Annotated in this window: 93 protein-coding genes and 5 pseudogenes (2 of these 98 only partly in view); 56 read left to right on the top strand and 42 right to left on the bottom strand. The window is 62.2% G+C overall.

Annotated elements, in window-relative coordinates:
* Together hydA and ACYHH6_RS13850 are read right to left on the bottom strand one after the other, a co-directional pair.
* On the bottom strand, window positions 1–1,157 hold the 5' portion of the coding sequence (gene hydA, locus ACYHH6_RS13855) for a dihydropyrimidinase (protein ID WP_352589239.1). It extends 274 nt beyond the left edge of the window; 1,157 of the gene's 1,431 nt are visible here — the first part of the coding sequence; its start codon is at window positions 1,155–1,157; its stop codon lies off the left edge, out of view.
* A 24-nt stretch (window positions 1,158–1,181) separates the two neighbouring features.
* Window positions 1,182–1,532: a RidA family protein gene (locus ACYHH6_RS13850; RefSeq protein ID WP_352589241.1), complete on the bottom strand. Its 351-nt coding sequence runs from the start codon at window positions 1,530–1,532 to the stop codon at window positions 1,182–1,184.
* 228 nt (window positions 1,533–1,760) lie between these two features.
* On the opposite strand from ACYHH6_RS13850, the gene ACYHH6_RS13845 reads away from it, so the two are divergent.
* From ACYHH6_RS13845 to ACYHH6_RS13800, 10 genes are all read left to right on the top strand, one after another.
* On the top strand, window positions 1,761–3,008 hold the full coding sequence (locus ACYHH6_RS13845; protein ID WP_352589244.1) for an MFS transporter: 1,248 nt from the start codon (window positions 1,761–1,763) through the stop codon (window positions 3,006–3,008).
* Window positions 3,008–3,769 carry an SDR family NAD(P)-dependent oxidoreductase gene (locus tag ACYHH6_RS13840; RefSeq protein ID WP_352589247.1) on the top strand — a complete coding sequence of 254 codons (762 nt, stop codon included), beginning with the start codon at window positions 3,008–3,010 and terminating at the stop codon, window positions 3,767–3,769. The genes ACYHH6_RS13845 and ACYHH6_RS13840 overlap by 1 nt, the downstream gene beginning before the upstream one ends.
* A 30-nt stretch (window positions 3,770–3,799) precedes the next feature.
* A complete protein-coding gene (locus ACYHH6_RS13835; protein WP_352589250.1) occupies window positions 3,800–4,816 on the top strand; it encodes an NAD-dependent epimerase/dehydratase family protein in 1,017 nt (338 codons plus the stop codon).
* A gap of 11 nt (window positions 4,817–4,827) precedes the next feature.
* A complete protein-coding gene (locus ACYHH6_RS13830; protein ID WP_352589253.1) occupies window positions 4,828–5,751 on the top strand; it encodes an allantoinase PuuE in 924 nt (307 codons plus the stop codon).
* A gap of 2 nt (window positions 5,752–5,753) precedes the next feature.
* Window positions 5,754–7,088, top strand: a complete 1,335-nt coding sequence (locus tag ACYHH6_RS13825) for a dihydroorotase (RefSeq protein ID WP_352589256.1) — start codon at window positions 5,754–5,756, stop codon at window positions 7,086–7,088.
* A 9-nt stretch (window positions 7,089–7,097) separates the two neighbouring features.
* Window positions 7,098–7,871 (top strand): SDR family NAD(P)-dependent oxidoreductase, encoded by a 774-nt coding sequence (locus tag ACYHH6_RS13820; RefSeq protein WP_352589259.1) that lies wholly within the window; start codon window positions 7,098–7,100, stop codon window positions 7,869–7,871.
* A gap of 209 nt (window positions 7,872–8,080) precedes the next feature.
* Complete coding sequence (locus ACYHH6_RS13815) at window positions 8,081–9,943, top strand: ABC transporter ATP-binding protein (RefSeq protein WP_352589262.1); 1,863 nt, start codon at window positions 8,081–8,083, stop codon at window positions 9,941–9,943.
* Window positions 9,943–11,829 (top strand): ABC transporter ATP-binding protein, encoded by a 1,887-nt coding sequence (locus tag ACYHH6_RS13810; protein WP_352589265.1) that lies wholly within the window; start codon window positions 9,943–9,945, stop codon window positions 11,827–11,829. Before ACYHH6_RS13815 ends, ACYHH6_RS13810 begins: the two co-directional genes overlap by 1 nt.
* Window positions 11,830–12,089: 260 nt before the next feature.
* The gene (locus ACYHH6_RS13805; protein ID WP_112566134.1) at window positions 12,090–12,254 is read left to right on the top strand and encodes a DUF3309 family protein; all 165 of its coding nucleotides are present in this window, start codon (window positions 12,090–12,092) and stop codon (window positions 12,252–12,254) included.
* Window positions 12,255–12,345: 91 nt separating this feature from the next.
* Window positions 12,346–12,684 (top strand): hypothetical protein, encoded by a 339-nt coding sequence (locus tag ACYHH6_RS13800; RefSeq protein WP_435053403.1) that lies wholly within the window; start codon window positions 12,346–12,348, stop codon window positions 12,682–12,684.
* Here the strand turns inward: ACYHH6_RS13800 and ACYHH6_RS13795 are convergent.
* Complete coding sequence (locus ACYHH6_RS13795) at window positions 12,665–13,087, bottom strand: hypothetical protein (protein WP_352589269.1); 423 nt, start codon at window positions 13,085–13,087, stop codon at window positions 12,665–12,667. The two genes, ACYHH6_RS13800 and ACYHH6_RS13795, sit on opposite strands and share 20 nt — an antisense overlap.
* Window positions 13,088–13,167: 80 nt before the next feature.
* Window positions 13,168–14,412 (bottom strand): annotated as a pseudogene (locus ACYHH6_RS13790) (TCR/Tet family MFS transporter); the annotation flags it as partial.
* A gap of 113 nt (window positions 14,413–14,525) precedes the next feature.
* Here ACYHH6_RS13790 and ACYHH6_RS13785 point away from each other — a divergent pair.
* Complete coding sequence (locus tag ACYHH6_RS13785) at window positions 14,526–15,164, top strand: TetR/AcrR family transcriptional regulator (protein WP_192255887.1); 639 nt, start codon at window positions 14,526–14,528, stop codon at window positions 15,162–15,164.
* Window positions 15,165–15,177: 13 nt separating this feature from the next.
* On the opposite strand, the gene ACYHH6_RS13780 is transcribed toward ACYHH6_RS13785, so the two are convergent.
* Entirely contained in the window at window positions 15,178–16,344 is a 1,167-nt protein-coding gene (locus tag ACYHH6_RS13780) for an MFS transporter (protein WP_352589272.1), read from the bottom strand.
* 94 nt (window positions 16,345–16,438) lie between these two features.
* Entirely contained in the window at window positions 16,439–16,669 is a 231-nt protein-coding gene (locus tag ACYHH6_RS13775; RefSeq protein ID WP_352589274.1) for a DUF1127 domain-containing protein, read from the bottom strand.
* 126 nt (window positions 16,670–16,795) lie between these two features.
* Here ACYHH6_RS13775 and ACYHH6_RS13770 point away from each other — a divergent pair, with 126 nt between their 5' ends.
* A complete protein-coding gene (locus ACYHH6_RS13770) occupies window positions 16,796–18,313 on the top strand; it encodes a winged helix-turn-helix domain-containing tetratricopeptide repeat protein (RefSeq protein ID WP_352589276.1) in 1,518 nt (505 codons plus the stop codon).
* 25 nt (window positions 18,314–18,338) lie between these two features.
* Here ACYHH6_RS13770 and ACYHH6_RS13765 read toward each other — a convergent pair.
* From ACYHH6_RS13765 to ACYHH6_RS13745, 5 genes and pseudogenes are all read right to left on the bottom strand, one after another.
* A pseudogene (locus ACYHH6_RS13765) lies at window positions 18,339–18,461 on the bottom strand (AraC family transcriptional regulator); the annotation flags it as partial.
* Between the two features lie 132 nt (window positions 18,462–18,593).
* The gene (locus tag ACYHH6_RS13760) at window positions 18,594–19,697 is read right to left on the bottom strand and encodes an alcohol dehydrogenase family protein (RefSeq protein ID WP_352589279.1); all 1,104 of its coding nucleotides are present in this window, start codon (window positions 19,695–19,697) and stop codon (window positions 18,594–18,596) included.
* Between the two features lie 8 nt (window positions 19,698–19,705).
* Entirely contained in the window at window positions 19,706–21,085 is a 1,380-nt protein-coding gene (locus ACYHH6_RS13755; protein ID WP_352589281.1) for an aspartate aminotransferase family protein, read from the bottom strand.
* Between the two features lie 33 nt (window positions 21,086–21,118).
* Entirely contained in the window at window positions 21,119–22,612 is a 1,494-nt protein-coding gene (locus ACYHH6_RS13750) for an NAD-dependent succinate-semialdehyde dehydrogenase (protein ID WP_352589284.1), read from the bottom strand.
* Between the two features lie 130 nt (window positions 22,613–22,742).
* The gene (locus tag ACYHH6_RS13745; RefSeq protein WP_352589287.1) at window positions 22,743–23,234 is read right to left on the bottom strand and encodes an Lrp/AsnC family transcriptional regulator; all 492 of its coding nucleotides are present in this window, start codon (window positions 23,232–23,234) and stop codon (window positions 22,743–22,745) included.
* Window positions 23,235–23,316: 82 nt separating this feature from the next.
* Between ACYHH6_RS13745 and ehuR the strand changes: the two genes are divergently transcribed.
* The 3 genes from ehuR to ehuB all read left to right on the top strand — a co-directional run bounded on the left by ehuR (window position 23,317) and on the right by ehuB (window position 26,528).
* Window positions 23,317–24,702 (top strand): MocR-like ectoine utilization transcription factor EhuR, encoded by a 1,386-nt coding sequence (gene ehuR, locus ACYHH6_RS13740; RefSeq protein WP_352589290.1) that lies wholly within the window; start codon window positions 23,317–23,319, stop codon window positions 24,700–24,702.
* Between the two features lie 124 nt (window positions 24,703–24,826).
* A complete protein-coding gene (gene ehuA, locus ACYHH6_RS13735) occupies window positions 24,827–25,612 on the top strand; it encodes an ectoine/hydroxyectoine ABC transporter ATP-binding protein EhuA (RefSeq protein WP_352589292.1) in 786 nt (261 codons plus the stop codon).
* Window positions 25,613–25,676: 64 nt separating this feature from the next.
* Complete coding sequence (gene ehuB, locus ACYHH6_RS13730; RefSeq protein WP_352589294.1) at window positions 25,677–26,528, top strand: ectoine/hydroxyectoine ABC transporter substrate-binding protein EhuB; 852 nt, start codon at window positions 25,677–25,679, stop codon at window positions 26,526–26,528.
* A gap of 146 nt (window positions 26,529–26,674) precedes the next feature.
* On the opposite strand, the gene ACYHH6_RS13725 is transcribed toward ehuB, so the two are convergent.
* The gene (locus tag ACYHH6_RS13725) at window positions 26,675–27,838 is read right to left on the bottom strand and encodes an IS4 family transposase (protein WP_352593680.1); all 1,164 of its coding nucleotides are present in this window, start codon (window positions 27,836–27,838) and stop codon (window positions 26,675–26,677) included.
* A gap of 183 nt (window positions 27,839–28,021) precedes the next feature.
* Between ACYHH6_RS13725 and ehuC the strand changes: the two genes are divergently transcribed.
* From ehuC to doeB, 7 genes are all read left to right on the top strand, one after another.
* Entirely contained in the window at window positions 28,022–28,681 is a 660-nt protein-coding gene (gene ehuC, locus ACYHH6_RS13720) for an ectoine/hydroxyectoine ABC transporter permease subunit EhuC (RefSeq protein ID WP_181061064.1), read from the top strand.
* A complete protein-coding gene (gene ehuD / locus ACYHH6_RS13715) occupies window positions 28,681–29,340 on the top strand; it encodes an ectoine/hydroxyectoine ABC transporter permease subunit EhuD (RefSeq protein ID WP_112566166.1) in 660 nt (219 codons plus the stop codon). The genes ehuC and ehuD overlap by 1 nt, the downstream gene beginning before the upstream one ends.
* A gap of 8 nt (window positions 29,341–29,348) precedes the next feature.
* Window positions 29,349–30,125 carry an ectoine utilization protein EutA gene (gene eutA, locus ACYHH6_RS13710; RefSeq protein WP_352593406.1) on the top strand — a complete coding sequence of 259 codons (777 nt, stop codon included), beginning with the start codon at window positions 29,349–29,351 and terminating at the stop codon, window positions 30,123–30,125.
* Between the two features lie 183 nt (window positions 30,126–30,308).
* Window positions 30,309–31,298: a hydroxyectoine utilization dehydratase EutB gene (eutB, locus tag ACYHH6_RS13705; protein ID WP_352593403.1), complete on the top strand. Its 990-nt coding sequence runs from the start codon at window positions 30,309–30,311 to the stop codon at window positions 31,296–31,298.
* Window positions 31,295–32,287: a cyclodeaminase gene (locus tag ACYHH6_RS13700; RefSeq protein ID WP_352593400.1), complete on the top strand. Its 993-nt coding sequence runs from the start codon at window positions 31,295–31,297 to the stop codon at window positions 32,285–32,287. The genes eutB and ACYHH6_RS13700 overlap by 4 nt, the downstream gene beginning before the upstream one ends.
* Before the next feature lie 39 nt (window positions 32,288–32,326).
* A complete protein-coding gene (gene doeA, locus ACYHH6_RS13695; protein ID WP_352593397.1) occupies window positions 32,327–33,505 on the top strand; it encodes an ectoine hydrolase DoeA in 1,179 nt (392 codons plus the stop codon).
* 5 nt (window positions 33,506–33,510) lie between these two features.
* Window positions 33,511–34,506, top strand: coding sequence for a N(2)-acetyl-L-2,4-diaminobutanoate deacetylase DoeB (doeB, locus tag ACYHH6_RS13690; protein ID WP_352593394.1), 996 nt, complete (start codon window positions 33,511–33,513; stop codon window positions 34,504–34,506).
* A 43-nt stretch (window positions 34,507–34,549) separates the two neighbouring features.
* On the opposite strand, the gene ACYHH6_RS13685 is transcribed toward doeB, so the two are convergent.
* Window positions 34,550–35,677 (bottom strand): serine hydrolase domain-containing protein, encoded by a 1,128-nt coding sequence (locus tag ACYHH6_RS13685; RefSeq protein WP_352593391.1) that lies wholly within the window; start codon window positions 35,675–35,677, stop codon window positions 34,550–34,552.
* A 484-nt stretch (window positions 35,678–36,161) separates the two neighbouring features.
* Between ACYHH6_RS13685 and ACYHH6_RS13680 the strand changes: the two genes are divergently transcribed.
* From ACYHH6_RS13680 to ACYHH6_RS13660, 5 genes are all read left to right on the top strand, one after another.
* Window positions 36,162–38,453, top strand: a complete 2,292-nt coding sequence (locus ACYHH6_RS13680; protein ID WP_352593388.1) for a mechanosensitive ion channel family protein — start codon at window positions 36,162–36,164, stop codon at window positions 38,451–38,453.
* Between the two features lie 267 nt (window positions 38,454–38,720).
* A complete protein-coding gene (locus ACYHH6_RS13675; RefSeq protein WP_352593385.1) occupies window positions 38,721–40,169 on the top strand; it encodes a TolC family protein in 1,449 nt (482 codons plus the stop codon).
* A gap of 37 nt (window positions 40,170–40,206) precedes the next feature.
* Window positions 40,207–42,339, top strand: coding sequence for a type I secretion system permease/ATPase (locus tag ACYHH6_RS13670; protein WP_352593382.1), 2,133 nt, complete (start codon window positions 40,207–40,209; stop codon window positions 42,337–42,339).
* Between the two features lie 46 nt (window positions 42,340–42,385).
* On the top strand, window positions 42,386–43,675 hold the full coding sequence (locus ACYHH6_RS13665; protein WP_352593379.1) for an HlyD family type I secretion periplasmic adaptor subunit: 1,290 nt from the start codon (window positions 42,386–42,388) through the stop codon (window positions 43,673–43,675).
* A complete protein-coding gene (locus ACYHH6_RS13660; protein WP_352593376.1) occupies window positions 43,665–44,306 on the top strand; it encodes a ribbon-helix-helix domain-containing protein in 642 nt (213 codons plus the stop codon). The genes ACYHH6_RS13665 and ACYHH6_RS13660 overlap by 11 nt, the downstream gene beginning before the upstream one ends.
* Before the next feature lie 27 nt (window positions 44,307–44,333).
* On the opposite strand, the gene ACYHH6_RS13655 is transcribed toward ACYHH6_RS13660, so the two are convergent.
* Window positions 44,334–45,278: a transglutaminase-like cysteine peptidase gene (locus ACYHH6_RS13655; protein WP_352593373.1), complete on the bottom strand. Its 945-nt coding sequence runs from the start codon at window positions 45,276–45,278 to the stop codon at window positions 44,334–44,336.
* Between the two features lie 322 nt (window positions 45,279–45,600).
* Between ACYHH6_RS13655 and ACYHH6_RS13650 the strand changes: the two genes are divergently transcribed.
* From ACYHH6_RS13650 to ACYHH6_RS13625, 6 genes are all read left to right on the top strand, one after another.
* Entirely contained in the window at window positions 45,601–54,183 is an 8,583-nt protein-coding gene (locus ACYHH6_RS13650) for a cadherin-like domain-containing protein (protein ID WP_488500440.1), read from the top strand.
* A gap of 60 nt (window positions 54,184–54,243) precedes the next feature.
* Window positions 54,244–54,615, top strand: coding sequence for a hypothetical protein (locus ACYHH6_RS13645; protein ID WP_352593009.1), 372 nt, complete (start codon window positions 54,244–54,246; stop codon window positions 54,613–54,615).
* Window positions 54,616–54,651: 36 nt separating this feature from the next.
* Complete coding sequence (locus tag ACYHH6_RS13640; protein ID WP_488500439.1) at window positions 54,652–55,413, top strand: lytic transglycosylase domain-containing protein; 762 nt, start codon at window positions 54,652–54,654, stop codon at window positions 55,411–55,413.
* Window positions 55,414–55,504: 91 nt separating this feature from the next.
* Window positions 55,505–56,704 (top strand): type 1 periplasmic-binding domain-containing protein, encoded by a 1,200-nt coding sequence (locus tag ACYHH6_RS13635; RefSeq protein ID WP_352593003.1) that lies wholly within the window; start codon window positions 55,505–55,507, stop codon window positions 56,702–56,704.
* Between the two features lie 32 nt (window positions 56,705–56,736).
* Window positions 56,737–57,441, top strand: coding sequence for a thermonuclease family protein (locus ACYHH6_RS13630; protein WP_352593015.1), 705 nt, complete (start codon window positions 56,737–56,739; stop codon window positions 57,439–57,441).
* A 162-nt stretch (window positions 57,442–57,603) separates the two neighbouring features.
* Window positions 57,604–58,356, top strand: a complete 753-nt coding sequence (locus ACYHH6_RS13625; RefSeq protein WP_352593000.1) for a GGDEF domain-containing protein — start codon at window positions 57,604–57,606, stop codon at window positions 58,354–58,356.
* A 14-nt stretch (window positions 58,357–58,370) separates the two neighbouring features.
* Here ACYHH6_RS13625 and ACYHH6_RS13620 read toward each other — a convergent pair whose 3' ends face one another.
* Complete coding sequence (locus ACYHH6_RS13620; RefSeq protein ID WP_352592997.1) at window positions 58,371–58,544, bottom strand: hypothetical protein; 174 nt, start codon at window positions 58,542–58,544, stop codon at window positions 58,371–58,373.
* A 119-nt stretch (window positions 58,545–58,663) separates the two neighbouring features.
* Here ACYHH6_RS13620 and ACYHH6_RS13615 point away from each other — a divergent pair, with 119 nt between their 5' ends.
* A complete protein-coding gene (locus tag ACYHH6_RS13615; protein WP_352592994.1) occupies window positions 58,664–59,185 on the top strand; it encodes a hypothetical protein in 522 nt (173 codons plus the stop codon).
* Window positions 59,186–59,330: 145 nt separating this feature from the next.
* Window positions 59,331–61,349, top strand: a complete 2,019-nt coding sequence (locus ACYHH6_RS13610; protein WP_352592992.1) for a sigma-54-dependent Fis family transcriptional regulator — start codon at window positions 59,331–59,333, stop codon at window positions 61,347–61,349.
* A gap of 108 nt (window positions 61,350–61,457) precedes the next feature.
* On the opposite strand, the gene ACYHH6_RS13605 is transcribed toward ACYHH6_RS13610, so the two are convergent.
* The 8 genes from ACYHH6_RS13605 to ACYHH6_RS13570 form a co-directional block, all read right to left on the bottom strand.
* Window positions 61,458–62,501: an NAD(P)-dependent alcohol dehydrogenase gene (locus ACYHH6_RS13605; RefSeq protein WP_352592989.1), complete on the bottom strand. Its 1,044-nt coding sequence runs from the start codon at window positions 62,499–62,501 to the stop codon at window positions 61,458–61,460.
* Between the two features lie 38 nt (window positions 62,502–62,539).
* A complete protein-coding gene (groEL, locus tag ACYHH6_RS13600; protein ID WP_352592987.1) occupies window positions 62,540–64,171 on the bottom strand; it encodes a molecular chaperone GroEL in 1,632 nt (543 codons plus the stop codon).
* Window positions 64,172–64,248: 77 nt separating this feature from the next.
* Window positions 64,249–65,046, bottom strand: a complete 798-nt coding sequence (locus ACYHH6_RS13595) for an iron-sulfur cluster assembly protein (protein WP_352592984.1) — start codon at window positions 65,044–65,046, stop codon at window positions 64,249–64,251.
* 5 nt (window positions 65,047–65,051) lie between these two features.
* On the bottom strand, window positions 65,052–66,074 hold the full coding sequence (locus ACYHH6_RS13590) for an amidohydrolase family protein (RefSeq protein WP_192259852.1): 1,023 nt from the start codon (window positions 66,072–66,074) through the stop codon (window positions 65,052–65,054).
* Between the two features lie 71 nt (window positions 66,075–66,145).
* On the bottom strand, window positions 66,146–66,517 hold the full coding sequence (locus ACYHH6_RS13585; RefSeq protein ID WP_096455128.1) for an MmoB/DmpM family protein: 372 nt from the start codon (window positions 66,515–66,517) through the stop codon (window positions 66,146–66,148).
* 17 nt (window positions 66,518–66,534) lie between these two features.
* Entirely contained in the window at window positions 66,535–67,593 is a 1,059-nt protein-coding gene (locus ACYHH6_RS13580; protein ID WP_112566239.1) for an aromatic/alkene monooxygenase hydroxylase subunit beta, read from the bottom strand.
* 47 nt (window positions 67,594–67,640) lie between these two features.
* On the bottom strand, window positions 67,641–68,702 hold the full coding sequence (locus ACYHH6_RS13575; RefSeq protein WP_352592979.1) for an NADH:ubiquinone reductase (Na(+)-transporting) subunit F: 1,062 nt from the start codon (window positions 68,700–68,702) through the stop codon (window positions 67,641–67,643).
* Between the two features lie 52 nt (window positions 68,703–68,754).
* Complete coding sequence (locus tag ACYHH6_RS13570) at window positions 68,755–70,428, bottom strand: aromatic/alkene/methane monooxygenase hydroxylase/oxygenase subunit alpha (protein WP_203279651.1); 1,674 nt, start codon at window positions 70,426–70,428, stop codon at window positions 68,755–68,757.
* Window positions 70,429–70,985: 557 nt separating this feature from the next.
* Between ACYHH6_RS13570 and ACYHH6_RS13565 the strand changes: the two genes are divergently transcribed.
* The 4 genes from ACYHH6_RS13565 to ACYHH6_RS13550 are packed head-to-tail and all read left to right on the top strand — an operon-like array spanning window position 70,986 to window position 73,127.
* A complete protein-coding gene (locus tag ACYHH6_RS13565; protein ID WP_352592976.1) occupies window positions 70,986–71,459 on the top strand; it encodes a hypothetical protein in 474 nt (157 codons plus the stop codon).
* Complete coding sequence (locus ACYHH6_RS13560; protein ID WP_352592973.1) at window positions 71,456–71,779, top strand: hypothetical protein; 324 nt, start codon at window positions 71,456–71,458, stop codon at window positions 71,777–71,779. The genes ACYHH6_RS13565 and ACYHH6_RS13560 overlap by 4 nt, the downstream gene beginning before the upstream one ends.
* 13 nt (window positions 71,780–71,792) lie before the next feature.
* Window positions 71,793–72,920: a WD40 repeat domain-containing protein gene (locus ACYHH6_RS13555; protein ID WP_352592970.1), complete on the top strand. Its 1,128-nt coding sequence runs from the start codon at window positions 71,793–71,795 to the stop codon at window positions 72,918–72,920.
* A gap of 33 nt (window positions 72,921–72,953) precedes the next feature.
* Window positions 72,954–73,127 carry a hypothetical protein gene (locus ACYHH6_RS13550; protein WP_352592968.1) on the top strand — a complete coding sequence of 58 codons (174 nt, stop codon included), beginning with the start codon at window positions 72,954–72,956 and terminating at the stop codon, window positions 73,125–73,127.
* 139 nt (window positions 73,128–73,266) lie between these two features.
* Here ACYHH6_RS13550 and ACYHH6_RS13545 read toward each other — a convergent pair.
* Window positions 73,267–73,638: pseudogene (locus ACYHH6_RS13545) on the bottom strand (LysR substrate-binding domain-containing protein); the annotation flags it as partial.
* Between ACYHH6_RS13545 and ACYHH6_RS13540 the strand changes: the two are divergent.
* From ACYHH6_RS13540 to ACYHH6_RS13530, 3 genes and pseudogenes are all read left to right on the top strand, one after another.
* Window positions 73,632–73,987 (top strand): annotated as a pseudogene (locus ACYHH6_RS13540) (gamma-glutamyltransferase). The pseudogenes ACYHH6_RS13545 and ACYHH6_RS13540 overlap by 7 nt on opposite strands.
* A gap of 77 nt (window positions 73,988–74,064) precedes the next feature.
* A complete protein-coding gene (locus ACYHH6_RS13535; RefSeq protein ID WP_352592965.1) occupies window positions 74,065–75,591 on the top strand; it encodes an acyl--CoA ligase in 1,527 nt (508 codons plus the stop codon).
* A gap of 2 nt (window positions 75,592–75,593) precedes the next feature.
* The gene (locus tag ACYHH6_RS13530; RefSeq protein ID WP_352592962.1) at window positions 75,594–76,574 is read left to right on the top strand and encodes a 2-dehydropantoate 2-reductase; all 981 of its coding nucleotides are present in this window, start codon (window positions 75,594–75,596) and stop codon (window positions 76,572–76,574) included.
* Between the two features lie 107 nt (window positions 76,575–76,681).
* Here ACYHH6_RS13530 and ACYHH6_RS13525 read toward each other — a convergent pair whose 3' ends face one another.
* From ACYHH6_RS13525 to ACYHH6_RS13510, 4 genes are all read right to left on the bottom strand, one after another.
* Window positions 76,682–77,536 (bottom strand): hypothetical protein, encoded by an 855-nt coding sequence (locus ACYHH6_RS13525; RefSeq protein WP_352592959.1) that lies wholly within the window; start codon window positions 77,534–77,536, stop codon window positions 76,682–76,684.
* A gap of 241 nt (window positions 77,537–77,777) precedes the next feature.
* Window positions 77,778–79,484, bottom strand: coding sequence for a class I SAM-dependent methyltransferase (locus ACYHH6_RS13520; protein WP_352592956.1), 1,707 nt, complete (start codon window positions 79,482–79,484; stop codon window positions 77,778–77,780).
* 39 nt (window positions 79,485–79,523) lie between these two features.
* Entirely contained in the window at window positions 79,524–80,612 is a 1,089-nt protein-coding gene (locus ACYHH6_RS13515; protein ID WP_352592953.1) for a tetratricopeptide repeat-containing glycosyltransferase, read from the bottom strand.
* Between the two features lie 31 nt (window positions 80,613–80,643).
* On the bottom strand, window positions 80,644–84,363 hold the full coding sequence (locus tag ACYHH6_RS13510; protein ID WP_352592950.1) for a glycosyltransferase: 3,720 nt from the start codon (window positions 84,361–84,363) through the stop codon (window positions 80,644–80,646).
* Window positions 84,364–85,536: 1,173 nt separating this feature from the next.
* Between ACYHH6_RS13510 and ACYHH6_RS13505 the strand changes: the two genes are divergently transcribed.
* The 6 genes and pseudogenes from ACYHH6_RS13505 to ACYHH6_RS13480 all read left to right on the top strand — a co-directional run bounded on the left by ACYHH6_RS13505 (window position 85,537) and on the right by ACYHH6_RS13480 (window position 95,836).
* On the top strand, window positions 85,537–85,851 hold the full coding sequence (locus ACYHH6_RS13505; RefSeq protein ID WP_162712396.1) for a hypothetical protein: 315 nt from the start codon (window positions 85,537–85,539) through the stop codon (window positions 85,849–85,851).
* A 91-nt stretch (window positions 85,852–85,942) separates the two neighbouring features.
* Window positions 85,943–86,392, top strand: a pseudogene (locus tag ACYHH6_RS13500) (DUF4347 domain-containing protein); the annotation flags it as partial.
* Window positions 86,393–86,918: 526 nt separating this feature from the next.
* Window positions 86,919–89,765: a proline dehydrogenase family protein gene (locus ACYHH6_RS13495; RefSeq protein WP_488500438.1), complete on the top strand. Its 2,847-nt coding sequence runs from the start codon at window positions 86,919–86,921 to the stop codon at window positions 89,763–89,765.
* A gap of 570 nt (window positions 89,766–90,335) precedes the next feature.
* The gene (locus ACYHH6_RS13490) at window positions 90,336–92,639 is read left to right on the top strand and encodes a peptidase domain-containing ABC transporter (RefSeq protein WP_352593191.1); all 2,304 of its coding nucleotides are present in this window, start codon (window positions 90,336–90,338) and stop codon (window positions 92,637–92,639) included.
* 73 nt (window positions 92,640–92,712) lie between these two features.
* Window positions 92,713–94,074 carry an HlyD family type I secretion periplasmic adaptor subunit gene (locus tag ACYHH6_RS13485; RefSeq protein WP_352593194.1) on the top strand — a complete coding sequence of 454 codons (1,362 nt, stop codon included), beginning with the start codon at window positions 92,713–92,715 and terminating at the stop codon, window positions 94,072–94,074.
* A 28-nt stretch (window positions 94,075–94,102) separates the two neighbouring features.
* The gene (locus ACYHH6_RS13480) at window positions 94,103–95,836 is read left to right on the top strand and encodes an SEL1-like repeat protein (RefSeq protein WP_352593196.1); all 1,734 of its coding nucleotides are present in this window, start codon (window positions 94,103–94,105) and stop codon (window positions 95,834–95,836) included.
* 220 nt (window positions 95,837–96,056) lie between these two features.
* Here ACYHH6_RS13480 and ACYHH6_RS13475 read toward each other — a convergent pair whose 3' ends face one another.
* From ACYHH6_RS13475 to ACYHH6_RS13455, 5 genes are all read right to left on the bottom strand, one after another.
* On the bottom strand, window positions 96,057–96,197 hold the full coding sequence (locus ACYHH6_RS13475; protein ID WP_352593199.1) for a hypothetical protein: 141 nt from the start codon (window positions 96,195–96,197) through the stop codon (window positions 96,057–96,059).
* A gap of 110 nt (window positions 96,198–96,307) precedes the next feature.
* Window positions 96,308–97,330 carry a zinc-binding alcohol dehydrogenase family protein gene (locus ACYHH6_RS13470; protein WP_352593252.1) on the bottom strand — a complete coding sequence of 341 codons (1,023 nt, stop codon included), beginning with the start codon at window positions 97,328–97,330 and terminating at the stop codon, window positions 96,308–96,310.
* 106 nt (window positions 97,331–97,436) lie between these two features.
* Complete coding sequence (locus tag ACYHH6_RS13465; protein WP_376740450.1) at window positions 97,437–98,303, bottom strand: sugar ABC transporter substrate-binding protein; 867 nt, start codon at window positions 98,301–98,303, stop codon at window positions 97,437–97,439.
* A gap of 142 nt (window positions 98,304–98,445) precedes the next feature.
* Window positions 98,446–99,231 carry an ATP-binding cassette domain-containing protein gene (locus tag ACYHH6_RS13460; protein ID WP_352593202.1) on the bottom strand — a complete coding sequence of 262 codons (786 nt, stop codon included), beginning with the start codon at window positions 99,229–99,231 and terminating at the stop codon, window positions 98,446–98,448.
* Window positions 99,228–100,178 carry an ABC transporter permease gene (locus ACYHH6_RS13455; RefSeq protein WP_435053489.1) on the bottom strand — a complete coding sequence of 317 codons (951 nt, stop codon included), beginning with the start codon at window positions 100,176–100,178 and terminating at the stop codon, window positions 99,228–99,230. Before ACYHH6_RS13455 ends, ACYHH6_RS13460 begins: the two co-directional genes overlap by 4 nt.
* A 269-nt stretch (window positions 100,179–100,447) precedes the next feature.
* Between ACYHH6_RS13455 and ACYHH6_RS13450 the strand changes: the two genes are divergently transcribed.
* Window positions 100,448–101,344, top strand: coding sequence for a GntR family transcriptional regulator (locus tag ACYHH6_RS13450; protein ID WP_352593208.1), 897 nt, complete (start codon window positions 100,448–100,450; stop codon window positions 101,342–101,344).
* Between the two features lie 67 nt (window positions 101,345–101,411).
* Here ACYHH6_RS13450 and ACYHH6_RS13445 read toward each other — a convergent pair whose 3' ends face one another.
* Window positions 101,412–102,005, bottom strand: coding sequence for a DJ-1/PfpI family protein (locus ACYHH6_RS13445; protein WP_352593211.1), 594 nt, complete (start codon window positions 102,003–102,005; stop codon window positions 101,412–101,414).
* A gap of 163 nt (window positions 102,006–102,168) precedes the next feature.
* The gene (locus ACYHH6_RS13440) at window positions 102,169–102,867 is read right to left on the bottom strand and encodes a GntR family transcriptional regulator (RefSeq protein WP_352593214.1); all 699 of its coding nucleotides are present in this window, start codon (window positions 102,865–102,867) and stop codon (window positions 102,169–102,171) included.
* Between the two features lie 172 nt (window positions 102,868–103,039).
* Between ACYHH6_RS13440 and ACYHH6_RS13435 the strand changes: the two genes are divergently transcribed.
* Genes ACYHH6_RS13435 through ACYHH6_RS13425 form a run of 3 tightly spaced genes read left to right on the top strand, consistent with a single transcriptional unit; the run spans window position 103,040 to window position 106,597 of the window.
* Complete coding sequence (locus ACYHH6_RS13435; RefSeq protein WP_352593217.1) at window positions 103,040–104,269, top strand: iron-containing alcohol dehydrogenase; 1,230 nt, start codon at window positions 103,040–103,042, stop codon at window positions 104,267–104,269.
* A 58-nt stretch (window positions 104,270–104,327) separates the two neighbouring features.
* Window positions 104,328–105,776, top strand: a complete 1,449-nt coding sequence (locus ACYHH6_RS13430) for an NAD-dependent succinate-semialdehyde dehydrogenase (RefSeq protein WP_435053490.1) — start codon at window positions 104,328–104,330, stop codon at window positions 105,774–105,776.
* Window positions 105,773–106,597, top strand: a complete 825-nt coding sequence (locus ACYHH6_RS13425; protein WP_352593223.1) for an alpha/beta hydrolase — start codon at window positions 105,773–105,775, stop codon at window positions 106,595–106,597. Before ACYHH6_RS13430 ends, ACYHH6_RS13425 begins: the two co-directional genes overlap by 4 nt.
* Window positions 106,598–106,670: 73 nt before the next feature.
* On the opposite strand, the gene ACYHH6_RS13420 is transcribed toward ACYHH6_RS13425, so the two are convergent.
* Window positions 106,671–107,870 (bottom strand): DUF5360 family protein, encoded by a 1,200-nt coding sequence (locus ACYHH6_RS13420; protein ID WP_352593226.1) that lies wholly within the window; start codon window positions 107,868–107,870, stop codon window positions 106,671–106,673.
* Between the two features lie 67 nt (window positions 107,871–107,937).
* Window positions 107,938–108,381, bottom strand: a complete 444-nt coding sequence (locus tag ACYHH6_RS13415) for a DUF2147 domain-containing protein (protein ID WP_352593229.1) — start codon at window positions 108,379–108,381, stop codon at window positions 107,938–107,940.
* Between the two features lie 58 nt (window positions 108,382–108,439).
* Here ACYHH6_RS13415 and ACYHH6_RS13410 point away from each other — a divergent pair, with 58 nt between their 5' ends.
* The 4 genes from ACYHH6_RS13410 to ACYHH6_RS13395 all read left to right on the top strand — a co-directional run bounded on the left by ACYHH6_RS13410 (window position 108,440) and on the right by ACYHH6_RS13395 (window position 110,074).
* A complete protein-coding gene (locus ACYHH6_RS13410) occupies window positions 108,440–109,045 on the top strand; it encodes a TetR/AcrR family transcriptional regulator (protein WP_352593232.1) in 606 nt (201 codons plus the stop codon).
* Between the two features lie 143 nt (window positions 109,046–109,188).
* Window positions 109,189–109,578 (top strand): VOC family protein, encoded by a 390-nt coding sequence (locus ACYHH6_RS13405; protein ID WP_352593235.1) that lies wholly within the window; start codon window positions 109,189–109,191, stop codon window positions 109,576–109,578.
* An 11-nt stretch (window positions 109,579–109,589) separates the two neighbouring features.
* Window positions 109,590–109,733, top strand: a complete 144-nt coding sequence (locus ACYHH6_RS13400; RefSeq protein ID WP_352593254.1) for a hypothetical protein — start codon at window positions 109,590–109,592, stop codon at window positions 109,731–109,733.
* The gene (locus tag ACYHH6_RS13395; RefSeq protein ID WP_352593238.1) at window positions 109,730–110,074 is read left to right on the top strand and encodes an alpha/beta hydrolase family protein; all 345 of its coding nucleotides are present in this window, start codon (window positions 109,730–109,732) and stop codon (window positions 110,072–110,074) included. The genes ACYHH6_RS13400 and ACYHH6_RS13395 overlap by 4 nt, the downstream gene beginning before the upstream one ends.
* 568 nt (window positions 110,075–110,642) lie before the next feature.
* On the opposite strand, the gene ACYHH6_RS13390 is transcribed toward ACYHH6_RS13395, so the two are convergent.
* From ACYHH6_RS13390 to ACYHH6_RS13370, 5 genes are all read right to left on the bottom strand, one after another.
* Complete coding sequence (locus ACYHH6_RS13390; RefSeq protein WP_352593241.1) at window positions 110,643–111,560, bottom strand: oxidoreductase; 918 nt, start codon at window positions 111,558–111,560, stop codon at window positions 110,643–110,645.
* 49 nt (window positions 111,561–111,609) lie between these two features.
* Window positions 111,610–112,179, bottom strand: a complete 570-nt coding sequence (locus ACYHH6_RS13385; RefSeq protein ID WP_352593244.1) for a TetR/AcrR family transcriptional regulator — start codon at window positions 112,177–112,179, stop codon at window positions 111,610–111,612.
* A 919-nt stretch (window positions 112,180–113,098) separates the two neighbouring features.
* Complete coding sequence (locus ACYHH6_RS13380) at window positions 113,099–113,350, bottom strand: hypothetical protein (protein WP_352593247.1); 252 nt, start codon at window positions 113,348–113,350, stop codon at window positions 113,099–113,101.
* 212 nt (window positions 113,351–113,562) lie between these two features.
* Window positions 113,563–114,456 (bottom strand): sugar phosphate isomerase/epimerase family protein, encoded by an 894-nt coding sequence (locus tag ACYHH6_RS13375; protein ID WP_352593250.1) that lies wholly within the window; start codon window positions 114,454–114,456, stop codon window positions 113,563–113,565.
* A 97-nt stretch (window positions 114,457–114,553) separates the two neighbouring features.
* Window positions 114,554–115,343, bottom strand: partial view of an ABC transporter substrate-binding protein gene (locus ACYHH6_RS13370; protein ID WP_352591458.1) — the 3' portion only. It continues 149 nt past the right edge of the window; the window shows 790 of its 939 coding nt (coding positions 150–939); its start codon lies off the right edge, out of view; its stop codon occupies window positions 114,554–114,556.

Here is a 115,343-nt window from a genome sequence, read left to right as displayed (position 1 = left end):
GCTATGCTGCCCTTGCGATCGGCGAAACCGTAAATCGCAGCGGCATTGCGCGAGGTGAGATCGAGATAGCGGTCGAGCGTCAGCCTGCCGGTCAAAAGCCCTTCGGAGAACAGCAGCGGCAGACGGGTCTCGATGCCGGGAATGCCACTTAGCGTGGTGGTGAAACCGGGTGTCTGCGACCTGCCGATCTTGTCGGCGAAGTAATAGGGTGAATGGTCGGAGGACCAGAGGTCGATGCCGCCATCGATCAATGCCTGCCACAGATGCTCGTGACTGCGCGGCGAACGCGGCGGGGGCGAAAAGACGAAACGCGCAGCATCGAGTGCCGGACGATCGAGATCAGCCCCGCCGATGAAGAGATACTGCGGACAGGTCTCGGCGATCGCATCGACGCCGCGTGAGCGCGCCCGCGCTACTTCTTCGGCCGACTGCCAGGACGAGACATGCACGACGGTCATGCGCGCGCCGGTCATTTCCGCAAAGGCCAGAGCGCGGTGCGTCGCCTCGCGCTCCATGGTCTCGCTGTGAGCGACGACGTGGTAGCGGATATCGGTGCGGCCGAGATCGATCAGCCGCTGGCGCGTGCGCCGGATCGCGGCGTCGTTCTCGGCATGGACCATGACGATCCAGCCAAGAGTGTGGGCGGCATCGAGCACCTTGAAGAAGAGATCGTCGTCGACGGCAAAACCCTGATAGGTCATGAACAGTTTGACCGAGGCGATGCCACGCCCGGCAAGCTCGGAGAGCTGCTGCGCGACATCGGCGCCCGTGCCCATCGTCACCACGGCATGCAAACCATAGTCGATCACAGCGCGGCCCGAAGCGCGGTCGAGCGCCCGATCGATGGCGCCGATGGTACTCATACCCGGACCCGGCATGCCGAACGGGACGATGCAGGTGGTGCCGCCGAAGGCCGCCGATATGGTACCGGATTCGAAATCGTCGGCATTGCCCGCACCGCCCCAGACCGGCTGGTCGAGATGGCAATGGGCGTCGATGCCGCCAGGCATGACCCAGCGATTGCTTGCGTCGATCAGCGTCTCGCCGGACAGGCCGTTGCCGATGGCTGAGATGCGGCCGACATCGATGCCGATGTCGCAGTCGGCCCAGCCGTCGTCGAGCGCGACGCGTCCACCTTTGATGACCAGCTCGTGCATTGCGTTTGCCTACCCCAATCGGCCTCAGCCGACCGCCGCCGTCACCATGATCTCGACGCGGTACTGGTCACCGGCGAGCCGCGCTTCCACCGTGGCGCGCACCGGCATGGCACCGCGGTCGATCCAGGCGTCCCAGGCCGTATTCATCATCTCGAAATCGGCGATGTCCCTGAGCCAGATCTGGGCGCTGAGGATTTTGGTCTTGTCGCTGCCGGCTTTGGCCAGAAGGGCATCGATCTTGGCGAGGATCTGCTTGGTCTGCGAGGTCGTGTCGCCGGAGAGGTCGTCCGCCGTCAGGCCCGCGACATAGACGGTGCCGTTGTAGCGCAGCACCCGGCAGAAGCGTTGGCCGTTTTCAAGACGCTCGATCGTCATGGAATTCCTCCTGGCAGCTCGCGATGTCGGCAACTTGCCTATGGTATGGACGGCACAAAACCGCTGTAAAGCCCTGCCGGCGGCCTAGATGCCGCTTTCCATCATCGGCATGGCCAAAAAAATCAAAGCCATAGCCGTATCTATCTTCGTTTGCGGCAATTGCTGCCCCGTGTAGCCTCTCGCTCAGGGTGGCGTCGGTGTCGGCGCGGCCAGGGGAGCAGCGCAGCCATGAGGTCGATCGCCCAATCCGCGATGCGGCTATGGCAAAACGCGGAGCGCTCGCGCGCCTTGCTGCCGATCATGACCGGTATCTGTCTCGCCTGCATCGGCAGCGCCATGCTGACCACGGCCGTCTCGCTGCATCTCGGCAAGCCCGGCATTTCGTCCGATGTCGTCCAGATCGTGCTTACTGCTTATCCTGTCGGCTTTTTCGTCGGCTGCCTGGTGACGCGCCCGGCGGTCGCCCTTTACGGCCATGAGCGCACCTTCATGGGTGTCCTTGTGCTGGCGCTGTTGGCTGCGGCGGGCTTCGTCTTCACCGATTTCCTGCCGAGCTGGATCTGCTTTCGCCTGCTGGGCGGCATGTCGATGGCGTCGCTGTTCGTCGTCTGCGAGAGCTGGATCAACCTCTATGCCGAGCAGCACAATCGCGGCGCGATGTTCTCGCTCTACATGCTGACGACGGCGATCGCGGTACTGCTCGGACAACTCCTCGTCGCGCTGGTCGGGCCGCAATCGCCGCATCTGTTCCCGGTCGCGGCAGCGATGGTGCTGCTGGCGCTGGTGTCCAAATTTGTCGGCGGGCGCTGGCCGGCTTTGCCCGTCGCTCCGCCCGAACCGGAACATGCGAGCGGACCCGTCAAACGCCTCGGCCCGCTGGCGCTGTTCCGGCTGGCGCCGGTGACGGTCGTTGCCATCTTCCAGGGCGGCATCACCAACATGAACATCTTCGTTCTGACGCCGATCTACGGCACCCAGATAGGATTGTCGGCGGCGACGACGGTCGGCCTCGTGACGACCATCAGCATCGCCGGCATGCTGGCGCAGACGCCCGTCGGCTGGCTGTCGGACCGGTTTGAACGGCGGCTGATCCTGCTGGCGCAAGGCCTGCTGTCGGTCGTGCTGTGCGCCACAATCGCCTGGCTCGGCAACTTCTCCGAGCCGCTGCTGTTCGTGCTGTTCTTCCTCTATGGCGCCACGGCGCTGACCATCTATCCGGTGGCGATGGCGTTCGGCGCCTCGCAGTTGCACAGCCGGCATATGGTCGGCGCCTCCGGCACGCTGCTTTTGCTCTACTCGATCGGCAATGTGGCGACGCCCGGCGTTTCCGCCGGCCTGATGGCGCATATGGGCGCACCGGCGATGTTCCTGCTGCTGGGCGGCGGCGCAGTGCTGGTGACGCTTGCTGCCTGCTATAATCTGCTGCGCCGACCGGTCTCGGCGAATATCGTGCAGACCGTCGAGGAGCGCGTTTGATGACGACCGCCATGAGCCGCCTCCAAGACAACGTCATCCTGATCGCAGGCGCCGCAAGCGGCATCGGTGCGGCGATCGCCAGGCGGTGCATCGCCGAGGACGCAAGGGTGGTCTGCGCCGACTACGATCTCGAACCTGCAACCCAACTTGCCGACACGCTTGGCTCTTCGGCAGCCGCCTGCCAGTGCGACGTGACCGAGATCGGTTCCGCCCGAGCCGCCGTCGAGTTCGCGCGACAAAAATTCGGCCGGCTGGACGGGCTGGTGCACAATGCCGCCGCACCGTCGACCAGCGCCACTGTTGTCGATCTCGACGAGAGCGCATGGCGGCGCGAGATCGATGTCGGCCTGACCGGCGCCTTCCTGATGAGCAAGTTCGCGGTGCCGCTGATCGCGGCAAGCGGCGGCGGATCGGTTGTCTTCATCGGCTCGCAGTTCGGCCGCGTCGCCACCACCAGGGCCGTCGCCTATTGCGCCGCCAAGGCCGGACTCATTCATCTCGCCAAGGCGATGGCGGTCGACCACGCCGCCGACAAGGTGCGCGTTAACAGCCTGTCGCCGGGCGCGGTGGCGACGACGCGGCTGCTGCGCGGCTTTAGGGATTTCGAGGCGGCCAATGCCACGCTCGGCCCCGCCCATCTGCTCGGCCGGATCGCCGAGCCGGAGGAGGTCGCGGCGGCAGCTGCCTTCCTGCTTTCGCGGGATGCATCCTTCGTCACCGGCTCCGATATGCTCGTGGATGGCGGCTATGCGACGCGCTGAATCCTTCAAGTCGATTTCAAAGGAGTTCCCATGACGCTTCTCGTCACCGGCGGCACCGGTTTTGTCATGAGCGTGGTGGCGCGCGAATGGCTGGACCGCGATCCGCACGCTCGCGCCGTCATCCTGGATCGCTCCAACCTCGACGCGATCGCCGAGAAATTCTTTGCACCGGTACGCGATCGTCTGACCGTGCTCACCGCAGACATACTGGATCCCACGCAATGGGCGACAGCACTCGACGCCCATGGCATCACGGCAATCGTCCACGGCGCGACGGTGACGCCGAATTCGCGCCCCAGCGACTCGACGCAGCCTCCGGAAGCCAACGATCCGGCTGCCATCGTCGACGTCAATCTAATGGGCACGGTGCGCATGCTGGAATGGGCGCGCAGCCGTCCCGGCGTCAAGCGCTTAGTCTATGTCAGCTCCGGTTCGGTCTATCGCCACAACGGCCCTGACTGGAGCGGCGAGCCGTTGCCCGAGGATGGCTATGTCGCGCCGCTGACGCTTTACGGCATTTCGAAATTCGCCGCCGAAATGGTCACCAACCGCTATGCCGATCTGTTCGGCCTGTCTGCCATCTCGGTCAGGTTGTCCTCGGTATACGGGCCGATGGACCGCGTCACCGGCAGCCGCAATGTCCGTCATCTGCCGAACCGCATCGCCCATATGGCGCTTTCCGGCGAGACGATCCGGCCGAACAGCCTTGAGCCGCTCGGCGACTATGTGCTGTCGAGCGACGTCGCCAAGGCTGTCATGGCGCTGCTCGATGCCGAAGATTTGCGCTATCGGCACTACAATATCGGCAGCGGCGGCACGCAGACGGTCGGCGACTTCATCGGCTGGGCCAGCGAACGCTTCCCCGGCCTGAAAAGCGAAGTCAGCCCGCAAGAGACGGCGAACATCACCATGAACGCAGCGTTGAAGACGGGCATGTGGGGCGAATATGACCTTGCCCGCATCGAGCGCGATACGGACTGGCGACCGACGCCGGCGAAGCAGGCCTTCCACGATTACATCGACTGGATTGCCGCTAACGAAGGTTGAGGAGCAGAGCGATGCCGACCGATTTTCAGCAACCGCGCGACTTCGTCGGCTACGGCCCGCATCCGCCCTTCGTGACATGGCCCGGCGGCGTCAAACTCGCCATCAATCTGGTGCTCAATTACGAAGAGGGTTCGGAGTACTCCTGGCTCGAGGACGGCCGCAACGACAATTGGGGCGAGTATAATCTCGTCTCGAGCCCGCCGGTGCGCGACCTCGGCACCGAGACGCATTTCGAATATGGCAGCCGTGCCGGTGTCTGGCGGCTGGCGCGGCTGTTCGACCGCTATGACATCCCGATCACCGTCTCCGCCTGCGCGGTCGCGCTGGAGCGCAACCCGGCGGTCGCCGAATGGATGAACGCGCGCGGTCACGACCTGCTCGGCCACGGGCTGCGCTGGATCGACTATACGACGATGGAGCGCAGCGAGGAGGAGCGCCATCTGCATGAAGCAATCGCGCTCTACCAGAAGCTGATGGGGCGGCGCCCGCTGGGCTGGAACTGCCGCTCGCTGCCGAGCGTCAACACGCGCGATCTGTTGGTGCGCGAAGGCGGGTTTCTCTACCACTCCGATCCCTGCAATGACGACCTGCCGTACTTCCTGGACCACCAGGGCACCGAGATCCTGGTCGTGCCCTATTCCAAGACACTGAACGACAGTCGCTATCTCGTCGCTCCGGGTTACAGCAATCCGCGCGACTTCGCGCAGGATTGCCGCTCAGCCATCGACTACATGCTCGACGAAGCCAACGAGACCGGCGGCCGCATGCTGACGATCGGCATTCATGCGCGCTGGATGGGCCAGCCCAACCGTGCCTCCGGCTTGCGCGAAGTGATCGAGCACGTGAAGAGACAACCTGCTGCAGCCTTCATGCGGCGCGAGGATATTGCCCGGTTCTGGCTAGAAAACCATGCCGGCTTCGAGCGGCACGGCTGAGTATGTTCGAGACGCTGATCAGGGGCGCGACCGTCGTCAACGCCGAGAGGCAGGAACGGCGCGATGTCGGCATTGCCGGCGGCCGGATCGCGGCGCTGACCACACCCGGCGGAACGGCTGAAGCCGCGACGGTAGTGGATGCCTCGGGCTGCCTGCTCCTGCCCGGCCTGGTCGACGCGCATGCGCATCTGCGCGAGCCTGGCCTGACGCACAAGGAGGATTTTTCCTCTGGCACCCATGCGGCGGCACTTGGTGGCGTCACGACGGTGCTCGACATGCCGACCGACGAGCCATGGACGGCCAGCGCCGAACAGCTCGCCGACAAGATGGCGACGGCGACAGGCCGTCTCCATGTCGATGTCGGCTTCCAGGCCGTGGTCAGCCGCGATCTGTCGCGCATTGCCGGCCTGCTCGCGCTCGCACCGGTGTCGTTCGAATTGTTCACCTCCGATGTGCCGGAGGCCTTCCTGTTTCGCAATTTCGACATGGTTGCCGAGGCACTCAGACATTTCGGCCACGCCGATACGCTGATCGGCATTTCCCCGGGCGATCAATCGATACTGACCGGCGCCAATGAGCGCAACAAGACGGGGACCATCGCGGCCTTTCTCGACAGTCGGCCACCGCTGGCGGAAGCCGGCGGCGTTGCGCGCGCCGTGCTTGCCGCCGCCGCGACCGGCGCGCGTATCCATGTCCGGCAGATCAATTCGGAACCGGGCGTCGAAGCGTGGAGCCGGCTGCGCGACAGGGCCGATGCCAGTGTCGAGACCACGCCGCAGAACCTGTTCTTCACCGCCGACGATTACGAGACGCAAGGCGCCAGGCTGAAGGGTTCGCCACCGCTACGGTCGCGTCAGGATGTCGAGGCCTTGCGCGCTGCACTGAAGGGTGGACTGATCGACATCGTCGCCACCGACCACGCACCGCATGCGCCGGCCGAAAAGGTCGCCGCTTACGCTGCTTTCGCCGATATCCCCGGCGGCATGCCAGGGCTGCAGACGCTGCTGCAGGTGATGCTGAAACTCGTCGACGAAGGGCTGATCACGTACCCCGATGTGGTGCGCATGTGCGCGCGCAACCCGGCCGAACGTTTCGGGCTCGGCCGGCGCAAGGGACGCATCGCCACCGGCTACGACGCCGACCTGCTGATCGTCGACCCGCGCCTGTCCAGTTCAATCTCGGACGCCGAACAGGTTTCCCGCGCAGCCTACACGCCGTTCGACGGCTGGAGCGTCAAAGCGCGGCTGACCAATGTGTTTCTGCGCGGGCGACAGATCGTGCGCGATCAGGTGCTGACCGGTCCGGGGCAAGGCAAGGTCGTGCGCCGGGAACATTGAGGAGAAGAGATGCCCCTGCTCAAGGACAAGGTCACGATCGTCACCGGAGGAAGCTCCGGCATCGGCCGCGCCATCGCGCTGAAATTCGCGGCGGAAGGTGCCGCCGTCATCGTTGCCGATACGGTCGAACTGCCGATCGAAGGCGGCCAGAGCACCGTCGATCTGATCCAGTCGGCCGGTGGGACAGCGATGCATGTCGCGACCGACATTTCGGACTGGAACGCGGTCGACGCGCTGATCGGCGCGACGGTCGCGCGGTTCGGACGGCTGGACGTGATGGTCAACAATGCCGCCATCTACACCAGCACCAACCTGGTCGAGACCACACCTGAGCAATGGAATCGCGTGATCGGCGTCAACCTCACAGGCTTCTTCTACAGCTCCAAGCGCGCCGTCATGCAGATGCTGACCCAGGCGCCGGTGAACGAAGTTCGTGGCCGCATCATCAACATTTCCTCGCAGCACGGCATGGTCGCCTGCCCCGGCGATTTTCCCTATTCGGTGAGCAAGGGGGCCATCGTGCAGATGACGCGGCAGATCGCAGTCGACCACGCCGACGATTTGATCGTCTGCAACGCCATTGCGCCTGGCAAGATCATCACCGGCAAGCCGGGTGTCGCCAACGATCCCGATGCGCTCGCCTATTCACGCAGCCGCACGCCCTGGCCGCGGCTCGGCACCCCGAATGACGTCGCGGGAGCCGCGCTGTACCTGGCCAGCGACATGGCAAGCTATGTCACCGGCATCAATCTGATGGTGGATGGCGGCTGGATGGCGGGTTGATCGTGCGGAACAATGCCTCGTAATGCGCCATAAGCCAAACCTGCAATCTTAGCGTCAGCTCATATGGTCATGCGCCACCCTACAGGCACAGTGCGATGCCGTCATTGGCCCTTGAACGGCCAAAATGGAGGCGTACCATCCCAGTATCTGAAACTGAGTCTGCTTTCATTCGTCCGGGCTAATGTCCGGATCGGGCTGGATATTTTTCCTTGAATACGGATGCAGCCAGCGGCGCGGCGAAGCGCGGCAAATCGTTTGCCCATGTGGCGGAGGCCTCCTGGGGCAAGGGCCTCAGCACGCTGCTACGCATCGTGCGCATGACGCTGCGCCATCCCTGGCAGGTGGCGATCACCATCGTCTCGACTTTCATCGCCGCAACGCTGCAGCTGTTCATCCCGCGCCTGCTCGGTCGCGCCATCGACCAGGCGCAAGGCGTGATGCAAGCGAGCGGAGGGGCGGCGGCGGAACAGGCGCTGTGGACCACCGCGATCACGCTGCTCGTCGTCAGCATCCTGCGCGGCCTCTTCACCATGGCGCAGAACTATTACGGCGAGGCTGTCGGTCACCGCACCGGCTATGAGTTGCGCCTGGCCTTCTACGAGAAGATCCAGCGGCTGAGCTTCGCCTTCCATGACAGGGTTCATACCGGCGATCTGATCACGCTCGGCCTGCTCGACCTCGATGGCGTGCGCATGTTCTTTTCCACCGGCATATTGCGCGTGGTGCTGCTCGGCGTGCTGATCGGTGTCGGCTCCTACCTTCTGATCAGCACCGATCTTGAGCTCGGTTTGCTCAGCCTGAGTTTCGTGCCGTTCGTTGCCTGGCGGTCCTCGGTCACGCAGCTCAGATTGCGCAGCACCTGGCTGACGCTGCAGGAGCGGCTGTCGGTGCTGAGCCGGGTGATGGATGAGAACCTCGGCGGCATCCGCGTCGTGCGTGCGTTCGCAGCGCAACGACATGAGCTTGAAAAATTCGACCGGGCCAAAAAGTCGGCGCTGGAGCTTGCCGATCAGCGCGTCGACATCCGAGTCTCCAACACCAGCGCCATGAATTTCTCCTTCCTGGCAGCCATGGGCCTGGTGCTGTGGTTCGGCGGTCAGAAGGTGATTGCGGGCGAGATCAGCGTCGGCACGCTGGCTCAGTTCCTCACCTTCATGACCATCCTGCAGATGCCGGTGCGCCAGCTCGGCCTGATGGTCAACTCGTTTGCCCGCGCCTCGACCTGCGGCACCAGGCTGTTCGAACTGCTCGACGCCGAACTCGACATCCAGGATGCGCCTGGCGCCAAGGATCTCGTCGTCACTGACGGCGTGCTGCGCTTCGACAATGTCGGCTTCCGCTATGCGGGCGTTGGCGGCCGGCCGGCGCTGTCGGGCATTTCCTTCGAGGCCAGGTCCGGTGAAACCGTTGGCATCGTCGGCCCGCCGGGCAGCGGCAAGTCGACCATCGCGCATCTGATCCCGCGCTTCTACGATGTGACGTCGGGCGCGATCACCATCGACGGGCAGGACATCCGCGAGGTCACGCTGCAATCGCTGCGCAAGGCGGTCGGCGTCGTGCAGCAGGACGCGTTCCTGTTCACCACCTCGATCGAGAACAACATCGCCTATGGCAATCCCTGGGCGCGCGAAACCCGCATCGGGCAGGCAGCCGAGTATGCCCAGCTGCACAACTACATCATCGGGCTTCCGGCCGGCTACACCACGGTCGTGGGTGAGCGCGGCGCCTCGCTGTCCGGCGGCCAGCGGCAGCGCCTGACCATCGCCCGTACCTTGATGCTGCGGCCTTCGGTTCTGGTGTTCGACGATTCCACCGCGGCCGTCGACGCCGGCACCGAGCAGCGTATCCGCACGGCGATGAAACGCTTCGCCAAGGACCGTGTGACGCTGATCATCTCGCACCGGCTGAGCTCGCTGATGCATGCCGACCAGATCCTGTTCGTCGAAAACGGCCGCATCGCCGAGCGCGGCACGCACCAGGAATTGCTGGCGCTGGGCGGCCGCTACCGCGCGCTCTACGACCTCCAGCTGCGGCCGGACGACGATTTGCCGGTGGCTGTGGGAGCCGCATGATGTCGACGCAGAACGACGACGAGAAGGAAGACACCAGCCGGCGGCCGACCAAGGCCGTCGTCGGCTCGCACCGCGACGAGGAAGAGGTCTTCGGCAAGGCCTACGATCCGCGCATCGTGCGCCGCATCTGGAGTTTTGTGAAACCGTATCAGGGCCGGATCTTCATCTCGGTTGCCGCTGTACTGGTGTTCACACTGACGCAGCTGGCGATCCCGCTGGTCATCCGCTACGCCATCGACCACGGCATGGCGGCGGGCAAGGCCGACCGCTCGGTGATGAACTGGGCGATCGGCGCCTTCGCGCTGATCATCCTGATCAACTATGGCGCCAGCTATGTGCAGGAAAGCGTCGTCGGCAAGGTGGCCGAGAATGTGCTGTCGGATTTGCGCCGCGCCATGTTCAGCCATCTGCAGAGTGTCTCGCTGAGCTTCATGGACAAGACCGAAGTGGGCCGCCTGATGTCGCGCCTGCAGGGCGACGTCAATTCGATGCAGGAGTTCCTCGAGACCTCCGTGATGTCGGTGGGCGACATCGTGCTCTTGTTCGGCATCGTCACCGTTCTGCTCTGGCTCGATTTCCGGCTCGGGCTTTTGACGCTGTCGACCATGCCGGCGCTGTTTGTCGTACGCCTGTTCTGGCTCCCGCGCGCCAAGGTCGCCTTCATGACCGCGCACGAGACCAATTCGATCGCCAACGGTGCGCTCGCCGAAGGCATCCACGGCGTGCGCACGGTGCAGAGCCTGGAGCGCCAGCACGTCAATTTCGACCTCTATGACGAGAAGGTGCTGGCCAATCTGAGGACGCATCTGACCTCGGCGAAATATGCGCAGGTGATGGTGCCGATCGTCGACACGCTGACCGGCATAGCCATGGCGACCGTCATCGTCATAGGCGGTTCGATGGTGCTGTCGCACAGCCTCGACATCGGCGTCATGGTGGTGTTCCTGTTCTACATCCAGCGCTTCTTCGACCCTATCCGCTCGCTCACCATGCAGTACTCAGTCATGCAGCGCGCCATGGCTTCGGGCCAGCGCATCTCCGAAGTGCTCGACGTGCCGGTCGACGTCAGCGACAGCCGAGGCGCGGTGGCGCTGACGCGCGACATGGACGGCTCGGTCGAGTTCAGGAACGTCACCTTCGGCTACCGGCAGAACCAGCCGGTGCTCAAAAATGTCTCGTTCCGCGTCAATCCAGGCGAGACCGTGGCCCTGGTCGGGCCGACCGGATCGGGCAAGTCGAGCTGCATGGCGCTGGTGCACCGTTTCTACGATGTCTGGTCGGGCGAGGTGCTGGTCGGCGGCCACGATGTCCGCGACGTGACGCAGGATTCGCTCGGCGACCAGGTGGCCATGGTGCTGCAGGAGCCATTCCTGTTCTCCGGCACGGTTCTGGAAAACATCCGCTACCACAAGACATCAGCAACCCGCGAAGAGGTGGTGCGAGCGGCACAAGCCGTCGGTGCGCACGATTTCATCGAGCATCTGCCCGACGGCTACGACACCGAGCTCGAACAACGCGGCGGCAACCTCTCGCTCGGCCAGCGCCAGCTGATCAGCTTTGCGCGGGCGCTGGTCGCCGACGCCAAGATCCTGGTGCTGGACGAGGCGACGGCGAGCATCGATTCCTACACGGAAATGCTGATCCAGGAGGCGCTGGTCACACTGCTGGAAGGCCGCACCGGGCTGGTCATCGCGCACAGGCTGGCGACCATCCGCGGCGCCGACCGCATCATCGTGCTGCAGAATGGCGAGATCGTCGAAAGCGGCAACCACGACCAGCTGATGGCGGCGAAAGGTCTCTACGCGCGGCTCTACAACATGAACTACGCCTCGTTCGACGACATTGCCGAGGAAGACATAGGCGCACCGGCCGGCAAGGCGACGTGAAGGTGGCCTGTTGAGCCCAACGGAAACTCGCGGCAAGCGGGGCAGAGCCGGTCAGCGATTCTATCAAACGCCGAGTCCCTCCGAAGCCAACAGGCAGGATTCCTGCTTTTCTTAGCCGTCAAAAGAGACCGTAATCACTCCGGTTGCGCTTGCCCTTGGCGCGCAAGGGTTGCAAAGGCATTGGAACAGGATGGCCTGCCGCGAGTTTCTGTCTTCGAGCCGCGCGGCGTGAATGGCGCGGCAGCGCAAGGAGACGGCATATGGGCCTGGGTACCATTCTTATTATCATCCTGATCATCGCGTTGCTCGGCGGCTTCAGCGGCCTCGGCGGCGGACCATTTTACGGCACCGGTTACTATGGCGGCGGCGGCCTCGGGCTGGTGCTGCTCATCGTCATCATTCTGGTTGTTCTTGGGCGCATTTAGCGCCGCTGCCAGCGGCCGCCGGACCTCGGCGGCCGCTCTCGTTTGAAGACATTGGTTGGCAGCTGAACAGTGCCGGCGCCTGGAGACATTGGTGGCACGCAAACTCGACCTGCGCAGCGGCCGGCCGGTCTGGTTTGCCTATCGGGCTCCATCGGTGCCGACCGAAAGACTGACCCGCGATGTCAAGACCGACGTGTTGATCGTCGGCATGGGGATCAGCGGCGCCATGGCCGCCGGAACGCTGACTGCCGCCGGTCGTCGCCTCGGCGATCGGCGGCATCGAAGACTCCGACGCGAAGCTGTTTTCATTCAGCCGATCATGATCGAACGCTTTCGCCCGCGCCGCCGCTCAGGCAATGAGTTCTACAGCACCGCGGATGAAGCTTCCGTCTTCAACCGGCCAGCGCATTTCAGGGTGTGCAACTGCTGACGCTTTTGAACGTCATTTCATTTCTGCAATCATATTCCGGAGGCCAGTCGTTGCTAATTCTGGTGCAGTATTGGGCGATTATGGCTTCCGCGCTGTACCGGCCAATGAAAATATCGGGCTTGATGGAATTGTCGGTTTGCAGGCCGGTGAAAAAGCTGATTTCCGATCCGCTTTTGCAGGCATAGCCGATCATCAGATCGTCTTTTATCCGGCCGGCAATCTGAGCGCAGCCTGCCGGTCCGGGAAGTGGATCCGAAACTTGAGTTATCTCCAGGCAGGTCCCGCGTTGCTGTTCGCGCCACTTCGAGTTCAAGGCGGGAAGATCATCCGCCAATGACATGGTTGTCGCCGCGCCTAGAAATGCCATCTCGACAATGACAGACATCAGGAAAGCCTTCTTCATCGATACCTCTCCCTTTTACATCCCGGTGAGGATGGCATATTTGCAAGGTCTGGTGTGTGAGCGGCTTTACTTAGGAAGATCTACGCGATCGCTGGCTCTGCGGAGCGAGCGGTCCGAGTGCCGAGAAGAACCAGCGGGATGGCGATCGCATAAACGACCAGCACCGAGAGCCAGATGGCTCCAGGCCACTCTTTCTGGACGACGAAGTAGAAGGTCGAGAAGCCGAGTGGGGCGATGACCGAGGCCAGGCTGACGGCCGATGCCAGCACGCCCTGGAGTTGACCCTGGCGAGCCGGGTCGACCTGCCTTGTGGCAAAGGCCTGGAACGCCGGTGCGCCGATGCCGGCCAGCGCGAAGACCGGCATGATGGCGAACACCATCCAGCCGTGATTGGCGAAAGCCATGGCGAGAAGGGCGATGCAGGCAAAACCTATGCCGGTGACGACCGCCCAGCGCTCGCCGAGCAATCTGGCTGCCGGGCCGGGCAGGAATGCCTGCACCAGCGTCTGGCAGACACCGAAGGCGCCCAGCGAAAGGCCGATCCAGACACCGTTCCACTGGAACGTGTCGAAGCCCCACAGCGCCCAGCAGGTGCCGTAGGCTTCTCCGGTGGCGCTCATGATGAAGAACACGAACACGATCGGCAGAAGCCCCTTCAAAGAGAGCACCCAGCGCAACGGCGCAAGCGGGTTGAGTGCGGCCAGATCGAGCTTCTGGCGGGCAGGTGCGCGCGACTCCGGCAGGATGAAAAAAGCCAGCAGCAGATTGCAGGCGTTGAGCACGGCGGCGGCGATGAAAGGCAACCGCAGCCAGTGGTCGCCGAGCAGACCGCCGAGAACCGGCCCGATGATGAAGCCGGCGCCGAACACGGCGTTGAACAGGCCGAAGCGACGGGCGCGCTTGTCCTCAGGTGACACGTCGGTGATGTAGGCCATTGCGACCGAGACATTGGCGCTGGTCAGGCCGGCAATGGCGCGGCCGAGGAACAGCATCCAGAGCTGTGGCGCGAAGGCCATGACGATGTAGTTGATGGCCGCACCGGCGAGCGAAATGAGCAGAACGGGACGCCTGCCAATGTTGTCGCTCAAGGCGCCGAGCATGGGCGCGAAGACGAATTGCATCAGCGCATAAAGCGCGGTCATGATGCCGATATAGGGTGCGATATCGGGGCTGTGCGTCACCTCTTCGAGGAGGCGCGGGAGGATCGGGAAGATGAGGCCTATGCCGACGGCGTCGAGGCCGATCGCGGCGAAGATAACGGTAAGGGATTTGTTCATGGTGAGATCCAGACGATGAAAATGATGAACCCATGACGCGCGCCTTGCGCTGACGTCCTGGGTCTCTGCAGTCCGATCGAGCGGAGAAGCTTGCTTTTCGGCTCAGTTCTTACTATACTCGATCCAAACTTGTACTCAGTACATATTCAACCAGGAAAGCCATGTCAACCCCGTCCGACCTCCGGGCTCGCAAGCGCCTCGCCACGCGGCAAGCCATCTCCAATGCCGCCACGCTCCTGTTCTTCGAGCGGGGCTTCGACGATGTGACGGTGGACGAGATCGCGGCGGCCGCCGATGTTGGGCGGATGACGGTATTCAATCACTTCCCGCGCAAGGAGGACATGCTCTTCGACCGCGACGAGGAAGGCCGCGAGATGCTGCGCGAGGCTCTGCGGCAGCGCGATCCAGGCATCGCGCCGATCGAGGCGTTGCGGCTGTTCGCGCATCGCCTGGTTGCCGAACGTAGCCCCGTCGTCGAATTCTCCGCCAGGAGCCAGGGCCTGATCAGGACGGTCGAGGGCAGCGAGACGCTCAAGGCGCGGGCGAGAGCGATACGGGATGAGCTGGCGGACGTGCTGACGGTAGCGCTGACTGAAGGCGCGGGGCGTGATGCCGCCGACCCCGACGCCCGGCTGGGTGCGGCGCTGCTCCTGACGACATGGAGTGTGGCCTTCATCCAGGCGCACCGGACGTTTCGAGAAACCCGCGACAGCGGCCAAGCGAGCGCGGCCTTTCTCGCTCTCGTCGACAAGGGCAGCATCGGCCTGAAAGCCGCAATGGCAGGCACGCCTTACGCCTGAGCAAGGTCTTCGCTCAAACCCGCCGTCTCTGCGCCGTCAGAAACACCACCAGCACACAGCACAGCAGGCCGAGCGACGATGGCAGTCCCTGATGTCCGGTCAGCTGCATTGCCAGCCCTGCTACGGGCGAGCCGACGATGCCGCCAGTGCCCCACACGAAAGCGAAGGCGGCATTGCCGGCAATCAAGGCCTGACCGGTGAAACGCTCGCCGAGTTGGATCAGCGACAACGTGTAGATGCCGAACGAGACCCCGCCCCAGACGAAGAAAAGCGGCCAGATCAGCCAATTGTCGAAGAGCAACGGCAACAGCAGGCAACCGGCCAGGCACACCAGGACACAGAACAGCATCATCCGCGTCGAGCCAAACCGTTCGGCCGCGCGCCCAAGCACGATCTGCAGCACCGCATTGCCGGCGATGAAACAGGTGATGAGCGACGCAATGCGTTGCTCGGCGCTGCCAAGTGCGGCGCCATAGACCGCGAACAGGGAAAGCAGGACCTGCTCGAAGGCGGCAGCGGTGAAAACGGTAAACAACAACAGCGGCGCCAGGGCAAAGAAGCCGCCGACCGACACCGCCTCGCCGTCATGCGGCATGTCGGGCAGGCGCGCTGCGACGGCAAGCACGATCAGGCCGCAGACCAGGAAGGCCGCGCTGCCGATGATGAAGGGCGGCCACCCTTGGGTGCCCACAAGGCCTAGCGACAGTGGGCCGAAGCCGAATCCGGCGGAAACAATGGAGGAGTAAAGGCCCATGATGCGGCCCCGGCGCGCGGCGGGCGTGATCGAGACCAGCCAGGTTTCGCTGATCACGTAGAGCGGGTTGGCAAAGAAGCCGAGCAGGAAGCGCAACGGCATCCAGGCCCAGACGTCCTGCGTCCAGGCAATCGCGATCAGGGCGGTCGCTGCCAGGATTGAACACAGGACCGCGAAGCGCGCCGCCCCCACGCGCCGAACCAGCGCCGGCGTGAAGAGCGACGATACGATGAAACCCAGCGGCGTCATTGCCGCCGAGAGGCCGATCAGGCCCGGTGTCGTCCCCTGCCGTTCGAGGATGAAGCTGAGCAGCGGATAGGTCAGCCCCTGCGCGACGGCAAACACCGTGACGGTCGCGATGATGCCGGCCATCGCGGCCCATGGGATGCGGTTCTCGCGCGGTGACGTCGCGTCTTCGGCGCTCATGCAGCCTTCGAAGCAGGATCGGCAAATTCCGGCAAGTGCAAATACCGGCGAAGCGCCGCGGCACGCACAAACGGGCGATCCGGTATCATCCGGCTCACACTTGCCAGAAGCGTTTGACGATCTCTGCCTCGACCTGGCGTCTGGTCAGGCCGATGTCGTCGATCAGATGCGGATTGGCCTCCGCCATCTGCTTCAGGTCCCAGCGAAAGCGTATCCGCTCACGCCAGGCCGCAATCATGCTGCGCGGGCCCGTCAAGTACCGGCGCGATGACGCCGCGGGTTTTTCCGGCCAGGCTGCCGGGGCAGAAGCAAAGGTATCGTTCATGGCAACCTCCATTCGGCTTGAGGGGCAAGAGCCCTCGGTTTGAAAGAGGCTGAATTCTGCAGCATGCGGACGGCGCCGTAATTAAGCCTTCCCAAATAGTTCTCAAAACTTCCAAACGGGCTATAGATGCGCGTTATGCAAGGAGCGCGCTTTGCCTTTGGTCCGTTCGTGCTTGATCCGGGTGCGGGAACGCTCCTTCGGGACAACGTCCCCGTCGCCGCCGGTCATCGCGGACTGCAACTGCTGGCGGCGCTCGTCGCACGGCCCGGCGAGATCCTGGCCAAGGCCGAGTTGATGGACGCGGCATGGCCAGGCACGGCCGTCGAGGAAGGCAACCTTACGGTCCAGATCGCGCAATTGCGCAAGCTGCTGGGTCCGGCCGCGAATGGCGGGGAATGGATATCGACGGTTCCGCGCGTCGGCTATCGCTTCATCGGCGCCATTGAACAGCTCGGCGATGCAAAGCGACAGCCTTTGCCGCTGCCCGCCAAGCCGTCGATAGCCGTGTTGCCCTTCGCCAATTTCAGCAACGACCCCGAGCAGGAAGCCTTCGCCGACGGGTTGACTGAAGACCTCATCACCGACCTGTCCCGGATCGGCGGCCTGTTCGTCATCGCGCGCAACTCGACCTTTGCCTACAAGGGCAAGGCGGTGGATGTGCGCGAGATCGCCAGGGAACTTGGCGTGCGCTATCTCTTGGAGGGCAGCGCCAGACGTGCCGCCGGGCGCGTGCGCATCAACGCCCAGCTGGTCGACGCACTGAGCGGCGAGCATCTGTGGGCGGACCGCTTCGATCGCGGCCTGGAAGATATCTTTGCCGTCCAGGACGAGGTGACGGCCAAGATCGTCGAGGCCCTGCTTGGCCGCCTGCGTGCGCCGCTGCCGCGCAACCGGCCGGGGAATCTCGAGGCGTACGATCTGTGTGTGCGGGCCCGCAAGCTGATCGACGTTTCGCCGGAGACGGCGCGCGAAGCGCATCTGATGCTGACGCGTGCGATTGCGCTCGATCCGGACTATGCCGAGGCCTATCGCTGGCTTGCCATGAACCACTGGATGGGATGGGTGCATTGGGGCGAAGCGGTGGAGCCTGCCCGCGGCCTTGCCCTGGACCTGGCGCGCAAGGCCGTGGCGATCGATCCCAATGATGCCGGCTGTCACTGGGTGCTTGCCAACCTGCTTGCCTATGAGCGCAGATTCGATGAGGCGGACGCGGAATTTGCCAAGGCGTTCGAGCTCGACCCGAACGACGCCGACGCCTGGGCGACATTGTCCGACATCACGACCCTGGCCGGCCAGGTGGAGGAGGGCCTCGAGCAGATCCGCAAAGCGTTCCGCCTGAACCCGTATCCGGCAAGCTGGTACTATCTTACGCTCGGCCAGGCGCAATATGCGGCGCGCGACTACGAGGCCGCCGTCGAGACGCTGCGCCGGGACGAGACCTATCGCACAAGCTCACGCCGCTTCCTGGCGGCGAGCCTCGCCCAGCTCGGCCGGCTCGACGAGGCGCGCGCCGAGGTCGCAATGTTCCTCGTCGCCAACCCGCATTTCACAACCCGCCACTGGGTCGAGACCGAGCCATTCCGCGACGCTGCCACGCTCGAACATTTCGTCGATGGCTTCCGCAAGGCCGGCCTTCCGGAGTGACGGACCGCCGGCGACCTGCCGCCTACTATGCCGTCGCCTTTGCGTAGCGGCCGGGCGGCTGGCCGACATGGCGGCTGAAGGCGGTGCCGTAGCCGACGCGCTCGGCGACCTCGGCGATGTCGATCGCCTGCCGGCGCAGCATCGAGCGGCACGATATCGATTCGGTCGGATTTGGGCAGAACATCCTCACGCGGCGTGCGCATGGCGGTGGTCCAGCCTTTGGCGTGGAAAAACCTGGCGCAATCAATAGTCCGTATATGATTTGCCGCCTCATGCCAGGTCAGTGACCATCGATCCACATGGCGTCCGGCACGACCACCAGCTTGCCGACAAAATCCTTGGCGATGAAGTCGGCCTGCGCCTTGTGAAAATCGGACAGTCTGTAGACACCGCCAACCAGCGGCCGGATTTTCTTGGCCTCGATGTAGCGGACGATGCGACGAAAATCGGCGCGCGTGCCTTGGCTCGATCCGTGCAGTTGCAGCTGCTTGAGATACATGGTCCTCAGATCGAGCTGCACGACTGGGCCGGCGATCGCGCCGGCGGTCGTGTAGCGGCCTTCGGGTCGGAGAATGCGCAACAAGTCGTTGAAGATCGCGCCGCCGACGAGATCGGCGACCACGTCGATCGGCTGGCCGCCGGTCGCCTCAGTCACCGCGGCAGGCAAGTCGGCGACGCCGCGGGTTATCACCGCCTCGGCGCCGATGTTGCGCACCGCCTGTTCCTTGCCCTTGCCGACAACGGCGTAGGGAATGGCGCCGCGCGCTCGCGCCAGCTGGACGATGCCGGAACCGACACCGCCCGAACCGCCGGTGACAAGCACGCGCTCGCCGGCCTTGAGTGCGGCGCGCTCCAGCATCTGCTCACCGGTGAGATAGGCGCAGCAGAAGGTGGCGAGTTCGACGTCGCTCATCTCGGTGTCGACGACATGTGCATTCTCGGCCGGCACCGTCTGGTATTCGGCGTACCCGCCGTCGCGACCGTGGCCCATATAGTCGATGTCGGCGAGTGAATCGTCGTCGCGGTTGTAGATGGAGAAATCGACCATCACCCGCTCGCCGATCCGGTCCGGCGAGACGCCTTCACCGACGGCCGCAACAATGCCGACCGTGTCGGTGCCCTGGATGCGCGGGAAAACAAGTGTGTTGCCTTGCCGCCGCCAGGTCGACACGGCGGCAGCATCTTCCTCCGTGCCATAGGCGCCCTGGCGCACCCAGACATCGGTGTTGTTCATGCCGCAAGCGCTGACCTTGACCAGCACTTCACCCGGGCCGGGCACAGGCACCTTCACATCGGTGCGGTAGACGAGTTTTTCCGGTCCGCCGTACCCGGTGAGCAGCACGGCGGCCATGGTGGCGGGAAGGGTCTTGGTCATGGCATTCATGGTCGATCTCAGAGATTGGCAAACACGCTGTTGACCGCATCGGCGGCCTTCGAAACGACGATGTCGGCTTCCTCACGGGTCAGGCAGAGCGGCGGCGCGAAACCGAGTATATCGCCCTGCGGCATGGCGCGGCCGATGACGCCGTTTGCGGCAAGTGCCGTCGCCACTTGCGGCCCGATCTTGAGCGAAGCATCGAAGAACACACGGTCGTCCTTGTCGGCGACGAACTCGACCGCCGCCAGCATGCCGTCGCCGCGTACGTCGCCGACATGTTTGTGGTCGCCGACGGCCTTGGCGAGTTCGGCGCGGAAATAGGCGCCGGTCTCGCCGGCGTTCTTCACCAGATCCATCTCGTCGATCAGTTCGAGATTGGCGACGCCTGCCGCGACGCAGATCGGATGCGCAGCATAGGTCCAGCCATGACCGAGCGAGCCGAGCTTGTCCGAACCCTGCACCAGCACCTGCCAGACCTTGTCGGCAACGATGACGCCAGACAGCGGCGCATAGGCCGAGGTCAGGCCCTTGGCGATGGTGATCAGGTCCGGCTTGATGCCATAGTGGTCGGAGCCGAACATTGTGCCGAGACGACCGAAGCCCGTCACCACCTCGTCGGCGACCAGCAGCACGTCATACTTCTTCAGCACGGACTGGATCTTTTCCCAGTAGCCGGCGGGCGGCGGCACGATGCCGCCAGTGCCAAGGATCGGCTCGCCGATGAAGGCGGCGACGGTCTCGGGGCCTTCGGCAAGGATCATCTCCTCGAGCTTGTCGGCGCAATGCTGCGAGAACTGCTCCTCGCTCATCGAACGGTCGGCGCGGCGGAAATAGTAGGGCGCCTCGGTGTGCAGCACCGGCGCGCGCGGCAGGTCGAAAGCATTGTGGAAGAGGTCTAGCCCGGTCAGCGACCCCGTCATCACGCCAGAGCCGTGATAGCCGCGCCAGCGCGAGATGATCTTCTTCTTCTCCGGCCGCCCAAGCACATTGTTGTAGTACCAGATCAGCTTGATGTTGGTTTCGTTGGCGTCCGAACCGGAGAGCCCGAAATAGACTCTGGACATGCCCTTGGGCGCACGGTCGATGATCATCTTGGCCAGTGTGATCGACGCTTCGGTGCCGTGCCCGACATAGGCGTGATAATAGGCGAGGTTCTTCGCCTGGGTGGCGATGGCATCGGCGATCTTCTGGCGGCCGTAGCCGACATTGACGCAATAGAGGCCGGCAAAGGCATCGATGCTCTTCTTGCCATTGGCGTCCCAGACGGTGACGCCTTCACCACCGGCCATGATGCGCGTCGGCGATTCACCGCGCGCGTGCGTGCCCATATGGGTCGAGGGATGGAAAAAGTGGTCGCGATCCCAGGCGTTGAGTTCGTTGGACTGGTCGAGCATTCTTTTGACTCCTTGAGAGCTGGCTGGACGGACTTATGCGACGTCCAGGCAGAGGTACTTCAGATCGGTGAAAGCTTCGAGCCCGTGGCGTGAGCCTTCGCGGCCTATGCCGGATTGCTTGACGCCGCCAAAGGGTATCGGCGCGCCGGTGATCTTCACCCGGTTGATAGCGACCATGCCGTAGTCGAGCGCGCGGCCGATGCGCTGCTGACGGCCGCCGTTCTCGGTGACGACATAGGCGACGAGGCCGTATTCGGTGGCGTTGGCGCGGGCGATGACCTCGTCCTCGCTATCGAAAGGCGTGACGGCGGCGACCGGGCCAAAAGTCTCCTCGCGCATGATCAGCGCCTCGTCAGTGACATCAGTCAGCAGCGTCGGCTGGTAGAACAGCGGCCCGGCCTGATGCCGCTTGCCGCCGGCGAGGCACCGCGCGCCGCGAGCGATGGCATCGGCAACCTGTTCCTCGACTTTGATGACGGCGCGCTCATGCATCAGCGGCCCGATGTCGGTGCCGTCGGCAAGCCCATTGCCGGTCCGCAGTGCCTCGATGCGCCTGGCGAAGGCGGCGCAGAAGTGATCGTAGATCGGGCGCTGGACGTAGATGCGGTTGGCGGCAAGGCAGTCCTGGCCCGACGTGGCGAATTTGGCATCGATGGCAATGTTCATGGCCTTGTCGAGATCGGCATCGGCAAAGACGATCAGCGGCGCGTGGCCGCCAAGCTCCATCACCAGCCGCTTCATTGTCCGCGCGCTCTGCGCCGCGATCAGCCGGCCGATCTCGGTCGAGCCGGTAAAGCTCATGGCGCGGACGCGTGTATCCTCGCACATGCGGCCGACGACAGTCGCGGCCTTGCCGGTGATAACGTTGAAGACACCGGAAGGCAGGCCGGCACGCTCGCCGAGTTCAGCCAGCGCCAGCGCCGACAGCGGCGTTTCCGAGGATGGGTGCGCGACGATGGTGCAGCCGGCGGCAAGGGCGGCCGCCGCCTTGCGGGTCAACATGGCGGACGGAAAATTCCATGGCGTGACGATGCCGACGACGCCGAGCGGCTCGCGCCGCACCATCATCTCGGCATTCGGCAGATGGCTGGTGACGCTCTCGGCGTTGAGACGTTTTGCTTCCTCGGCATACCACTCGACGAAGGAGGCGGCGTAGTCGATTTCGCCAAGCGATTCCTGCAGCGGCTTGCCCTGTTCCAGTGTCATCAGCAGAGCAAGATCGTCTTTCGCGGCGATGATCAGTTCGAACCATTTTCGCAGAATTTTCGAGCGCTCCTGCGGCAACAGGGAGCGCCAGGCTGGAAAGGCGCGCGCGGCGGCATCGATTGCTTTTGTCGTTTGCCGCGCATCGAGCGCCGCGACGAAAGCAACAGTCGCACCGGTAGCCGGATCGGTGACCTCGAAACTTTCCGCCGCCTCGCTTGCCGTCCAATGTCCGTCGACATAGGCGAGTTCGCGCAGCAGCCGGCGGTCGGTGAGCCGGTCGAGCGCTTCATGGCGATGTGAGCGAGCGAAATGCGCGGACATGGTCGAGACCTCCCGGTTCGGACTGATGCGGGAAGACTACCTGCCATCGGCAGACAGAGAGGCTGTTTCGATGCCTTGAAAGAGAGAGACTCTCTCTATTGTGCTGCGCTGGCAGACAATCTCTCCGGCCCTATGCCGACGCCGGCAGTAGGTCAGCTATCGGAAGCACCGCCTCTTCCTTCACCGTCTTGGTGACGATGTAGGTGAAGTAGCGGTCGATGCCGATCTCGCGCTCGAGCAAGCCGTCGACCAGCCGCTGATAGGCGTCGATGTCGCGCGCCATCACCTTCACCACATAGTCGACGCCGCCGCCCACCGACCAGCAGGCAACGATCCCGGGGATGTCGCGGATGACGCGTTCGAAGCGGTCGAAATCGGCCTGGCGGTGGCTGGCCAGCGTCACCTCCATCAGCACGGTGGCGACCGGCGCCACGACGCGCATGGCGATCCTGGCGTGATAGCCCGAGACGATCCCGGCCTTCTCCAGCTTGCGCAACCGCATCCAGCATGGCGTCGGCGACAGGCCGACCTGTTCGGCCAGCGCCAGCTTGGTGATGCGCCCGTCGCGCTGGATGGCATCGAGGATCTTGAGGTCGATTGCGTCGAGTTTGGCTGATGTCATCGGCGTCCGCTTTTTGTCGGCATCACCATGATGGCGCATTATTTCGATTGTCAATTGCACTGATTTCGATCTCTAATAAGTCATGACATTGTGGCAACCCGATCCCGCGCTCCTTCGCCGGCCGGCCTATCAATCGCTGGCCGACCAGTTCGCGCGCGCCATCCATGACGGGCGGCTGGCCAATGGCGCGCGGCTGCCGACGCATCGAAGGCTGGCCGACGATTTGAAACTGTCGGTGCAGACGGTCAGCCGCGCCTATGAGGAACTGATCCGGCGCGGCCTGATTTCAGGCGAGATCGGCCGCGGCAGCTTTGTCCAGACGCAGCGCCGCGAGCCGGAGCCGCCCTATCTGCCGGAGCGCCTCGGCGAAGTCATCGACCTCTCCATCCTGAAGCCGGTCTGCGAGCCGATGCATCTGGAGCGGCTGAAGCAGGCGCTGGGCTGGCTGGCCGAAAACCTGCCGTCGAGTTCGGCGCTGTCGTTCCGGCCCAACATGGTATTTCCGCGCCACCGCGCGGTGGCGGTGGACTGGCTGAGACTGTGCGGGCTCGACATTTCCGCGCAGAATATCAGTCTCACCAACGGCGCCACCGCGGGGATGACGGTAGCGTTGATGAGCGTGGCGCCGCCGGGCTCGACCGTCGCCACCGAAGCCATCGGCCACCACACGCTGGTGCCGCTGGCGCGTTATCTCGGTTTCAACCTCGAAGGCCTGCCGATCGACGGCAATGGCCTGATTCCGGAAGCGCTCGACGAGGCCTGCCGTCTCACCGACATTCGTGCGGTCTTCGTGCAGCCTTCGGTGATCAACCCGACGACCACGCTGATGGATGCGCGTCGGCGCGAAGAGATTGCCGCCGTCGCGCGCAAGCATGACATCGCTATTATCGAGAACGATGTGCTGGGTCCGCTGATTGAGGACCGGCCGCCGCCGGTCGCCGCCTTTGCGCCGGAGCGCACGCTTTACGTGACGTCCTTCACCAAGATCACCGTGCCCGGCCTGCGCATCGGCTACCTCGCCGCGCCCGACCGCTACGTCGCGGCTGTGGCCAACCGGCACCTGGTGTCCAACTGGATGGCGACGCCGCTGGTGGCCGAAATCGCCACCAAATGGGTCACTGACGGTACGGCGATGGAGCTCGTGCGCTGGCAGCGCGCGGCCTTGCGGCGGCGCCAGGACATCGCGGCTGAGGTGTTGGCCGGGGTCGACTACCGCGCCCGGCGCGACGGGCTGCATGTCTGGCTGCAATTGCCGGCCGACCGCGCCGAGGAGAGCTTTGTCGCCCAGGCTCGCCTCCAGGGCGTCGCGATCGCGCCCGGCATGTCCTTCCGCATCTCGGACGCGCCCTGGCATCCGGCGGTGCGCATTTCGCTGGGCTCGACCACCGAAGGGGAACTGCGCGCCGGCCTCGGCGTTGTCACCAAGCTGCTGCTTGGCGATCCGGAGCACCTGCTGCTCGCAATCTGAGCGGAAATTGCCCTGAAATTGTGCGGTCGCGGAAATATTGTCATGATATTATTTTCCTAATTGACATGATTTGGCGCCTTCCGCATCGTTAAGGGCACAGGCTTCTCCAGCAGGGGAAATTCATTTGTCCACACCCATCATCAAGGTCGACGCCATTTCGAAGAGCTTCGGCTCGTTCAAGGTGCTCGACGGCCTGTCGATGCAGGTCATGCCGGGCGAGAAGCTGGCGCTGATCGGCCCGTCCGGCTCGGGCAAGACGACGATCCTGCGCATCCTGATGACACTTGAGAAGATCGACGGCGGCCATATCCAGATCGATGGCGAGCAGCTCTATCACATGGAGCGCAATGGCCAGCTGCTGCCCGCCGACGAGCGGCATTTGACCAAGATGCGCCAGAAGATCGGCATGGTCTTCCAGCTGTTCAATCTCTTTCCGCACAAATGCGTCATGGACAATGTCACCCTGGCGCCGATGCTGACCAAGGGCACGCCGCGCGCCGTTGCCGAAAAGCGGGCAATGGAACTGCTCGACATGGTCGGCATGGCCGACAAGGCGAAGTCGATGCCGGCGCAATTGTCCGGCGGCCAGAAGCAGCGCGTGGCGATTGCGCGTGCGCTGGCGCTGTCGCCAAAGATCATGCTGTTCGACGAGGTGACGTCGGCGCTCGATCCGGAGCTGGTCGAAGAGGTGCTCAACGTCATGCGCAAGCTTGCCGCCGAGACCGACATGACCATGCTGCTCGTCACCCACGAGATGGGCTTTGCCCACGACTTCGCCGACCGCGTGCTGTTTTTCGACCGCGGCAGGATCGTCGAGGAAGGCAAGCCCGACGAGATTTTCCGCCATCCCAAGCAGGAGCGCACACAAGGTTTCCTGAAGAAGATCATCGCAGCCGGACATCGTGTCTGACCGCTTTGCGGGGCGGAAGACCGCCCCAGACAAAACCAAGAAGACAAACAAGGAGTTGGGAACAATGAAGAAACTTGGCATTCTGGCCGGCGTCGCCGGTCTCGCACTGACGGTGGTACTGGCGGCTTCAAGCACCGGTTCGGCCGATGACAGTAAGCTCGAGCAGCTGAAGGCGCAGGGCTTTGCCCGAGTCGCGATCGCCAACGAGCCGCCTTATACGGCGGTCGCCGCCGACGGCAAGGTTTCGGGCGCGGCGCCCGACGTGGCCCGCGAGATCTTCAAGCGTCTCGGCGTTGGCGACATCGTCGCGTCGATCTCAGAATATGGCGCCATGATCCCCGGACTGCAGGCCGGCCGCTTCGACGTCGTCACCGCCGGCCTGTTCATGAAGCCGGAGCGCTGCGCGGCGGTCGTCTATTCGGAACCGGTGCTGTGCGACGCCGAGGCGATGCTGGTGAAGAAGGGCAATCCGAAGGGCTTCAAGAGCTACGAGGATGTCGCCAAGGACACGTCAGCCACGATCGGCGCGCCGGGCGGCGGCACCGAAGAGAAGCTGGCGCTCAACGCCGGCGTGCCGCGCGAACGCGTCATCGTCGTGCCCGACGGCCAGAGCGGCCTGAAGATGCTGCAGGACGGCCGCATCGATGCCTACTCGCTGCCCGTTCTGTCGATCAACGACCTCGTCAAGAAGGCTGCCGACCCGAACCTCGAAGTCATTGCGCCTGTGCAGGGTGCGCCGGTCTATTGCGACGGCGCCGCCTTCAAGAAGGGCGATGAGGCATTGCGCGATGCCTTCGATGTCGAACTGGCCAAGCTGAAGAAATCCGGCGACTTCGCCAAAATCATCGAGCCCTACGGCTTCTCGGCGGCAGCAGCGATGTCAACGAGCCGAGACAAGCTCTGCGCCGCGAAGTAGCGCGTTTTTGCCTTCTCCCCGTTCACGGGGAGAAGGTGGCCCGAAGGGCCGGATGAGGGGCAGCGCCACACCTTCGTAAGTTCGCGCTGCCCCTCATCTGCCTGCCGGCATCTTCTCCCCGTGAACGCAGGACTGTCCGGGGAAAGTTATTCATATATGAAGGCCATCTGATTGAGGGAGGATCGGTCTCTTGGTCGGCTCGGATTGACCGGCGGCGGCTTGTCGATGGCGTTTATTTTTCGCCGCCCGAACAAGTATTGGGCGACCAGCTCTGTGAACCGCAGGATTGGAATGGCGACACCTCGGGTGCGCGCGACGATGCGCAGCAGTGCATAGGCGATCATTGCCGCGAAGAGCTGCAGGCGGATTGCATTGCCGTTGTTGCCCAGGAACTTGCCGATCTTGAGGTGCTGCTTGATCCAGCGGAACAGAAGCTCGATTTGCCAGCGGCCTTTGTAGAGCTGCCCGATCTCGACTGCGGAGCGCGCCATGTCGTTGGTCAAAAGCATGATGGTGTCGCCTTCCTGGCGCTGGATGCGCAGGCGCCGCAGGCGTATCGGCAGCTTGCAAGCGCCCTTGCTGACCAGGTTCACCTCACTGTCTTCCAGGATCAGGAAGCCGTCGCCCTGCGGCTCGGCCACGGGGCGGTTGCACAGCTGCGCCAGCCCCATGTTGGTCTTGGGCCGCGTTACGAAGACCGACCCGGCCTCGGCGATCGCCGTCCACCAGCCATAGTGGCAATAGCCCTTGTCGAACACATAGGTCGCCGCGGGCTCGATGGTGATCCGGCGGCCGATCTGGGCGTCGTTGACGTTGGCGTCGGTGATGTCGAGGACGCGCGGATGGTCGGCCTTCGGGTCATAGACGACATGGACTTTCATGCCGCGGATGCGTCCGTTCGACTTGGCCCACTCGCACAGCTTGCCCAGTGGAATGGGGGTCGAGTCGATCAGCCGCAGCATTTCTTTACCCTCTTGCCGCGTCTGCCGGTCGAGCAGACCCGCCACCAGGCTGAAGGCCTCGGCAAAAATGGCGACCGGGCGCCGTGCGTTGGCGTCCGACAAGGTCGAACGCATCAGCGGACCGCTGCCCAGGTGGTAATGATGCTGGCTGTTGGCGTTCCAACCGGCTTCCAGGCCACGCAGGCTGTCGCTGCCGCAGAACTGGGCATAGATCAACGCCACCAGATGATCCCAACTCCTGAACGATTTGTCGTAGGCATCGCCGTCGTGACGATCCACAATGGCTTGGAATTGACGGCGATCCATGGCTTCAAGAAGCTGCCCGAAGATGCTAGGTGCAAAGCGCATGCCCCGTTCCTTTTCTGAGTCTCGACAACCAGAGAGAAGACGGACAAACCCCGTTTTACGGGGCATGCACATGCGGCATTTCGATTCACTCAAAACTTTCCCCGGACAGCCCTGCCGTGAACGGGGAGAAGGAAGCTTTCGCCGCCGCCTAGCACAACCGCAAACGTGGGAACCTCTAGCTCAATGACCCAGTGGTCCGGCTATCTCGGCCTGATATTGCAGGGAGCGCTTGTCACCATCGAGCTGACGCTGATGGGGTCGGTGCTTGCGCTGATCATGGCCTTCCTTGCCGGCATGGGGCGCGTGTCGCGCTTCTTTGCGCTGCGCTGGCTGGCAACCGTCTACATCGAATTCTTCCGCGGCACCTCGATCTTCGTGCAGCTGTTCTTTGCCTATTTCGTGTTGCCGTTGATCGGCCTCGAGCTGACCCCGCTGCAGGCCGGCGTGCTGGCGCTGGGCTTGAATGTCGGCGCCTATGCGGCGGAAGTGGTGCGCGGCGCCATCCAGTCGGTCGGTCGCGAACAATATGAGGCCTGCATCGCGCTCAATCTCGGCCGCTGGCAAGGCATGCGCCACGTTATCCTGCCGCAGGCGCTGCTGATCATGCTGCCGACCTTCGGCAACAACGCCATCGAATTGCTGAAGGCGACTTCCGTGGTGTCGCTGATCTCGCTCGCCGATCTCACTTTTCAGGCGCAGGTCGTGCGCTCGCAAACTGGCAACACGCTGGTGCCGTTCACCACCATCCTGATCATCTATTTCGCGCTGGCGCTAATCATCTCCTGGGGCGTGCGTTCTCTGGAACGCCGCATGGCGCGTGGCCTCGATGGGGTGCGCGTCTGATGGAGTGGGATTGGAACTTTGTCTGGGAGATCATGCCGACGCTGATCCAGGGCGTGAAGATCACCATCCTGGCGACGCTGCTCGGCTCCGTGCTGGCTGCTATTGTGGGTCTGGGCATCGCGTTGGCGCGGCGCTCGCCCAACAAGGTTCTGTCACGCACCGTCGGCTGGGCGGCTGAATTCATCCGCGGCACGCCGCTTCTGGTGCAGCTCTATTTCATCTTCTACGTGCTGCCGGATTTCGGCATCCTGTTGCCGCCGCTGGTCGCCGGCGTCATCGGGCTTGGCCTGCACTACGGCACCTACACGGCCGAGGTCTATCGCGCCGGCATCGACAACGTGCCGCGCGGCCAGTGGGAAGCGGCCAAGGCCTGCAATCTCAGCGCCACGCAGACCTGGACCAACATCATCATCCCGCAGGCCATCCCGCCGATGATCCCCGCGCTGGCCAATTATTTTATCGCCATGTTCAAGGAGACGCCGTTGCTGTCGGCGATCACCGTGCTGGAGCTGATGAACCAGGCCAAGAGCGTCGCCAACACCTATTATCGCTACATCGAGCCGATCACGCTGGTCGGCGCCTTCTTCCTCGTCATCAGCCTCTTTTCGGTCGTGCTGTTGCGCTGGCTGGAACATCGCTACGGCAAGATCGAAAGGTAATTCTCAAGATGAAACCGCTGCCCGAAATCAGGCTGATGCCGGCAAGGCCGGCGCTCGACGCGCGCCCGCTGGAAAAGCGTGTCGGCCTGATCATCCTTGCGACCGACCACACCAGCGAGCCGGATTTCCGCCGCATGGTGGCGAGCGAGCGGGTCGGTGTCTATGTCGCGCGCATTCCCTATAAGAACCCGACCACGCCGGAAAACCTTCGCAAGATGCAGCCGGAGCTGGCGGCAGGCGCGGCGCTCATCCTGCCCCAAGAGAGCCTCGACGCCATCTGCTATTCCTGCACCTCCGCCTCTGTGGTGATCGGCGACGCCGAGATCGAGGCGGCAATCCAGTCTGCCAAATCAGGCGTTCCCGTCGTCACACCGCCGATGGCCGGCGTGCGCGGACTGAAGGCTTTGGGCGCGAAGAAGATCAGCATCCTCACCCCTTACACCGTCGAGACCTCTAGGCCGATGGCCGCCTATTTTGCGGCGCGGGGTTTCGAGATCCTCAGCTTCACTTGCCTCGGTTTCGAGGATGACCGCGAGATGGCGCGCATTGCGCCGGCATCCATTGTCGAACTGGCGCGCGAGGCGACGCACGCTGAAGCCGATGCGCTGTTCGTGTCCTGCACCGCGCTGCGCGGTGCGCTCGCGGTCATCGGCATGGAAGAGGCGATCGGCCGTCCGGTCGTCACCAGCAACCAGGCGAGCGCCTGGAACTGTTTGCGGCTGTGTGGCGATGAAACACCGCATCCCGAGTTCGGCCGTCTGATGACGCTGCCTTTGGTGCAGTAAGACGATGTCTCATATTCAGGAGCGACCCCCTCTGGCCTGCCGGCCATCTCCCCCTCAAGGGGGGAGATCAGCTGCTGCCCGGCTTTCGCCAATCGTCGACGCAACAGGAAGAGCGGCAGCGTCGAAGCTGCTTATCTCCCTCCTTGAGGGGGAGATGGCCGGCAGGCCAGAGGGGGTCGCCCCATGACGCGCGCCGTCACCCTAACGGACATCCATGCCGCCCGTGAGCGTATCGCCAACAAGGTTGTGCGCACCCCAACCGTGTTGTCCCACAGCCTGTCGGCACGCTTCGGCGTCCCCGTCCACCTCAAACTCGAACATCGCCAGACCACCGGAAGCTTCAAACTGCGCGGCGCCTCGAACGCCGTCGCTTCGCTGAGCGCTGAAGAGAAGGCGCGCGGTGTGGTCGCGTCGTCGACCGGCAATCATGGCCGTGCGCTTGCCCATGCGGCAAAGCTCGAAGGCATGCACGCGATGATCTGCATGTCGCGGCTGGTGCCGGGAAACAAGCTCGACGAAATCCGCCGCCTTGGCGCGGATGTCCGTATCGTCGGCAACAGTCAGGATGAGGCGCAGAAAGAGGTCGAGCGGCTGGTGGCGCAAGAAGGGTTGGTGATGCTGCCGCCCTTCGATCATGCCGACATTGTCGCCGGACAAGGCACGCTCGGGCTGGAGATGATCGAGCAGGTTCCGGACGCCGCTCTCGTTCTGGTGCAGCTCTCCGGCGGTGGCCTAGCCTCGGGCATCGCCGCCGCCGTCAAGGGAGTCAGCCCCGACACAAAAGTGATCGGCGTCTCGATGGCGCGCGGCGCGGCGATGAAGGCGAGCCTCGATGCCGGCCGCCCGGTCGAGATCGAGGAGTTGCCGACGCTGGCGGATTCGCTCGGCGGCGGCATCGGCCTTGACAACCGGCTGACCTTCGCCATGTGCCGCGACCTGCTCGACGACGTGGTTCTGCTTAGCGAGGACGAGATCGCCGCCGGGATCCGTCATGCCTACGAACAGGAACGCGAGATCGTCGAAGGCGCCGGCGCGGTCGGCATCGCCGCGCTGCTCGCCGACAAGGTCAGAGTGAACGGGCCGGTCGTGGTTCTGCTGTCCGGTCGCAACATCGATATGAACACGCATCGCAAGATCATCTGCGGTGACGCCATTGCGGAGCGCGCGGCATGAGCCGGATGACGATCCTCACCGAGAAAGAACTGCGCACAATCGTGACGCTCGATCTCGATGCTGTTGCCTGCGTCGAAAACGCTTTCCGTGCGCTTGCCACGCTGCCTGTCGCGATGCCGCCGATCCTGCGGCTGGATATTCACGAGCATCGCGGCGAGGTTGATGTGAAGTCGGCCTATGTGCCTGGCATAGATGGCTTCGCCGTCAAGATAAGTTCCGGCTTCTTCGACAATCCGAAACTCGGTCTGCCCAGCGGAGGTGGCATGATGGTGCTGCTCTCGGCAAGAACCGGCGTGGTCGAAGCGCTGCTGCTCGACAATGGCTATCTCACCGACATCCGTACCGCCGCTGCCGGGGCGGTCGCGGCGAAGCATCTGTCGCGGCCGGATTCGTCTGTTGCCGCGATCTTCGGCGCGGGCGTACAGGCCGGGCTGCAGCTCGAAGCGCTCATGCTGGTGCGGCCAATCACCGAGGCACGCATCTGGGCGCGCAATGCCGTCAAGGCGGAGGCGACGGCAAGCGCCCTGCGCGAAAGACTCGGCATCCTCGTGCGCGCCGAACCGGACGCGGAAAAGGCTGTTGGCGGCGCTGACATCATCGTCACCACCACGCCGTCGACCGAGCCGCTGATCAAGGCCGGCTTTGTCGTTGCCGGCCAGCACATCACCGCCATGGGCTCGGACGCCGAGCACAAGAACGAGATCGCGCCGGCGATCCTGCGTATGGCGGATCTCTATGTCGCCGACAGCGCCACGCAGACACGGCGCCTCGGCGAACTGCACCATGCCATCGCATCGGGCGTGATGAGTGCCGACGCCGAGGTCACCGAACTCGGCCAGATCATCGCCGGCGAACGTCATGGAAGGGGCTCAGCCAGCGACATCACCATCGCCGACCTCACCGGCACCGGCGTGCAGGACACGGCGATTGCAACATTCGCCCGCGACCGCGCTCGTGCGGCCAAGTCAGGAACGATTTTCGAAAGCTGATGCTGGCCGCGAGGCCCAACAAACGAGGACCCAAGAACAATGCAACCGAACCTGAAATTCTCGCGCGGCGAATTTGCGGAACGCCTCGCCAAGACACGGCAAGCCATGGAGGCGAAGGGCGTCGACCTCCTGATCGTCAGCGACCCCTCCAACATGGCCTGGCTGACCGGCTATGATGGCTGGTCGTTCTACGTACATCAGGCGGTCATCGTGCCGCCGTCGGGGGAGCCGGTCTGGTACGGCCGCGGCCAGGACGCCAACGGCGCCAAGCGCACAGCCTATCTCGCGCATGACAACATCGTCGGCTACGCCGACCATTATGTGCAGTCGACCGAGCGCCACCCCATGGATTTTTTGTCCAGCGTGCTTGCCGATCGCGGCTGGGGCAAGCTGACCATCGGCGTCGAGATGGACAATTACTGGTTCTCTGCCGCCGCCTTCGCTTCGCTGCAGAAACACCTTCCCAATGCCCGCTTTGTCGATGCCACAGCTTTGGTCAACTGGCAGCGCGCGGTGAAGAGCGCGACCGAGATCGATTATATGCGCAAGGCGGCCCGCATCGTCGAAGCCATGCACCAGCGCATTGTCGACAAGATCGAGGTCGGCTTGCGCAAATGCGACCTTGTCGCCGAGATCTATGATGCCGGCACGCGCGGCGTCGATGGGATCGGCGGCGACTATCCGGCAATCGTGCCGCTGTTGCCGTCGGGCGCCGACGCTTCGGCACCGCATCTGACCTGGGACGACAAGCCGATGAAGTCCGGCGAAGGCACTTTCTTCGAGATCGCCGGCTGCTACAACCGCTATCACTGCCCGCTGTCGCGCACCGTCTTTCTGGGCAAGCCGACGCAGGAATTTCTCGACGCCGAAAAGGCGACGCTGGAAGGCATGGAGGCGGGGCTTGCAGCGGCCAAACCCGGCAACACCTGCGAGGACATTGCCAACGCCTTCTTCGCCGTCTTGAAGAAATACGGCATCGTGAAGGATAACCGCACGGGTTATCCGATCGGCCTGTCTTATCCGCCGGACTGGGGCGAGCGCACCATGAGCCTGCGCCCCGGCGATCGCACCGAACTCAAGCCCGGCATGACCTTCCATTTCATGACCGGCCTGTGGCTGGAGACGATGGGACTGGAGATCACCGAATCCATCCTGATCACCGAAACCGGTGTAGAGTGCCTGGCCAATGTGCCGCGCAAACTGGTGGTGAAAAATTGAAAACGATGTCCCGCCCATCACCGATCGCCCCGACCGTCGATTTCGACAAGGATGGCGTGCAACATGGTTTCCTGCGCTTGCCCTACAGTCGCGACGACTCCGCGTGGGGCTCGGTGATGATCCCGATCTGCGTCATCCGCAAGGGCAAGGGGCCGACTGCCCTGCTCACCGGCGGCAATCATGGCGACGAGTATGAGGGGCCGTTGGCGCTCTACGATCTCGCCCGCACGCTTGACCCGAAAGACGTCTCCGGCACGGTGATCATCGTGCCGGCGATGAATTATCCGGCCTTCCGCGCCGGCACCCGCACGTCGCCGATCGACAAGGGCAATATGAACCGCAGTTTCCCGGGAAGGCCGGACGGCACGGTGACGGAAAAGATCGCCGACTACTTTCAACGCGAATTGCTGCCCCGCGCCGACCTCGTCTTCGACTTCCACTCCGGCGGCAGGACGCTGGACTTCGTACCGTTCTGCGCCGCCCACACTTTGTCCGACAAGGCGCTGGAGCAGAAAGCCTTCGACGCGGTCGCGGCATTCTCGGCACCGTTCTCGATGCGCATGATCGAGATCGATTCCGTCGGCATGTACGACACGGCGGCGGAGGAGATGGGTAAGGTCTTCGTCAGTACCGAGCTTGGCGGCGGCGGCACCTCGCGTGCGCAAACGGTGCGGATCGCGCGGCGCGGCATCAGCAATGTGCTGCGCCATGCCGGCATTGTTGAGGGTGCGGTCGAGACAGGCACGACCCAATGGCTGGACATGCCGTCGGGCGATTGCTTCTCCTTCGCCGAGGATGACGGGATGATCGAAACTATGGTCGATCTCGGCGAGCCCGTGAAAGAAGGCGCGGTGCTGGCGCGTATCCACTCCACCGGCCGCACCGGCATCGCGCCGCAGGATATCAGGGCAAAAATGTCCGGAATGCTGGCGGCGCGGCATTTTCCAGGTCTGGTCAAAGCCGGTGACTGTGCCGCGGTGGTTGGCGCTCTGGTCTCCTGATGTTCGGAGCCAGCGAAATCAATGACCAGCCTGTGTGCTTACATCAGAGCGCGTCGTAAACGGCGTCGATCAAAACTTTGCGGCGTGGATCGAGGTCGTCGAAACCGAGCATACGGTTGGTGACATAGCCGAACCCGACACCGGCGGCGGGATCGGCAAAGCCGATGGCGCCGCCCCAGCCGCTATGGCCAAACGTTTGCGGCGACGCGCGGCTGGCGTAGGTGGAATCCTCCATCTGATAGCCGGCGGCAAAGGCGGTCGGCAACGCGAAGCTGTCGTCCATGCCGCGAATGCGAGGTCTTGCTGCTGCTTCGACTGCGGTACGGCCGATCAGAGGCTTGCCCTCCCAAACGCCGCCGGCCGCCATCATACCGTAGATGCGTGCCAGTGCGTGTGCCGTCGACTGGCCATTGCCGCCCGGCACCTCGGCGGCGCGCCAGGCGCGATCGTTGGGCGCCGATGCCCGGGGTGTGGGATTATCGCCTGCATGGGGAAATGGCGAGGCGCGGACAAACTCGACCCAGTCGGAAGCCTTTGGACCTTCAATCATCTCTGCGACCCTGGGATCCTCGCTGGCTGGCAGACCGACGTGAAAATCAGCGCCAAGCGGGCCTGCGATCTCTTCTGCGATGAAGCGGCCCATGCTTCGCCCATCGACACGGCGCAGCACTTCGCCCGCAAGGTGGCCGTAGGTAAGGGCGTGATAGACACAGCGGCTGCCCGGGTCCCACAGGGGTGACATGGCGGCAAGGGCATCGACAAAAGGCGCCCACGCCAACAGTCCTGCCTCGTCCATCGGCACGGCGAGACCGTTCAGCCCGGCCTGATGCGACATCATCTGATCGAGCGTGATGCGCTCCTTGCCGCTGGCCGCGAACTCCGGCCAATAGCGCGCAACGGGGGCGGCATAATCGAGCTTGCCGCGCTCCACCAGCATGGCGATGGCCAAGGCCACGACGCCCTTGGTGCAAGACCAGACATTGACCAGCGTGTCTTCCCGCCACGGACGAGCGCGCGCGGCATCGGCATGACCGCCCCACAGATCAACGACTGTCCTGCCGTGGACCACAACCGACACGCCGCCGCCATGCTCCAGCCCTTGCGCGAAACACGTGGCAAACGCGTCGCGCACACCGGCAAAGCGTGGATCGCAGGTACCCTCGATGTTCATGCGCGACTTCTCATTCGGTTCCTCAACGCGGTGCAGTTTCCGTGGCTGCCCCTGGATTGGCAACCAAGCTCTGGCGGCCAGCACAGAGACATGGTGCCGCAGTCAGTTCCGAGGGCAATGGCGTGCCTGCCAACACGATCTTGCCACCCATGCATCGATCGCACGGCGGGTGACGAGCGCGTATTCCTTGGAGATACGGTCGGGTTCTGGACGACGGTGTGGCCTTCCTTGGTGGGGATGTCGTAGACGCCCTTCCATCCTGTCACGGCCAGCTCGTTATTAAGGATATTATACATCCTTGCGGATATACGATATCCTTAATCCAGGCAAATGCCTTGCCGGTAGCCAGGAGTCCTGCCCAACGGACTAGCCAGGAACGATGAGACTTGCACCACAACATCGGCTTGTTCAAGGTAGGTGCAACGACGGACCTAGCTGTCTTTGCTCGCCGATTTGACCGGAAGGTTACCGCACGATGCCACTCATGAATCGACGATTTGGAGCCAAGACTCTGGCGCGCCCGGCACGGCGCCTCGGAGACCTGGCGGCGATGTTTGTCCTGATTGCCAGGCCGTTCGTCCTCGGGATCGCCCTTTTGTTGGCTGGTCAGGCACAGGCGCAGGCGCCGGCGACCGTCCCGCCTGAAAGAGTCAAACAGCTGTTCGAGCTTCTCGACGATCCGTCGGTGAAGGCCTGGGTGGCCGAACAACGAAATCAGGACGCCGGATCGACGGGCGCGCCTGCCGAGGCAGGAACCTCGCCTACTGACGCATCGTCCGGCGCCGCGGCCCCACCCAGCCAGATGAATACGATGGCATCCTCGACGCTCGATCGGATCAGGCATCATATCGAAAGGATCGTGCGGACTTTGCCCTTGCTGCCAGGCCAGTTCGCGCGCGTTCGCGCCGAGACCATGCAGGATATGTCCAGCAAGGGGCCCGTCAGCGTACTTATTCTGATTGCGATGTTCATCGCTGCCGGCCTGGCGCTCACCTGGGCAACGTACAAGGTCACCCGTCCATTTCGTCTTTGGATTATCGCGCAACCGAAGGATACGCCCATCGGGCGAGCCAAGAAGATTGGCGGTCGCGCGCTTTATTCCAACATGCTGCTCGTCTCGTTCGCACTAGGCAGCGCCGGTGCGTTCATGTTGTTCGACTGGCCAATGCTTATCCGCGAAATTGTGCTGACATTTCTGATGGCGGCGGTCGTTACATGGGGTGTGCGCCTGTATGTGATGGCCACGCTCGTCCCTTCCTTCATGAACGTCGAGAACGCCGTCGAGGTTCGCGCTTTGCCGATCACCAACGAAACGGCTGACCATTGGTCTTACTGGCTACCCCGGATCGTCGGCGTCTTCGCCTTCTTTGGCGCCGCGCTTATCCTTTTGCCGGGTCTTGGCATCGATCAGGACGGAATGATGGTCCTGTCCCTGGGCGCCGATTTCGTGCTGCTGGTGCTTTTGCTGCTTGCCATCTGGCGCCGGCCACGAACGCAGCGCGAGGGTGCGCGCCATGGCGGTCACGCGGAAATGACATGGCTGTTGACTGCGTATTTCGTCGTTCTGTTCCTGCAGCGCATCGCCGGCCTTTATACCTACTTCTGGTTTACCTTCGCTGCATTCTTCCTGCCTTTGGCAATCGTGCTGACGCAGCGCGGGGTTAATTTCGTTCTGCGGCCGGGTTCGGAAGATGCCGGTCGGCCTACGATCCCGGCGGTGACGATCGCCGTCATCGATCGCGCAATCCGAATGATTTTCATCCTGGCGGCGGCTTACTTTCTCGCCCGCGTCTGGGGCCTGAACATGCAATCCATGCGCGACAGCGATACGACGACGACATTCATATTGCGCGGCCTGATCAATATCGTTGTCATTGCCCTGGCAGCCGATTTCGGCTGGTCGATCATCAAGGCTTTGATCGAACGAAAGCTGGGCATCGAAGCATCGCACCCTGTGATCAGCGACGAGGAGGTCCCGATCCTCGACCCGCAGCAGGCGCGACTGCACACGCTGTTGCCGATCCTCCAGAACATCCTGCTCGCATCGATCATCGTGATGGCGGTGCTGATGATGCTGGCGTCGCTGGGTATCCAGATCGGCCCGCTGATCGCCGGCGCGGGTGTGGTCGGCGTCGCGGTCGGCTTTGGCGCACAAACCATAGTCAAGGACATCATTTCAGGCGTGTTTTTTCTGCTCGATGACGCGTTTCGTGTCGGCGAATATATTTCTTCGGGCAATTACAAGGGTACCGTGGAAAGCTTTTCGCTGCGTTCGGTGAAGCTGCGCCACCATCGTGGTCCGCTGTTCACGGTACCTTTCGGTGAACTCGGGGCAGTCCAGAACCAGAGCCGTGACTGGGTTATCGACAAATTCAACATCACCGTCGGCTATGACACCGATATCGACTTCGCTCGCAAGCTGATCAAGCGAATCGGTCTCGAACTGGCGGAAGATCCCGAGTTCAAAAACTGGGTGCTCGACCCGATCAAGATGCAGGGGGTACAGGAGTTCGGCGAGTACGGCATCGTATTGAGGGTCAAGGCCATGACCAGACCCGGAGGCGCCTTCAGCATGAAACGCAAATTCTATGTGCGCCTGCGCCAGGTCTTCAAGGAGCAAGGCATCGAACTGCCATTTCCGACGGTCCACATCCAAGGGCTGCAGAACACGCATGAGACAGAGAATGCGCCGTTGGAGATCACACCCGAGTTGCAGATGGCCGTCGCGCAGTCGCACACCAATCGGCGCAGAAAGAAAGCTGGCACAACGGAGTAGGAAAGCTGGGTTCCTCGGTCACAGGGCGGGCCTTCCACCTGGGCGCCGTCAGCTCCAGGGTCGCCGACCATGGAAATAGGCGCACGTGGTCGGCAGTGCGTAACCGGAGGGCGGCCGGGCATTCTTTGTGCTATTTTTGCTACATTGCGTAAATTTGTGGCTTGAATCCAGCCTTTTAGTGTCCACTAAATTGTAAGTTTGTAGACAATTGTGCTTGGGTCGTAGCGCCTTGGAATAACGTGCAGGGGGAATGTTGGGGTGGGTAAAATGAATTCGACAACTATGTGGGCCATATGCAAGCGCCTTGGCCTGCTGACGACGGTTGCCATATTGAGCTGCGGGAATGCTCACGCGCTCACTCTTAAAGAGGCGATGGCGGTCGCGGTGGAGTCCAATCCCGAGATTGGCCAGGCAATCGAAAACCGCGAAGCAATCGAATTCGAACTGCGCCAGGCGAAGGGGCTTTATCTTCCCAGCGTTGACCTGGAAGCGTCGGCGGGGGCTCGCCGCCTCGACAATCCGGACAGGCGCTCACTTTCCATCGAGAATGACACGCTCTATCCAGCTGAAACCGACCTCACGGTTACGCAGACGCTCTACGACAGCGGTGCAAGGCGCGCCGAACTAAACCGCCAGGCCTCGCGCGTCGACGGTGCCTCGTTCCGGGTTCTGGAACGGTCCGAATTCATCGGGCTCTCGGTTGTCCAGGATTACCTCGAAGCCATGTTGCAGGCCTCGATCGTTGTCGAAGCAAAGAAGAACCTCGGATTCCATCAGGGAATTCTCGGCGACATCCGGCAAGGCATTGCCGGCGGCGCGCTGAACGAGGCCGATCGTCAGCAGGCTGAGGAGCGGCTGTTCGCCGCCAAGGCCCGTGTGCAGGAAGCCACCGAGGAACTAGAGGCAGCAAAGATCCGGTTCTTCAAGACTGTCGGCAAGCCGCTGACCAGCGCCTCGAGGCCGGGCGATGTGTCTGCCGCGCTGCCGAGATCGCTTGACGAAGCAATCGGGCTGGCACGACAGAACAATCCGCGCGTGCATATGGCCAACAGCGATATCGACGCGGCGGCTTCCCTCGTGGATGCCGCACGGGCAAAATTCGGGCCGTCGATCACCGCCGAAGGTATCGCCCGGGCAGGATCCGACATCGATGGCAGTGACGGCGACACGAGCGACCTTCAGGCAAGGGTCGTGCTGCGCTGGAACCTTTATCGCGGCGGCATCGACAAGGCCAACGAGCAGGAGCAAATCCGCCGCACCAGCGAGCAGCGCCTTGTCCTGCACCAAGTCCTGCGCGAGATCGAGGAAGCCGTACGTACGTCATGGGATCGACGCTTCCGGCAGGCCGACCTGGCCAAGACGCTGAAGCTTCAGGCAGCCGCCAACGAAAAGTTGGTGGGGTCCTATCGCGAGCAGTTCAAGGTCGGACAGCGCTCGCTGCTCGACGTGCTTGACGCACAGAACACCCGGTTCAACACAGCGACGCTTGCCGACACCGCGTCCTACGCGTCGCTTTTCGCCCAGTACCGGCTGCTGGCGGCAACCGGACAGTTGCTGAAGACCATGGACCTTCAGCCGGCCAAACAAGCAACCGCCTACGCCAAGGCCGAGTTCAATGCACCGGAAACGGCCGACACCGAAACCTATGCACGCACCCCGTCGGAGCAAAAGAACGATCTGCCTTTTGACATCCTCGCGCCGGTAAGGAAAAAGTAGGAAGGCCAAGGTCGAACGATAGTCCTGCGGGCGGATCGTGAACCCACAACCTAAAATCCTGTCCCCAAAGGAGGCCTTCAAGGCCTGCTTTTCGGCTGTTGCCGGCTACCTGGGCAGGCCGAGTGCCGAGACCGTGCTGTTTGCCGGCGTGCCGCTGTCGGATACCCAAATCGATATCGACGCCATTCGGCATCTTGCCGAACGCGTCGGCCTTGAAATCACGGAGTTCAGCCAGCGCGATTTTCTTCGCGGACGCATCGACCTCCCCGCCATCCTGTTTCGCGTCAGCCAATTGCCAGTTGCGCTGCTTGCCGAGACAGAGGACGGTGGATTTACGACGGCTGCCCAGGAGGACGGGCGCACAACCATCAGCAAATCCGAACTTGCCGGAAGCTACATAAGTGGCGGCGTTTCCTTCTCGATAACCTATGCCAACGCGGTCGAGGGGATGAGCGTCGGTTCGGCGGCCAAGATTGAGCGGCGACATTGGTTGACCGGAACGATGGGGCCATTCTGGCGCACCTATTCGAAGGTCATCCTGTCGGCAGTATTCATCAATCTGTTGGCCCTTGCCTCGCCGATCTTCACCATGAATGTCTACGACAGGATCTTGCCGAACAAGGCGATATCGACGCTCTGGGTGCTGTCGATCGGGATCGGCGCGGTCATTCTGTTCGACCTGCTCTTGAAGACCGCCAGAGCGTCGCTGATCGACTATGCCGGGCGCAAAGCGGATCTTCGCATTTCCTACATGCTGTTCGAGAAGGTGCTGAACTCGTCCTTGTCGGCACGGCCCGGCTCAACCGGCGAATATGCAAATCGGGTGACGCAGTACGAGTTCGTACGCGAGTTTTTCACGTCGAACACCGTCAGCGTCTTCATCGACACTGCATTCGTCTTCGTCTTTCTTCTTGTCATCTATGCGATAGGCGGCTGGCTGGTCATCATACCGGCCATTGCCTTTGTCGCCTCCGTGATCGTCGGGCTGATCACGCAACGGCGTATAGGCAAACGCGTTGCCGCGTCCATGAACGAGGCTTCGCAACGCCAGGCCCTGCTGGTTGAATCCATCTCCACGCTTGAGACGATCAAGTCGTTGCGGGCAGAGGCGTATCTTCTGCGAAAATGGGCAGAGCATTCCAAGAACGCATCAAACACCTCCGAGAAGATCAAGCAGCTTTCGGCTGCAGCCGGCAACATAACGCAGGCCATCCAGCAGTTGGTGACCGTCGCCCTGATCGTGGCCGGCGCTTATGCCTTTTCGGAAGGACATGTCTCCACCGGCGCCATCATCGGCACCGTCATGCTGGCGGGCCGGGCGGTGGCTCCGCTTGGGCAGATCGCTATCACCTTGTCCAGACTTCGTCAGGCAATGCTCTCCTTGCGAATTGTCAATTCGATCATGGCGCAGCCGGAGGATCGGCCTGACACGGTTGGTTTCGTCAACCGCCCCATTCGCAATGGCGCGATGGCGTTCAGGAACGTCGGCTTTGTCTATCCGGGTTCTGAAAACGAAGTTCTGACCGGCGTGAATTTCTCGGTGAAGCCCGGTGAGCGGATCGGCATCATCGGCCGCATAGGCTCGGGAAAGACGACCATGGGGCGGCTGATCGGCAGGCTCTTCCTGCCGACCTCCGGCGAGCTGCTGCTGGACGGCATCGACATCCGCCAATACCACCCGTCGGAGGTTCGCGCCGCGGTCGGTATCGTCGCGCAGGCCAATGATCTGTTTTCGGGCACCATCAAGGAAAATCTCCTGATGGCGTGTCCGGAGGCGACCGATGAACAGATCGTCGAAGCGGCCAAGGCTGCCGGCGTCGACGATTTCGTCTCCCGCCATCCGCGCGGCTACGACATGAATGTCGGCGAGCGCGGCACCAATCTCTCGGGCGGCCAGAGGCAGACAATGGCGATTGCCCGCCTGTTGCTGACCAAACCGAAAATCGTCTTCCTGGACGAGCCGTCCGGCTCGATGGATCTGGCTTCCGAGCGCCAGCTGATCAAGCAGCTCAAGGTGGCCTTCGATCGCAGCACGACGCTGATCGTTTCGACGCACCGCTTCAGCATGCTAGAGTTGGCCGACCGCCTGATTGTCATCGAGCAAGGCAAGATCGTTGCCGATGGACCGAAAGACCAAGTAATACAGGCGCTGCAGAGAACGAGCGCCTGACAGAAACAGACTTGTTGAGTGCATTCAATACGTTGGGGCATGGGAAATGCTTGCCAGGGAAGACCGCCCGCCGCTTTTTGCGTCGGCGTCGATATTCATCATCGGAGCGCTTTTTGCGAGTTCGGTCGCCTGGGCGTCCTTTGCCGAGGTCGATGAAATCGCACGCGGCGACGGCAAGATCATACCCGCGTCGAAGACCCAGATCATCCAAGCCAGCGAGCCCGGCGTTGTTCAGGAAATCGCTGTGAAGATAGGGCAGATCGTCAAGAAGAACGACCTCATCATTCGCCTCGACAACACCTTCAACACCTCAAGCCTTGGCGAGCAGCAGGCCAAGGCGCGGGCGCTGCAGACGCGCATTGCACGGCTCAAATTCGAACAGGCCGGCAATCTCGAGGGCGCATTTCCCTGCCCGTCCGAGATCCAGAAGGTCGCGCCGGAAATCTGCGACAACGAGCAGAAGCTGCTCATCGCGCGCCGCGACAACTTCGAAGTCAAGCTATCGGTTCTCAAGTCGCGCCTCGATCAGCGCGAGAAGGAACTGGATGAGGCCAACGCCAATGCCGATCGCCTCACCAAGAATCTGGCCGTCAGCGACCAGGAGGCGAAGCTGGTCGAGGCGATGGTCAAGAAAGGCCTGATGGCGCGAACCGAGCAACTCCGCGTCGAGCGCGAGCAGACCGAGCTCAATGGTCAGCTGGCACTCGCCGGCGAAACCATCAAGAAAGCCAAGTCGGCCATCACGGAAGCCCAGCTTCAGGTCGATGAACTCGGCCTGCAGCTGCAACAGGAAGCGCTCAGCGATCTGACACAGGCGCTCGCCGACCTCTCGGTGGTGGATGAGACGATCCGCGGCGCCACCGACAAGGTGGCGCGCACCGACATACGGTCGCCTGTCGACGGTATCGTCAACACGCTCGACATCAACACGGTCGGCGCTTTCGTCCAGCCCGGCGCAGTCGTCGCGGGTATCGTGCCGACCTCCGAGACCCTGCTGGTCGAAGCGCGGGTTTCACCGCGAGACGTCGCCTTCATCCGGCCGGGGCAGGATGCACTGATCAAGGTGACTGCCTATGACTTCTCGATCTTCGGCGGCATCGAAGGCAAGGTCTCGAACATCACCGCCGATAGCCTGGTCGACCAGAAGACTGGCGAACCCTACTATCAGGTTCGCGTCGCCACCGACAAATCGACGCTGACACGCGACGGCAAGACCTATTCGATCATCCCCGGCATGATCTGTTCGGTCGACATCAAGACCGGACGCAAGACGATCCTCACCTACCTGATGAAGCCTATCAACAAGGCGCGTGAGGAGGCGATGAGTGAGCGGTAGCGCGATCTCCCCTCCTGCCGATCGCGACCGGCTGCTTCCACCGCTGGTGGCAGAGGATTTCGGACTGGAGTTCCGGGTCGTGGCGCGTGGCGGCACGCGCCGCGGCATTCGTCTGGAGAGGGCGTTCTGGACTTCGCTGAAGCAAATGGCCGAAAACCGGAAATGCACGATCGGCATGCTGATCGAAGAGATCGCCGAGAGCCACGCCAACACCGGAAACCTGACATCGGCAATCCGTGTAGCCTGCATGCGTGGACTGGCCGACGAGAACCTAACCTTGCAGCGGCTGGCGTCGATCAAGACCATCAACGCCATTCTGGTCGCCTGTCCCTCGCCGGCCTTTGCCCTGTCATCGTCGAAGAAGATCCTGACCTTCAATGCGCCGTTCCAGCAACTGGTGCGTCGTCAATTGCCGGCGGCGCCGAACGAGGACACGCGCCACGACCTCAAGCTGGCGCTGGACCTCAACGTCGCCGACATATTCGCAAGGCTCGAGGCCAATGGCGAGACGCCGGTCGCCACCGGTTTCGTCATCGGCGCCGGTGACCGCCGCTACCGGGGTCAACTGAACGCGGTGCGGGCGCCGGTGGTCGAGCCGGAACTGCTGATGGCGTTCGTCTTCGGCGGCTAGGGCGCCCAAGACACCCTGACAGCATACTTACTGTTGCAGACCTTCGCCCGGCGCGACCGTCGAAAGGCCGCCCTTGATATCGGCGATTTGCGCAGAGCCGGTCTTTGCGCCATGGATCCATGCGCGGTCGGTGCTGAACGAATACAGCGGCACGTAGCTCGGTAGATCGCTGTCGCGCGAAACGACATTGCTCAGACTGTCGAGAATGAAGACGCCACTGCCGGTGCTGACCGACAGCACGGCATGGAAGAAACCGCGCTTGCGATCCTGCAAGACAACCAGCGACATGCTCTGAGCCGGGATGCCCGCATGCAGCAGCGCCGCCATCTTGAGGATAGCGAAATCCTCGCAGTCCCCTGCCCGGCGCTCGAGGATTTCCGAGGGCTTGGCCCAGTAGTCGAGCTTGCCGTAAACCACGCTGTCCTTCTTGTAGGCGATCGCGCGATTTATACTTGAGTTGACGAAGGACAGCTTGTCGATGAAGCGCTTGTCCCGGGCTGCCTCGACGATCCCGGCAAAGGTGCTGTTCTTGCGCTCGCATGGGCTGCCCGCGGTGCACTCGACAATTGCCTTGTAGACAGGCGCCCAGCGCGCCGAGACCGGGAAATTGCGCATCGACAGGGCAACCGAACCGAACACGCCGGGAATGATCGCCGCCGTCTGGATCGGGTCGATTCCGGCGTCGTCCTGTGCGATCGAAGGATCGCGCTTTTCATTAACGGCAACAGGACCATAGCTGCCGAAAATCATGCCGGTCCTGTAGGCTGAAACAGGCCGCCAAGGCTGCGGCCGCAGCAGCGAAACGCCGCCGAGACTGGGCGGGGGTTCGACCGCCGCCAGCATTCCAGCGACAGCGCCGGCATCCGCAGCAACGGCGCTCGCGGATGATGGCTGCGGCAGGCTTGCGATGCCCATTGCCAGCAGGAGCAGCTTGAGCCCGGTTATCCCCGGGGCAGATTTTTCTTTTTTCATAACGCCCACCTTTGACTGTGGACGCTACCGATCTTGTCTCAAATTACTGGAAAGGAAGGTGGATAAGTTTTGGCAAAACAGGAACATCCACTTTGCGTAAACTTTTATTCAAATTTATACTTCTGCTTGCCGACCCAACTCAACTGGTGGATGTCAAACGGACCGCGGCCCAACCAATGTATACCAGGTTATATGTTGGGAGTTTACCACGTCTAAAAAATGCTGAGACAGGCATATCGGAATATATAAAAGCGGTTGCAGGATAGTTGCAAAGCAGAGGCCGTCACTGTCTCTTTCCGGGAAATACCGAAGGGGTTTGGTTATGGCGAACAGTAACGAATTGGACACCGTCTCGAATTCCTGGGACGAGCACTCTGCCTCTGAACGTGGCGGCTCACCGTCGCAGGCGGGAACGCAGGTAGCGCAGGCCGCTCAGGCGGCACCTGCCGAGCCCGTACCCGTCGATGTCGGCAGCGGCGCGCCCGTCAAACAAGATGCACCTGCGGAGGCGAAGGCCCCGGCGGCCGCTGCGCCCCACGAATACGTGGCCGACGCCAGCAACGTGGTAAAGCTTCCGGCCGACGTCTCGATCGACAACATCAAGGTCGACGGCCACAACCTCGTGCTCGAACAGGCTGATGGTTCGGTCATCGTGATCAAGGATGGCGCCTTGAACGTGCCGACGTTCGTCATTGGCGACGTCGAGGTACCGCGCGTTGCCCTGATCGCCGCGCTCGAGGCCAGCCACGTCGATGTCGCCTTTGGCGCCGACGGCTCCATCTCGGCCGGTCCGGGCGGTTCGAACTCAAGTGCAGGCGGAGACTTTTCGGTTCCCCCCGGCGGCATCGGTGACGGGTTTGACCTGTCGGCACTGTTGCCGCCCACGGCTCTGCAATTTGGGCTTCTGGAGCGCCGCGAACTCTTCCCGTCTGTCGTCGACAGGCCGGTTTCAGTGGTGGCCACATCATTGCTCACCCCGGACCAGGCGGCCAGCGAAACCGGTCTTGACGGCGGCCCGTCACAAGCACCCGGCAGCGACGCGCCCAGCAACTCTGAAACCTCCGGCATCGGAACGATCACCATCAACGCACCGGATGGAATCGGGTCGATCGTCATCAACGGCGTCACCGTTACCGCCGTCGGCCAGCAGATTCCGGGCGATTTCGGCTTCCTGACGATTGTCTCCTACAATCCGAGCACGGGTGCCATCGAATACAACTACACCGTGACCGAATCGGTCACTCATCCCCTTCAGGGGGACGGGTTCAATCCCAACGACACGGTTCCGGACAATTTCAGCATCACCGTCACGGACGTCGACGGCGATACGGCCAGCACCACCTTTGCCGTCGCCATTGTCGACGACGTGCCGACGGCGGTTGCCGACACCGACAGCATTGCAGCCGGCCAGTTTGGCCCCGCGACGGGCAATGTGCTTGTCGGCGGTACGGACGCGGTCGACGCGAACACCACGGACGGCGTTACCGACACCCAGGGCGCCGACGGCGCGGCGGTGGTTGGCGTTGCGGCCGGTAACACCAATGCCGATGTCGACGACGCGGCCACGCTTGGCACCCAGATCCAGGGCGCCTACGGCAAGCTGACGCTGGCCGCCGACGGCACCTACAGCTACGTTCGCGATGCCGGCACGTCCGGTGGCGTAAACGACGTCTTCACCTATACGATCAAGGACGGCGACGGCGACACCTCGCACACCACGCTGACGATTTCGATCGGCGATGGAACGCCGACCGTATCGATCCCGGTAGCGGGCGGCGCCGACACGACGGTCTATGAGGCTGGCCTGCCGGCGCGCGCCGGCGAGCCTTCGGGCTCGAACGAGCCTGCGACCTCGGAAACGACCTCGGGTACGATCGGCTTCACGTCGCCGGACGGCCTGACGACAGTGTCGCTGGGCGGCCATGTACTGACCGGTATCCCGACGGCGTTCGCCGACGGGACGACAGGCACGCTGACGGCAAGCTATGTCTACAATCCGGCGACCGGCCTCGGCACGATCAGCTACTCCTACACGCTCATCGACAACACGCTGACCGATCCGTCGAGCACCAGCTTCGCGGTGGTGGTGACCGACGCCGACGGCGATCCGGCGCCGGCCGGTAATCTGGTCATCAACATCGTCGACGACGTGCCAACAGCGGTTGCCGATACCGATGCGGTGGCGGCGGGCTTGTTCGGGCCGGTCGGCGGCAATGTAATCGACGGCAGCGGATCCGACGGCAATGCGGCGGGCGCCGACACCAAGGGCGCCGATGGCGCGGCGGTGGTTGGCGTTGCGGCTGGTAACACCAATGCCGATGTCGACGACGCGGCCACGCTCGGCACCCAGATCCAGGGCACCTACGGCAAGCTGACGCTGGCTGCCGACGGCACCTACAGCTATGTTCGCGATGCCGGCACGTCCGGTGGCGTAAACGACGTCTTCACCTACACCATCAAGGACGGCGACGGCGACACCTCGCACACCACGCTGACGATTTCGATCGGCGATGGAACGCCGACCGTATCGATCCCGGTAGCGGGCGGCGCCGACACGACGGTCTATGAGGCTGGCCTGCCGGCGCGCGCCGGCGAGCCTTCGGGCTCGAACGAGCCTGCGACCTCGGAAACGACCTCGGGTACGATCGGCTTCACGTCGCCGGACGGCCTGACGACAGTGTCGCTGGGCGGCCATGTACTGACCGGTATCCCGACGGCGTTCGCCGACGGGACGACAGGCACGCTGACGGCAAGCTATGTCTACAATCCGGTGACCGGCCTCGGCACGATCAGCTACTCCTACACGCTCATCGACAACACGCTGACCGATCCGTCGAGCACCAGCTTCGCGGTGGTGGTGACCGACGCCGACGGCGATCCGGCGCCGGCCGGTAATCTGGTCATCAACATCGTCGACGACGTGCCAACAGCGGTTGCCGATACCGATGCGGTGGCGGCGGGCTTGTTCGGGCCGGTCGGCGGCAATGTAATCGACGGCAGCGGATCCGACGGCAATGCGGCGGGCGCCGACACCAAGGGCGCCGATGGCGCGGCGGTGGTTGGCGTTGCGGCTGGTAACACCAATGCCGATGTCGACGACGCGGCCACGCTCGGCACCCAGATCCAGGGCACCTACGGCAAGCTGACGCTGGCTGCCGACGGCACCTACAGCTATGTTCGCGATGCCGGCACGTCCGGTGGCGTAAACGACGTCTTCACCTACACCATCAAGGACGGCGACGGCGACACCTCGCACACCACGTTGACGATTTCGATCGGCGATGGAACGCCGACCGTATCGATCCCGGTAGCGGGCGGCGCCGACACGACGGTCTATGAGGCTGGCCTGCCGGCGCGCGCCGGCGAGCCTTCGGGCTCGAACGAGCCTGCGACCTCGGAAACGACCTCGGGTACGATCGGCTTCACGTCGCCGGACGGCCTGACGACAGTGTCGCTGGGCGGCCATGTACTGACCGGTATCCCGACGGCGTTCGCCGACGGGACGACAGGCACGCTGACGGCAAGCTATGTCTACAATCCGGTGACTGGCCTCGGCACGATCAGCTACTCCTACACGCTCATCGACAACACGCTGACCGATCCGTCGAGCACCAGCTTCGCGGTGGTGGTGACCGACGCCGACGGCGATCCGGCGCCGGCCGGTAATCTGGTCATCAACATCGTCGACGACGTGCCGACGGCGGTTGCCGATACAAATGGCATCATCGAGGGTGGTTTGCTGACGGTGTCGGCAGTGGCGGGCGTGCTGGCCAACGACGTTGCCGGCGCGGACGACTTCACAGCCGGTGGTGGCGTTGTGGGTGCGCGCGCTGCGGGCGGAGATACCACGACAGCAGTGATGACGGGTGTTGGTACCAGCATAGCTGGTCTGCACGGTACACTGACGCTACAGGCGGATGGCAGCTATACTTACCAGTCGACGGCCAACGCCATCACGTCGAACACAACGGATACGTTCGTCTACACCATCATGGATGGCGACGGCGACCTGTCGACGACGACGCTCACCATCAACCTGTCGGACAGCGGCCTGGCCGCCTCCAACGACGACCTGACGGTCAACGAGGCGGCGCTGCCGATCGGCTCCAACCCGTCGAGCACCGCAGAGACCATTGCCGGCACCGTCGTCGACAATGTGTCGGGCGGCACCGGTCCCTACACCTACGCACTGCTGAGCAGCGCCACCGGCGTGCACGGCACGCTGACCTTCAATGCCAACGGCACCTACAGCTACACGCTGACCTCGCCGGTCGACGGCGTCGACGCCAACAACGGCGCCAACACCGTCAACAACGTCGAGACCTTCACCTACCAGGCCACCGACGCCAACGGCAACACCATCACCAACACCATCACCATCGACGTCACCGACGACGTGCCGACGGCGAACTCAAACACCAACAGCGGTGTCGAGGGCGGCATCGTGACCGGTAACGTGCTGACGGATGCTACGGACGACGTGTTCGGCGCCGACGGTGCGGCGGCCGGCGGCGGCGTTGTCGGAGTTCGCGTTGCGGGCGGCGACACCACGACGGCGGTGACGACGGGTATCAACACGACGATCAACGGCAGCTTCGGCACGCTGACGCTGCAGGCCAACGGCACCTACAGCTATGACGGCCTGCCCAACGTGGTCCCGCCGGCAGGCGCGACGGAGACCTTCGTCTACACCATCATGGATGGCGACGGCGACCTGTCGACGACGACGCTCACCATCAACCTGTCGGACAGCGGCCTGGCCGCTTCCAACGACGACCTGACGGTCAACGAGGCGGCGCTGCCGATCGGCTCCAACCCGTCGAGCACCGCAGAGACCATTGCCGGCACCGTCGTCGACAATGTGTCGGGCGGCACCGGTCCCTACACCTACGCACTGCTGAGCAGCGCCACCGGCGTGCACGGCACGCTGACCTTCAATGCCAACGGCACCTACAGCTACACGCTGACCTCGCCGGTCGACGGCGTCGACGCCAACAACGGCACCAACACCGTCAACAACGTCGAGACCTTCACCTACCAGGCCACCGACGCCAACGGCAACACGATCACCAACACCATCACCATCGACGTCACCGACGACGTGCCGACGGCGCATGCCGACACCAACAGCGGTGTCGAGGGTAGCGTCGTGATCGGCAACGTGCTGACGGATGCCACGGACGACGTGTTCGGCGCCGACGGTGCGGCGGCCGGCGGCGGCGTTGTCGGAGTTCGCGTTGCGGGCGGCGACACCACGACGGCGGTGACGACGGGTATCAACACGGCGATCAACGGCAGCTTCGGCACGCTGACGCTGCAGGCCAACGGCACCTACAGCTATGACGGCCTGCCCAACGTGGTCCCGCCGGCAGGCGCGACGGAGACCTTCGTCTACACCATCATGGATGGCGACGGCGACCTGTCGACGACGACGCTCACCATCAACCTGTCGGACAGCGGCCTTGCCGCCTCCAACGACGACCTGACGGTCAACGAGGCGGCGCTGCCGATCGGCTCCAACCCGTCGAGCACGGCAGAGACCATTGCCGGCACCGTCGTCGACAATGTGTCGGGCGGCACCGGTCCCTACACCTACGCACTGCTGAGCAGCGCCACCGGCGTGCACGGCACGCTGACCTTCAATGCCAACGGCACCTACAGCTACACGCTGACCTCGCCGGTCGACGGCGTCGACGCCAACAACGGCGCCAACACCGTCAACAACGTCGAGACCTTCACCTACCAGGCCACCGACGCCAACGGCAACACCATCACCAACACCATCACCATCGACGTCACCGACGACGTGCCGACGGCGAACTCAAACACCAACAGCGGTGTCGAGGGCGGCATCGTGACCGGTAACGTGCTGACGGATGCTACGGACGACGTGTTCGGCGCCGACGGTGCGGCGGCCGGCGGCGGCGTTGTCGGAGTTCGCGTTGCGGGCGGCGACACCACGACGGCGGTGACGACGGGTATCAACACGACGATCAACGGCAGCTTCGGCACGCTGACGCTGCAGGCCAACGGCACCTACAGCTATGACGGCCTGCCCAACGTGGTCCCGCCGGCAGGCGCGACGGAGACCTTCGTCTACACCATCATGGATGGCGACGGCGACCTGTCGACGACGACGCTCACCATCAACCTGTCGGACAGCGGCCTTGCCGCCTCCAACGACGACCTGACGGTCAACGAGGCGGCGCTGCCGATCGGCTCCAACCCGTCGAGCACGGCAGAGACCATTGCCGGCACCGTCGTCGACAATGTGTCGGGCGGCACCGGTCCCTACACCTACGCACTGCTGAGCAGCGCCACCGGCGTGCACGGCACGCTGACCTTCAATGCCAACGGCACCTACAGCTACACGCTGACCTCGCCGGTCGACGGCGTCGACGCCAACAACGGCGCCAACACCGTCAACAACGTCGAGACCTTCACCTACCAGGCCACCGACGCCAACGGCAACACCATCACCAACACCATCACCATCGACGTCACCGACGACGTGCCGACGGCGCATGCCGACACCAACAGCGGTGTCGAGGGTAGCGTCGTGATCGGCAACGTGCTGACGGATGCCACGGACGACGTGTTCGGCGCCGACGGTGCGGCGGCCGGCGGCGGCGTTGTCGGAGTTCGCGTTGCGGGCGGCGACACCACGACGGCGGTGACGACGGGTATCAACACGACGATCAACGGCAGCTTCGGCACGCTGACGCTGCAGGCCAACGGCACCTACAGCTATGACGGCCTGCCCAACGTGGTTCCGCCGGCAGGCGCGACGGACACGTTCGTCTACACCATCATGGATGGCGACGGCGACCTGTCGACGACCACGCTCACCATCAACCTGTCGGATGCCGGGCTGGTCGCGCCGGCCGACAACGATGCCACCGTCAACGAGGCCGCGCTCGACACCACGATCACGGGCGCCGATCTGGCGGCAGGCACCGTGACCGGCAGCCTTGGCACGACATCTGCGGCCGAGACCGATGCCACCAACCAGCTCAACGCATCGGGCGGCGTCGGCGCACTCACCTATACGGCGCAGACCATCGTCGGCACCTATGGCACCATCCACATCAACGCAGACGGCAGCTACGTCTACACGCTGACCAGCAACCACCTGAACGCACAGGCCAACGACGGCGTCCAGACCATCTCGGGCCTGGAGAACTTCACCTATACGGTCACCGACAGCGTCGGCAACTCCACCACCGGAAGCATCACCGTCAACATCGTCGACGACGTGCCGACGGCGACGACACCGACGCTTGCCGTGCTGCAGAATGCGGCCGGCTCGCCGACCACATTCGACCTCGACCTGGATGGTACACTCGCCAACAACTATGGGGCGGACGGCGGTACCGTCCGGTTCCAGTCGTCGCTCGACGGCGCGGCAAGCGGAATGACGTCCGGCAACGTGCCGATTGTCTACGATGTCTCGGCAGATGGTTTGACGCTGACCGGCCTGGCCGGAGCGACGAGCGTGTTCGTCATCACACTCAATCCGGCGAACGCTACCTATTCGGTGGACATGAACGGGTCCGTGGACACTCTCACCACGATCGATTTCAGCGGCGGAGGTTACAACTTCGTCGGTGGCAACAATTCGTGGGCCGGGTTCATCCCCAGTAACGAATCCGTCGGCTCACCTATCGACAACAACAGTTCCGATCTGCTTCTGACCCCGTCAATCAGTGGTGCAAACGACAGCACCATCAATTCCAGCGCGATTTCCGGCGGCGTCGGCTCAGGCAGCTCGGTCGGTTCGACTGAGACCTTCAGGGTTGATTTCGTGACCGATCTGCGCGGCAACCCTGCCGACGGGGCTGGCGACTACGACACCCTAGGCAATCGCGACCATCTCTTCGATGGCCATTACACCGTCAATGGCTCGTCCGCCACGTTCACTGCCAGCACCGGCTCCACGATCAAGATCACCGCATTCGATGATCCAGACGGCAACACCATAGTCGGAGACGGGACCAAGGACACGATCACGTCGTTGGCCATCGGCTACAATGGCATCTTCCAGACTATAACGCCGACCGCCAGCGCGACGAACTACACGATCAACGGCCACATCTATTCCGTGCTGTTGAACGCGGATGGCAGCGTTACGGTCGGTGGTGTTAACGGCACTTCCGGTGCCGGGGCCATCGGCACGGAGATCGCCATCTTTACCGGCGACGGCTACAACAGCGTCGAATACACCTATGTTTCGGGCGATACTTTCAAGCTTGGAGATTTCGGCGCGGCCGTTCCGACCCACAGCCCGATAAGCTTCAATGTCCCGATCGAAGTCGTGGACGGCGATGGCGACACGGCCGCGAGCACACTCGGTGTCACGTTGACTCCGGCCGGAGAAGGCATACAGGACCATTCGTCTGCGCTGATCGGAGACAACCACTTGTATTCGTCGACACCGGCGTTGCCTCATATCATCGGGTCGGATTTCGCCGACACGCTGACCGGCGACACTGCGGCAAACACACTCTATGGCGGACAAGGTACCGACACCATCAACGGCGGCGGCGGCAACGATCTTCTGATCGGTGGGCCTGGCCAGGATACGCTGACCGGCGGCGCGGGCGCCGACACCTTCAAGCTCGACGGTCTCGACATCAAGGACCTGATCACCGACTATAGCGGTGTCGGCGGCCAAGGCGATGTCATCGACCTGACATCGTTGTTCGATACCGCGGGCGGAAACGTCAGCGACTTCGTCAACTTCAATGCGGCGACCGGCACGCTCAGCGTCGATGACAACGGCACAACCGGCGGCGCCAATTTCGTCGAGGTAGCCACGCTGACCAACCTGCCTGTGTCGAGCACCATCACGCTACTCTACGACGACGGCATAACCCATCGTACGACAACAGCAAACTCGGTTTAACGGCATGGCGCGTGGCCACGCGATCATGTTATACACTGCTAATATCTAGGGGAGTTCATCATGAAACGTTCTGCAAGACTGCTGGTTTCCGCTGCGACGCTGTTGCTGGCAGTCGGGTCGACGGGTTACGCCGCCGATATCATCGAAGGGCCGGTGGCCGACTATTGCCGCACGGTCGGCACGTCGAACCTGGTGCTGAACGACAACATCGTCGATCTCAAGACCGAGGTGGTGAAGCTGATGGACGAGTCAGTGGCCGTCGCCAACAGCTCGGAATGGATCAATTCTTCGCGCCCCGCCTTCGTTTGGGCATCGGAAGCCAAGGTCGCCTGCGGCATGGCCTATGGCTATCTCAAGACGAACTACAAAGACGAAGACACCCTCAACAAGTGCGAGTGCTTCCACGACCGCATGGTCGAGTACATGAACTGACCGGTAGGGATCTGGCCGTGCCGGTTGGCTGACCCGATGGTCGGCGGACGATCGACGAAGGCGATCGCTGCGGTGATCGCATTGACCGGTTTTGGTCAGCTTGCCACGCAAGCCCGCGCCAACTGGCTGGAACGACCTGGCCTGGAGAGATCAGCACCGTCCGGCTTGACGCGGCCGGCCCGCTGCGACGCCGGCCCGGAATGGACTCGCGAGACATTCAAGGCATTCGCGACATGCCAGGCATCGCTCTACGGCCTGGAGCCGATGCTGGCGCACGCGGTGATGGAGATCGAAAGCGGTTTCGATCCCGATGTGCACGGCGCCGATGGCGAAGTCGGCTTGATGCAGGTGATGCCGGGAACGGCGCGAATGCTCGGCTTTCGCGGTTCGCTCGACGAGCTCGGCGCGCCGGCGACCAACATCGCGCTCGGCGTCAGATATCTGGCGCAGGCAAACAGCCTTGCCGCAGGCGATCTCTGCACCACCGTCATGAAGTATCGCGCCGGGCATGGTGAAACCCGGTTCTCCGAACTTTCGGTCCGCTACTGCCGGCGTGCGCGTGCAATCCTGGCGAGAGAAGGCGTTTCTGTTGCCGGGCCGCTACCGGTGGCGACGTTTGGCTTCTCCGCATTCCCGACACCAGGAGATGACGGCGCCCCTGCCACGGCGAAGCGGATTTGCGTGCGCCGGCTGTTCGTGCCCGGGCCGCGATACATGAAATGCGCGGACTATCGAAGCGCCGGGCAAGCCAGAGTGATCAAGGCGCTCCGGCAGGGCTCTTCGACGGCTAAACCATGATCCGGCAATTACAAAGACGGCGAGGCAAGTCTGCCGTAAGATGAACGCGATGAGACCGGGACAAACAACCGGCGGGGATATGGGAGGCATCATGGAATCTGGCCGGCAGGGCCACAGTTCGTGGACATGGGCGATCGTCTTTGCGCTCGCGGGCATAATATCGGGCTGCCAGTCGAAAGGCAGCGTCTCGGACGCGCTCGATCCGGCGGCGATCGCCGCACCTGGAGCGCCGGCCGCCGGCGCCGCTGCCGGCCCGGCCCAAGCCACGCAGTCGCTCGGCACCGGATCGACGAAGGTCACGATGCTGCTGCCATTGTCCGCCCCGGGTAACGTCGGCGAAAGCGGCAGAAAGATGCTCGATGCGACCAAGCTGGCGATGGCCGACCTTGGCAATGCACTGCTCACGGTCACGGTCGAGGACACCAAGGGCGACAGCGCGCACGCCAGCGAATTGGCGGTGAAGGCTATCACCACTGGAACCAAGATCGTCATCGGCCCGGTCGAGCTTGGGGCCGCTCAGCACATAGCCAAGCTGTCGGGATCGCAGCGGCCGCCAGTGCTGGCGCTGGCCGACAATTTCGCCGGTGGCCCGGGCGTCTATGCGGTGCGCCTCAGCGAGGCCGACAGCGCGGCCGCGGGCGCGGCCGGCCTGGCGGCCAAAGGCAGCAAGAAGTTCGTGCTGCTCGTCGCGGCCGGCGCGAATGCCAGCGCGGTTGAAAAACGGGTCGCCAACAGCCTCAGCATCTATGGCGCGACGCTCGCCGTCACCCTTCCGTATTCGGCCGGTGACGGCGGCACAAAAGCGGTCAACGACATGGGCTCACTGGTCGATGCTCCCGATGCCATCGTCATCGCCAGCGGCGACGATAACCCGTCGCAGATCCTTGCGGCGCTCAAATCGAAAGGCATTCCTGGAAAAGCAGTCGCCGTCGTTGGAACCAACCGCTGGCTGGAACATCCGATCGAACCGCTGTTTGAAGGATCCTACATCGCCACGCTCGACCCTAGCGAAACCGGGCCAATCGCCGACCGCTTCAAGACGACCTACAATTATCCAGCCGACGCCAATGTCGCCTACGCCTATGATATGGTCGCCCTGACAGCGGGGATTGCAAGTGCGGTCGGCCCCGGCGGCTTCAACAAGCAGGTGCTCGAAAATCGGAGCGGATTTCGCGGATCGACCGGCTTGTTCCGGTTTCGGGCGGATGGCTCCAGTGAGCGATCCATGCCCTTTTATCAGGTTCAAAAAGGTGCGCTCAAACTGGTCGCCAAATCGACGTCGGGGTACTGAGGGGCAAGACTCCTTGGGATCTGCTTGAGTTGATGGGCTGGCTGAGGCGCAATCGTTTGGTGGTGTTGCTCGGAAGCCTGCTGCTTCTGACCGGGGTCTTGTTGATCGTCCGAGCCGCCGATCTGCTTTCCATCGATCGACCGATACCAGCGGCACGTCAATCCATCGACGATGGCCAGCCAACGCGACCGGCTGCGACCGTCGCCAATACGCCATGGCTAGGACGGGCACGCAAAATTGCTCAGGACCTTATCGCGCCGCCACAACTTGATCCGGCACAAATCGAACGGGTAGAGCCGCGCCCGCCGCTCAGCGAGCTTGGCCAGGCAGCACCTGCAGGGCTGCGGATGCCAAAGGATTGGCCAGCGGTCCTGCTGTACCAACCGGTTGTCACCTCTTCGGCGACCTTCGAATCCATGGGGCGCACGGTAGCCATCAGCGGGGTCCAGGGCATCGACCTGGACAAGGCTTGTTCGTTTCGCGAGGTCGCCTGGCCTTGCGGCCAACGTGCTCGGGCGGCTTTCAATTCATGGCTGCGCGGTCGGGCGCTTAAATGCGTCGTGCCGCCGGAGATCGATCGTTTCGCCATTGCCGCACCGTGCAATTTGGGCAAACAGGATGTCGGTGCCTGGCTTGTTTCCAACGGCTGGGCGACGGCCTTGGCAAGTGGCATTTATGGCAAGGCGGAGGCAATGGCCAAGGGTGCCGAGATGGGCATATTCGGCCCGCCACAATAGCCGACAATTCGGTGTCGCTACCGTTGCCAGCGCAGCCTTGCATTGAAGGCCAGGTTTCGGCCGATGGTAGGCGATTGCGCCATTACTCAAATTGTATGATTCCTCGAAACTGAATGTGCAGCACCATGGCCTATGGTAGTCGATCAGGCGGGAGATTGACGAATGATGACACCGATGGCGAATAGATCGCCGCAGCAATGGAAAGACGTCGCATGGCTTACCGCCTTGGGATCGGCGGGAATTTTGCTGCTTTCAGTTGGCCTCAACTATCTGCTTCTGTTCTCGGAAGCCTTGACGCCGTTCGGCCGCAGCATGGCCACAGCGATCCTGTTGCCGGTCATTATCGGTGGCCCGCTTTTCCTGTTCATTGGCTTGCAGCGGATGGAGCTCGGCCATTATCGAAGAGAACTCAATAAGTCCGCGACCTTTGACAGCCTGACAGGCTGCCTCAACCGGACAGTCTTCACGTCGATGGTCGACAGGAGAAAAACCAGGCAGGAATCGTCCGGTCCAAGATCCGGCGCCTTCCTGGTCGTTCATCCCGAACACATCAGGTCCATCAATCTGCGCTTCGGGCTGGACTGGGGTGACGAAGCCTTGCGGCTCATAGCCGCGACCATCCAGTCATCGGTGCGCAAGGAAGATCTGGTGGGCCGCATCGGAACCTGCATGTTCGGGGTCTTTCTGCCCGGTGCGACGGAAGACGATGCCAAGGAAATTGGCGAGCGTATCCGGGCGCGCGTGGCGCAGGCCTATTTCGCTCCGAAAGGAACCGAGGATACCCTGACCATCAGCGTTGGCGGCGTGGTGTTTGAAAACGAACTGGAATTCGAAGAGATGTTCCGGTCGGCGGAATCGCTGTTATCCGGTGTCGAACACAAGCCTGGATTTCAATTGTCGCACCTGCGCCACTAACTCTGAAGCGCCGCCTATATCCGGTCGACAATCGGCAGGGCGGTCCAACCGCCCAGGGCCTTGGCCAGCACGTTTGCCTCATCCGTACTGCCGGTCAATTCGCGATAGAGCCGGTCCGAGAAGAACCCGTTCTCGCCGTCTGCACGGCGATCGGCCGTATGGTTGGAAGGAACCGTCACCAGCTCCAACGATGGAGCGCCGGAAATCCCGTGTAGCAGCCACCTGCTACCACCGAGATGAATTTCAGCGCTACCTATTGTGAATGGCGGATCCAGCGATGGCAGTGTAGGGTTCGCTGCAAATAAGAATGACCCGTATCCCGGGCATCGCCAAGCCAACGAATCTGGGAGGATTCATGGTCGAGATCATCTCCAAGCGGGACGGCCCGCGGCGCGAGGATGTTCAGGTCAAGCGGCTGATCGAACAGAACCGCTCGACCATCGTTCGCCTTGCTGACCAGATCAGCGGCGGTGGCTATTCGGCCTCCAGAAAGCCACGCCAGCAACCGAAGGCTGAAGGGCTGATCATCCATGTTGGCGGCAGCGCGGCGACGGCCGCCGAAGCGAGCCCGTCCATCCGCGTCACCATGAACGGCCGTGTGATCTCCAAGGATCAGAACACCGGCCGCCAACTTCATCATATCGGCGATGTCCGCACCCGGAATGGGGAGCAGATCTTCGTCCTGGCGACAAAACAGAACGGCTTTTTCTCTCCGGTCGATGAAACCATCGCCGAGGCGCTTGCCAACCTGGACGGATCGCGGCTGACCGCGACTTATACCGAAGAACAGCTTGCCGCCGACATCGGTGCGAAACTCGGCATCGACTGACCGCCGGCATTCGGGCGTCGCTGTGGACGTCCAATCCGCGAAGCATACAGAAATGGCATACCCCAAAAGGTACTGTGATGACTGAATGAAACACGCGAGCGGCCCCAATCGGACGAAAAGCGATGCGCTTCCGACGCGTGCGTCGATGGCCACCGGACAGCTGGCTCTGGACAACATCGACTATGATGAGCGCGCCACCATGCGCGCCTGGGAGAGTTTTCTTTCCGACGAGCCGACATCCGCTCGCGATCCGGTCCATGTTCGCTCGCTGATTCACGATTCCTGGTATCGCAGCGCTACTGGCGGCATCAATGCGCAGGGCATCGAAGCGCCGCTGAGCAGCGACCGAAACGAGATCGAATATCTGACCCGTGCCAATGCCGAACTGCTATCGGCGGCGAGGCGGTCATTCGCCTCGCTTGGCCGGTTGCTGGACGGTACGGGAGCGATGCTGGTGCTTGCCGACGGCGACGGCGTGCTGATCGATGCCATCGGCGACAAGAAGACACTGCATGACGGCATGGATATTCATCTGGCCGTTGGCGGCAAATGGAACGAGGACGCCGTTGGAACCAACGGCATCGGCACGGCACTGTGGACCGGTGAGCCGATCTTCGTCCACGCCGCCGAACATTTCTGCGCCGGTATCAAATCCTGGACCTGTGCCGGCGCGCCGATTCGCGATCCGCTGGACGGCAAGATCATCGGCGTCGTCGATCTGTCAGGCTATTCGCCGATCTTCCGGCCGCACAACACGGCCCTCGTCGCCGCCACTGCCAGGCAAATCGAAAAGGCGCTGGCCGAGCAGCAGCAAGAGCAGCGCACCCGTCTGCTCGAAGCCTTCATTTCCTCGGCGCCCAGCTACCGCCGGAAGGACGGGCTGGTGATCGTCGACCATCGTGGCCGCGCGATCTTCTGCAATAACGTGCCCAACGGCGACGCGACGGAGATGATGGACGGCCCGATGGAACCGGGCCGTGGTCGTTGGCTCATGAACCTGCCGGTCTCGGGCTCCGACACCGATCTCGCCAACGCGCTGCCGCCGCATCTGCGATCCTGCCATGTCACGCCACTGAAGCTCGACGGCGACCTTCGGGGCGCGGCTCTTGTGTTTCCCTCGACGCCAGCCGTCTCCAGCATCACGGTGACAAGCCGGGAGGGCAACAAACACCTGCGGGCAGCCGCGGCGATGATCGTCGGCGAAAGCGAGAAATTGCTGGCCGCTGTCGATGTCGCCTCCCGGGTGGCCGGCTCGAACGGGGTCACTTCGTTGCTGATAGAGGGCGAAACCGGCGTCGGAAAGGAGCTGTTTGCGCGGCTGGTCCATGCCGGCAGCCGGCGCAGCGAAAACGATCCGTTCATCGCCATGAACTGTGGCGCAATCACCAAAGAGCTGTTCGGCAGCGAATTGTTCGGCCATGTGGGCGGCGCCTTTACCGGAGCTTCGCGCGACGGCAAGCCGGGCATCTTCGAACTGGCCAATGGCGGCGTGCTCAGTCTTGACGAGATCGGCGAGTTGCCGCTCGAAATCCAGCCATTCCTGTTGCGTGTCCTGGAGGAGCGCGTGGTCCACCGCATCGGCGACTCCAGGGGTCGGCCGGTAGACGTGCGACTGGTAGCCTCGACCAATCGCGACCTCAAGCAGGAGGTCGCGGCCGGACGCTTCCGCAGCGATCTCTACTACCGCATCGGTGCGGTCTCGATCCATGTCCCGCCCCTGCGAGAACGCGGTGACGACGTGCTGCTGCTGATCGAGCATTTCAACCGGCAGATCGCGAAGCTGGGGGGCAACGATCCGCTGGAGTTCTCAAACGAAGCTTCCGACGCGCTGCTGGCCTATCGCTGGCCGGGAAATGTGCGCGAACTGAAGAACCTGGTTGAGCGGCTGCACATAATGGCGCGCGGCGGCACGATCGAACTGCAAGACCTTCCCGGAGAAATCAGTGCGGGCAATCGCAACAGCATGGCCATGCACAGCGACCATCCCACGGCCATGCTCGAAGCACCGGTGTACTCTTTCGAGGATGCGGAACGCCAGGCGATCAAGAATGCGCTTGTCGCGGAGGCCGGCAATCTAAGCAAGGTTGCGCTGCGGCTCGGCATTTCGCGGCCGACACTCTATCGCAAGCTCGGCCAATACGGCATCCGGCGCGGTTTTATCTGATGCGCAGCACAAAAAGGAGCCCATGGCATTTGCGCCATGGGGTTGGGGAGTTGTGGCCGATAAACCGGACTGGCGACCGGGCTTCGTTCGGAATCCGGTCCGGTTGTTTCAGGGCACGATGACGCCACGGCCGGTGAAACGCCGGTTCTTGAAATCGTCGAGCGCGGTGTTGATGCTGGCGAGGTTGTACTCGGTGTAGTGCATCTTCACCTTACCGTCGGCGTTGAGCTCCATCAGTTCGACAAGCTCGGTGAAATTGCCGACCAGGCTGCCGCCGATGTTGATCTCCTCGATGACGAGATGCGCGGTCGGCACGTTGATGTTGCCGCCATAGCCGACGACGAAGAGTTGCCCGCCCTTGCGCACCATCTTCCAGCAGATGTTCTCGACACCGAGTTCACCGACGAAGTCGATCACCACATGGGCGCCGCCGCCGGTGATCTGGCTGACTTTCTCGATGACATTCGGCCCGCCGTCAAGAATGAAATCGGCGCCCAGATCCTTGGCTAGCACCCGCGCCGCCGGCTCCCGGTCGACGGCGATGATGCGGCAACCCGAAATCGCGTGCAGCGATTGCAGCGCGATATGGCCGAGCCCGCCTATGCCGAGCAGCACGCAGTAACTGCCTGGCCGCAGGAGCTTTGCGGCGCGCTTGGCGGCGCGGTAGGCGGTGATGCCGGCATCGGCCAGCGGCGCCACCTCGATCGGCGTGATGTTGGCATTGAGCTTGATCAGCGAACGCTCGCTGGTGATGAAATATTCGGCGAAGCCGCCATTCATGCCAAGGCCGGGAAACTGGCCGTTATCGCAATACATGTCCTCGCCATGGCGGCAGTTGAGGCAGATGCCACACGAACGGAAGGGATGGCAGATCACCGCGTCACCGCGCTTGACCGACCTGACGCCGCTGCCGACCTCCTCGACCCAGCCGGCATTCTCGTGGCCCATGATGTAGGGCAACAGCGTTCCCTCGGGATCCATGGTCGGCTTCCACACGCCTTCAATAATGTGCAGGTCGGTGCGGCAGAGGCCTGCGGCACCCACTCGCACGATCACTTCGTCGGGCGCGGTGATCGTCGGCGCCTTGACCTCCTCGATCTTGAGCCGGACGTTCATCTTCGGATCGTATTCGTAGAGTCTGGCAGCTTTCATCGTCGTATCCTTTCAACGTCGAGATTGTCTGGATTGCTTCAGGCGCGGCCTAGTTTTTCAGAGCCGCCGCCACGCGCCGGCCCGGCTGTCGGATCCTCATCCTCGGCAAGGTCGCCAATCAGCGTTTCGGTGGTCAGGATCAGCGTCGCCACCGAGGCTGCATTGGCAAGCGCGGTGTAGGTAACGCGGACCGGATCGATGATCCCTGCCTCGAACATGTTCTGGTACGCGCCGGTCGACGCGTTGTAGCCGTAGCCGCCATTGATGCGGGTGACCTCGACCACCACCGCTTCCGGATCAGCACCGGCATTGGCGGCGATACGCCAGAGCGGCCGCGACAGCACCGAGCGCACCAGGCGCACGCCCTCGGCGACATCGCCGTCGACACCGACCGCCACCTTGTCGAGCAGCGGCGCGATCTGGGCGAGCGCTGAACCGCCGCCGGCGACGACGCCCTCCTCGGACGCGGCACGCACCGCATTCAGCGAATCTTCTATCAGCTGGATGGTGCGTTTCTGCTCCACCGGCGTGACGCCGCCGGCATAGAGGATCGCGGTGCCGCCGGAGAGCTTGGCCAGGCGTTCGCGCAGCTTGTCCTGATCGATGTTGGGCTGTGAGGCTTCGTACTGCCGTTGCACCTGCGCGCGACGCGAGGCGATTGCGGCATGGTCGCCGCCGCCGCGAATGATCGAGGTGTAGGACGAAGTGGTCTTCAACCGGTCGGCCGTACCGAGATCATCCGCCGTGATATCCTCGAGCCGGCCGCCGAGATCGCGCGCGATCACCTTGCCGCCGGTGATGATGGCCAGATCCTCCATCATCGCCTTGCGCCAATGGCCATATTCCGGCGGATGGACGACGAGGTATTTTCCAGGTCCCTGCTTGCCGAGCAGCGTCACCACCACTTCCGGCGACATCTCCTCGGACACGATCAGCAGCGGCCGGCCAGCCTCGTCGGCGATGCGGCGAACCGCATCGAGCTGCCCGGGCTCCTTGATCTTGAGATCGGTCATCAGGATGTAAGGCCGTTCGAGCACAGCCTCCATCTTCTCCTGGTCGGTCACCATGTGATGCGAGAGATAGCCGCGTTCGAAGGACATGCCTTCGACGACATCGAGCGTGGTCTCGGTGGTGACGCTGAAGTCGGTGGTGATGACGCCGTCGGCGCCTACCCGCTGATGTGCCTCAGCCACCAGCGCGCCAAGCTTCGTATTGGTCGCCGCGATGTTGGCGACCGACGCCAGGATGCCGTTGCCCTTGGCGGGCTTCGCCGAAGCCTTGAGCGCAGCCACCACCGCCGCCACGGCAAGGTCGATGCCCTTGCACAGGTCAACGGATTTCACCCCGCGCTCATTCGCCTCGACGCCACCCTGGATCAGAGCGTTGGCGAGCACGATGGCGGTCGTGGTGCCGTCGCCGGCGATCTCGTTAGTCTGCATCGAGACTTCGCGAACGACTTGCGCGCCCATGTTTTCGAAACGGTCGTGCAGCTCGATCTCGGAGGCGATGCTGACACCGTCACGGGTCACCATCGGTGTGCCGATCGGCCGGTCGATCATGGCGTTCATGCCTTTGGGGCCAAGCGTCGGCTCGACGGCGGCGGCGAGCCGGAAGACGCCGCGGGCGAGAGCACGGCGGGCGTCGGAATTGTGAAGCATTATCTTGGGCATGATTCCTCCTTCCGCCTTACGGGCGGGTTGTTGGTTGGGGGCCTCGTGCGAGGGAGGCCGTTGCTGTCAGTTCTGCTTCAGGCGGTCGGCGCGGTTCGCGCCGGCACGCGATCCAGAATGAAATCGACCAGCGTCGGCTCGCCGTCGATCACATCCAGTTCCTTGTATCTGCTCTGCTTGAGCCCCCGGCACAGCGCGCCGTTGAACTCCATGTTGATGCGCACACCGCGCAGTTCGGCGAGGTGGGCGCTGAGTGCGCCGTGCGGGATACGCTGCCCTTCCCAGGTCACGAAGACAGGATCATCCACCCGGCGATCGGGAAACCGCTCGAGCAGGGCCGCCCGGTATCGCGGTTTCTGTTTGGCTGTCTCGCCCGGTTCGAACCGCGCGACGTCATAGGCCGGCAGGTCCATCCCGAGGATTTCGCGATCGGTCAGACCGTGCGCCTTGAGGCCGCGCAGAAGCGCTTCCTGGCGCCGCTTGAATGCCTTCATTGCGAAGGTTTCGCGCAAGGCGCCGAGATCCTGATCCTCGGCAAGCACGGCGAAAATGTCGCCGAAGGTCTTGCCTTCCGCCATGCCGCGATTGACCTCCTCCGCGAACATGTGGTCGTGCAGCTTGACGCGATAGGCCGGTGCCCAGGAGAGCTGGTCGAGCACCTTGCGCACGCCGTCCAGCATCAGGAACGCGAAGTTGGGCGAGCACCAGTAGGTCGGCAGGCGGAAATCTATCTCCACGCTGCCATCGCCCGTTACTTGCGCCCGCTCGACGAAACCCATCTCGGTGATGGGTTCGTCGAGTTCCGGGTCGTTGACCTCACCAAGGCGCCGCCAGAGTTCCTTCTGGCGGTCGCCGGAAACGCTGGCGGTTGCCATGGCTCCTACTCCGCCGCGATGCTGAAGGGCGAACCGGCGAGCGCCTTCTTCTTGGCTTCGACGTCGATGTTGTAGAGGCGCGCGGCGTTGAGGCCGAGAATCTTCTCCTTGATCTCGTCGGTCAGCTGCACGCCGCGTTCGGCGGCAATGTCCTCAGGGATCTGGTAGGCCCAGAATTTCTCGACCAGCCAGCGCGGCGTCCAGATCGCGTAGTCGGAACCAAACAGGATCTTCTCCGGTCCGAGCCAGAACAACAGCTCGGCGATCACCTCGCCGAAATAACGCGGCCGCGCGTGGATGAAGGGCAGCGCCACCGCCAGCCCGCCATAGACATTGGTTTCCTGCGTCGCGATCCAGCAGAAATCGTCGAGACGCGGCAGGCCGCAATGCTCGACAATCCAATTGAGGTTTTGGAAATCCGTCGCAGCGTGGTCGACGTCATGAACGTCGAAGGCATCCTTGCTCAGCGGGATGATCGTCGGGCCCTTATGAACGTGGATGTTCTTGATGCCGAGCTTGTCGCAGAGTTCGAAGCATTTGTAGGCATCGGGATCGGTGAGCTTCCAACCCTTGGAGGCGCCGTTCCATTCGGCCGTGTACATCTTCACGCCCTTGACGTTGTAGGTCTCCTTGAGGAAGTGGATGTATTCCAGCGCCTTCTCGCCGTCGCGCGGGTCGAAGGCACCGTTGACGATGAAACGCTCAGGATAGCGCTTGGCAACCTCGGCGTTGCGCTCGATCGTGTTGAAGCCGTTCTTGTAGAAATCCTTGAGGTAGGTCGACTGGACGATCGCCACATCGTCGGGCCCGTCGATGAACAGGTCGCGATAGAGATCGTCGGCGCTGTACTTCTCGAACTTGCTTTTCTCCCACAGCTGTTCCTTCGGGCTCAAGCCGGTGTGATAGGCATAGAAGCATTCGATGAACTGCTTGCCGTGGATGTTCTTCTGGTTTTCCGGGCTGCCGTCCCAGAAATGGGTGTGGCCGTCGACCACGAAAATGTCCTTGCCTTCCGGTGTTCTGTACATGGTTGCCTCCGCAGCAATCGCATTGATCGGTTCGGCGCGCCGCACCCGCGGCGCGCCAGTTTCCTTGGCGGCTATTCGATGTATTCGAACATCTCATCCATGTTGCCGAACAGGATCACGGTGTTGTCGTCGACGCGGACCATGCGGCCGTAATGCGTGGAGGTGTTGACCTCGAAGGTCTCGGCCGAAATCTCGCGGCCGAGATATTCGCCGATCGCGTCCATCTTGAAGATCAGCTTGCCGTCACCGTCGATGCGGATCAGCGCCGGCTGGTAGGTGATGGTGACACCGGGCTTCTGGCCCATGAATTCGGCGATGGCGCGAGCCTCGACCGAGTCGTTCATGGTGACGCCGCACTGGTGCGAGATCGTCTGCTCGAAGGTGATGTCCTTCATCGCCTTGAAGATGTTGGAATGCGTTGCGTCGCGTGCTGCTAGTGACATGACGATTTCTCCCTGTTTCAGCGCTTGAGGCCGAGTTCGCCGAGGATCTGGCCAATTCGTTCCTCGGATTTGGCGCGGACATCCACGAACGCGACCGGCTTGGAATGCGGCATCGACCAGATCGGCTGCAGGCCGGTGGCTGCCTTGTCGGCGAGCGCGCCGTGTTTCTTGACCCAGCCCTGGAAGAGCTTCCTGTTCGCCGCGCCGTACTTCTCGTCGTTGGCGAGCATGTGGATGAGGTCGATCGTGTTGGCGAGGTTGCGCTCGTAGTCGGCCTCAGCGGCCGAGATCACCGCCGGCGTGATGAAGTCGTGGTTGGCGGCGGCGATCTGCATCAGGAAGCCTGAGCGGAACACCTCGCCCACCAGCGGCTCGAAGACGATGTTGATGGCGAAATACTGCTCGAGATAATCGGTCGCGCCCATGATGGTTTCGACCGCTTCGCGCGTGCCTTGCCAGTTCTTGTCGTCGAGCCAGGCCTTCTTGCCGAGCTCATCGTCCCAGTCGGGAAGGTCCATGCCGATCTCGGCAAGGTAAAGCGTGATGTCCTGGGCAAGCCTGAGCTTGTAGGAAGAGTTGGTCAGCGTCGCGTTGTTGATCATCTGGGTGTAGCCGTAACGCTGCGCCTGCATCAGCGAGGTGCCGAGCCCGAATTCGGCATGTTTCCAGGCGCCGAGCTGCGTCTGCAGGATCTTGACCCAGGCCTTGTCGAAGGTTTTTGGCGCGCCCGACTTGCGGGCATTGTTGATGACGCTCTGCACCATCGTCTCGATCTTCGACTGGCGCTGGTAATGCGTGCGCTCCCATTCCTGGTCGGGGGCGCGGAAGGCATGCCAGTTGGAGCTCTGGGCGGCGGTGTTCTGCTTGACGTAGGCGCCCTTGCCGTCGGCGAAGGAGATGATCCAGTTCTGGATCAGGTAGCGTTCCGGATCGGGCTGCACGTCGACCGTCATGTCCTCATAGTGGGTCGCACGCTGACCTTTCGGCTCGAAATACCTGTATTTCCGGCTGTCGGAGTCGGCGAAGATCGCAGCACCGGCGGCTCCGGATCCGACTGAACTCGAGGTTGCAGGCATAGTCTCTCTCCCTTGTTGCAGTTGTGGTGGCTTGCGCGTTGCCGCCCTCAATGGGCCGGCGTTACACCTGCCGATGTGGTGAACTTGTCGAAGAAGATCCGCTCCGTTTCGAAGCCGTTCATGAACAGCACCGGCTGTAGCGCATCGATCATCGGCGGCGGGCCACAGGCATGGACATCGCCCTGCCCGTCGACGGCGAGTTGCTTGAGGATGGCGTCGACGCTCTGGTGAACGAAGCCGCGTTCGCCCTGCCATTCGGCGTCGTCATTGGCGTGCGACAGCACGGGAATGAAGGTGACATCGGAATGATTGCCGACCAGCTCGGCGATCCTGTCGAGGTAGAACAGGTCGTTGCGGGTCCGGGCGCCGTAGAAGAAATACACCGGACGTTTCTCACCGCTCTTCAGGTGGTCGTTGAGGATCGACCAGATCGGCGACATGCCCGATCCGGCGCCGACCAGGATCAGGGGTCCTTGCCGTTCGTCGCGGCGGAAACAGGTTCCGTACGGTCCGACGACTGTGACTTCGGCTCCGGCCCTGATGCCTCCGGAATCGAGTTCTCCCGAGAACTTTCCTTCAGGGTATTTTTTGATGATGAAGGAGAGTTTTTGGGTTTGGTCCGGCGTATTTGCCATGGAGAACGAGCGCGTAATCGTCTCCCCTTTTTGCGTGGTAACCGTGATGTCGACATATTGCCCCGCCCAAAACTTCATCGGCGAGCCGAGTTCGATCTCGATGCCGCGAATGTCGTGGGTCAGGTGCTCGATGCGAGCAATCCGGCCCTTGTAGGTTTTCACGGCGATCGCTTTCGCCAGAATCTCCTCGTCGTAGTTGAGGAGCTCGACTTCCAGGTCGGAGTAGGCGATGCAACGGCACAACAGGACGTGGCCGCTTTCCTTCTCCATGTCGTTCAGTGCGAAGGTCGAGTATTTCAGCATGTCGACTTCGCCTTCGAGCAACACGCTCTTGCAGGCCGAGCATTGCCCCTCTTTGCAGCCGTGCGGCAGGGCGATGCCCTGGCGAAATGCGGCGTTGAGCACCGTTTCGCCGTTCTCGACCTCGAATTCGACGCCGACCGGACTGAGCCTGACCGTGTGGGTTTCCGACATACGGACCTCCAGTGAAAGGAAGGGGCGGGACGAACCCGCCCCCTTGGCCTGATCAGTTGCAGGGATTGATCGTGAAGCCGGCCCGGTACTCCGCCAGGTGCTTCTCACGGTCCGCGGGCGACATGGCACGCAGCGCGTTGAGCGGCGATCCGAGCGTGTTGCCGCGCACATCGTCGAGCGTCCACATCTCCTTGTCGTCGAAGCGCAGATGCGGCTGCGGAACCAGTGTCTTGCCGTCGGAACGGACGAAGTTCAGGTCCTTGATGGCATCGGCCAGGTCCCAACCGTCATAAAGCGTCTCCCACTCGCGCTTGCCGCTGAAGCGGCCCATGGCGGGCGTCGGACGGCCCTCATACTCATCGTTGAAGGCGACCATCGTGGTCCAGCGGTCGAGTTCATGGGCGAAGGTGTAGAGTTCGCCGTTGATCTCGCCGACCACCATGTCCTCGCGGATCAGGCAGGGAACGAGGCACGACCAGCAGCGGTGCGGATAGACGTAGCCGACGTCGCTGTTGAACAGCAGCACCTTCTCGCCCTTGTGGCTGAGCTTGGCGTACCATTTCCAGAACTCGCCGAATTCGGCGTACCAGCCCGGATATTTGTGCTCGAACCACTCGAAGTCCTTGTCGGTCTGGGCTTCGATGCGCCAGAAATTAACCGGCCAGCCAACCGCGAAGAACTGCCCGACCTTGTGGACGTAATTCTTCTTGGTGATGCGTTCCCAGGCTGCCTGGACGTCGTCGTGATGGACCTTGATGCCGTATTTCTCGAGCGGCAGCATGTAGGTGCGGTAGTAGTCCTCATAGATCCAGCGGTGCCACATTTCCGCGTAGGACTCCTTGTTCTTGTCGCGGTTGGTGGTGCCGTATTCGATGAAGGTGCCGATGGCCGCATCGACGATGGCGTGGTTCTGCCAGAAGGCGTAGCGCAGGTCGCGCTCGAGCAAGAGATGGTTCTCCGGCTCCTTGAGCGCCGCCATCAGTAGCGAGTGGCCGTTGCCGATGTGCCGGCTCTCGTCGGATTGCACCGACAGGAAGACGGTCGGCAGCGCGTAGTCGCCGTTACGGGCGGCTTCCGAAGGCATGGCGACGAACAGCGTGTTGGTGAAGGCGGTCTCGGCGACCACGGTCAGGTACATGCAGGCGGCGGTCATCGTATCCCCGGTGATGAAACCTTCCGCGAACTGCCGGCCGATGGTGGTGGCGTAGCATTTTCCGAAGGCTTCCTCGGTGATGTCGAAGCCGGCCGGATCGATGTAGTTTTCCATGTACCATTTCTTCAAATTCATCTGGATCGTCGAGTGGCGGAACTCGTCGATCATCTGCATGGTGAAGCCGGTCCGCAGTTCCTCACCGGGCGCGATGCGGGCGACCATCGCCATCGAGCGGGCAGCCGAGATTTCCGGGAAAGGAATGATGGCCAGGAAGAGCTTCATCCACTCGACCCAGCGCGGCTCGACATTGCGGAACATGTCGCCGCGCAATGCCGCATCGAGCGCGCCGTAGACGCGGTTGTCCTTCTCTTCCTGCATCGGGAAGTAGGACCGCAAAACCTGCTTCATCGGGTCGCGCGGCGTCTTGTTGATCTTGTAGTCGGTCGGAAACGTCATCGCTTCCTGGACGTAGGAAGGATTCCAGCCGAGATCGGCGATCTTTTTGGTCGCCTCGCCGACGGAGATTCCGCGTTGCGAGGTAATCTTGTTGAGCGTCAGAGACGTCATGGTCATAAGCCTCCACCAGGTTTGAGCCGCAGGTCCCTTGACCCCGGCATGAAGCGGCAAAGCACCGCCAGTGAGAGTGCGAGCGGCATGACAAAGCGTTGCGCGTCGAGGCGCGACCCGGGGTCCGGCCGTTCAAGTGGATCGGGGCAAAGGTTTCGAGGCGTCTGGCAGGGATCCGCGGCGCGCCAACCGCATGTGCGATGGGCGTATCGAAGCGGTTCTGCTTCCTCCGTTCCTTCGTTCTTTTGGCACCGCGTCAGGCGCGATGGGCTTCTTGTGGAAATGAACAAAGCAAGCGCCGTGCCAGTTTTAAAATAGCGCTCACGTCTGGCATTCGAAACAAGATCGTTGCCTTTTCGGCAGGCGACCCGGCACCCAACTGTAACGTTCTTTTACAGTTGTAACTTACGCCTGTAATATTTACCATATATTCGCAAGCGCAGCATATCTAGTTAGCATCCGCAGCAAACAAATGAAATTCATATTATCTGTTTAAGTCTTCGTCTTTCCAGACTATTTGAAAAGCGACGACCCATGGGCCGAGCTGGCGCTGGAGAAAGACCATGCCGAACGACAAGGACGCAAGCGAGCCGACCGGACCAATGTCCAGCCATGCCGATGGCGTCGCTGGCGATCTCGTCAAGCTGATGCCCCGCGATCTGGTCTTCGTCATGCGCTTCATGGGCGAGAGCCAGCACCGCCTGCAGAGCCATTTCCAGGACTTCATCCGCGCCGAGCTCGCCGCCGGCGGCGTCACCACGGAGACACATCCGATGATCCATCTGTTCATCGAAAGCCATGCGATCCTGCTGCGCGAGTTCGTGTTTTCCGGCGTTTCGCTGACGCGTCAGTTCCGCGTCGACGAGATCGAGCGGCTGACCGGCGATACGACATCAATGATCCGCGTCGACATGTGGGACCAGCTCAAGAGTCACATCGACACGGCCGAAAAGCAGTTCCAGTCGCAGGCCGGCACATTGCCCAAATTGCTGTCGGCTTTTGAAAAATCGTCCGGGCCTTCGGGGAGCGAAAAATGACCAAAGGATCCGAAACGGCCAGGCGTGACGCGCTGCTTGCTCGCCGGCTCGATCTCGTCGCCAGCGTCTCCGCCCTCACGGCGGAAGCACTGCGGCTCAACCAGAAACGCGCCGGTATCGAAATGGAAGTGCTGCGGCTGGAGCTGGAAATCGGCAGGAGCCACGCCAGCGCGCAACTGGTGCGGGACTTGCATGAGGCTGAGCAGAGCGCGGCGGCGATCCTGCAGGCATGCGTAGCTTGCGAGGAGCGCATCGTCTCGGCCGAAGCCGACATCGAGGAGCTTGATCGCCAGCTTGTCGCAACGGCGAACAAGAACTGACGGGAGAGAGAGCATGAACCAGCAGACGATGCAGAACCTGACCTTGTTCGACCTCCTGGCCCGCAGTTGGCAGCGACCGTCGGCGATCGCCGATCTGCGCTTCAGCAGCGACGGCTCGGCTGTCGCTTTCACCTCGGTGGACGGAACCGTCGCTGTTGCCGCGGTCGCGGATAACGAGCCGCCGGAATCGCGGCTCAGGGTGAGCCACGATCTCGGCCAGACGACGATCCGCCCCAGGGAGAAGCCACCCGTGCCGCTGATCGCCACCGCGGCATTCGGAGATGGCGATGTTCCGATCGTCGCCCATACGCATTCCGGCTTTCTGGTCGGAGCGGCCAGCGGCGAAGTGCTGGGCCTAACCGCCGGCGGTGAAATCGGGGCCCCTCTGGTAAAGATCGATGGACCGATCGTGGCCATCGACTACAGCACAAGGGCGGACAGGACAGCCGTCAGCAATGGGCATGATGTCTTCCTCGCGAGCGGCCACAGCGGCGCGATGCCCCTGGGACGGGGTGAACCATCGTCGACAGGGGCCCTCGCCTTCTCGCCGGGCGGGCGGCGCCTGGCCTGCGGCGTTGGTGAAGGGCTGTCGATCTGGGCGGTCGAGGGCGATGCAGCCTTGATGCACGATATCTCCCTTCCAGCGCACCCGGTGTCGATCCGCTGGAGCGGCGACGGCACATGGGTGGCCTGCGGGCTCGAAACAGGCGGCTTTGCCCTGGTCAGTCTGGCCGATGGCCGAGTGGACATCGTTGCGGGATTTCCATCGCCGGTGCGGACAATGTGCTGGAGCCACCCGGCAAATGCGCTGTTTGCCTCGGGTGCCTTCCGGATCGCCGGCTGGTCGATGACCGCCCCGCCGGTTGGCGGCGACACCTCCGGCGCGCTGGAGACTGGGCGCGCAGGACTGGTTCTTGTCGAGGCGGTGGCGGCACACCCGGAAAAGAAGCTGATTGCGGCGGGCTATGCCAACGGCCGCATCATAGTCGCTCAGACCGGCGGCCGGGACGAGCTCCTCGTCAGGCCGCTGGGCAGCGCGGTCACCGCGCTTGCCTGGTCCGGCGACGGACGACACCTGGCGGTGGGCGCCGTCGACGGCACCGCCACGATCGTCACCTTTCCCGCGCAGATGTTCAAATAACGGACGCAGTCCGATATGAAACAGGAGGATGAAATGCAGACCGACCTCACAGCCAAGGACAAGAGCAAGGACGAATTTTTCGAACGGCTCGCCGAGCTTTCGGAAGAGATGGTGGCCAAGCACGGCAAGGATTTCAGCATGGGCGCGCTGGTACTTGCCGCCCGCTGGATCGCTGAAAATCGCGTTGGCAAGCTGAAGACCAACTAGATCGACGAGACGATCCGTTCCTCGGGCGACTCAGGATCTTGTGGTGCAGGATCGTATGCCTTGGACGATGCGGCATCGGCGGTAGAGGCCGACTCGGCGTCCGACCCGATTACGGCAAGTGGCCGGCGACTGCCGCGCGTCAGTCGCGCGATACGGACAGTCCCGTGAGAAGCGGCGCGTACGCGGCGAGCCTGCGGGATACGAACTCGGTGAAGAGCCGCACGCGCTTCGTCTTGCGCGTCTCACCCTGTGTGAGAAGCCAAACCGTTCCGTACATGTGCAGGTCGGTACCCGGCACCCTCACCAGCAAAGGGTCGGCATCTCCGACGAAGCACGGCAGTGTCGTCATCCCGACCCCTTGCCGTACAGCAGCGATCTGCGCCTCGCCGTCCGTGGTCCTGAACGGAACCCCCGTGGTACGAACCTCACCCTCGCTGGCCCAATCCGGAATTCCATGAATGCTTATGACGATCCACCGGATGGGATCAGGCGCGCCCGCACGCCATGCGGCCGATGCACACGATCATGCCGGGCATGGCGACGAGGAACGGTCGCGTGGTGATGCCGTTCGGCGTCATGGGCGGCGGCTACCAGCCGTTCGGTCATGTCCACCTGCTCACCAACATGATCGATTTCGGCAGGCGCTGGATGCGCCGCGGGTGTTCTACAATGATGATACTGTGGAGGCCGAACGCGGCATTGCCGCCGAGGCGATCGAAGGGCTGCGCAAGCGTGGCCATCGCATAGCCGAGCCGCATCATCCTCTAGGCGGCGGGCAAGTGGTGCTGATCGACTGGGAAAAGGGAACGCTGACAGGCGCCTCCGATCCGCGCAAGGACGGGATGGCGCTCGGATATTGATAGGGTCGGTTTTGCCATGACATCACAATGGCGTGTCGCGACTGGATTTCGACAGGTTGGAAGGATAGTCGGTGATCATGGCCAGTAGTGAAAATTCCCTTGGGCTCTCCCGCCGTCTCGCCGCCGGCGCTGATGACGCTCCGGCGATCCTGGCACCCGACAGGGCGACGCTCAGCCATGGCGGATTGCGCGGTCTGATCGCCGCCACGGCAAAACAGCTGCATGAGCGCGGCATCGACCGGGGCGACAGGGTGGCGATCGTGCTGCCGAACGGGCCCGAGATGGCCACCGCTTTTGTCGCCGTGGCGGCCACTGCCTCGACAGCGCCGCTCAATCCAGCCTACCGGGCTGATGAGCTTGATTTCTACCTGACCGACATCGGCGCCAAGGCGATCCTCGTTGCGGAGGGCGACACCGGCCCCGCGGTGACAGTGGCCGAACGCCTTGGTATTGGCGTGCTCCGGCTGGTCGCGCAGCCTGACGCACCGGCCGGAAGTTTTATGATCGAGGGCGCGGCGATCGGACCGCAGGCCGTTCCCGATATGGCGCAAGACGGCGACATCGCACTTTTGCTGCACACCTCCGGCACGACATCGCGTCCAAAACTGGTGCCGCTCAGCCATGCCAACATCGCGGCCTCGGCCGCCGATATCGGCGCGACGCTAGGCCTGACAGCTGATGACCGCTGCCTCAACATCATGCCGCTCTTCCACATCCATGGCCTGATCGCGGCCGTGCTGTCGTCGTTGGCAACAGGCGGCAGCATCTATTGCACGCCCGGCTTCAACGCGCTGCGCTTCTTCCAGTGGCTGAGCGAGGCACAACCAAGCTGGTACACCGCAGTGCCGACCATGCATCAGGCGATCCTGCCCCGGGCGCCGCGCAACACCGAGGCGCTGTCGGCAGCGCGTCTGCGCTTCATCCGCTCGTCCTCGGCGTCACTGCCGGCGCAGGTGATGGCCGAACTGGAGGCGACCTTCGGCTGCCCGGTAATCGAATCCTATGGGATGACCGAGGCGGCGCACCAGATGGCCTCGAACCGACTGCCGCCGGGCCAACGCAAACCGGGCAGCGTCGGTGCCTCAGCCGGTCCGGAAGTGGCTGTCATGGCGCCCGACGGGCGGCTGCTCGAACCCGGCGAAACCGGCGAGATCGTCATTCGCGGGCCCAATGTGACGAATGGCTACGAGAAGAACCCGGATGCCAACGCCACGGCCTTCGCGCATGGCTGGTTCCATACCGGCGATCAGGGCGTGCTCGACGAGGACTTCTATCTGCGCGTCACCGGACGGCTCAAGGAGATCATCAACCGCGGCGGCGAAAAGATCTCGCCGCTCGAGGTCGACGACGTGCTGATGGATCATCCGGCGGTGGCGCAGGTCGTCACCTTCGCCATGCCGCATGACAAGCTTGGCGAGGAGGTGGCGGCGGCAGTGGTGCTGCGCGAAGGTATCAGTGCCACCGAGGGCGACATTCGCAGCTATGCCGCAACGCGGCTTGCCGACTTCAAGGTGCCGCGCAAGATCCTGATCCTGGACGAGATCCCCAAGGGCGCGACGGGCAAATTGCAGCGTATCGGCCTTGCCGCCAAACTCGGACTTTGACGATGAAGGTCACCGTCTTCGGCGCCGGTGCGATCGGCGGCTATCTCGCGGCCAAGCTTGCAATGGCCGGGCGGATCGATCTTTCGATCGTCGCGCGCGGGGCGCATCTAGAGGCGATCAAGGCAAACGGCCTGCGCCTGATCGAGGATGGCCAGGACATGTCGGTCCCCGTCCGGGCCGCCGCCACGGCCGAGGTGCTTGGCGTGCAGGATTATGTCGTGCTGGCGCTGAAGGCCCATTCTCTCACCCTAGCCCTTGACCAGATCGCACCGCTGTTGGGAGACCACACCGCCGTCGTCACCATGCAGAACGGCGTGCCGTGGTGGTATTTCCACGGCGTCGGCGGGTCGCTCGAAGGCACCCGGCTGAACGCGGTCGATCGTGGCGGCGCCATCTGGCAGCGGATCGGGCCGCAGCGCGTCATCGGCTCGGTCGTCTATCCTGCGGTCGAAGTCGATGCGCCAGGCCTCATCCACCATGTCGACGGCAAGCGTTTCTCGCTCGGCGAACCCTCTGGCGAGCGCAGCGAACGGGTGACGCTTCTGGCCGAGGAAATGGTCAAGGCCGGCTTGCAGGTACCGGTCCGCGACGACATCCGCAGCGAGATCTGGGTGAAGCTGTGGGGCAATCTCTCCTTCAACCCGATCTCGGCGCTGACCGGCAGCACGCTGGCCGCGATCGTTGCCGACGAGAGCACCCGCATGCTTGCCCGCACCATGATGCTGGAGGCGCAGGCGATCGGCGAAAGCCTCGGCGTACGCTTTCCCATAGCGGTTGACCGGCGCATCAAGGGCGCCGGCGATGTCGGCGAGCACAAGACCTCGATGCTGCAGGATCTCGAGCGCGGCCGGTCGATGGAGATCGATGCGCTGGTGACGGCAGTCCAGGAACTTGGCCGGTTAACGGACAGGCCGACCCCGACGATAGATGCCGTGCTGGCGTTGCTGCGGCGGCTGGCGGTGGAGCGCGGGTGTTACGGGTGATGGGGCGCGGATGAGCCCGAAGGATCGGACAAGGCCGTTTATTTTATTGACCCTTGCGGACCAGAATCGCCAACGCTCCCGCATTGTTCTGTACGGGTCCGTAGCCGTCACGTGATGCGCAACAGTTCGCGCAGCCGGACCGGCAGTCGCGGCGAGGCTTGCAGTTCCGCACAACTCGCCTCCCATAGCTTCAGATACTCTGCGATCGGTACACCTGTGCGGCCGGGCCAACGGTTGAGTGCGCCCAGGGCCTCGACGCAGTCGGGCGCCGCCTCGTACTCAGTCAGGATGGTCCGGGACATTGCTTGAGCAAGCGGATTGAGACCGGGTATTTCGATCTCGCTTCGATGGTCGCCGAACCAGGCGGCGGCGTCGCGGCTCAGCCCCTGGCTGTCGGCGAGCGCGGCGTAGCCCCTGATGATACTCTCACGATACTCGGCAATGGCATCGCCGAAGGCGTTGTCGCCGGCAAATGGCGGATTCTCCTTCCAGCTTGTCGCCAGGCGCCTCAGGCCACGCAGCGAGAAGGCCTCCACCATCGCTTCCTCGAGCCATTGGCAGGGCGGCGCCGGCTTGGCGTCGCGCTGCCAGCTGTTGGCAAGGACATGGCCGAGTTCATGGCCGAACTGATAAGCGAGCTTTGACCAGTCCCGTTCGCCGATATCGACAATGATCCATGCCATGCTGGTGCCATCCGGGTGCAGCCAGATCGCCGGCTGCCCGGAGGTGTGCTGATCGACGCGAAGTCGCGTTGGCTGGCGGTCGGAAACGAGACGGACGCCATCGAAGCAGGCGAGCCGCATGCGCTCGACGACTTGCTCTGCCGCACGTGGAAGCGTATCCCCCCAATCACCTGCGAGTTCGATCGGCCCGGTGAGTAGCGTCGAGGACGACGCTACTGGGAGAGAAGGTTGTGCCGCCATAGCCATTTGTCTCATGTCGATGTTGCGCTGCCGGATCAACGTTGCGTACACTAGGCCCGCGACCACTGTACCGGCATTCATGGTGATGAACTCGCGCCTCCTCATCTAATGTGTCCAACTTCTTGCCGCTTTCGGCCATATCGCCACACCGCGGTCGTTTCGCTAACGAACCTACTCGAACGCCTAAGGCTTCCTAAGCGTGCGGGGTAAGACGGGCGTAAATCCAGCCGTCAAATGACGGCGTGGGCGCCCAGAAAAGATCCAGCTGTACGCTTACAAATCACTCCTTACCCTGCAGAAATTCGACGTATGACTTCATCTGCTTCCATTTGTCCTCACCTCTTGCCCAGACAAAATGGACGAATCCACGCCGCTCGACCTGACTCGAGTGCCAAGCGGCTGCAAACCTACACTTTTCGCTTAAAGGCCCGTATGATCCCAAATTAGTCTTCACCAGGGCATAATTCAGAAGTGGCTGGTCACCAAAATACTTTACCAAATCGCGATGGCTCGGATGACTATATAATTTTCGAACAATATCCGCTACAATCTCGAAGTCATACTTATTCCTAAATCCAATAATTCCGGAGTTGGCTAGCGGCAATTTCTCATTGGCACAGTCAAGGTCCGTCTTCAGCAGCTCTAAGCCAAACCAATTTCCAACGCGTCGCGTATCATGAACCTTTCCTATATTATCAGCCACCAGATCTTTATACGATTCAATTTCCGTGGTGACGCAAACTCCACATGATTCATTTATATCCTTAATAGTGCTTTCGATATCTCCATCCACCACAACGTCGTTGTCGATATATAGTATCGGCGAGTAGCCTCCGAGAACAAGATCGTTTAATGTGTATCTCGTTGAGTGCGATATATCTGATGTATGCAATAAAATAACTCTTTGTCGTAAATTATCCGGCACATAATTAGCGGTTTTATCTATAGATCTATCAGTTATTACGACAACTTCCCCCTCATAGTTTCCAAATTCGCACAGAGAGAAAAGGAACCAGCGAAGGCATTCAAAATACTCGTCAGGTCCGTAGACAATTGTGCACACTAACGGTCGATAGAGTGAACTTAACCTACCGCTCTCGCCTATTTCATAAGATCGAGCTCCGAGCCTCCCAGATCCTTCGAGCAGGCCCGTCTCGCAGGCCCCTCTATTTGATCCCGCGACGTCGTTACTGCCTGGGCCATGCTTTGGATGGAGGGGCGAATTTTGGTGAATTATGGACGCTGAACGCTGAAAATCCGACATTCGTATGCCAGGCAACACGCGCCGCTCGCACACGAGCCAACGCTGCAACTCGGGACGATTTTCACAAACCAGCAGCCACTTGTCGGCGTCACTCGATCCATCAAGGAAAGAAAATTCGTGAGGATTGCGGGGTCCGCTACGAATAATCGAAATGCGATGGGAGGGCGAAAAGAGGTTGGTTAAACGCGGAAGAATACTCCTGTCCACGAATTCGTGCATCTCGATGATAACGTTCGCCTGCCCCAAGGCAGCCACGGTGTCTTTTTCATCAAAAAGTATTTTTTCATAACCCTCGCAATCTACTACAATGAGAGCATCCGGGTCTTGAGTTAAAATCTCTCGGAGACGGGCCGGCGTGCAACTTGCTTCGACCCTAAGACGCTCACCGACCCCGTTAAGATCTGCATTGGCGCGACATGCTTCCTGGGCACGGAGATCGATGTCAAACGCAATCACGCGGGCATCTGGAACTGACAATGCCAAGCCAACGGCATAATACCCTTCTGCGCAGCCAACATTGACAACAATATTTGGCTTTTGATCTATGAATTCGCAAAGAGCGCCGTGGAGCTCCTCTTCGTAGACGCCAAGGAGCTGCGGGCCAATATCGTCGCCGCCCCCCCAAGTCTGCACATCGTGTAATCGCAAACCAGAGAAAGGGCCGCTCCGAACGACCATATTTGTCTCGCGTTTTACCAAAGCGATTATTTCCGCTCGACTCACTTCGGGTTCTCCAGAGCAAATTCTAGATTTCGGGCGGCGCTACAGATCCGTTCGCACCTCTTCTCGGCGCCGTATAAAAAAAATGAGATTATCCTTGAGCCGCTTATTGTTTGGATCGAGCTCGACCGCTCTTTGCCCCCACTCTACCGCGCGGTCCATCGCATTGAGATGCCACGCCGCTATCGCACCCAAATCATACAGCCGAAAGCTCCAGCAGTTCTGGTCGTCCAAATAGCTACCTGTGCGATGCGTCTTTTCGATCCCGTTGGTGCAAGCCCAAAAAAGATTCAGCCAGTCGGCCTTGCCGTGGAACTCTTCGGCGAGGTCGAGCCAGATCTCGCGGCGATGCGGCGCTTCCATCCGCGCCTTGTCCAGCCAGGACAACCTTTGTTCCGGTCGCATGCGAGCGATGTAACGCATCGCCTCGGATCGTTCTTCGCCCCATGTGCTGGTAGGCAAGGCAAGGTAGCGTTCAAGCAGCTGGACGGCCCGATCTTGCTGATTGGCCCACATCAAGTCTCGACCGAGCCAGAAGCAGATCTGTGCGTCAGCGGGATCTTCCTTGTGTGCGACTTCCATAAGAGGCAGATAGCTGTTCCTTGTTGGCTTGGTGAGGTCTTGTACCTCGAACATGACGATGTCGTTGCTGCTTGCCGTCACTTCCCTTTCTCCGGTGAACACCAGCGCCTCATGGACCGGGCGCTTGAACCGATACCCCCAGCGATGGTGAAAATTCTTCGCCGGCCAGGTTCGCAACGGTGTCGGGTCATCGACACGCGATTTGTAGGTGGTCTGACAAAAAAGGGCAGTGGTCTCAGGTTTCCAGGCCGCCTCGAGCTTCGGCCGCCAGCCAGGCTCGAGAAATCGATCCATGTCCATCGTGCAGCACACGTCCACATCGGCGGGAATAAGTGCCATGGCCGCGTTGCGGGCGTCGTCAAAGCGCCACGGGCGGATCGCAATCTGGTGCACGGTGACGCCAGCTGCCTTCAGCCGTTCTACTGTACCGTCGGTGCTGCCGGTGTCGGCGACAATGCGATAGTCGGCGTCGACGGCCGAGTTTGCCCACCGCTCGGCGTGGGCGGCTTCGTTCAATGCGATGGTGTAGACCGCGACTTTCAAATGCACCCCGCTACTCAAGCCTGTTGCATGACATTGCCTAGCGCAAGTGCCCCGATCCAGCGCGCTTTCGGATAGCGACCAAGCCACCCATCAGCTTGGCCCGGTTCAACTCATAGTGGCTGTCGAAGAACAGGATCTCGGCGAACTGATCTGCAAGCGCGCTCACACCCAGCGGATCGACCGAACGCGAGCTGCCGTGCTGCTGGATCTCCCGCAGCAGGGTCTTGGTCAGCGTGATCTTGCCAAGGTCCTCACCTGGTGGCTGCCAGTCGAGGTCTTCGAGGAAATACCAACCGCCCTCGGCGAGCAGCGGGAAGAACTCGCGCAGGGTCAACTGCTCGTCGAACGAGGCGTGGCTGCCGTCATCGACGATTACGTCGAGCGATTCCGGTTCTAGCTTTGCAGCGACGCGGCGCAGATCGTCCAGCTTGGATTGGTCCCCGACAAACGACTTGAACCGTTCATTGTTGAGCTGCGAAAAATCCGTCAGGTCGACACCGATCACCTGGCAGAACGGAAAATAGCTCTGCCACAGCGAGACGGATGGGGTTTCGGTCTGATTGCCCTCGGCTAAGCCACGGCACAGGCCGATCTCCATCAACCGCCGCATCGACAAGCGCCTGGGCGACAACAACCGATCATAAACCCTGGCATAGGCGTGTCGGTTACCGGTGTGCCTGTTCTTGTCAGTGTTAAAGCGGTCGGCGAGGCTTGTGAGGCTTGGAAAGCTGTCGAGCGGATTGATCAGCTGCGAAATTAGCGGCGCGCCCTCGCCGCCCGGACGGGCCTCATTGCGTGCCGTCCACAGGTGGATGCCGAACACCCGCTCGTCGTTCAGATAGTCAGCCAATTCCGCTATCGGCTTCTCGAACCGGTCGATCTCCGTCCAGTCGATCGTGTTGAAGAACATCGGGCTGAACACCCATTCCCGCAGCGCGGCTCCTGGATCGGAGGCAATATAGTCGGACAGCAGCTTGGGGCCGATATCGCCGAACTCCTTGCCGCTGGCATCATGGAAGCGCGAGATCGACATCTCGTACAGCGCCCTGAGGTGGCCGCTGTAGGGTTTGGCGTAGATGACGTTGCCGCAAATGAAGTGGCCCTTGTGCGATCCGCGCCATTGCAAATTGAAGAAATGATCGCCGCGGAAGGGGAAGGGCCGTAGCAGGATGACGTCGGAATCCATCCAAAGCCCGCCATGCTCGTAAAGCACTGCATAACGGAAAATGTCACTGAAATACCTGATCTCTGAGCCCGCTACGATCCGCTCGAAAAAAGCACGCGGCATGACGTCGTCGGCATTGCGGACTTCGATCCCGTGCGGAACGAGGAACGTGAGCTTCTCGGGTGCGTAGCTCCACACCCGCACCGGATGGCCTGCTGCCCGCATTGAGGTCGTGGCGGCAATGAGGGTACGATGCTCGGCCTTGTCCGACATCACCTGGTAGAAGCAGTGGATCTGCGGAAGCGCTGTGTTGTCGCTGTCAAGAAAGGGAGAAATCCGCGCGTCGAACTGGCGAGATCGTTCCCGTCGTTCCAGCGGAGAATCGACGTCGGGCAGAAACGGCGCCAGCTCATGAAAGATCTCACCGGTCGACTTCATGCCGCCGGCGCCGAGGTTCTTGCGTTCCGAGGGCGCCAGGCTTGCATCACCCACGGCTCCGTCGTCAGTGCGGTAAGGATTGATCCCTGTTTCCATTAGCGGAGAGCCATGCACAGAGGCTAGCGTCAACCCAGACGGCGTATCTGCCTTACCCGATGGCAGGCTATCCACATCCTCCAGCAGCGACCTCACCTCCGCCTCTTCGACGGTTGCGATCCAGGACTCACTGTCGGCGACGCTGTAGGAAATCAGCAAACGCTTTTCGTCCGGGTGCCACGCCAGCCCGGCGGCGAATTCAACGCCCTTTTTGTCGAAGAAGAACGGACGGCTTACCTTTCGCAAGATGTTTGCTTCGTCGAACCAGACGAACCGGTGCAGGTAATAATGTCGCTTCTCCGCGATCCGCCACTGTACTTCATGGATCAGGGCGAGCCACCCGCCGGCAAATTTGATCAGCTGGGTTCCGCCCCTGAACCGTTGTGCGGCAATCGCGGGAGCGGTCTCGCTGACAGTGGCACCCCGCTCGTCGACGATCCGGGTGGGATCGCATAGGCAGATGAACTGCAGCGTATCTGCCGTTCCTTCCACCATGCTGAGCTTGACTTGCGGCATCCAGTTCTTTTCGTGCCCTCGCGGTCCGGCCGGATGCAGCACGCGCCAGTCAGCCAGCCGGCAGGCGCCACTCTCGTCGATGCGCGCGATGACCTGCTCGCACCAACCCTCCTGTGTCAGCCCGCGCACGCACGAGACGCCCCGCAGCGCATCGCGCCAAGCAAACAGGCGCATGTCCTCAAATCCGAGAACCCGGCCATTAGCGGGCTCCGGCATGTCAACCGGCGGCAAAATCTCGCTTGCGGACTGGATGGCGAGCTCATCGCTCAGTCGAAGCAGAAAGTTGCGCGTGTGAACCGGTCGCCCGTCAGGCGTGTCAGACAGGAGGTCGTCGTCGGCCAAGGTGTAGTTCACCGTTTGCTGCAAGAGCACGATGTGCTCGCCCAATCGAGCCACTGATGGGTTTGACGACCGATAGCCATCGGGCGCCGTGAAGCCGACCGGACGCGCGTTGAAGGACGGCATCATTGCCTTGGCTGGGTGCACATAGAAGAACAGGTTGGACCACGCCAGTTCCCTGGGGCCGTCGCCGATGGTCCGGTTCAGCGCCAGCCAGTTGCAGGCCGCGAAACCGCGGTCCTTGCGCACGGGATCGTGCGCGTAGTTTGCCGCAATGGAAAATTCTTCCAGCAGGCCTGTCGTGTAGATGTGGTCCTCGATGAACAGAATGTCATGCTCCGGCCGCTTGATCGCCAGCCCTGCTTCGGAGAACAACACGCTGGCGTGGTTCATCCCCTTGTCGCGATAGAACCGCGCAAGGTCATAAAGCGGTTCGGCACGTTGCGGCCGTTGATTGAAGGCGGCAAGCGCCTGTTGAATGAAGCCAGGCTCGTCGCCAAGTTTGCGCAGACAGCGCGCCTCTTGCAATCGGGCGTTCCACGCCTCTTCGTCCCAGCCGCCCATCGCGGCGCGCTTGGCATAGGCCACTGCGGCCTCAGCCGTCCGCCCGGCGTCGCGGTAGGATTGCGCCAGGTAGAACCAGTAGCGCTGATTTTCCGGATCCTTCTCAAGGGCCTCCAACAAAAGCCTGGCATCGCGTTCGAATTTGTCGACGCGATTCGATCCGCTGGCGTGGTCCTTGTACCAAGCGCTGCGCAGTTCCTGCACGCCACCGGGCACGTCGAGATATTCGTGGGTCACGCCGTGGTAGCGAGCGCCGGCGTCGCGCTTGGCCAGCCGCGTGTTCCAATAAGCCAGGCCGGAATCCGACCGCTGCAGCAGCCGGTAGCCCGAACTGTCGAGGCGCTCGCGGAAGCCAGCATCCTCGACCACCAGTTCCATGTCGGCGTCGTCAAACAACAGATAGTCGTAAGCGAGTGGGGAGGCATAGGCATGATCGAGGGCCGCGTTGCGCGCCTGCTCAAAATTATGGAATGGGAATTCGTGCAACTCGCCCGGCAGGTTGCGGGCAGCGAAGAACGATTTGACGAAATCCTGGGTCCCGTCGGTCGAGCCGGTGTCGCCGATGACCCAGCAGTCGATGTGGTCGACAACCGCCCCGAGACAGCGTGGAAGGTTCGCCATCTCGTTCTTGACGATCATGTTGAGACAGAGGCGCTTGCCGCTTGTCATGTGCTGATTATTGGCTCCCCGCAGGACTGCGCGCCGAGGCGGTAACATTTGTGCCAGGGTCTCATTTGGGACTGCGATCCGTTCGGATGCGGACGTGTCCGACCTTCATGCCCCATATGCATTGCCCCCGCCTCGGCCATTTGCATGACCTCTGTTGCAAAGTATCGCTCATCCCTTCCTTTGCAAACGCGACCTCAGCGCCATCCATTGTTAGCCAGCACTTTCCATCGCAGCAAGGGCCTCGCGGTCGCCTTGGACGAAGGGGGCGAACAAACCTTCCAATTGGGCCAATCGCTCACGCAAAAGCTCCGCCGCGATATCAAGGGTCCGCCGCTAACGAAGGCGGAGCATCTTTAAGCCCCGGATTTTTCGATGCATTTGGCCGCATGCGCGCCATCTCGATGTTTGCCAAGGTACTTAGCCGTGGTTGCGCAATTAACAAATCGTAAACAGGTTATTTACAAGTTGCTAATTTTATAATTTACTAATGCCTTATATATGGGAGGGTTTCCGCGGACCGGGCAGTAGGCCTGTCGGTCCGTGCGGTCTGCGAAGCCAAGAGAGTATCTGGAGCAAGTCACTTCGTGCGTGAGGGCGCCGAGGGTGTTTGGTGGCGTGCAAAGAAGACGTCGTACTGCCTTGAACTCAAGGTCAGCGTTTTCCCAACCTGATGTTCCCTTGCAAGTAGTCGATTCCCTCGCAAGTTGACACGCATGTTGGGAGTTGGCTGTGGTTGGTGTGATACCAAGTGCGAAACGATGCGCCCGCGACGCAGGTTTCCGCTTCGATCAACCCCTCAATTATCCGCACCTTCTCGCCAGCAAGGATTGCCCCGCGATTGACGGGTATTCCTCGGCGCCCTGTGGACCGCCGCACGCCTGCGAACTCCACACCCTCAGTGAAGACAAGTGGGACGCCGCTCGATCGAGCGGCACCAAGAGGCCGTCAAGCCTTGCGCGTGCGTCTCGTCGCAATGCGCGTCGCCGGTTGGTTCACGGAGCTGCAGGCTGCTCAATGCGCGCGGCTCGAGTGCCGATAGAAGCGCGGCCGGCCTCAGCGAGCGCGGGCTCTCGGCAGCGATAGAAACCTAGGCACGAAACAAGACACACAGCGGCGCAGCCGCCGCCGACCAAGGAGGACATGATGAGCTACATAGCAGGGTTTGCGGTCATGGAAGTTGCCGTTAGAGGCGTCTTGCCCATCGGCGACACGACCGAAAATGTGCCCTATTTTATCCTGGACACGGCCAAGAGCGCCATCGTCGGCCAGGTCATTCTTCCCAAGGCCGCCAAGCGAAGCCTCGCCGTTGCTGTCACCGTCAAGGTTCCGGCCGCAGCCGGCTCATTTGCGATTGGCACGTTTGACGATGGCGGGAATTTCCAGGCCTGCAGCTTCCTGCGCGTAGAGAGCCCCGCTTTCGAACGTCCCGACGGCGCCGTCGGGCCGTCCGGACGATGACCTCTACCAAATCCCCTTGTTTCACCGCTCGCCGGCAAAGCCGGTGGGCGGTTTCCCCTTGAATTGAATTCGAAGCCAACAGGAGCCAGTCATGGCCCGTGCCTCTGAAATTCTCTTTGTCGATCCTTCTATCTCCGACCTTCAGACAGTTCTCGGCAACGTGCGACCCGAAGTCCGGGCTGTCATGCTGGACGGCCGCCGACCGGCGGCGCAGCAGATCGCTGCCGCATTGTCAGGGCACGAAGGGCTCGAGGCGGTGCACGTCATCGCGCACGGCGGGCCTGGCCGGATTAGCTTCACTGCAGGTGAATGGTCGGCGGCCACACTGAAGGGAGGCGCTGAGGACTTCGCCGCCATCGGCAGGGCGCTCGCCGCGGACGGCGAACTGCGGCTGTGGAGCTGCGAGACGGCATCGGGGAATGTCGGCGAGGCCTTCATTGTAGCGCTGGAAGAGGCCATCGGCGCGGACGTCCGCGCATCGAGGTCGCTGGTTGGCGCAGCGGCCCTGGGTGGCGCCTGGGAACTGTCCGCACGCGCCAGCGCGTACAGGCCCCTGCCGCCGCTGACTTTGGTTGGCGTTGCAAGTTACACCGGCGTGCTTGCATCAGGTGACCTTACGATCACTGGCACGATACAGGGCAACGGCAACAGCACTGCGGTCAACACCTATTATCTGGTGGATACGACAGGTAATGTAGTAGTCGGCAGTTTTTCACTTCCATCCGCGACTAACGGTGGTCTAGCTCTTTCGTTCGCTATAACTGTAACAATTCCAAATAACTTGCACGACTATATCATTTACGACGACAACTTCAACGTGTACGCTACACTTACGCACAACGCCGCCGGGACTGCTTTTGTTTTCGCGCCCGATGCCGGCAACAATGGCGACAATAACAATACGTTTGCGCCGGCGACTCTCACCCTCACGCAGTCAGGCGCCACGGGCCCGACAGGTCCCGCAGGCCCGACCGGTGCCACAGGTGCGACCGGCGCAGGTGCGACCGGCGCGACGGGTGCTACCGGCGCCACCGGCGCGACAGGCGCAACTGGAGCGGGCTCGACCGGTGCCACAGGAGCGACTGGCGCTTCAGGTGGAACCGGCGCAACTGGCTCTACAGGCGCGACCGGCGCGACCGGCGGTACGGGTGCGGCTGGCTCGACCGGAGCCACAGGTGCGACCGGCGATACCGGTGCCACTGGCGCTACCGGCGATACGGGTGCGACAGGCGCAACTGGCGATACTGGTGCAACTGGTGCAACTGGCGACACCGGAGCAACTGGTGATACCGGCGCAACGGGCGCTACTGGTGATACCGGCGCAACGGGCGCTACTGGTGATACCGGAGCAACAGGCGCTACTGGTGATACCGGAGCAACGGGCGCTACTGGCGATACCGGCGCGACTGGTGCAACTGGCGACACCGGAGCAACTGGTGATACCGGTGCGACCGGCGCTACTGGCGATACCGGAGCAACGGGCGCTACTGGTGATACCGGCGCAACAGGCGCTACTGGTGATACCGGCGCAACAGGCGCTACTGGTGACACCGGTGCCACAGGTGCGACCGGCGATACCGGCGCGACTGGTGCAACTGGCGACACCGGAGCAACGGGCGCTACTGGTGATACCGGTGCGACGGGCGCTACTGGCGATACCGGAGCAACCGGCGCTACTGGTGATACCGGCGCAACAGGCGCTACTGGTGACACCGGTGCCACAGGTGCGACCGGCGATACCGGCGCGACTGGTGCAACTGGCGACACCGGAGCAACTGGTGATACCGGTGCGACAGGCGCTACTGGCGATACTGGTGCGACCGGCGATACCGGAGCCACGGGTGCAACCGGCGACACCGGGGCAACTGGTGATACCGGAGCAACGGGCGCTACTGGTGATACTGGAGCAACAGGCGCTACTGGTGATACTGGAGCAACAGGCGCTACTGGCGATACTGGTGCCACAGGTGCGACCGGCGATACTGGTGCAACTGGTGACACCGGTGCCACAGGTGCGACCGGCGATACCGGCGCGACTGGTGCAACTGGCGACACCGGAGCAACTGGTGATACCGGTGCGACGGGCGCTACTGGCGATACCGGAGCAACGGGCGCTACTGGTGATACCGGAGCAACGGGCGCTACTGGTGATACCGGCGCAACGGGCGCTACTGGTGATACCGGCGCAACGGGCGCTACTGGTGACACCGGTGCCACAGGTGCGACCGGCGATACCGGCGCGACTGGTGCAACTGGCGACACCGGAGCAACTGGTGATACCGGTGCGACAGGCGCTACTGGCGATACTGGTGCGACCGGCGATACCGGAGCTACGGGTGCAACCGGCGATACCGGTGCCACGGGTGCAACCGGCGACACCGGGGCAACTGGTGATACCGGAGCAACGGGCGCTACTGGTGATACTGGAGCAACAGGCGCTACTGGCGATACTGGTGCCACAGGTGCGACCGGCGATACTGGTGCAACTGGTGACACCGGTGCCACAGGTGCGACCGGCGATACCGGCGCGACTGGTGCAACTGGCGACACCGGAGCAACTGGTGATACCGGTGCGACGGGCGCTACTGGCGATACCGGAGCAACGGGCGCTACTGGTGATACCGGAGCAACGGGCGCTACTGGTGATACCGGCGCAACGGGCGCTACTGGTGATACTGGAGCAACAGGCGCTACTGGTGACACCGGTGCTACAGGTGCGACCGGCGATACCGGCGCGACTGGTGCAACTGGCGACACCGGAGCAACTGGTGATACCGGTGCGACAGGCGCTACTGGCGATACTGGTGCGACCGGCGATACCGGAGCTACGGGTGCAACCGGCGATACCGGTGCCACGGGTGCAACCGGCGACACCGGGGCAACTGGTGATACCGGAGCAACGGGCGCTACTGGTGATACTGGAGCAACAGGCGCTACTGGCGATACTGGTGCCACAGGTGCGACCGGCGATACTGGTGCAACTGGTGACACCGGTGCCACAGGTGCGACCGGCGATACCGGCGCGACTGGTGCAACTGGCGACACCGGAGCAACTGGTGATACCGGTGCGACGGGCGCTACTGGCGATACCGGAGCAACGGGCGCTACTGGTGATACCGGAGCAACGGGCGCTACTGGTGATACCGGCGCAACGGGCGCTACTGGTGATACTGGAGCAACAGGCGCTACTGGCGATACTGGTGCCACAGGTGCGACCGGCGATACCGGCGCGACTGGTGCAACTGGCGACACCGGAGCAACTGGTGATACCGGTGCGACAGGCGCTACTGGCGATACTGGTGCGACCGGCGATACCGGAGCTACGGGTGCAACCGGCGATACCGGTGCCACTGGTGCAACCGGCGACACCGGGGCAACTGGTGATACCGGCGCAACGGGCGCTACTGGTGATACTGGAGCAACAGGCGCTACTGGCGATACTGGTGCCACAGGTGCGACCGGCGATACCGGAGCAACTGGTGACACCGGAGCAACGGGCGCTACTGGCGATACCGGAGCAACGGGCGCTACTGGCGATACCGGAGCAACAGGCGCTACTGGTGATACCGGCGCAACGGGCGCTACTGGTGATACTGGAGCAACAGGCGCTACTGGCGATACTGGTGCCACGGGTGCGACCGGCGATACCGGCGCGACTGGTGCAACTGGCGACACTGGTGCAACTGGTGACACCGGAGCGACAGGTTCGACCGGCGCCACGGGCTCGGCTGGTGCGACAGGTGCGACCGGAGCGACGGGCCCGGGCGGCGGTGACACAGGTGACCACGACCATGGCAATAACGGCTTTGGCAATGGAGATCAGGATGCACCTGGTGGTTCCGGGAACAATAACAATGCAGAAAACGGCCCTGGTCACAGCCACGCCAAGGTCACATCCGACTCGCTCGGGCTGAAGGACTCTACGCAATTCCTGCAGTCCGGCTCGACTGACGGCAGCGGCGGTTCCGGCGGCAATACCTCGTTCGGCCACCTGATCAGCCTGGCGGCGACTTCGGTAACGACGGACCTGCTGAATGTCCTCAAGACGATCAGCGGATTCGGCAACAACCAGAACAAGCCGTCCGGGGCGAGCACGGATCTCACCTCGGACCAGACCAAGCCTGGCGCCGGCTACGCCAGCAACGACCACACGGTCAAGACGTCCCTGAAGGATCTCTTGAAGCCGCACGAGTGAGTAGGCAATGGACCTGGACAGGGACTGGTCCAGATTGAGAACAGGCGCGCGGGCTTCGCTGGAAAGCGGGACCCGCGCGCTGATTATTCTAAATTGTTGGCTCGCAAAGCATCATCCCGCTTCGCGGGAGAGCGGAATTCTCACGTTCACCACCTCCAGACACGGATTGGCATGAGAGTCGCGCGGCGGATCGGTTCGGAGTACAGTGCTGTGTTACCGGAAACCTCGGCGGAAACGCCTCGGCCCGGGCATTTTCGAACCCTCGCCCTGCGTACCGGATGAGAAGTCCATGGTAAACGTGCCCGTAAACGCCGAAAACCAGCCGGTCTCGATCCGTGCAAACTCCGAAGTCGCCGATGCAGCGCGCCAGGCCGGCGTGCACAACGCTGCCGAGCGGCCTCCCGGCGGTCCCGCCGAGCGCAACCAGATCGCGCCACGCCTCAAGGCAGTACTGCAGGCCGCCCGTTATCATGGCGTCGAACTCGACCCCAACGAATTCAGGACAGCGAGCGCGGTTCCGACCGCTACCGATCTCTCCGAATGGGCGCAGAACGCCGGCATGTGGGCGCGTGCCCTGCGTATCCGCTGGTCGCACCTCTTGCGCTTCCAGGACACCGGACCGGTCGTGCTCTTGTTCAGCGATGGCGGCGCGGCCCTCCTGACCGGAGCGAGTGCGGAGCGCAATGTCGTCTTCCTCAAAAGTGCCGACGCGCCAGACGACGGTGAGGCCACCGCCATCGATGAGCTTCGGCTGTCGCGGGTGTGGACGGGTGAGGCGGTGCTGCTGCGCGCGACACGGTCGCACGTGGCGGCGGATGCGCCTTTCACCCTTCACTGGCTCACCCAGCTGGTGCGGCTAGAAAGCCAGCCCCTGCGCGACATAGCCATTGCCTCGTTCACGCTGAGCATCCTGACCATCCTGCCGCCACTGATCGTCATGACTTTGGTCAACAAGGTGTTGCAGTTCAACAGCATCTCGACTTTGGTGCTCTTGTCTGCGGTGATTGCCGTGGTCTTCGCCTATGAGACACTTCTTGGCCATGCGCGGCGACTGATCATCAACGTCGTCGGCGCCCGCCTGGACACCAAGCTGCAGTTGCACGTCTTTAGCCGGCTCTTGCGCCTGCCGCTCGATTATTTCGAGCGTCATCCGGCCGGCGAGACGATGTATCATCTGGCCCAAGTCTATCGTATTCGAGAGTTCCTGACCGGAAAACTCCTCAGCACATTCCTGGATCTAATCACACTGTGCGTGCTGGTACCGGTCATGTTCTATATCAACGCCACGCTCGCCTGGGTCGTAATGGCTTGCGCGGCCGTGATCATGCTGATCATCCTTGCCTTTCTCAAACCGCTGCGCCGCAGATACCAGCGAGTGGTCGAAGCCGAGACCTGGAAGTCGGCGGCGCTTGGCGAGACTGTCGTCGGCATCAAGACAGTGAAGGCGCTCGGCCTCGAGCCGCAGCGCAAGGCGCTCTGGGACGAGCGGGTGGCGGAAGCCGGAAAGGCTCGCCTCGCCTTCGGGCAGCTTGCAAGCTGGCCGCAGACGCTGGTCACGCCGATCGAACGCGTCATGGTGCTCGGCACCATGCTGGTCGGCGCCTATCTCGCGTTGAACGACCGCTCGGGCTACCTGGTTGGCAGCCTGTTCGCCTTCATGATGATCTCGCAGCGCGTAGCGCAGCCGCTGGTCGGCCTGGCGCGACTGGTTGAAGACTACGAGGAGGTCGGTGCAGCCATCGGCGAGGCAGCGTCGGTTCTCAACCGGCCGCTGGAGAGCAGTTCGAATTCCACCGGCCTGAGACCCAGGCTCGTGGGCGAGGTCACTTTCAGCGACCTGACCTTCAGCTACATCGCGACGAAGACACCGGCGCTTGACAGGGTCAGCTTCCACATTCCCGCCGGCAGCATGTTTGGCATTGTTGGGCGCAGCGGGTCGGGAAAATCAACGATCGCGCGCCTCCTGCAGGGAATCAACCGCGACTATAGCGGTTTCCTCAAGCTCGATGGCGTCGACCTCAAGGAGATCAACCTACGCCATCTTCGCCAAGGACTCGGCGTGGTCCTGCAGGACAACTTTCTCTTTCGCGGGTCGATCCGCGATAACATCATCGCCGGGCGGCCAGGCCTGACGCTTTCCGATGCCATGCGTGCAGCACACCTCGCCGGCGCCCAGGAATTCATCGAGCGTATGCCCAATGGCTATGACACCTATATCGAGGAAGGTTCGCCCAATTTGTCAGGTGGTCAAAAGCAGCGGCTGGCGATCGCACGCGCTCTCATCCACGATCCGACCATTCTCATCCTCGACGAAGCGACCAGCGCGCTCGACCCGGAGAGCGAGGCGGTGGTAAGCGCCAATCTCATGCGCATCGCCAGCGGGCGCACGATGATCATCGTTTCGCACCGGCTGTCCTCACTGACAGAATGCGACAACATCCTGGTTATGGATCAGGGTAAGGTCCTTGACGTCGCGCCGCATGCGACACTGCTCGAGCGATGCGCGCTTTATCGCCAGCTGTGGTCGCAGCAAAACCGGCACCTCGACGGCCGTCATGGCCGCCCGGTCGCCATCCCACCGCGGTTGGTTTGACGATGCCACAATTCAGGTCCGGTAACCCATGAGTAGCACCTCTCTCATCGCCCTTCCGGCTCGGCGGCATCGGATGGAAACGAGGGATCCGACAACGCCGGCCATACTCGAGTTCCAGTGGCCGTCGACGGCTGTCGCCAATGCTCCTATCCCGCAGGCGGCGCGCGGCATCGTCTGGATCATCGCGAGCCTGGTCATCGCGCTGATCGCTGTGGCCGGACTGATACCGGTCGATCAGGTTGTCACGGCCAGAGGGCTCGTGGTGTCAAAATCGCCCAATATGGTCGTGCAGCCGCTGGAGACGGCGATCGTGCGCTCGATCGACGTGCGTGAAGGACAGCACGTGCAGGCCGGTCAAGTGCTTGCTCGCCTCGATGCGACTTTTGCTTCTGCCGATCTGGCGACGCTCGCCATGCAGGTTTCGACGCTTGAAGCTGAAGTCGCGCGGTTGAAGGCGGAAGCGGATGGCCGGGCTTTCGATTATGACGGGCTCGACCCAAGCTGGACCCTGCAGGCATCGATTTTTGAGCGCCGCAAGGCGGTCTATGACGCCAAGGTTGAGAATTTCGACCGCCAGCGCGACGAACTCAGTTCCGTAATCTCGCGCTCGCTATCGGATGCAGATGGCTACCGCCAGCGGCTCGCGGTCGCCGGCTCGATTGAGCAGATGCGCAAGCAACTCGAGGCAAGGCAGGTAGGCAGCCGCCTCAATACGCTGCTTGCCGAGGACAATCGCGCTGAGATGTCCCGGGCGCTCGGCAATGCCGAGCAGACCGCGCAAGCCGCAAGGCTCCAGCAGGCAGCGGTGGCCGCCGAGCGCGACGGCTATATTCAGGGTTGGCGAGCGGATGTTTCACAGAGCCTGTCCGAGGCCAGTTCGCGCATGTCCGACGCCCGCGAACTTCTCAACAAGGCAAAGCTGCGTAAGCAATTGGTCGAGCTGAAGAGCGAAGCAGACGCCATCGTTCAGTCGGTGGCCAAGGTCTCGGTCGGGTCGGTCCTGCAGTCCGGCGAGCGATTGATTACGCTGGTGCCGGCCAACGCGCCGCTTGAGATCGAGACAAACATCGTCGGCCGCAGCAGCGGCTTTGTGCATGTCGGCGACCCAGTGGTCATTAAGTTCGACACCTTCCCCTATTCGCAATACGGCCTTGCTCATGGCACCGTGCGGGCACTTAGCCCCGATTCCTTCTCCGCGCAGGAGCAAGCACGCGATCCGAACAGCTCCCTGGCTATGCTGCCGCCCGACGCCGAGCCGTTCTATCGCACGCGCATTTCCATCGACCAGGTCGCCCTCCACGGCGTGCCTGCCGGTTTCACCGTGAGCCCCGGCATGCCGGTGACCGCCGACGTAAAGGTCGGCCGTCGCACAGTGCTCAAATACATTCTCGGTGTGATGCTCCCGGTCGGCCAGGAGGCAATGCGGGAGCCGTAGCGCACGGGGGTATCGGAGACTCGGATCGATGACAATCCTGGATCGGCTGACTGTTCTTGCTTCCCCGGCGGCAGCGTTGCGCCGGGCGATCCAGCTCGCTGACAGCGGCAAGCCCGCAGAAGCCTTTCCGCTGATGGCGAGCGCGGCGCGCGCGGGGATCGTCGACGCCGAGTACCGGGTCGCGCGTTGCTATCTCGAAGGCTCGGGTGTGCCGCCGAGCCGTGTGGAAGGCGCGCGATGGCTGATGCGGGCAGCCAATCACGGGAGCGCCGATGCGCAAGCGCTCCTCGCCGCGCTCTATTTGACGGGGCTGGTGGCTAAGGAAGCTGACGGCAACGGCGCCGAATCCAACCAATTGTTTGAACCAGATACCTCGGGCAAACCAGACTTCACGGCCGCGTTCGACTTTGCCACCAAGGCGGCCGAGGCGGGCTCGGCCGTGGGACAGGCGATCCTCGGCTATATACTTACCAGCGGCCCCAAACCAATGCGCAACGCAGATGCGGCGCACCGGTGGTACGAGAAGTCGGCTTCTGCCGGCTGCGCCGAGGGGTGTCTCGGCTTTGCCCTGTCGCTGGCCCGCAACGGCAAACGGGAAAACAGGGTCAGGGTTGCAAAAGAGGTAAGACGTGCCGCCGACGCCGGTCTGCCGACCGCAATCTACCTTCTCGCGGTTCTTACCGAGCACGGGCTGGGCGTCGCACGCGAAATGGCTGCAGCGGTTCAACTATATCAGGCTGCTGCGGAGAAAGGCCTTCCCTCCGCCCAGTTCCGGTTGGGATTAGCACTGATTGATGGTGCATTTGTCGACCAGGATATTGCTGCTGGAGAGGCGTGGATGCGGCGTGCTGGGTTGGCAGGCAATATCGAGGCCGCCTATCTCCTCGGCGAGCGCTATGTGAAGACGCAGCGGCCGGATTTTGCAGAATCCGCAAACTGGTACCGGCGGGCGGCCGAAGCGGGCCACCAGGCCGCTGCCCGCGCGTTGGCCTCGCTCTATTTAACGGGGAACGGCGTGGCTCAGGATCTCGAAGAGGGGGCACGCTGGCTGCGCGCCGCTGCAAATGGCGGCAATCAGGAAGCACAGGTCGATCTCGCCAATCTTGTTCTCGAAGGAGCCGGCGAGCCCGATGATCATGCAAGCGTTGCCGGATGGTTCGAAGCGGCCGCATCATCGGGGGACCTGATAGCGGCATTCAATCTTGGGCTCTGCTTCGCCAACGGAGTCGGCGTCCGCCAGGACGAGGGGCAAGCGGCGCAATGGCTAAAGCGCGCGGCTGAAGGTGTCGCCGAGGCGCAATATATGTACGCCCGCCTCCTGCAAGATGGACGCGGCGTGGCGCCCGACCCATCGCAGGCCCGCCTCTGGTTTGCTCGGGCAGCCAATGCCGGCATGCTCGACGCGCAGGTGGCGCTTGCCGAGATGCTGCTCAACGGGCGCGGGGGCACACGTGAGCCAAAGGTTGCCATGCAGCTGTTCGAGCGCGCCGCTCTCGACGGTCACGCCGGAGCGATGTTTGCACTTGGCGCGCTGTATGGTGCTGGCCAGGGCGTGCCGGTCAACCAAACGGCAGCGCAGGAATGGTACGCAGCCGCTGCTGGACGTGGGCATGGCCAAGCCCAACTCATGCTCGGGCGATATTTCTCAAGGGGTATCGCTGGGGAGCGCGACCCGGTAGCCGGTCGCCTGTGGCTCGAGCGCGCGGCAGCCTACGGTATCAGTGAAGCGGCCGACGAACTTGCCGAACTCGCCTCGGGTTGAGGCCCGCATAGCCCGCTTCGGTCGTATTCGAGACGACGAATTCCGCTTGTTCTGCGAATAGGGTAGTCAACCGTCGCCAGTCAACCTCGGCATCGAGCGCGCGCCGTATGCTCTTCACGCCGATTTCATGCTCAACGCGCCGGCCCTTCTCCAGCCCACGAACCACAACCGGGTAGCCCTCACCGCGGGCAAGCGCCTGCAGCCGGGCTCGACCGGCGGCCTATCCGCTGATCGCAACCACCGTGATCGGGCCGACCGCGTCGCCTGCCTGCAGCGCCTCGTGCACAAAGAGCGCTGCATGCGCCTGCAGAAAGCGGCTGGTGCCGAACTGGAAAATGGGCGTGACGACTTCCTTCACCATCGATCGTATTCGTTCTCAATTAGCTTCGAAAGGGTGAGGTGCTGCGCATTCGGCCGCCAGCCCAAGTGTGATCCGCCTGCTGCGAAATGTGACCATCGTGTCTGCTGAAGTCACGCGGATCCTGCCACATCGATGACGGCCTTGATCAGACCGGACTTCTGCCGCGCCCAGATCGCGATGTCGCGGGGGCTGTTGCGCAGGGTCGTGCGGTGGGTGACGAGCTGGTCAATTGGTATTTTACCGGCCCGGATCGAGGCAATGACGTGCTGGAAATCACTGTGCGTCGCATTGCGACTGCCGATCAGCATCATTTCCCGCTTGTGGAACTCTGGATCGGAGAAGGTTATGTCGTCCGGCACGACGCTGACCATCACCATGACGCCGCCATGGGCGACATAGGTAAAGGCCGACTGCATCGAACGGCTGTTACCCGTGGCGTCGAAGACGACATCGAAGCCTGCTTTGACGGTTCGCTCCGCTATCGTCTCAATGATCGATCCCTTCGATCCGTCGATCACCAGGAAACCCAATTGCGCGGCAAAGGCCAACCGCTCGGTGTCGACGTCCATGACGGTCACGCTTTGTTGCGCGATGCGGGCAAAAAGCGCGGTGCCGAGGCCGATCGGCCCGGCGCCGATGACCAGGTTGCGATTGCCTGGCCCAGCCATCGATCTGCGCACCGCGTGCGCACCGATGGCCAGAAACTCGACCGTGGCCGCCTCGACCAATGACAGGCCGGTCGCTGGAATCAAGTTCTGTGCCGGCACGAGAAGCTGCTCACTCATGGCACCGTCACGGTGCACGCCCAGCACCTCGATCGCCACGCAGCAGTTCGGCTTGCCCTGCCGGCAGGCCGCGCATTTCCCGCAGGCAAGATAGGGATTGACGAGAACTTGCTCTCCGACCGCCATCGCCCCTGGCGCGTTGATCGCCGCGATCGTTCCCGAAACCTCATGGCCCATGACGCGTGGATAGGCGAGATACGGATGCTTGCCCTCGAAGATGTGGTAGTCGGTTCCACAGATGCCGACATGGGCGACGTCGACCAGTGCCCAGCCCTCCGGCGGACTGCCCGGCGCAGGCCGCTCTTCGAACACCAGTCTGCCGGGTTCGACGCATCGGACGATCTTAATGGCAGGGTCCATGGCCGTAATTTCATCCCTTCGCTAGCGGCGCTCTTCATCCCAGTGTCGACACAGGAAGTGGTCCGGCGGAGCAATCCGCCGGACCATTGCTGGATCACTCGAAGTCTTTGACGTTCTGCAGCGTGACGAGGCCGGCGCCGGTATCGACATTCGCCTCGACGGTTTCCCCGCGGATCGCCTTGACGACGGTGTCGATGCCAAGCTCGCCCATTTTTGCCGGAAATTGTGCAACGCTGGCGTCTTCCGCGCCCGACTTGATCGCTTCGATCTCACCGCAGCAGGCATCGAAGCCGACCAGGATGATCTTGTCGTTGGCAATGCCCGCATTGCTGATCGATTTGACAGCACCCGGGATTGGCGGGCCGCAGGCGGCGTAGATCGCCTTGAGATCGGGATTGGCGGTCAGGATGTCTTCAGTCACTGACGTGCCAAGTTCGAGCGTGCAATTGGTTGCACCTTTGCCGACGACCTCGACCTTGACGTCGCCGAGACCCTCCATCATGCCGGTGACCCGGTCGTCCAGCGCCGGCACTCCGGGCACCCCTTGCAGGATGCCGATCTTGTCGCCGCTCTTCAGCACGGTCTTCAGGTACTCTCCGGCGATCTTGCCGCCATTGAGATTGTTGGTCGAAACCAGTGCCGTCTGGCCTTTCCAGTCAGGTATGCTGTTGTCGACGAGAACCACCTTGATGCCGGCAGCGACCGCCTTGTCGAGCGCCGGCGCTACGGTCGGATCGACCGGAGTGATCGCCAGACCCTTGACGCCTTGGGTGATCATGGATTCGATCAGCGCGATCTGACCCTCGATGTCGGTGGCCGCCTGGCCCTGACCGGTGACCAGCTCGATCTCTGGATGAGATGCCGCGTATTTCTTGGCGGCGTCCTCCATGGTCGAGTAGAACGGCACCGGGAATTTCGTAATCAGGCCGACCTTGATCTTGTCGGCGGCCGAAGCCGGCATCGCGAACGCAACGGCGATCGCCAGCCCAGCGGACAGTTTTCGGTTCATTGGCATTCCATTCCTCCCTTGGAATTGAGGCGTCTTCCGGCGGAAGTCGCTTCAGGCATTTGCGGACCGGAACGGTCCCCAAATCTCGAACGGGTCAGGCTCCAACGATCATGGAAACCAGCTCCTGTTTGTTGTCCTTGGTCGGCATGAGTTCACCAACCTTGCGACCCTGGCGAAGCACCACGGCGCGATCGGCAAGCTCGACGACATGTTCCATATTGTGAGTTATCAGGATGACGGCGTTGCCCTGATCGCGCAGCGCAGCGACCAGGTTGAGCACCTGGCGTGATTCACGCAGGCCAAGTGCTGCGGTTGGCTCATCCAGGATCACGACCTTGCGGGCAAATACGGTCGACCGGGCCACCGCAATGGCTTGCCTTTGCCCACCCGACATCATGGCAACGACGGCGTCCAGCCGCGGCAGCGTAACCTTGAGTTTTGTCAATAAAACGCGGGTCTCGGCGTCCATCTTGCGCTGTTGAAGAAATCGCAGGCCGCGTGGAAGCCATTGCGGCCAGGCCAGTTCGCGACCGGCAAAGAAGTTTTGTCCCGGCGTCAGATTGTCGAACAGCGCCAGGTCTTGATAAACGGTCTCGATGCCGGCAAAGCGCGCATCCGCAGGGGAGCGTATCTGCGTTGGCGCACCGTCCAGAAGGATTGCGCCGGCATCGAGTTGGTGCACGCCGCTGATGCATTTGGTCAGTGTCGATTTGCCCGCGCCATTGTCGCCGAGAAGCCCGAGGATCTCACCGCGCCGGACCTCGATGCTGACATCGTCCAGCGCCACAACCGAGCCGAAACGCTTGGTAGCACCGCGCACTGCCAGCACGGGATCATCCGTTGTGGCTGCATGATCGACACTGGCCATAACGGCGCTCATGACTGCCTCCCGGCCTGCATGACACGCATGCGCCCTTCGAGATAGTTGCGCAGCACGTCGGACTCGACCGCTACGACGATGACCACGCCGATGACGATGAGCTGGAAGAAGACGTTGACGTTGAGCAGGTTGAGCGCGTTGCGGATGACGCCGATCATGATGGCGCCGATCAAGGCATGGCCGAGATGGCCGCGGCCGCCGAGAAAACTGGCACCGCCAATGATCACCGCCGCGATCGTATCCAGTTCCAGCAGATTGCCGAACAAGGGCGAACCGGCGTCGGTGCGGCCGGCAAGGATGACGGCGCCGATGCCGGCGCACAGCCCTGAAATCACATAGACCGAAACCAGGACCCAGGACACGGGAATGCCCATGCGCACGGCAGCGTCGGGCCGGCCGCCGACGGCATAGATCCAGCGCCCCCAGACCATCGTCTTGGCCATGATGAAAAGAACCGCGGCAACGCCGGCAACGACGAAGACCGATCCCGGCAGACCCCAGACAGCCTCGCGGCCGAGTGCGTCGATCGAACCCGGCATGCCAGGGATGGCGCGCCCGTCGGCCAGTTGCAGCGCCAACCCCTTGGCGATGCTCAATGTCGCCAGCGTGATGATAAAAGGATGCGGCAGCCGGCCGAAGACGTAGAAGAGCCCGTTGATGGCGCCCACCGCCGCACCGCATCCAACCATCACCGCGATCACCACGATGGCAGGAGCGCCGGCATGAAAGCTGAGCGCGCCGACGACGGAAGCCAGTGCAACGTTCGAGCCGACGGAGAGATCGATCCCGCGTGTCAGGATGACCAGATGCTGGCCCATCGCCACCACCGAGATGACGGCGGTCTGGGCGAGGATGTTGCTGAGGTTGCGCCCTGTGAGGAAATAGGGTGACAGAAAGCTGAGAACGACGATCAGCAGCACGAGGATGACGACCGGACCAGCGCTCAGCAGGGCCAGGCCAAGCGCAAGGCCGGGAACAGCTTCCTGCTTCCTGGAAGCCGGCAACGCGGCCTCGCCGGCAGTGGTGCCGGTGTTTCCCGTTTCAGGCAAAATTCCCCTCCCCGCCGAAGCTCGTGCGAGCCGCGTCGTCAAAAACTCAAATCATGCTTAGGTCCTCTTCTTATCGATAAAAAACAACTGGCTTGATTGGGTCAAGTTGTTTTTTATGGATAAAGTTCATGCTAAAAAGGACAAGGTATTGTTTGGAGGAAGGTGCGATGCGAACCGACACCGTCTACAAGAAGGCCTTCAATCGAACTGCAACTATGCTGCGCGATGGACAACTGGTCGGGGGGCTTCCCTCCGAAAATGAGCTGAGGCGGCTCATCGGCGTCAGCCGCACCACCGTCCGAAAGGTTCTGCAAGAACTTGTTCGCCGCGAGCTTGTCACCGTACGCAACGGCATCAGGACAGTGGGACGAGAGGTCGATGAGAACGACTGCTATCCCGACGCCGAAACAACGCCACGCGCCAAGCATGTCGAACAACAATTCATGGAGTGGATGCTGCGGGGTGACACCAGGCCCGGAACAAGTATCAACGAGCTGGAGCTCGCACGGCAGTTCGGTGTGGCGACCAACGGAATTCGCGAGTTCCTGATACGCTTCAGCCGCTTTGGGCTGATCGAGAAAAGACCTAATACAGGCTGGCTTTTCAAGGGCTTTACGGAGGATTTCGCACTCGAGCTGTTCGAGATTCGGGTGATGTTTGAACTGCGTTCCGCGCAACTGTTTTCGCGGCAGCCAGACAGTTCTCCCCTTTGGTCAAAACTCGCAGCGCTGAAGATGGCGCATGCCGATTTGCTGGAGCAGATTGAAAGCCGCTTTCACGACTTCTCCGGCCTCGACAACCGCTTCCACAGGCTCATAAACGAGGCGTCACCGAACCGCTTCATCGATGATTTCTACGACATCATCACCTTCATTTTTCACTACCACTATCAATGGAACAAGCAGGACGAAAAGCAGCGCAACCTTGCCGCGCTGCACGAACACCTCGCCTATATCGATGCGCTTGAGAGCCGTGACTCCGCCCGGATCGAGGCGGCCTGCCGCGCGCATCTGGCATCAGCCAGGGAAACGCTCATGCGTTCGCTGATTGGGTTCGATGAATGATGGATTAGAGGCGCCACTCCCATTGAAGAGAACCGACGCCCCTCAGGAATGCGTTGGTTCCAGGAGTTTACGCGTGGCGGATTTCCGTTCCCAGCACCTTCAAACATTCGCGGATGAACGCCGCAAGCGCCGTCCAACCCTTGGCCGAAACCATCGTCCCATCGACATAAGCATCGGTGGGAGAGAGGTCGATGTAGGTGCCGCCGGCAAGGGTCACCTCCGGCTCGCAAGCCGCGAGCGCCGCCACCTTCTTGCCACGGACGACGCCGTCGACCGCGATCAGAATCTGTACGCCATGGCAGATCGTGAAGATCGGTTTTTTGGCCTCGTGAAAATGACGGACCATCGCCTGCACGCGCTTGTCGGTGCGAATGTATTCGGGGCCACGACCGCCGGCGCAGTAGACAGCATCGTATTGGCTCAGCTGCTTCTCTGCGTCGGAAAAGGTCTTGTTGATCAGCGCATTGTGACCGGGCTTTTCGGTATAGGTCTGGTCGCCTTCGAAATCGTGCAGCGACGTCTTGATCGTGTCTCCGGCGCTTTTGTCGGGGCACACGACATGAACGGTGTGCCCCACCGCTTCCATCGCCTGCTGATAGACGAAGATTTCATATTCCTCGGTGAATTCGCCGGTCAACATCAGGATCTTCTTGCTTGGCATGGCTCTTCCTCTCGGCTTGTTTCAAGGCGAGGCGCACTTCGCGCCCGCCTTCTACGGGATCAAGATCGGGTCAAATCGCGGACTGGGGAACGATATTCCTTGGCGTGGTCGTGGGTGATCGGCGGCTCGTTGACGATGCTTCGGACAAGCGACATCGCGATGGCTACTCGAACGCAGGCAGGAGCCGGTCCCGCGAATTCTCGATGTGCACGCGCATGACCTTTTCGGCGGCGTCGGGATCGCCCGCAGCGAAGGCAGCGAGAATAGCCTCGTGCTCGTCGAGCGCCTCTTCGGTCACCCGCGAGTGGTACATCAGGCGGAAGATATGGAAGTGGGTGTGCTGGTGATTCAGCGTCTCGCGAATGAGCTCGTTCTGGGCGAACTCGACGATCTTGTCGTGGAAGATCGCATCCTGACGGGCGAAGTTCGAATAACGTAGGCGTTCATCTTTCCCCACCCGCCGGGCCATGACGCCAGCCGCCTCCCGCAGCACGGTCAGGCGCTCATCGTCCATTGTGGCAGTGGCTTTGGCCGCCGCGGCAGGTTCAAGCAGAAGGCGCAGCTCGTAAAGCTCGTCAAAGCGCCTGCGGGTGATTTGCGGAGCGGCCCGATACCCGATCAGGTGGGTCTTCAACACCAGGCCCTCGCCCTCCAATCGGCCAAGCGCTTCGCGAATGGGAGTATGCGAGACGTTGAATTCCTTGACGAGATTGTCGACGGTGATGCGCGATCCCGGAGCAATTCTCAAAGACATCAATTGCGCGAAGATTGCTTCGTACACGTCGCCAGCCAGGCTGTTGGCGCGCTGGATGCGGCCGCTAGCGCGGGCTTCATCGTCAACCGTCAGGTCGGTGTTCTGCATCGTTTGCCTCTTGACAGAAGCACCCACTAACACGATGCTCCGCCCAATTCAATCCTATATCCTATACGATTTTATAGAGGATACGCATGAGAATCACCCGGAGCGTCGCGGCCGGTCTCCGGAACGAAGCCAATTCTCTTGGCTCCCAATCCGTCTTCGAAGGATCCTGTGCATGACCTTGTTTGCAGCGGCGCGCCTGCCGCGCGAGATCCTGTTCGGCAAAGGCCAGCGCCATGTGCTGCCTGCCGTTGCCGCCAGATATGGGCGGCGCGCGTTCGTCTGTACCGACGAGCGTTTTGCTGCGACATCGCAGTTCGCCGAAATTCTTGCTGGCTTGCACAACGCGGCGATAGACACGCTGGTCTACGACCGAACGCTGCCGGATGTGCCCCGCGCCAGCGTCGCCGCCTGCATTGCGGAGGCGAAGGATTTCGAGCCGGACATGGTGATCGGAATCGGCGGCGGCAGTTGCCTCGACATGGCCAAGTGCGCAGCACTTCTGCTCAGCCATGGCGGCAGGCTCGAGGATTACTATGGCGAGTTCAAGGTACCAGGTCCTACCCTTCCCGTGATCGCCGTGCCGACCACGGCCGGGACCGGCTCAGAGGTGACCCCCGTCGCGGTGATCTCCGATCCGGATCGGACGCTGAAAGTAGGTATCTCGAGTCCCCACCTCATCGCCGCTGTGGCGCTTTGCGACCCGGACCTGACGGCGACATGTCCACCCTTACTGACGGCGATCGCCGGCGCCGACGCGCTGACGCACGCAATCGAGGCTTTCACCGCCGCCAAACGCGGCGCTGATCCTCATTTGCCGCAGCAGCATGTCTTCGTCGGCAAGAGCGCTCTGACCGATCATTTCGCGCTTCTGGCCATCAGGCTGCTTGGCCGCAGTCTCGAAAAGGCATATCGTGACGGATCGGACGAGGATGCGCGCGCCGATGTCATGATGGGAGCGCTGGCCGCCGGTTGCGCCTTCGGCACGGCGGGAACGGCAGCCGCCCATGCGGTGCAATATCCTGTCGGCGCGCTTACCCATACTGCGCATGGTCTGGGTGTCGCCACCATGCTGCCCTATGTGATGAACTACAACCTTGCCGCCGCGGCCGCAGAGATTGCCGAAGTCGGCGCTGCCCTCGGCCTTCCCCCTAAGAGCGGCGACGGTGCCGATGCATGGGCGCACGCCACCATCCGGGAGGTGAGCCGGCTGTTTGGCGCCATCGGCATCCCACCGACCCTGGCCGAACTTGGCCTTGCCGAGGACAAGATCGACTGGACGGCTGAGCAGGCGCTCGGCATCGACCGGTTGATCAAGAACAATCCCCGTCCCTTCGACCTCGCCGCGATGCGACGGCTGGTCAGGGCTGCTTATGACGGCGACATGTCCGCCACCATGATGTGATCGACCAGGAGCTCATCCCATGAATATCGCCGCAGACATATCCGACGAGGATCAAGACATGTTCGACTACGCCACGGCCTCGCACGGTCTCTACATCGGTGGACGCTGGCAGCCCTCGTCCGAGGGCGGCGTGATCGAAGTGGTCGATCCATCGACCGAAGCCGTGATCGCGGCGGTTCCCGATGCCACGCTCGCCGACGCAGCCTCCGCCGTCGACGCGGCCGCGAAGGCAGCGGCCGGCTGGCGCGAGACCCCGCCGCGCAGACGTTCGGAAATCCTGCGGCGTTGCTTCGAACTGATGACCGAGCGGGCGGAGACGTTGGCTGCGCTGATCTCGCTGGAGAATGGCAAGGCGCTGCGCGATGCGCGCGGTGAAGTCGCTTACGCGGCGGAATTTTTTCGCTGGAACGCCGAGGAGGCGGTCCGCATCAGCGGCGAGTTCGGCATTGCGCCCTCGGGCGCGAACCGGATCATTGTCGACTACCAGCCCATCGGCATTTGCGTGCTCATCACGCCATGGAATTTTCCGGCCGCCATGGCGACACGCAAAATCGCGCCGGCGCTGGCGGCCGGCTGCACGGTTATCCTGAAGCCCGCCAGCGAGACGCCGCTGACCGCCTATGCGCTAGCAGCGCTCTACGCGGAAGCCGGCGTGCCGCCTGGCGTCGTCAACGTCCTGACGACCTCGACCCCAGGGCCGGTGACGGCGGCAATGCTGGCCGATCCACGCGTGCGAAAACTGTCATTCACCGGCTCGACAGGCGTTGGCCGCGCACTCCTTGCCGAGGCTGCAAAACACGTCGTCTCCTGTTCCATGGAGCTTGGCGGCAACGCACCGTTCATCGTCTTCGACGACGCCGACCTGGAAGCGGCACTCGACGGGGCGATGGTTGCCAAGATGCGCAACGCCGGCGAAGCCTGCACCGCCGCCAACCGCCTTTACGTGCAGGCCGGCATCCATGATGCCTTCACCGATGGGTTGAGCAAACGCATGGCCGCGCTCACAATAGGCCCCGGCACACACTCGGAAACCGAGTGTGGTCCGATGATCACCAGGAAGTCCGTGGACAAGATCGACCGGCTCGTCCAGGACGCGGTTGCCCGTGGCGCCAAGGTTCTGTGCGGTGGAGCGATCGCCGAAGGCAAAGGTTACTTTTACCCACCGACGGTGCTTCGCGACGTGTCCGTCGACGCTGCAATGGTACATGAGGAGATATTCGGTCCGGTGGCGCCGATCATGCGCTTCGGCAGCGAGGCGGATGCCATCGCAAAGGCCAATGACACCGAATACGGTCTCGCGGCCTACATCTACACGCGTGACCTGGCCCGAGGGATGCGTGTGGCATCGAAGATCGAGTCGGGCATGATCGCCCTGAACCGCGGCCTGATGTCGGATCCGGCGGCGCCTTTCGGCGGGGTCAAGCAGAGCGGGCTGGGCCGCGAAGGTGGTCAGAAGCACGGCGTTGCCGAGTTCATGGAGGCGAAGTACATCGCCGTGACCCTGTGAGCGGACACGCCAAAGATCCGTTTCGCATTCGCGACCACGTGGTCGAGTTCGACGACATCGTCGCCGACATCGTGCGCAGAAGCGAGGCTACCAGGGCGAACGTTCCAATGGTCGCCGATGTCGCCTACGGGCCTGACGCCACGGAGACCATGGATCTGTTCTTTCCCCAGGGCGAACGAGACCGGCTGCCGGTGCACATGTTCATCCACGGTGGCTACTGGCGCATGTTCTCCAAGCGCGACTATTCCTATGTCGCCGAGACCGTGACGAAGGCAGGTGCGATCGCGGTCATTGTCGACTACGCGCTGATGCCTGCCGTCAGGATGGCCACGATCGTCGACCAGGTGCGCCGCGCCAGGCGATGGGTGCTCGACCATATTGCAGACCATGGCGGCAATCCCGATCTGCTGACCGTCAGCGGTCATTCCGCCGGAGCGCATCTGGCAACGATGCTTTTCGACGGCGACAGCCAGCCTTCCCGCATCAAAGCCGCACTGCTGCTCGGCGGCCTTTACGACCTGAAGCCGTTGCAGACCTCGTTCCTTGCCGCCGAAATCGCGATCACCGATGAAGACGTCCGCCGGTTCTCGCCGATCAACCACAGCTTCGATCCATCCGTGGCCGTTGAGATCGCGGTCGGCGCCGATGAAACGCCACCCTTCCACGGCCAGGCCGCAATCTTCGCGAACCAGCTGGAAAAACAAGGACTGGCTATTTCGCGCACAACGCTTGCGGCGGTCAATCACATGAGCAGCGTCCGCGACCTTGGCCTGGCGGGCACCGATACCGCGTCACTGTTGGCCCGCCTCGTGGCCGTGTGAACCTTGTTGCGCATGTGGCGCCGGTGAGAAATGCCTCCATCACCGTTGCCGCCATCCTGCCGGAAGGCATGCATCAGGCCGCCGGCGGCTGCATCTCTCCGGTGTAGAACTGTCGGGTCATCTCGGCACCGGCACGCGCCCTTGCTGGGTCCTCGCCGGCCGCAATGTCGGCTTCGCCCCAGCCGGTGCTGGAGGTCCGCACGAAGTCCTTGCCCTGTACCGTGGTCGGCCATGCCGCGGCTTCCGCGGGGTCGATGGCGGTGGCGGAATCGGCGATGTGCCACGCCAATCCCATGAGGCCGAGTTCCCAGCCGACGCCGACCGCGCCCGGTCCGAACGGCGGTAGGTTCGGATCTATGATCGCGGCGTGCTCCAGCTCGAGCCGTGTGCCCTGGCCGTCCGGCGTCAGCGTGACGGTGACCCACGTAACGTTGCTGCCAAACTCCCAGGTCGCGCCGATCCGCTCGTGCGGCCGGCACTCGGTAATCGTGCCGCCAGCATTGCCCTGGAACTGGTAGCGGCCACCAAGCGCGAGGTCGCCGCTTACCGGCAGGAACCATCTCTCCATTCGCGGCTTGCTGGTCAGCGCATCCCACAGGTTGGCCGCAGAGGTATCGTAGACGCAGGAGGCGATCATCGCTTTGGCGGGCTTGCCGTCGCGCTCTAGATTGCGGACGGTCCGGGTCATTGTGTTCATGTGGGCGCTGAGGTCAAAGGTCATGGTGGAACTCCAACGTTGAACGAGGCAAGAGCCATGCTTGCGGGACAGTGGTGAGCAAATATCAGCTGATCGAGCGCGCCTGGGTCGAACAAGAAGATCGCGACGTCCTGGATCTCCCAACGTGCCGGTCGGCGCGATATTCTCTTTGGCCTCGAAGACGTTGCCCAAAGCCCACCGGATGTAGAAAAAGGGCATAGCGGCCAGATACAGGTTCGGTACCCACCACAGAGGGTCAAGCTCCTGCCTGAGTGACCAAAACGAAATCGCCATCAATCCTGAAGCATGCATCAATGTGAGAGCAACAAGGACCAGGACCTTCGCCTTTCCATGGTCGCCTCGCCCGGAGAGATGGACGGCGTAGAGACCCAGCAGGGCGAAGACGATGTCGATCGGAAAATAGGACCAGTTCCAGGCGACGAGAATGGGATTCGTATAGTCGCTGTAAACCAGACTGGGCGGAAACAAACCCATTGCAGTCGAGAACCAGTACAGGAGAAAGAATATGTCTGTCGCGGCGATTTGCCGGCGAAGAGACCGTGGCATAGAGCTCATCGACAACGCTTCCAATATTGGTCGCTTGCGTCGATTTGCAGTGGCGTAGAGATTGCACCTAACCCAGTCACTCGGTCACTCGGGTCCAGATTTCAGACTGGCAAAGGAGACCTGCAAGGGCGCATCCCTTGAGTTTGAGCTTCGACTCTCCTTCAGGCGCCAGTTTGCCGTTGTAAGTTCGACCGTCGAGCGGATTGTAGAGCTTGCCCTCATACTTGCCATTGTTTATCTGGCCGAGTTCGCTAAGCAGCGTAAGACCGAGCAAAGGCCTGTGCTTGAGGTTCGCTTGTGGGTTGAATTTGTCCAGCCAAGCCTTGCCCGTCGCAGGATCATTGGGCTCTTTGAGCCAGACAATTTGCCCGCATATGTTGCTGCCGCAGGCTTCAAAACGCACCCGAGAGGAGCCGTCTTCCGTCAGCCAGGTTCCCGAGAGAGGTTGTGCTCCAGAAGCAGACGCTAGTAGGCTGAGGGACGCAGCGATGGCTAAGGATACAAAACTGGATTTCGACATAATCGATCCTATATGGACAGTGTCCATATCTTTATAATCCGATATGGACGGTGTCAATATGAAGAGCGCACGCGCTAACGCCCATCAAGCCTATCATCATGGCGACTTACGCCGCGCGTTGGTGGCTGCCGCTTTGGCGGCCCTGGATGAATCGGGTGTTGACGCCGTAACGATCCGCGAAGTCGCACGTCGTGCAGGTGTTGCTCATTCGGCCCCGGCGAACCATTTCAGGGATCGCGCGGCGCTGCTTACAGCCGTTGCGGTGCAGATCTTTGGAGACGTCCAGCAAGCGGTGGAAAATGCCCTGGCCAAAGGGCCGGCGGGCCGTGATGAACGTTTGAGCGTCTTTGCCGATACGGTCGTACAGTTCGCCTTGGGCCATCCAAATCGCTATCGGCTCCTGTGGCGCAAGGATTGCCTTGATGCGACAGACGTGAACCTGGACGCTGCGGGAACGGTCATCTACGAGACCGTGAAGCAAGTCCTCGGGCCCGTGGCGACCACCCACACGATCAGCGCTGACACACAAGTGATTGCCGCATGGTCGATGATACATGGCTACGTGAGTTTACGGCTCGATGGCACATTGATTGACGGCTCTGACGAGGCAAATGCCAAGCCTCGTGCGGCAGCGATAGTTGATGTCCTGATCAAGGGACTATGACCCGTGTGTCCGCCGTTTTGGGACGCTCCATCACCCGTGCGCGGCGCCGCCACCAAGGAAGAGGCGGCGCAAAGTCTGGCCACCCTCATCACGAGCGGACTGTCCAGGCCCGCGCCAACCCCCAGATACGCGTCGGAGGCATCATGAGCGGACCACTGTTCCACAAGATCGATTGCGTGATGCTCAAGGTGGCTGACCTGGATGCCGCTCTTGGGTTCTACTCCGAATCCCTTGGGCATCCGCTTCTCTGGCGATCGCCAGATGCAGCCGGGCTGGGAATGCCGGGAACAGACACGGAGCTGGTCCTTCACACCGATCTGGGTCCCGAGGTGGATCTGCTTGTGGACGATGTTGACGCCGCGGCGGAACGTTTCGTCGAAGCGGGTGGCGCTATTATCAAGAAGCCGTTCGACATCCCGATCGGCCGTTGCGCCGTCGTCCGCGATCCGTTTGGCAATGCCATGGTGATGCTTGACCAAAGCAAGGGCTCCTTCGTCACCGATGCGACCGGGCGCGTGCTGCGCGTCGAGTAGTACTCGAGCACATCGCCGACCATGGGGGCGATCCCGGCCGACTGACTGTCAGCGGCCACTCCGCCGGTGCCCATCTCGCCACCATGCTGTTCAATGACCGAGCCTATCGTCAGACATCAGAGGCGCGCTGCTCCTTGGTGGGTTGTATGAGTTGAAGCCTCTGCAGACCTCGTTCCTTGCCACCGAGATCGCTATAACGGATGAGGAGGCCACCAATTTGTCGCCTCTGACACATGACTTCGATCCGTCAGTAGAGGTTGCGATCGCTATCGGCGGCGAGGAAACGCCGTCATTTCTTGGCCAGGCCGAGGCATTCGCCAGGCATCTGAGAAAGCAGGGGCTACATGTCTCTCAAACCATCATCGCCGGCGCCGATCACATGAGCAGCGTTCGCGACCTCGGTATGGATGGAACCCGCGCTGCGGATTGTTTGGCCAAGCTTATCCAGCGCGATGGAACTCCTGCACACAATGCAGCGACCAGGTCAGTGCCATAAAAAACGGGGAGCGATGGTCGGAGCGGTCAGCAACATGGAGGGTGAAAGTGTGGATTCCCCTGCGGACCAACAGTCAGGTGTTCTGGGCGCTCGCTGCTGCGTCTCAGCCAAGTGTTGGCTACTCGGCGCTAACCCACGGAAATGTCAGAGCTATTCTGAGACGGCCGAAAAACCCTAAAATCGGGTCTACGCTGTTGATTTTAAACAGATTTTTCACGAAATATTTTTTCGCACGGTTTCGGCATCTATCGAAAGTCGATTGCCTCTGAGAATCGATTTTTAGCGGTTGGGAGCCGCTCCGCTACCAGCGGAAAAGTGCCGTCATATCTCCTAGCAAGGTTTTCGTCGCCCGGGCGAGGCTCGTCCAACCGGCGCCCCCAGAGCAAGCCTACACGAGGGCCTGACGCACCGTTGTCGCCTCCCTATTCCGCGCCACTTGAATGTCAGAACAAGAATTTTCTGACGCATGGAAGCCACTGTCACATCAGTTCCGATTGGACAGTCATAATCATTTCCTTTGCTTTTCGCTGGAAGCCACGGCTTCGCAGCGTTGATCTGGTAAGTGAGGTCAGGCAGCCGGCAAGCCTGGATCGACGCCGGTCATGGCGATGGAGACGTCCCAGAGCCGCTTCGCGAGCGCAGGATCTTCGGCATGCGGCGCGCGCTTTGCTTCGCCGGCTACACCGCGGATTCCGCCAAAGCCGGTGGGACCGTAATAGCCTGCGGGCTTTACCTTGCCGGTCGCAGCCAGAAGTGCCGGCCACGCGCCCTTGTCGGCGCTATTGAGCAACAGGCCGACGATTGGGCCTACGATCTGGATCAGCCCCATGTGACGGCCAAGACTTGTGGCGGCGACTCCAGGGTGGACGCCGATTGCTGTGACGGGTGACTTCGCCGCGCGCAGGCGACGATCCAGTTCGAAGAAGAACAGCGCGTTCGCCAGCTTGCTGGCGCCGTAGCGCTCGGTCTTGACGTAGCTCTTGTCGGCGTTGACGTCATCCCAGTCGATCTTGGCCTTCAGATGCGCGACGCTTGAGGTCACGACCACCCGCGCTCCCGGAGTCTCCGCCAGCTTCGGCAGGAGCAGCGAGGTGAGCGCGAACACGCCGAGATGATTGATGCCGAACTGCGATTCGAACCCCTGCTTCGTGCGCGTCAGAGGCGGGTTCATGATCCCGGCATTGTTGATGAGTGCATCGATCCGTGGCTCCTTCGCGGCGATCTCGGCTGCGGTGCGAACGCTGTCCAGGTCACCGAGGTCCAGCGGCAACCAGACAAGATCGGCATTCGGCGTGATCCGCTTGATCCGCGCGATGGCATCCTGCGCCCTGGTCTGCTCGCGGCAGCCAAGGAGGACGCGCGCGCCCCTGGCGGCAAGCACCCGCGCGATTTCGAACCCGACGCCGGCGTTGGCGCCGGTGACGATGAAGCTCTTTCCCGTCTGTTGGGGGACGTCGGCTTCGGTAAAACCCTTACTATTCGACATTTTCGATCCTTATCTATGAGTGATTACATGCTCATTTATCAGTTAAAACTCAGGCGGCGGACCCCTTCCAGAACAGGTCGAACCCGGCCTGCCGGATGGCGTCACTTTCCTGAGGTTTGGCTGCGACCGCGTTGATGCTGATGTCTGCCAAATCGAAGAGAATGGTATCGATGTAGAAGGCGATCCGGTCAGGCGCGGCATGGCCGGCGAGACACTCTTCCACCATCGTCCGTGCATCCCGCTGCATGGCGTGGCACTGGTTCCGGCTTTCCGCCGTCACGCGATCCGACACCTTCAACTGGCGAAGGGCCTTGCGCGCCGTGGCGTGAGCCAGTCCCCAGTCAATCAGACGGTTCCAAACCGCGAATAGCCGCTCTTTGGCGGAGTCGTCCGCGGGATATGGTGCCAGCATCGTCTCTGTGAGGTCGGTCTCGATCTCGAGAAAGAGCTGGTTGAGCAGATCGTCCTTGGTTGGAAAGTAAGTGAACAGCGTTCCCTCAGACACGCCAGCAGCCTTTGCTATCTTGGCCGTGGACGCGGCTGTGCCTAGGTTGGCAACGAACTCGGCCGCTGCATCGAGCAGTGCCTGTCGCTTTTCTTCACTGAGGGGACGCGCCATATTTCCGTCTAACGATATTGAGTGAGTGGATGCTCAATTATATAGAGAATGGCATGAGATTGGTCAAGTGATGCCGCCCGCATCTTTCGCGGTCCACGCCAACCAAGCTCGAATAAAGATTGTGTGGGCACACACCATGAGGCTGCGGCTGTCTTTTCAATAAGGGACGCCGTGGGGATCGAGGTATCTGTCGAAAGGGAAATGCATTGGATTCAGGGCCTTGATTGCAGTCCCGAGGCATCATCTGCCTACTTCGATAGGAGCAGGTGATGGCGTGTCCAGCCCTGACTAATCCAAAAGCGTGAACGGCACCACAAGCGGACATTATTCGGTATCTATCGAGATGTGTGAACCGCCTACACTACGACACAGTTTCCGAAACTACGCTCCCGTTACTCCCACTCTATTGTTCAAATAGCCTATAACTAATTGAAATTACAGTCGAATATTTTCCACCGTCATTTAAATTCCGACACTAAGACCGTCAAAAAGTTACGCTTTTGATTTTAAAGGGAAAATCGTCGCAAAAATTTTTTTGCGGCTTCATCAACTATCGATATCAATCGAGCAATTTTTTGACCTTCAGGCGTTTGACGAAGCACCTTGTCCGTGTCGAAAAGTACCGTCACTCCCTCAACAGATGTATTTTTCGTTGCGAAATCCCTCCTATGATGTTCAGATTCAGACAAGCTGACTTTTGACAGGAGGGCAATGTTGTGAGGCGGTACTCAACCTCTCCTCGTCCAGTTACCCCAGAGCGCATCGAGCGAGCGCTCGACCGCGTTGCAGAGATCATAGCCGCGCGTGGCAAGCAAGGCGAGGCATTGCTTCCTCTTTATGATCACTTGGAGCGTGGTTTGCGCGATCTCCACAAGAGAGATGAACGGCTCGCCCAAGTGCGCGAGCGTGTCAAACGATTTCACAGAGGCACGATCTTCGTAAGCTTCTTTCCATATCTGCGGTCGGATCGCGCTTCGATCGGCGTGCCAATCATGGTCTCCAACCCGACATACTGGCGGGCGTCGATCAATTTGTTGCCGAGCATGACGTTTCGCGTCCCGAAGCCGTCCGATTGATCATTCGTGACTGGCTGACCAGACACCAAGTGCTGAAGGCCGAGTGAAACCGCACAAAGTTCGCTGGCGCTATCGGACGAAGGAGCGTGGTTCACCTGCCGGCCCCCATCAGGCGGGTTTCAAGGAGGCCTACCAAGCAGGGGGTCGACGGCCGGAAAGTCCCCAAGTGCTCCGGTCGTCCAATTTTTGCGGCGCGCCCATGCTTCGCGCGCATCATGCCCACTCGTTCTGACGTTAGCGTTGGTGCGCAATCTACGTCTCGCCTGCCCCTATGGCAAAATTGCAATGCTTTGGCAGCGCCCTCCCGCTAAGGACGATGTCTCGATTCAACAAGCTCTGCCTTGCGCCGTGCCGTCTCCAGCCCAAGCCCGATGAAGGCGCGCGCGTGCTTGGCGAGTGCCAGATTGTCTGTCCACAGATTGCGCCAGATGGCGGTCTTCTTCGACAGGTTCTCATCGACGATTTCCGACGAGAAGGATTCGAAGCTGAGGTCGTCGCAGTAGCCGATAGCCGTCAGCGCATCGAAGATCGCGGCGAAGTCGATATTGCCGGTGCCGAGGAAACCGCGATGGCTCTCGCCGATATGGATATAGCCGATCTTGCTTGCGGCATGACGGATGGCCAGTCCGACATCGGCTTCCTCGATGTTCATGTGGAAAGTATCTAGATGCAGGAAGATATTGTCCGACCCTGTGTCTTCGATGAAGGCCAGCCCTTGCGCGGCGGTGTTGAGCAGATTGCTTTCGAACCGGTTGACGATCTCGAGATTGAGCGTGACGCCGGCCGCCTTCGCCGTCTCCGCGACCTTGGCCAGCGTGCCGGCGCTGCGCTGCCACTGATCTCGCGTCGGCGCCAGCGTCTGTAGTCCGTGGCTGGTGCTGAGAATGCCGCCAATCTTCTGGCCGCCCAGATCGCGCGTCAGCGCGATGGTGTCCTTGAGTATCCCGACGCCACGCGCGGCAATCGCTTTGTCGGCGCTCGAAATGTCGCCATCACCAGGCAATCCGATGCTGATCGCGACACCGAGGCCGAGATCGGCGATGCGTCTGGCGAGCCCGCTGATGTCGACATCGGCCGGGTCGAGATAAGAAAATTCGATGAGGTCGAAGCCGGCCTCTTTGGTGTTGGCCAGTGTGCGTTCGAGGTTGGCCTGTGCCGAGCTCGCCGACCAAACGAAAGAATGGATTCCAATACGCGACATCATCGTCTCCGGCTTCTGCGCATCGGATCCAGACGCGGAGCCGATGCCTGACAAGACGTGCGGCCGGCGACCCCGGCCGCACGCTTCTGAAGGACGTTTAGCGGGCCGCGGTCCAACCCTTGTAGTCCTTCAGGTTCTCGGCCGTGATCAGCTTCGGGTCGAGGAGCACGGTGGCCTCGGCCGGCTTCTTGCCTGCAAGCAGATCAGCCGCCATTGTCAGAGACTGCCCGGCCATCACATAGGGATCCTGCGAAGCCGAGGCCTTGATCATCGACGTGCCGGAAGCGAGTTCCTTTTCGATATCCGGCGCGCCGTCGACCGCGGTGAAGATGAACTCCGAGCGGTTGAGCTGCTTGGCCGCAAGCTGGGCGCCGATCGCCGTCGGATCGTTGATGGCGAATACGGCGTCGATCTTGTCGAAGCGGGTCAGCAGCGACTGGAAGACCTTCAGGCCGCCGTCGCGCGAGCCTTCGGCATTCTGGTCGTCGGAGAGGATCTTGATGTCGGGGTGTTTTGCGAGGACCTCCTTACAGCCCTTGACCCGCTCCAGGATCGACGATGATGCCGGGCCGTTGAGGATGACGTAGTCGCCCTTGCCGCCGGTATGGTCGACCAGGTACTGGCAGGCCTCTTCGCCGGCCTTGACGTTGTTGGTCATCACGGTGACGTCAGCGCCCGGCGCCGAAACGTCGAATGCGGCGACGATGACGCCGGCCGCCTGCGCCTTCTTCACCGCCGGCGCGATCGCCTTGGCATCGACGGCGTTGAGCATGATGACGTCGACGCCGGCGGCGATGAACGAATCGACTTGCGAGACCTGCTTGTTGAGGTCGTAGTCGGCCGATACCGACGTCACCTGGACGTTCGGGTTGATCTTCTTGGCTGCG

Source organism: Mesorhizobium sp. P171375 (assembly GCF_057786075.1).
This window is presented reverse-complemented; position numbering and strand designations above follow the sequence as displayed.

What these genes read in the sequence shown, in the direction of transcription:
- ACYHH6_RS13850 (WP_352589241.1), bottom strand. Translation starts at nt 1,532, where the DNA reads ATGACGATCGAGCGTCTTGAAAACGGCCAACGCTTCTGCCGGGTGCTG.
- ACYHH6_RS13845 (WP_352589244.1), top strand. Translation starts at nt 1,761, where the DNA reads ATGAGGTCGATCGCCCAATCCGCGATGCGGCTATGGCAAAACGCGGAG.
- ACYHH6_RS13840 (WP_352589247.1), top strand. Translation starts at nt 3,008, where the DNA reads ATGACGACCGCCATGAGCCGCCTCCAAGACAACGTCATCCTGATCGCA.
- ACYHH6_RS13835 (WP_352589250.1), top strand. Translation starts at nt 3,800, where the DNA reads ATGACGCTTCTCGTCACCGGCGGCACCGGTTTTGTCATGAGCGTGGTG.
- ACYHH6_RS13830 (WP_352589253.1), top strand. Translation starts at nt 4,828, where the DNA reads ATGCCGACCGATTTTCAGCAACCGCGCGACTTCGTCGGCTACGGCCCG.
- ACYHH6_RS13825 (WP_352589256.1), top strand. Translation starts at nt 5,754, where the DNA reads ATGTTCGAGACGCTGATCAGGGGCGCGACCGTCGTCAACGCCGAGAGG.
- ACYHH6_RS13820 (WP_352589259.1), top strand. Translation starts at nt 7,098, where the DNA reads ATGCCCCTGCTCAAGGACAAGGTCACGATCGTCACCGGAGGAAGCTCC.
- ACYHH6_RS13810 (WP_352589265.1), top strand. Translation starts at nt 9,943, where the DNA reads ATGTCGACGCAGAACGACGACGAGAAGGAAGACACCAGCCGGCGGCCG.
- ACYHH6_RS13805 (WP_112566134.1), top strand. Translation starts at nt 12,090, where the DNA reads ATGGGCCTGGGTACCATTCTTATTATCATCCTGATCATCGCGTTGCTC.
- ACYHH6_RS13795 (WP_352589269.1), bottom strand. Translation starts at nt 13,087, where the DNA reads ATGAAGAAGGCTTTCCTGATGTCTGTCATTGTCGAGATGGCATTTCTA.
- ACYHH6_RS13785 (WP_192255887.1), top strand. Translation starts at nt 14,526, where the DNA reads ATGTCAACCCCGTCCGACCTCCGGGCTCGCAAGCGCCTCGCCACGCGG.
- ACYHH6_RS13780 (WP_352589272.1), bottom strand. Translation starts at nt 16,344, where the DNA reads ATGAGCGCCGAAGACGCGACGTCACCGCGCGAGAACCGCATCCCATGG.
- ACYHH6_RS13775 (WP_352589274.1), bottom strand. Translation starts at nt 16,669, where the DNA reads ATGAACGATACCTTTGCTTCTGCCCCGGCAGCCTGGCCGGAAAAACCC.
- ACYHH6_RS13770 (WP_352589276.1), top strand. Translation starts at nt 16,796, where the DNA reads ATGCGCGTTATGCAAGGAGCGCGCTTTGCCTTTGGTCCGTTCGTGCTT.
- ACYHH6_RS13760 (WP_352589279.1), bottom strand. Translation starts at nt 19,697, where the DNA reads ATGAATGCCATGACCAAGACCCTTCCCGCCACCATGGCCGCCGTGCTG.
- ACYHH6_RS13755 (WP_352589281.1), bottom strand. Translation starts at nt 21,085, where the DNA reads ATGCTCGACCAGTCCAACGAACTCAACGCCTGGGATCGCGACCACTTT.
- ACYHH6_RS13750 (WP_352589284.1), bottom strand. Translation starts at nt 22,612, where the DNA reads ATGTCCGCGCATTTCGCTCGCTCACATCGCCATGAAGCGCTCGACCGG.
- ACYHH6_RS13745 (WP_352589287.1), bottom strand. Translation starts at nt 23,234, where the DNA reads ATGACATCAGCCAAACTCGACGCAATCGACCTCAAGATCCTCGATGCC.
- ehuR (WP_352589290.1), top strand. Translation starts at nt 23,317, where the DNA reads ATGACATTGTGGCAACCCGATCCCGCGCTCCTTCGCCGGCCGGCCTAT.
- ehuB (WP_352589294.1), top strand. Translation starts at nt 25,677, where the DNA reads ATGAAGAAACTTGGCATTCTGGCCGGCGTCGCCGGTCTCGCACTGACG.
- ACYHH6_RS13725 (WP_352593680.1), bottom strand. Translation starts at nt 27,838, where the DNA reads ATGCGCTTTGCACCTAGCATCTTCGGGCAGCTTCTTGAAGCCATGGAT.
- ehuC (WP_181061064.1), top strand. Translation starts at nt 28,022, where the DNA reads ATGACCCAGTGGTCCGGCTATCTCGGCCTGATATTGCAGGGAGCGCTT.
- ehuD (WP_112566166.1), top strand. Translation starts at nt 28,681, where the DNA reads ATGGAGTGGGATTGGAACTTTGTCTGGGAGATCATGCCGACGCTGATC.
- eutA (WP_352593406.1), top strand. Translation starts at nt 29,349, where the DNA reads ATGAAACCGCTGCCCGAAATCAGGCTGATGCCGGCAAGGCCGGCGCTC.
- eutB (WP_352593403.1), top strand. Translation starts at nt 30,309, where the DNA reads ATGACGCGCGCCGTCACCCTAACGGACATCCATGCCGCCCGTGAGCGT.
- ACYHH6_RS13700 (WP_352593400.1), top strand. Translation starts at nt 31,295, where the DNA reads ATGAGCCGGATGACGATCCTCACCGAGAAAGAACTGCGCACAATCGTG.
- doeA (WP_352593397.1), top strand. Translation starts at nt 32,327, where the DNA reads ATGCAACCGAACCTGAAATTCTCGCGCGGCGAATTTGCGGAACGCCTC.
- doeB (WP_352593394.1), top strand. Translation starts at nt 33,511, where the DNA reads ATGTCCCGCCCATCACCGATCGCCCCGACCGTCGATTTCGACAAGGAT.
- ACYHH6_RS13685 (WP_352593391.1), bottom strand. Translation starts at nt 35,677, where the DNA reads ATGAACATCGAGGGTACCTGCGATCCACGCTTTGCCGGTGTGCGCGAC.
- ACYHH6_RS13680 (WP_352593388.1), top strand. Translation starts at nt 36,162, where the DNA reads ATGAATCGACGATTTGGAGCCAAGACTCTGGCGCGCCCGGCACGGCGC.
- ACYHH6_RS13675 (WP_352593385.1), top strand. Translation starts at nt 38,721, where the DNA reads ATGAATTCGACAACTATGTGGGCCATATGCAAGCGCCTTGGCCTGCTG.
- ACYHH6_RS13665 (WP_352593379.1), top strand. Translation starts at nt 42,386, where the DNA reads ATGCTTGCCAGGGAAGACCGCCCGCCGCTTTTTGCGTCGGCGTCGATA.
- ACYHH6_RS13655 (WP_352593373.1), bottom strand. Translation starts at nt 45,278, where the DNA reads ATGAAAAAAGAAAAATCTGCCCCGGGGATAACCGGGCTCAAGCTGCTC.
- ACYHH6_RS13650 (WP_488500440.1), top strand. Translation starts at nt 45,601, where the DNA reads ATGGCGAACAGTAACGAATTGGACACCGTCTCGAATTCCTGGGACGAG.
- ACYHH6_RS13645 (WP_352593009.1), top strand. Translation starts at nt 54,244, where the DNA reads ATGAAACGTTCTGCAAGACTGCTGGTTTCCGCTGCGACGCTGTTGCTG.
- ACYHH6_RS13640 (WP_488500439.1), top strand. Translation starts at nt 54,652, where the DNA reads ATGGTCGGCGGACGATCGACGAAGGCGATCGCTGCGGTGATCGCATTG.
- ACYHH6_RS13635 (WP_352593003.1), top strand. Translation starts at nt 55,505, where the DNA reads ATGGAATCTGGCCGGCAGGGCCACAGTTCGTGGACATGGGCGATCGTC.
- ACYHH6_RS13630 (WP_352593015.1), top strand. Translation starts at nt 56,737, where the DNA reads ATGGGCTGGCTGAGGCGCAATCGTTTGGTGGTGTTGCTCGGAAGCCTG.
- ACYHH6_RS13625 (WP_352593000.1), top strand. Translation starts at nt 57,604, where the DNA reads ATGATGACACCGATGGCGAATAGATCGCCGCAGCAATGGAAAGACGTC.
- ACYHH6_RS13615 (WP_352592994.1), top strand. Translation starts at nt 58,664, where the DNA reads ATGACCCGTATCCCGGGCATCGCCAAGCCAACGAATCTGGGAGGATTC.
- ACYHH6_RS13610 (WP_352592992.1), top strand. Translation starts at nt 59,331, where the DNA reads ATGGCCACCGGACAGCTGGCTCTGGACAACATCGACTATGATGAGCGC.
- ACYHH6_RS13605 (WP_352592989.1), bottom strand. Translation starts at nt 62,501, where the DNA reads ATGAAAGCTGCCAGACTCTACGAATACGATCCGAAGATGAACGTCCGG.
- groEL (WP_352592987.1), bottom strand. Translation starts at nt 64,171, where the DNA reads ATGCCCAAGATAATGCTTCACAATTCCGACGCCCGCCGTGCTCTCGCC.
- ACYHH6_RS13595 (WP_352592984.1), bottom strand. Translation starts at nt 65,046, where the DNA reads ATGGCAACCGCCAGCGTTTCCGGCGACCGCCAGAAGGAACTCTGGCGG.
- ACYHH6_RS13590 (WP_192259852.1), bottom strand. Translation starts at nt 66,074, where the DNA reads ATGTACAGAACACCGGAAGGCAAGGACATTTTCGTGGTCGACGGCCAC.
- ACYHH6_RS13585 (WP_096455128.1), bottom strand. Translation starts at nt 66,517, where the DNA reads ATGTCACTAGCAGCACGCGACGCAACGCATTCCAACATCTTCAAGGCG.
- ACYHH6_RS13580 (WP_112566239.1), bottom strand. Translation starts at nt 67,593, where the DNA reads ATGCCTGCAACCTCGAGTTCAGTCGGATCCGGAGCCGCCGGTGCTGCG.
- ACYHH6_RS13575 (WP_352592979.1), bottom strand. Translation starts at nt 68,702, where the DNA reads ATGTCGGAAACCCACACGGTCAGGCTCAGTCCGGTCGGCGTCGAATTC.
- ACYHH6_RS13570 (WP_203279651.1), bottom strand. Translation starts at nt 70,428, where the DNA reads ATGACCATGACGTCTCTGACGCTCAACAAGATTACCTCGCAACGCGGA.
- ACYHH6_RS13565 (WP_352592976.1), top strand. Translation starts at nt 70,986, where the DNA reads ATGCCGAACGACAAGGACGCAAGCGAGCCGACCGGACCAATGTCCAGC.
- ACYHH6_RS13560 (WP_352592973.1), top strand. Translation starts at nt 71,456, where the DNA reads ATGACCAAAGGATCCGAAACGGCCAGGCGTGACGCGCTGCTTGCTCGC.
- ACYHH6_RS13555 (WP_352592970.1), top strand. Translation starts at nt 71,793, where the DNA reads ATGAACCAGCAGACGATGCAGAACCTGACCTTGTTCGACCTCCTGGCC.
- ACYHH6_RS13550 (WP_352592968.1), top strand. Translation starts at nt 72,954, where the DNA reads ATGCAGACCGACCTCACAGCCAAGGACAAGAGCAAGGACGAATTTTTC.
- ACYHH6_RS13535 (WP_352592965.1), top strand. Translation starts at nt 74,065, where the DNA reads ATGGCCAGTAGTGAAAATTCCCTTGGGCTCTCCCGCCGTCTCGCCGCC.
- ACYHH6_RS13530 (WP_352592962.1), top strand. Translation starts at nt 75,594, where the DNA reads ATGAAGGTCACCGTCTTCGGCGCCGGTGCGATCGGCGGCTATCTCGCG.
- ACYHH6_RS13510 (WP_352592950.1), bottom strand. Translation starts at nt 84,363, where the DNA reads ATGATCGTCAAGAACGAGATGGCGAACCTTCCACGCTGTCTCGGGGCG.
- ACYHH6_RS13505 (WP_162712396.1), top strand. Translation starts at nt 85,537, where the DNA reads ATGAGCTACATAGCAGGGTTTGCGGTCATGGAAGTTGCCGTTAGAGGC.
- ACYHH6_RS13490 (WP_352593191.1), top strand. Translation starts at nt 90,336, where the DNA reads ATGGTAAACGTGCCCGTAAACGCCGAAAACCAGCCGGTCTCGATCCGT.
- ACYHH6_RS13485 (WP_352593194.1), top strand. Translation starts at nt 92,713, where the DNA reads ATGGAAACGAGGGATCCGACAACGCCGGCCATACTCGAGTTCCAGTGG.
- ACYHH6_RS13480 (WP_352593196.1), top strand. Translation starts at nt 94,103, where the DNA reads ATGACAATCCTGGATCGGCTGACTGTTCTTGCTTCCCCGGCGGCAGCG.
- ACYHH6_RS13475 (WP_352593199.1), bottom strand. Translation starts at nt 96,197, where the DNA reads ATGGTGAAGGAAGTCGTCACGCCCATTTTCCAGTTCGGCACCAGCCGC.
- ACYHH6_RS13465 (WP_376740450.1), bottom strand. Translation starts at nt 98,303, where the DNA reads ATGCCGGCTTCGGCCGCCGACAAGATCAAGGTCGGCCTGATTACGAAA.
- ACYHH6_RS13460 (WP_352593202.1), bottom strand. Translation starts at nt 99,231, where the DNA reads ATGAGCGCCGTTATGGCCAGTGTCGATCATGCAGCCACAACGGATGAT.
- ACYHH6_RS13450 (WP_352593208.1), top strand. Translation starts at nt 100,448, where the DNA reads ATGCGAACCGACACCGTCTACAAGAAGGCCTTCAATCGAACTGCAACT.
- ACYHH6_RS13445 (WP_352593211.1), bottom strand. Translation starts at nt 102,005, where the DNA reads ATGCCAAGCAAGAAGATCCTGATGTTGACCGGCGAATTCACCGAGGAA.
- ACYHH6_RS13440 (WP_352593214.1), bottom strand. Translation starts at nt 102,867, where the DNA reads ATGCAGAACACCGACCTGACGGTTGACGATGAAGCCCGCGCTAGCGGC.
- ACYHH6_RS13435 (WP_352593217.1), top strand. Translation starts at nt 103,040, where the DNA reads ATGACCTTGTTTGCAGCGGCGCGCCTGCCGCGCGAGATCCTGTTCGGC.
- ACYHH6_RS13430 (WP_435053490.1), top strand. Translation starts at nt 104,328, where the DNA reads ATGTTCGACTACGCCACGGCCTCGCACGGTCTCTACATCGGTGGACGC.
- ACYHH6_RS13420 (WP_352593226.1), bottom strand. Translation starts at nt 107,870, where the DNA reads ATGAGCTCTATGCCACGGTCTCTTCGCCGGCAAATCGCCGCGACAGAC.
- ACYHH6_RS13415 (WP_352593229.1), bottom strand. Translation starts at nt 108,381, where the DNA reads ATGTCGAAATCCAGTTTTGTATCCTTAGCCATCGCTGCGTCCCTCAGC.
- ACYHH6_RS13410 (WP_352593232.1), top strand. Translation starts at nt 108,440, where the DNA reads ATGAAGAGCGCACGCGCTAACGCCCATCAAGCCTATCATCATGGCGAC.
- ACYHH6_RS13405 (WP_352593235.1), top strand. Translation starts at nt 109,189, where the DNA reads ATGAGCGGACCACTGTTCCACAAGATCGATTGCGTGATGCTCAAGGTG.
- ACYHH6_RS13390 (WP_352593241.1), bottom strand. Translation starts at nt 111,560, where the DNA reads ATGTCGAATAGTAAGGGTTTTACCGAAGCCGACGTCCCCCAACAGACG.
- ACYHH6_RS13385 (WP_352593244.1), bottom strand. Translation starts at nt 112,179, where the DNA reads ATGGCGCGTCCCCTCAGTGAAGAAAAGCGACAGGCACTGCTCGATGCA.
- ACYHH6_RS13375 (WP_352593250.1), bottom strand. Translation starts at nt 114,456, where the DNA reads ATGTCGCGTATTGGAATCCATTCTTTCGTTTGGTCGGCGAGCTCGGCA.